Genomic DNA, 107,222 nt, shown 5'->3' on the forward strand with positions numbered 1-107,222 from the left:
GCTGATATGGGCTTTTATCAATTCAGAAGGCAGCTAGAATATAAAACACAACTGTATGGTAGTAAGTTAGTAATTGTGGATAGATATTATCCCAGTAGCAAAACTGAGGGGTTGTGGAGAAAAGAAATCATCACTGTCATTATCTCAAAGAGTGTTTAAATGTGATAACTGTGGCTTTGAGATTGACAGAGATTTAAACGCTGCGATTAATTTAAAACAAGAAGCGGTCAGATTGATCGTGTTAGCCTGTGGACTAGATAGTGCCGACACTGCTAGGGTGAAACAGGAAGAAAAAGCCAACTTTTGTTAGCATTAGTTAGCTTTTTTGTATCGGAAAAATCCCCCAAACGATTTTAAGTTTTAATTTTGGTTTTCAGTCAAAAGTCAAAACTTTGATAATAACTTTCTTTTATAATAAAATTATGGGTTACTACATCTCCCCTCGGTTTCTGGATAAAATTGCTGTTCACATCACCAAAAACTTTTTAAATATTCCCGGTGTGCGAGTTCCCTTAATTTTAGGGATTCATGGAAAAAAAGGTGAAGGTAAATCTTTTCAATGTGAATTAGCATTTGAAAAAATGGGTATAGGTGTCACCCTCATTTCTGGAGGAGAATTAGAAAGTCCAGATGCAGGAGATCCAGCACGGTTAATTCGTTTGCGTTATCGAGAAACCGCAGAATTAGTTAAGGTGCGGGGTAAAATGTGCGTCTTAATGATTAATGATTTAGATGCAGGTGCAGGACGCTTTGACGAAGGTACTCAATACACAGTTAATACTCAGTTGGTAAATGCAACATTAATGAATATTGCAGATAATCCCACTGATGTACAATTACCAGGAAGTTATGATGCTAACCCTATTCGTCGTGTTCCCATTATTGTTACAGGAAATGATTTTTCTACTCTCTATGCACCATTAATTAGAGATGGAAGAATGGAGAAGTTTTACTGGGAACCCAACCGTGATGATAAGGTAGGAGTTGTGGGGGGAATTTTTGCGGAAGATGGACTTTCACAAAGAGAAATTGAACAGTTAGTAGATACTTTCTCTCATCAGTCTATTGACTTTTTTAGTGCTTTGCGTTCTCGCATTTATGATGAACAAATTCGTGATTTTATTCATCAAATAGGTTATGAAAAAATCTCAATGCGAGTGGTTAATAGTGTAGAACCACCACCAGAATTTAAGAAACCTGATTTTAGTTTATCCCATTTAATTGAATCTGGTAATTTAATGGTAGGTGAACAAAAACGGGTGGAAACTTCCCATTTAGTTGATGAATATAATCGTTTAAATCGGGGTAGACTTTATAAATCTCAAGCTGTTATTAAAGAAACACCTGTTAGTCAACCTGTAACTAATGGAAATGGAAATAATAGCATTACAAATAAAAGTCATTTAAGTTTAGAGACACAGGAACAAGTCCGGCAAATTTTATCCCAAGGTTATAAAATTGGTGTAGAACACGTTGATGAAAGACGTTTTCGCGCTGGTTCGTGGCAAAGTTGTGGTACTTTACAGATAGATGGTGAATCTGATGCGATTTCAACTTTAGAATCTTGTTTAGCTGAATATAGTGGTGAATATGTGCGGTTGGTAGGTGTTGATCCGAAAGCAAAACGTCGGGTGATGGAAACTATTATTCAGCGTCCAAGTGGGAAGGGGAGCAATTAGGAAAATATTGGATTTTAGTAGTAATTATTTATCTCTATTAGTGGGGTAAATAATTACATTTTTATATTAATTTTCTTTGGAAAAATTACACAGGTTTTAGAGCTTTTAAATGATGTTTATGAACAATTTGATACGAACAAATCTGGTTCGGATTGGGAATACTTTATAGGGATAAAATCTGATTTTGATAAACCAGATCAAATAGATAAATACATAAAGATGCTTGGTAATCTTACCTTGCTAGAAAAACCTATTAATGCTTCAATACAGGATAAACCTTTTCAAATTAAGAAAAATGCCTATCCAAAATCTAAGTTTTTAATTACTAAATCAATAGGAGAAAAAGTTAATATTGGTTCAAATACATCAATTGATCGTGCAGTCCAAGATTTAGAACCATTTGATAACTGGAACTCTGAGTCAATAGAAATGCGTCAAGATATTCTTGCTCAATTAGCCACAAAAATTTGAGATATTGATATAAATTCGTAGTGTAACAGTAATTTATGTCGTATTAATTGATAGAGCAACCAAATACAAATTTTAACAATCAGGTTTAATAATTTTGTTTTTTAGTTCAAACCAACCTACATAAATTTATGTTAAAATCCAAAAATTACAACTTGATGCCATATCAAATTTATGATCATTGCACAAGAATTAGAAACACAAGAAAACATCTCCCAAGATGTAATTTTTCCCCCTGGTGATTTATATAGTGATGAACCCCCCGTGGAAACAGAACTGCATCTCAGACAAATAATCCTACTTTTCCAATGTCTAGAATGGTTGTGGAAAGATAGAAATGATTTCTATGCTACTGGAAACATGAGCATTTACTATAGTCCTAACCAGAAAAAATCAGAATATTTTCGTGGTCCAGATTTCTTTGTGGTATTGGGAACTGAACGCAAAACCCGTAAAAGTTGGGTAGTGTGGGATGAAGATGGTAAATATCCTAATTTAATTGTCGAAATACTCTCACCCAGTACAGCAAATACAGATCGAGAATTTAAAAAAGAACTTTATCAAAATACATTCCGTACACCAGATTATTTTTGGTTTGATCCTTATACTTTAGAATTTGCAGGTTTTCATTTAGTAGATGGAGAATATCAACCTTTAATAGTAAATGAAAAAGGACATCTTTGGAGTCAACAGTTAGGTTTATATTTGGGTATTCATGATGGTTTATTGCGATATTTCACACCCGCAGGAATTTTAGTTCCTACACCTGAAGAAAGCGCGGAAGCAGAAGCAGAAGCACGAAAATTAGCGGATCAAAAAGCATCCCGTTTAGCTGACAAATTGCGAGAGTTAAATATTGATCCTGAGACTATTTAAGACTATTTAAAGTTTATCAATAATGGACAATTGACAAATTACCTCTCCCTTCAAATCAGAGAATGGAAAAATCAGCATTTTTGGCTTTTTCCCCTTGAAGGGGGAGGTTTTAAACCCTGAATGAAACACTTATCAATTATCAATTGTCAATTGTCAATTGATCACTTAAACACCCCAACCTAATGTTACAGGACGCTTTGCTAAAACTTGTGTATAAAGTTCTGCTAAGGAACTGATATTATCACTCAGGGTATAGCGTTCTAAAACTCGTTTTCTTGCTTTTTGCCCCAACATGGTTGTTAACTCTGGATGATCTTGGAATAGTGGTAAAAGGGTTTTGAGTTGCGATCGCACAGTTTTAGAATTAATTACTACCCCAGCACCTTTTTCCAATACCTCCCCATCTGCACCGACATCAGTCGCTAAACAAGCTAAACCACAGGACATTGCTTCTAACAAAGACAGGGATAAACCCTCTACCAAAGAAGGTAAAATAAATACATCTGCCCCCCGTAAAATTTCTATACGGCGTTCTTCATTAGCGACAAAACCTAACCAGATAATGCCATATTCTGAGCCATAAAATGGTTCTAAAGATGCTCTCAATAGACCATCACCCACTATTAAAAGCTTACTACCAGCAGCCATATCTGACTGTTTCCAAGCTCGTAATAGGGATTCTACATTTTTTTCCGGTGCAATACGGCCTTGGTAAACAAACAAACGTTCAGCATTAAATTCTTGTTTGATATGGGAAACCCCAGGGGAATATTTAACAGTATCAACACCATTAGGAATAACGGCGATTTTTTCTTCCCTAACTCCCATTTTTGCTAATAATTCTCGTTGAATTTGGGAAAATACGATCACCTTATCATAATTATCTAAAAAAGGTGCGTATAGCTGATAAGCTAAAAGTTGCGTACCAGAAATTAATTTTGCTCCTTTACCAGCAAAGGGAGTGTGAAAAGTAGCAATCAGGGGTAAATTTAATTCTTTGCAAATTTCTGGTAAAACAAAGTCCAGAGTGGATAAAGTCAAGGAAGCATGGACTATTTGTGGTTGTATTTCCCGCAATGCGTCTTTTAAAACCTTAGTGGCATTAAAAGCGGGAAGTGTGTAAACTTGGGACTTATAAATAAAAGGTAGGGGAACTTCTTTAAAATTTGGCCAGTTATCTGGTTCAGAGTCGTCTTGAGCAAAGTGAAGAAAACTTACATCATGTCCCCTATCTAATAATCCATTTGTAATTTCCCGACTATAGGTGACATTACCGCAAAAGGGTGATTTTTTTCCAATCCAGGCTATACGCATTCTTTAATTAGCTGTTGATAAAATCGGTTTGAAATGATTGGGGTTTTATACTTAGCTGTTTTTATCCCGTGATACTTGCTACTTTTTGTGCATCAATAAATTAATGCCATATCTTTATTAAATATCCCAGCTATCAGCCAAGTCAAATAGCAAATTTATGGCTTTATTTGTGGTGTTTTTAAGTTGGGAATTAATCAACTTGATCGCCAATCAATTAGGATCAGGTTTCATTAATCCTCAGCAAGTATGTCCTGAATTTTCGCTGGATTAAGTTTAGCACGAAAACCAGTGATTTTATTAACTTTTTGATGATTGACTAACTGATAACTAGGTACGGGAATTATACCAGGTGAAGATACCTCCGAAAAAGACGATCACAGCCAAGGACAAAAAGACTGATTTTAAGCCAATGAAAGTTTCCGCTACACCTGCTAAAGCTAAAGGTAGAGTCAGGGCAATATTAACCACATTATTTTGCAGTCCAAACACTTTACCGCGCATTTCTGGGGGTGTTTCGGTTTGGATAGCGGTTTGCATGGGAATACCAACCAAAGCGCCAAACACACCTAATAAAGTTATAAAAAGCAGCACTAGCGATAGCTGGGTTGTGAAGAGTGAAAGACCAACTAAAGATGCAGCCATACCCAGACAACCCCAGAGGCTAAGTTGTCGATAGGAAAAACGTTGACCAAATTGGCCGAGAATTGTCGCGCCTCCTGCAATACCAACACCACCCGCTGCAAGTAAAAAACCGAATTGGGAAGCTTTTAAATTAGGGATAATTTCTGCCATGCGAACGGCGAGAACGGTTAAAGCTGCAAACACAGAAAATAAGATAATTAATTGTAAAAGAGCATTGCGGACGCGGTGATTTTCTTTGAGGTAACGTAAACCGTCCCGCAGGTCTTCAAAAACGTGAGGAAATTCTGTTTCTGGCGGGTGCGGTTTTTCGTTGGTTTTGAGGAGGAATAAAATCATGCCAGCGATCGCATAACAACCACCAACTAAAATTTCTTTACCTAGTCCCCCACTACCGCCAAATTTTGCCCAAATACTATCAGCTAAAACTAACACTGGTTCGCCCACAGCAAAACCAACAATTACCGATGCCATCATCGTTGTTGTGTACAGGGAATTAGCAGAAAGTAAATGTTTTTCTTCCACCACTAAAGGAATGGCTGCTTGTTCTGCTGGTGCGAAAAACTGTGTTAATGTGGAAACCAAAAAAGTCACCAGTAAGATCATTAAAAAACCCACTGGCAAAACTCCCACAGGCTGCCAATCATGGGTTAACCACAGTAAAAAAGGAATTGCTAAAACGAGGATACCGCGCCAAATATTTGATGCTACCAATACAGCTTTTTTTGACCAGCGATCCACAAACACACCAGCCACTGAACCAAACAAAACTGCGGGAATGGTAAAGATCATCATTAACGCTGACACCCAAGCACTGATACTTTGACCACCTTGTTGAAACTCACTGTTAATCAAAGCAATCATCAATACTAGATATACTTTATCAGCCAGTTGACAAAAAACTTGTCCTCCCCACAGTGCTAGGAAATTTGGGTTTTTTAATACAGGAAAAAATCCCTTTTCTTCCACATCACTTGATGCTGAATTTCTACCTGAACCAGAACCGTTTAATGGTAATGTTTCTGTTTCTAGGGGTGATGTTACTTGTAAACTTTTTTCCGTAGTATTAACCTTAGTATTAACCTTACCATTTTCACCATTACTTGTTCCTGAAATTGGTGAATCTATATCTGATGGTTGAGGTATATTCACATCAAGTTCTGATGTCAAATTTTTCTCATCAGCAACTTCTTTGAGAGACATTTCTGGACTATTAATTTTGCCAGAGTTGAGGGTTGAAACAGAACTTAAATGATTAGGTCTTGAAGATTCTGATACCCTATTCTTGTTGTTAGCTTGGCTAGGTGATAAAGGCTGAATTTTTCGATCCAAATCAGACGATTGCATCATGGTTAGCGGCAAAATAAGAATCTATCAATGTGGCAGAGCGAATAGGGCGACCCAGGTGATACTGGGTGTACTGGCGCAAAATTTGCTCAACAGATAACCAGCCATCATCTGCGGCTGCATCTATTTGCATTATCCCTGGTTGGGACAAATGTTGGAGCATTTCTAATTCTTTTGCACCCAAACGACGGGAAATTTTTGGTAGGTCTTGGTGATGGAAAAGGGTTTGATAACCCGCTTTGGGGGAATTATTGGCCGATGGAGAAATTTCTGCTTCCTGTTTTCTTTCTTCCTGTTTTTGCCGTTCCCTTTGTTTTCTTAACTGTTCCCACGCTTGTAAGCAAACTGTTCCCCCCGCAGCAATGCTAAAACCTGCTTGCCAGTTGGGGTTGGTCAGGTCTGGAGTTAGGGGACGCTGGGTTAAGCAACAAAATTGCACTTGTGGGGTTAATCCTGCTAAAGCTAGGAGGTGAAATACTCCATGCGCTAAATATGCTACTACATCTTGTCCTTGATTTTTTGGTAAAGCTTCTAAACGCTGGAGATGTTCGTTAAGTACCTCATAAAGTTCTTCTTGGGGATGTTCGCTTAAAGCTTGACACAGAACTATTTCCGCTAAATATTGACTAGCAGCTAATTTTCCCAAGTCTTTGGTTAGACCTGGGTAGGTTTTTATAGTTTCGGCTTGAGTAATTCTATTGAGAGTTGATGTAGCTGGTTGTGATAATCGCCCTTGAGAAATGAGCAGTTGATTAACTACAAACATTCCACTTCTCCCACCCAGACTGGAGTTATGTTTCCGTGAACCAGGAGCGATCGCCCGAATCAAACCAAATTCTTTGGTTAAAATTGTCACTATTTTATCTGACTCTCCTAATGCCTGGGTTTTCAGATTAATACCAGTTGCTTGATAAGTTCTACTCATTAGTTATTAGTCATTAGTTATTAGTCATTAGTTATTTTTACCCAGTCACCAGTCACCAGTCCCCAGTCACCAGTCCCCAGTCACCAGTCACCAGTCCCCAGTCCCCAGTCCCTAATCACCAGTCACCTCTTCTTGGCGATCGCGCTGACGCAGTAAGTCTATACCGCGAGATGTTCCTAATCTGGTAGCACCAGCCATAATTAAATCTAAAGCGTCGTTATGGGTGCGAATCCCTCCTGATGCTTTAATTCCCACCCTGTCCCGTGCTATTTCTTTTAATAGGCGTACATCTGCTACAGTTGCTCCTCCATTCCAACCTGTACTGGTTTTTAAGAATGCAGCACCCGCATCCATAGCTAGTTCGGCTGCAAGTTTTTTTTCTGCATCCGTGAGTAAACTGGTTTCTAAAATTACCTTTACAGGTTTTCCAGTTTCTTCACAAATTGTAGCAATTTCCTGGTGTACTTCCTCGCTTTTACCTGCTTTCAACCAACCTAAGTTAATCACCAAATCTAACTCTGTTGCACCATTTTCCACAGCTTCTTGCGCTTCATATAACTTCACGGCTGAAGTCGTCAAACCAGTAGGAAAACCAATCACAGTACAAACTTGGGGGTTTTTGTTGTGCAGCAGTTGGGCAGCTTGTTTGACATAACAGGGATGGATACAAACCGATGCAAAATTAAATCTATATGCTTCTTCACACCATCTTTCAACCTGCTCTGGGGTAGTAGTTGGTAATAGCAGGGAGTGATCGATAAATGGCGCAATATCAATGTTGGGGGAGTCTGCTGCCATTGTTAAGTCTGCCAGTTAGGGATTATTAATCTTTATGAAAATTTAAGATGTTTCTTCTCTATTAAATCATATTTGGAGGAGTCAGGAGTCAGAAAACTTTTTAATATACAAAAAATCAAGTATACTTTGAGCTAATGCTTTCCCTGCTAAGTACGGAACACCATTACCCACGGTTTTAAACATATTCGTAAGTGACATATTTTCTGGAAGTGAAAAATTAGCGGGTAAAGATTGAATAGCTAAAGCTTCAGATACAGAAATACGTCGCACTTTGTAAGGATGTAAATGTACTTCATTATTTCCATAACAAGCTGTAGGAGAATAACGCCATCGGTGCAAACGTTTAAATGATTTTTTAGAATCATCTCCTTCAGCAATAGTTAAAAATTTAGTGATACCTGCTCGTGGGTGAAAATAATGTTTTGAATTAGGATGATTAAGCACATTATTTTTTATAAACCAATATTCAACAGTTAATTCTTGGGGAATATTATCAGGACAATAGGTGATAGAATTTTCTTTAAAAGGTTCGGTTTTATTCCAAGAATATGCAAACACTTGATTTTGAGGATATAAAATATATTCTTCCCAAGGAAAGGTAAAATCATCAATTTCCATACAATTGAGCAGATTATTTTTAAAACCTATTAAAATAATTCTATCTCTATCTTGAGGTACACCATATTCAATAGCATTAATTAAACGTTCTGTTAAAATATAACCAGATTGCTGTAATTTAATTTTCAAAGATTCATAAAATAAACGATGTTTTTTAGTTCTCCATAAACCCTTAACATTTTCAAACAAAAAGAAATCAGGTAAATTTTGACAAATCAACTCAATATAAGATTCCGATAATTTACCATTATCCCCCAAATGTCCTTTGTTTTTACCACCAATAGAAAAATCAGGACAAGGTGGACCACCAATAAAGCCAATTATATTATTTGATTTTCGGGAATCTTTGACTAATTCATTTAATTTTTGTGCCGCATTTCCTTGAGTTAATTTACTGACATCTGCTTCCTCACCCTCATGATATCCATATTCAGGAGATGGGAGTTTAAGAATTTCCCGTGAATAGCGATAAGCAGACATGAAAGGGGGGAATATTTCGTTAATGTATGCGATTTTATAACCTGTATTGTCAAATCCTAAATCGAGGAAACCTGAACCGGAGAAGAAGGAAAATATGGTAGGTTTAATTTTCATAATAAACAAGGATGGAAAATTTTACTAATGTTGTCATATTGAACTACATTGTAAATCAAATTTGATGTATATAATATAATAATCTGCCAAGAAATGAATTAAGAGTCTCATAGCTCAAGTCTACTAAAGTAGACTAAAGATTGATTTTCAGTCCACTTTAGTGGACTTTGGCTATTAGCCTACGATTTCAATTGTAGGCGGGTTAGTTGCAAAATGCAAAATTTAACTCTTTGCGTCTTTGCGCCTTTGCGTGAGATTTTCTTATAAATCAATTAATAACTTAAAAAAGTGTAACCTCCTATAATCAATCATTCAGAAAAATTAGTGAACCCATATTGCAATGCTTCAAAACGTTTCACTATTTTATCAAAATTTTCATCCCATTCTTGAACATCTGGAGTTTTAGGTACACATTCGGAAATATATTTATCTTGAAATTCTAGTATTGTACTAACAATTTCCTTGACTTTATTAAAAGTTTCAATTTTAAATTTACTTTGAATATTTCTACCTATAAAAATAATAGCCGCTTCATCTACTTCAAATCTTCCTTCTATAATTTCATCAATAAATTCATCATAAACTCGCTGTTCATCTTCTTCATTGGGAGACTTTAGCAGGACTGTAATAATATCTTTCAAATCTTTCTTTTCCTTTCTCTCATTCCAAGCAAGTAGTTTCAAAGCGATAAAAGCGTCAATATCAGCTACCCGAATTTCTACGTTGTCAATTACTATAATCTCTGTATTTGCAAAAGCTTCTTCTAAACCTAAAATACTCATTTGATTACCATCAGGCCAGTTAATTTCCTGCTTTGGTTTACTGATATTACCAAAAGGAATAACATCAACTTCTAGTCCAGTTTCAATATGAATAAACTTATGAGTGACGCTGGTTATCTTAAATAGAGGATTATTTCCAGTTGTCATTTTGGTTATTAACAGATTATATTTATCCCAATTATCTAATTTTACTGCCACATCCCAATCTTTAGTTGCACGACCTTGAACTTTATATTGACTATCAAATATTAATATTCTTGCTTGAGCGCCTATCAATAACATAGGAACTTCTAAAGAATCAATGATAGATTTAAAATCAGTGAGGAATTTTTTAGTTTCTGAGTCAATTTGAGTATATAAGTTTTTCATCTTTATACCATTTCTGCAATTTCTTGTCTGACAATAATATATTTTTCATACAAACGTTTAGCTGTTTCTTTGAGTCTTGTATCTGGATTTAAAGACAATTCTGCATGAATAAGTAACGGATCTACTACAGGTTCAGATGAGTTATATTTAGGTTGATTTTTATTACCAAATTGCTTCAAAATGATAATATTCCCCTTGGGATCTGGTTTGAGACGCAACATGGTTGTGATCACACGATAATTGTATTCTTCAGGAATATGAATAGTCATGCTGATAGGTTTTAAATACCCTGTGAGTATTGCAGCACCTAATTCTCCTCCAATTATAATTTTTTCATCTTCTGCTATTGCTAATATTCGTTGTGATATGCTATGAAAATCTACATTTATATTTTCTCTAGGGGTAAATGTTCCTATCAAAAGTTCTGGACGTAAATTTTCTATATACCCCATTTCCCATCTTTCTAATAGCTTTGTGTAATTTTCAATCCGATATGTTCCACTGCGTTGACGCTGTAAATAATTCAGTTGATACAAAGTTTCGAGACTGCGTTTTACTGTTTTAGTATCAACTCCCGCAGCATTCGCTATCAGTTCTAAAAGACTGAGTTTAACAGTCGTAGAATCAACAACTGCAACGTTTACTATTTGTTCTAAATTATGATATTGTAAAATACTTGGATCTTGAAGTAAAGCATAAGCAACTTTTAGGGCGCTGGTAGTAATTTTAGGAGCAGATAGTAATTTTTTGCTCTGTTGTGAACTACTTCTAACTAAAATATATAAGGACGAATTATTAAGGTAAATATTACCTATCGTGTCAATAAATTCTATATTGTTTTCTAGTAATGACTCTACAACAGCATCAGAAAGTGTGTCTGTAATTAGCAATGTTCTCTTATCACTGCTCAGTTTTTGCTTCAGATGATTGATATAATTAATATTTGCATCAACTGTATCTAAAGTGATGGATGCTTTAATTTCAACTAAATATTTAACTTGGTTATGAGGCGTATATATTGTTAACAACCCATCCGCTAGAGTGTTTTCTAAAAAAGGTTCTATAGTTGTTGTTGTCTCTATCTGAGGTAGTTCTTCCAGCTTTTGTATACATTTTTGTAACCAAGGATGTTTAGGCTGCATAGTATGTTACAACTATAGATTAATTAAAATGTTTTATAATCTCAATTATAACAAACAGGTGTAAAAAATGTTTAAACTCCAAAGAATATTCATGACCTTGATATTAATCGCACTACAACTGATATACCCGATCGCTAATTTATTTACCCAGATCAAATATTTTTTCCAAAAACGTGCAGCATTGAAAAAACATCAATAAATTATCACTTGGGTAAAGACTCAAAACCTCCCCTTAGACACCAGCGCAGATTTTAAATTACCTACTCGTTTACTTGGTATTACTCATAATGACTTAGTTCAAGTGCTGCATTCTGCTGATGATAAATACTATGTAGCAATCATAATTAATCATAGCTTAAATATCATAGGTACAACATACACAGCTAGAGGTTTATTTGTTTGTGATTCACCTTTAAACAACAAATACTTAACCAAAATTCCTGGTGTTTGTCACAGGATCAATATTTTAGGAGAATATCAAAAACCTTATCCAATCGCTTGGGCGTTTACTAATCTTGAGGTTGAACACAAATATAATGATTATTTATTTGCCGTTTATCGTCAGCTTTAACTAATTTAAGTAATTTGTGAATTGATAAATCAGGTATTTAGGAGAGTTTAACCAAAAAATATAATTACTTGATAGGTACAAAAAAATCATACCTATTAAGTATTATTTTCAATCATTAATTTGCTTTTTCAGCTAATGCTTCTAAATGAAAAGCAAGGTTATTGAGTGCAAATTGAATTTCCATACTGTAAGCTAAACTTTTCCATCTGGGGGTGGTTGCATGATCTAATGCTGTTGTGTCTAGGTATCTTGCAAAAACAACAAGTTTTTCTGAGTCTGTTTTTGCTGTAGCTAAATTATCCAAAAATTCTTGAGGTGTCATAAATTTACCAATAGTTTCAACATCTGAGAAAATCACAGACATTATCATAAACCCTACCACAAAATAAATCTGTTCAAAATCGCATGAAATTTGAGTGATTAAAAAATATTTTGACTTCTGACTTCTGACTGCTAAATTCTGACAATAAAACCCGCTTTTTATTTGGGAATAACTCCACTGCAAGCGGGTTTGTAATTTCTGTGTACAAAATTATCCCAATACTTCAACTGGTTTTGTTTCTGGTAATAACCGTTTCACACCTTGTTTAACAAATGCTTCCAAAACAGCAATTTTTTGATTTTGCTGGAATACATTTTGCAAAACTTGGCGTAATTTTTCCAGGTTTAAACCAGTTCCTGTTTCTAATGCTATTTCTTGCTGTTCAAAATATTCAACCAAACTTAAACCAGCAACTTTGGTTAAATAAGCAGCACTCACACCTTCAACTACTCCCCCTGCAACGAAGGTGACAGCATTAGTTTTGAGAATACCTGTTACTGCTCTAGTAGATAATTCTACTAATCCTAATTTCAACATTAAGCTTCCCATAGTGACCGCTACTTGTTGCGCCTGTTCTAAGGAAATTTTTTGTTGATAAATATTACCTAAATCCATTACCATTTGTGCATTAATAGCCGCAGTTGCTAATATATCCAAAGCGGGAATTGGGTTGGCAAAAGCAGCAGCAGCAGCTATCCACTGATTTTGTTCTATGATGGGTGTTGAGCGATCGCGTCTGATGCTATTTAAACAATTTTTCGCTTCCGCTTTGAGTAACAGCACTTTCCGCATTGTTGTTGTACAAACTAACTGCTGTTTTTGTTGTGTTAAAACTTCAACTAATTTTTCTGTTAATTCTTGAATGTTTGGTGTTGGTTTTTCCATCCATTCTTGTACAGAACCATCAGCTTCATGTTTTCTCACTTTTACAGGTAAAGGTGAAGCGGAAGTTGCAACTACATTACCAGAAACTCTTTGTTTCAAGGATTGCAAAATTGTAGCGCGTTCATCTACTATATACTGATCTTGTTTATTAAAAACCAGCAATACTGATTGTTTTACAGCTTTTAATTGTTGCCAAACTTGAAATTCTGAATCTGTTAAATCTCCATTGGTAAGAAATAAAACAAAATCAGATTTTTGCAGTTCTGATAATGTAACCGCATCAGAATTTTCATTCATTCCTGTAAATAAAGGTGCTGTTTCTACAAAATGTAGAGAGTTTGTAGATAAAGTTTCTACATTTTTGAGAGTTTGAATAATTGTACTTTTACCTACAGACTTACCACCTGTAACAGCAATTTGAATTTCTCGTCTATCCAACTCTAAAAGTAATTGTTCCAGTTGTTCACGTAAAGTTGTTAAGCTGGCATGGTTGACTGCTTCTTGTGCGAGTTGGTTGATGATAGCTTGGGTTTTATTGACTGCATTTTCTACAGATGACCTATCTATAACCATATTATCTAGCTGTTCACCAATCTGGGGGCGATTTTTCTGCAACAACCACAAACCCCCACCAACGACTAAAGCACTCAACAGACCAAACTCTCCTACCTGTACTATTGAATCATGCCAGGTGTCTAACATCCACAGGGAAACGGACAAACCCAGTCCTCCCACTAATATTGGTTTATGTAACTTCACAATTCTGATTCTCCGCACTTTTGATGGTTGTATCTCCAGAATATATCAAAACCGGCTGATTCAAGTTAGACAAATGAACAAATTTAACTATAAAATACAATTAAGGATTGTCTGAATCAATATTCTCTTACTTATAGTTTGAGGTGAATACAGATGACACAGGAATTAATTGACCTCAGAAATAGCATTTTAGCAGGACGTTACACAGATGCTCTGGCAATTGTTGATGAATTAGAGGGAATGAGTAAAAAGGCTATTTTGCGGCAGATTAAATCCTTTTTAAAGATTCTGCTCATACATTTAATTAAGAATCAAATAGAACAGAAATTAACCAATTCTTGGGCTGCTTCTATTCGTAATGCTATCTTGGAAATTCAAGAGGTGAATTTGAAAGATAATCAAAAATCTCATTATATCAATGAAGATGAATGGCAAACTTATTTAGAAGATGAACTTACACCAGCAATAGCAGATGCTAGTTTAGAGGTTTTGCATGGTACTTTAAAACGAAAACAAATTTCCCAAATGTTAAATAAATCCCAATTAATATTAAATGCAACTGAGTTATTAGGAATGACATATAACTATACAAATAGAGAATTACCTGATGTTATAGATGATTATTTTGCTCAATTACCAGGGGGTGAAGATTGGCTTAATAGCTAGAATTATCCAAAGTAGTAAAATATTATCAATTCAAAACAGGCAAGATGCCTGTTCCACAAAAAAATTAATCTGACTTTTTCCCTAGTTGACGTTGCAATTGTTTGAAAGTTTGATATATCTCTGGAAGACGGCTATAAATAGCAGATACTTTCAGGTATAATTTGTGTGGTACTGCAGGAGTACCAGAGACGATTTCTCCTGGTGCAACATTGTTATGAATACCTGTTTGAGCAGAGGCGATCGCCCCATCTCCAATTGTTACTTGGTTTGCTATTCCGCTTTGTCCTGCTAAAATGACTCTGTTTCCTACTTTTACACCTCCGGCCATCCCCGCTTGTCCAGCAATAGCACAACCTGATCCAATTTGGCAACCGTGAGCAATTTGTACTAAGTTGTCAATTTTAGTATTTTTACCAATGCGGGTTTCACCAACTGCGGGACGATCAACTGCACTGTTACAACCTATTTCTACCCCATCTTCTAAAACTGTATAACCAGATTGTTCCATTTTTAACCAACCTGTGCGAGTGGGAACAAAACCAAAACCTTCTGCACCGATGACAGCACCGCTATGAATTACGCAGTCTGCACCGATTTGGGTACGTTCATGGATGGTACAGTTAGCGTGTAAGGTGGTGCGATCGCCAATTTTTACATCAGGATAAATCACGACGTTGGGGTGAATAATTACACCATTACCAATTTCTGCACCTGGAGAAATGACAACATGAGCGCCAATATAAACATTATTACCGATTTTGGCGGTGGGGTCAATAACGGCACTGGGATGAATTTCTGGGGTAGGTTGATAGGGTTGGTAAAAAAGAGCGATCGCTTGAGCAAATAATAACCGGGGTTCGGGAGTTGCTAACCAAGCAATACCCCTTTCTGTAGCTTGAGTGTGTAATTTTTCATCCAGAGGTAAAATTAAAGCACTGGCAACAGTAGAATTAACTAAAGATGCAAATTTTCCCCCTTCCACATAGGTGATAGTACCGCTTGTAGCTTCATCTATAGCTGCAACTCCGGTAATTTCTGGGTTGAGTTCTGGGTTCAGGGTGAGACTGTGAGCTTGAATATTGTCACTTAATTTACTAACAATTTCGCTGAATAACATGATTTAATTTTGAGCATCTGAGGTTTCTGACAATGATCATGCCTTAATCTGATCTTTTTTGGTGACAGTTAGGAATTACTCGTTTGAGTCATTGACTTTCCAGCTAAATATGCGGTTGTCCAAGCACTTTGGAAGTTAAAACCACCAGTTATACCATCAATATCCAATATTTCCCCAGCAAAGTATAAACCCGGAACTAGCTTACTTTCCATTGTTTTAAAGTTAACCTCCTTGATGTTGACACCCCCACAGGTGACAAATTCTTCTTTGAAAACTCCTTTACCATTAATTAAGTATTCTCCCTGAGATATTTCTTGAACTAACTGATTTAAGGTTTTGTTAGATATTTCTGCCCAACGGTCTTCAGTAGTAATACTTATACGGCTAATTAGATATTGCCACAGTCGATGGGGTAAGTCAACACCACGATGGAGGGCGATCGCTTTTTTGCCCCATTCCTGTTTTACCGCTAAAAGCCTTTGTCTCACTTCCTCTTGTGGCAAGTTGGGCAACCAATTAATGTATAATTTGCATTGATAGCGATTTTCATGCAGTATTCTTGCACCCCAAGCGGAAAGTTTCAGTACTGCAGGTCCACTGATACCCCAATGAGTGATTAACAAAGGTCCTGTTTGTTGTAAAGGTTTTTTATCTGCAATTGATAAACGCAGATTAACAGGATTAACGCTAATTCCTGCCAATGTTCGTAATTTTGGATCAGCAATGTTAAAAGTAAATAAAGAGGGAACAGGGGTTTCGATGTGATGACCTAACTCTCTAGCGATTTTATAACCTATTAAACTGCTACCAGTAGCTAAAATTATGCGATCGCAATATTTCGTTTCTCCCGACTTGAAAATAACTTCAAAACCCTCGTTTTTTCGGTTCACAGAAATTACAGGAGTACCAATACTCAGTTCTAGCCCAGCATTAAAAGCAGCTTTAATCAAACATTCTACAATAGTTTCCGAACGATCTGTAATGGGAAACATCCGCCCATCAGCTTCAGTTTTCAAATTTACACCATGAGCCACAAACCAAGCTACGGTGTCAAGAGGTTGGAAACGAGTAAAAGCACCCCGCAAAGCTTTACCACCTCTGGGGTAATTTTGCACCAACTCTTCAGGAGTAAAACAAGCATGAGTAACGTTACAGCGTCCCCCACCAGAAATGAGAACTTTTGCCAGTGGTTTACGACTGGCTTCAATTAAAGTAACTTGGGCTTGGGGGTTAGCTTCAGCACAGGCGATCGCACCAAAAAAACCCGCCGCCCCACCACCAATAACTACAATTTGCAAGGGTGACAACTTTAAAAATCTTTCAATAATCTTACTTTACTCTTCAAAAAGTGTAAAATCCTCTTTTGCAGCACCGCAAACAGGACAAACCCAGTCTTCTGGGATATCTTCAAAAACTGTTCCTGGTTCTATACCACCATCAGGATCACCTACCTCTGGATCATAGATATAGCCGCAGACCGTACATATATATTTTTTCATGGTTGTGCGCCCTAATAACTAATTATTTCAGCTTTCCACTATTCCATAGTATTCCATATATAGGACTCCTATTTGATTTTTGAACAGAACTCCGTACATACTGCCTTCTTTCCTGTTCCCTGTTTCCTGTTCCCTGTTCCCTGTTCCCCACATCTACGAAAAATTCATGAATCAAATCGGATCACTATATTTATCACTATATTTATATTTTGATAAGCTGTTGTGCATTTAATTTGTATAAGTGGAACAGGCATCTTGCCTGTTAAACAAGAGTTCAGAATATTAGGATTATACAATTTAGCTGTGTAACAGCTTATCAATCTATATTTACTTGCTTATTGCTGAGGACGGATCTTAAAAACGCCATAATCTGCGTTGAAAATAACTGAAAATGCCTAACCCCAACGCCCCAAACAACAATAGCCAAATCACACCACCAGGAATAAAAGTGAGAATACCCAAGCCTCTGAGTATCCATAAGGCTATTCCCATACCAAGAAGGATACCCAAGATTTGAGTTAATTTGCGATTTAATGAAGATTGATTCACTGGATTTTTCTGGCAATTTCAGCAAAAGTTACATTTTCAATTAAAATTATATCACGTTTGCTTGTTGCAGGTTCATATCTCTTTGGGTAGGAAATAGAGAATGGGAAAGAGAGAAAAAATGATACTGTAAGTCATTTCTGCCAAACAGGTAGATTTAAATACAGGGTGCAAGAGTTTGTAGATAGAATCAACTTCCATCAAATTATATCCAGAAAATCAATAAAATGAACTGTAATTAAAAATGAGTAGGTTTAAATCCTGAAATTTCTTGGTTGAAACTTTCAAACTCTGGTTTTTTAGAAGATTTAAATGTTTGATTCAGTTTTTGGTTAATAAATATTGTTTGAGGGGTAGAGAAAAACACTATGTCTGTATCTGATATCTCATCAACTATTCAAGGTTCTAAAGGGTTAGATATGTTGTGGAGTCCAGACAAACAAAAGTCACTGATCCAAGGTGAAATTTTGCTACAAACGCGATCGCATACTCTCTGGGGTGGTGCTGTCACAGCTTGGATGTACTTACCCTTAGTTCGGTCCAACGTTTGGCAGCAGATTACAGATTATCCCCGTTGGGTGCAATATTTCCCTGACATCACCAAAAGCGAGATCATAACCAAGGGTGATGTCAAGCGCCTATATCAAACAGCACAGAAAGCATTTTTATTTTTCACTGCCCAAGTAGAAATTTATCTCAGCGTTGTTGAAGTCTTAGGACAGCAAATACAATTTCGCATGGAAAAAGGGACATTTGAAGATTTCCATGCCAACTTAGAACTTAAAGACATGGGAAATGGAACTTTGTTAGCCTATACAGTGCAAGCAACACCGAATATTCCCATCCCCTCAATTTTTATTCAACAAGCAATGAACTTGGAATTACCAGAAAATATGCGTAAAATGCGACAAGTGCTGATTTTAAGTCAATAACAGTAATGTCTACAGGCAAAAGCTATTTTGGAATTCTGGTTGTTGGGGACTGGTGACTAGGGACTGGGGCAGAAACTGGGGAGCAGAGGAAATTATTTGTATTTTCCCAATCACCAATCACCTATTTACGACTTACTGTTACAGGTTCAGTTGCAAACCAAAAGTCCTGTAATTCTTCTTCGGTAAAAATATAGCCAAAAGTAGCAGCGAAATTAACTATTTTTTTTGTATCCCAGTGAGAATTATCAAAAACTCCGGGTTGACGGCAATTTTTATAATACAGATCATAAACACCGGGATCTGAACTTAACATTTCATAAAAACTTTCAACTTGTTCTAAAGACACAGATCACACTCCTAGTTTATGGTTTATTTTGATGATTTATAACTCAAAACCCCAACTTTTTAAAAAGTCGGGGATATTATTCCTAGCCTTTAAAAGTTTTTAAAAACTAGGTTTTTCAATTTTTCTCCACAGTTAAATTATAGCCGTACACAGAGTAGTTAGGACATCAATTAATCATAAAACTCTGATTAAAAAAGGGTTTTACTCCTGACTTAATTACTAAACACTTCCACTGGTAAACGACTAAAAGCTAGACGTTCATTTTGCACATCAACAAAAATTGTATCACCGTCATTAAATTCACCCCGCAAAATAGCTTTAGCAATTTGGGTTTCTAACTCTCTTTGAATGGCACGTTTTAATGGTCTCGCACCAAATACAGGATCATAACCAACTTCTGCTAAAAAGTCTAGTGCAGATGCAGCAAGTCGCAGGGACATTTTTTTATCAGTTAATCTTTGTCTGAGTCTATCTACTTGTAGTTGCACAATTTCTCGCAGTTCTGATTTTTGTAAACCGTGGAAGATGATAATTTCATCAATGCGGTTCAAGAACTCAGGACGGAAACTATTCCGCATTGTTTCCATCACTCGATGACGCATTTCATCATACCTTGAATCATCCCCAGCAACATCCAGAATATATTGAGAACCGATGTTACTAGTCATGATGATAATGGTATTCTTGAAGTCTACCGTTCTTCCTTGGGAGTCAGTGACACGACCATCATCTAAAATTTGCAGGAAAATGTTAAATACATCCGGGTGCGCTTTTTCAATTTCGTCGAATAAAATTACTGCGTAAGGACGACGACGAATAGCTTCTGTTAATTGTCCACCTTCTTCATAACCAACATAACCTGGAGGCGCACCAATTAACCGAGAAACTGCGTGTTTCTCCATGTATTCTGACATATCAATTCTGACTAAAGCTTCTTCTGTGTCAAACATATAAGCAGCTAAAGCTTTAGCTAATTCTGTTTTACCAACTCCCGTAGGTCCAAGGAAAATAAAACTAGCAATGGGGCGGTTAGGATCAGCAAGTCCAGCGCGAGAACGTTGAATGGCATCAGCTACCGCAGTCACAGCTTCACTTTGTCCCACTACTCGCTGATGTAGTTCATCTTCTAAATGCAGTAATTTTTCTTTTTCTGATTCCACTAATTTACTAATAGGAATGCCTGTCCATTTAGAAATGATTTCAGCAATGTCCGCTTCGGTGACTTCTTCCCGTAATAGAGATTTTCCTGTTCCTTGGGCGTTAGCAAGTTCCCTTTCTACGGTTTCTAATTGTCGATGTAATTCTGTGAGTTTACCATATTTCAACTCAGCAGCGCGGTTAAGATCATAGTTTCTTTCTGCTTGTTGAATTTCTAAGTTAACTCGATCAATTTCTTCTTTGATAGATTGAATTTTGGTGATAATATCTTTTTCAGATTGCCATTGGGCGCTGAGTGCGCGTTGTTCTTCTTTAAAGTCGGCAAGTTCTTTTTCTAGTCTTTCCAAACGTTCGCGGGAAGCTAAATCACTTTCTTTTTGTAAGGACAGTTTCTCCATTTCTAATTGGAGAATTTTCCGATCAATTTCGTCTAGCTCTTCTGGTTTGGATGTAATTTCCATTTTCAGTCTAGCAGCAGCTTCATCTACCAAGTCAATAGCTTTATCTGGCAGGAAGCGATCGCTAATATATCTACTCGATAAAGTCGCAGCAGCAACTAAAGAACTATCGGAAATTTTTACCCCGTGATGCACTTCATACCGTTCCTTTAAACCCCGCAAAATAGAAATCGTATCTTGTACATCTGGTTGGTCTACATAAACTTGTTGGAAACGTCTTTCTAAAGCAGCATCTTTTTCTATATATTTACGATATTCATCTAAAGTTGTCGCCCCAATACAACGCAGTTCACCCCGTGCTAACATGGGTTTTAATAAGTTACCTGCATCCATCGCCCCTTGGGTTGCACCTGCACCGACAACGGTATGAATTTCATCTATAAATAATACAATATTTCCACCAGATTCGGTAACTTCTTTTAATACGGCTTTGAGTCTTTCTTCAAATTCTCCTCTAAATTTTGCACCAGCAATTAACGCTCCCATATCTAAAGCAATTAATTTTCTATCTTTCAAAGATTGGGGAACGTCACCCGCAACTATTCGCTGTGCTAAACCTTCCGCAATGGCGGTTTTTCCAACTCCAGGTTCACCAATTAATACAGGGTTGTTTTTGGTTCTGCGGGACAGAATTTGAATGGTTCTTCTAATTTCATCATCCCGACCAATTACCGGATCTAATTTTCCTTGACGTGCTGCTTCTGTTAAGTCACGTCCGTATTTTTCTAAAGATTGATATTTTCCTTCTGGACTTTGATCTGTCACTTTCTGACTCCCACGAATTTGTTTAATAGTATTCTTTAATTTGCCTTCGTCTAAACCAATTTCTTGCAGTAGACTTTTACCAAATCTGTCATCTTTAGCATATCCTAATAATATATGTTCAACGGAAATATATTCATCTTTAAATTCTTGGCGATATTTTTCAGATCTGTCTAATAATGTATCTAAACTTTTACCCAAATATACAGATGTGCTACTTCCTGATACTTTGGGTTGACGGGAAATAAATTGTTCTGTGTAATCTCTGATTTTTGGGATGTTTGCACCGGCTTTCGTGACAATAGCGTTAGCAAGTCCATCCTGCTCCAGCAGTGCTTTCATTAAATGTTCGCTTTCTAGTTGCTGTTGTTGGTACTGTTTAGCTATTTCGGGAGTTTGCGCGATCGCTTCCCAGGCTTTTTCTGTAAATTGGTTCGGATTAGTCGGTTGCATAGTTTTTTTGATATTTGACTTTCATATCGTCATTGTAAAAATACCCTAGCCTTTTTCTGGATCGGTCTTCCCATCCTCATTATGTAGTATTATCCCAAGTTATCAGTTATTTAGTTTAAGCCGATCATGAGTAATTGATAATTAATTATTTACTGTCACCTGTCAACTGTCACCTCAACAATATATAAGTTTTTTAAATCTCTGATCTAGAAAAAAGTGTGCGATGTGGTTTATTGAGAATTAGCCCCATTTATTCTCAATAATCTTGAGAATCACTATCAATTATCAACGAGTTTCCGTCGTTTCAGGATTGATATTGACACACAAGATTTTTGTGGTATGATATATTTATAATCCAAGGGTAAATTATAAGTATAAGTTAAAAAATAAGTAAAACCTTGGTGAAAGTTTTTCTTTTTTGTCTAATTTTGCTTAATGCTTTTTGTTGCACGCAGAGGCGCAGAGTCGCAGAGAAAAGAGTCTATAAACATGATGTTTGGGTGTTCGAGAAATTATATTAATTTTTACCAATCACCAATCACCAATCACCAATCACCAATCACCAATCACCAATCACCAATCACCAATCACCAATCACCAATCACCAATGCCCAAAAAACAAAAGTTTCCTCATTTACTGGGTTCTAAGTGGACAGCACAGCAAAAAGTTGATGGTTGGCGACATTTTCAAGTTGTTAACCGTAAAAATCAGGGTAAGTGGGTCTATGCGGAAATGGTAGCTGCTTGTGACCCTAATGTGCGTTTTTGGATCAATGCCAAATTATTACAGGATAACTCTCAATGGCACGCCGGCTGGCAATCTTTACAGGAAATTAATGATCTGGAAAAAATTAATAACATTACATGATCATACATAAAATTTAACTATTTCATGATTTGATTAACTTTTCTCAGATATTTGAATATTTAATATTAATTAACAACAATGATCGCAGATACTCAGAGATCAAAGATAGATGCAGATTACTTTTGTGTTCCTCCAGTCCCAAAAACCCTAAATTTATATCCTCTCTCAAATCTCAAGTCTATTCTCCTGGTATGCACTGACGATAGTTATGCTCATCAGCAATAACATCTTATTTGCTGCTTAATAAACTTGGGCAATGATTGAATAATTCTATGGAAACCATTAATAAAATACTATTTTAGCTAATTTGTCTTTTGTAACTATTTTTATATAAAAAATTTAAAAATATCAATAAATAAATTTTTTAAGATTTTTTAGAGATTTTAGAGTTTATTTTAGCCTTAATTATCAAAATATCTTTGTAATAAATCAATTATCTTTGATTTGATGATTTTTAGACCCTTTGCTTTTCTAGGAATTTGCACAATAATGGCACTCACAGACCTCACACATCTCCATAACTGGTTGAGTGCTGGGTAAAGGTACAAGCTAAGAAAAGAAACTATTAGAGGTAAAGAAAAATGAAATTAGCAGTGTATGGAAAAGGCGGTATCGGTAAATCTACAACCAGCTGTAATATATCCGTAGCCCTAGCTAAACGGGGTAAAAAAGTGCTGCAAATTGGTTGTGACCCTAAACACGACAGTACCTTTACCCTGACCGGGTTTTTGATTCCTACTATCATCGACACCCTACAAGAGAAAGACTATCACTACGAAGATGTTTGGCCAGAGGATGTGATCTATAAAGGTTATGGTGGAGTTGATTGTGTCGAAGCTGGAGGACCCCCAGCCGGTGCGGGGTGTGGTGGTTATGTGGTAGGTGAAACAGTCAAACTCTTAAAAGAACTTAACGCTTTTGATGAATATGACGTAATTTTATTTGACGTTCTCGGTGATGTGGTTTGTGGTGGTTTTGCAGCACCTTTGAACTATGCCGACTACTGTATGATCGTTACAGACAACGGTTTTGATGCCTTATTTGCTGCTAACCGCATCGCTGCTTCCGTCCGTGAAAAAGCCAGAACTCACCCCCTGAGACTAGCGGGGTTAATCGGTAATCGTACTGCTAAACGTGACTTAATTGAAAAATACGTAGAAGCCGTACCAATGCCAGTTTTAGAAGTATTGCCTTTAATAGAAGATATCCGTGTTTCCCGCGTTAAAGGAAAAACGCTGTTTGAGATGGCTGAGTCAGATCCTTCCCTGAGATACGTTTGCGACTATTATTTAAGTATAGCTGATCAGATATTAGCGCGTCCTGAAGGTGTCGTTCCGAACGATGCCCCTGATCGTGAACTTTTTTCACTTTTGTCAGATTTTTATTTAAATCCGAGTAAACCACAGGTAACAAATCCGGAAGAGGAATTAGACTTGATGATTGTATAAAACAATTTACCTCTTCAGGATGGGGGAGATTATGGCCTTCTTTGATAGTTTTACGGATTCAATCAAACAAAAGTGGTTACAGTTCTTTCAAGTCAACCGTGACTGGATTACCTTGCAAATGGCAGTGGAATCGGTTTATACCCCCGATGGCGGGAAGCGTCCTTCCTCTTACCTCATTCTGGGAGTAGTAAATGCCCTAGAACCTAAATTAGCCCAGTTGATGTTTCCTTTTGCCAAATTAAATCCTGATGCTGATACTCTAATTGACGTGCTAGGGCTGCATTTTGATGCAGATATTGTCCTTGGTAATCGGTTGAGTCCTACCCAAGAAGCAAAAATGTATTCTCATGCTTCCCAAGAGGTTACAGAAAACATTTCTGAAGATCAACCATCAGCAGTCGATGATTTCAGCGTTGTTGAGGAAAAAAACTCTGTTCAAGAGTTAACAATGGACGTAAGTGAACATCAATGGCAAGAAGAAGATTCACTGGCAAGTAAAGATGCGTTTGATTCAATTTCTTTATCTGAGGAAAACATCACAGATGAGTTTAAATCAGCACCTAATTTAGAAACAGAAAAAGACTTTAGCGGGATGTCTTTTGAGACTGTCAATTTAACAGCAGATAACGAACATCAAGCTATAGATGATTTCAATCTATCCGATGAAAATGGATTGGATGATTTAAATCAACCAGATGAAAGTGAATTTCGTGATGTGATTTCTGATGTTTGGGGAGATGATTCATCTCTTCTGGAAGAGGGTGAAGAAAATAATAACCTTTTAGGTGAAGAATTACCTTCTGAGGTTTTTGATGAGTCAGAAATGGCTCGTCTCTTCCCCAACAATATAAATCAGTGAATAGGGGACTGGGGACTGGGGAAGAAAATTTTAGATTTTAGATTTTAGATTGGAGATAACAAAAACAATCCAAAATCCAAAATCTAAAATAAAAAACTCCTGTCACCTGACTCCTGACTTGTAAGCATTAAAAATTAAGGGGAGAAGATTACAATGACTATCGCTACAGAAAATACCGCTTTAAATTTTGAATGTGAAACTGGTAATTATCATACTTTTTGTCCTATTAGTTGTGTGGCTTGGTTATATCAAAAAATTGAAGATAGTTTCTTTTTAGTTATTGGTACAAAAACCTGCGGTTATTTTCTACAAAATGCGATGGGGGTGATGATTTTTGCTGAACCCCGTTATGCAATGGCTGAGTTAGAAGAAGGTGATATTTCGGCTCAGTTAAATGATTATCAAGAATTGAAAAGATTGTGTGAGCAAATTAAACGCGATCGCAATCCTAGTGTTATCGTTTGGATTGGTACTTGTACCACGGAAATTATTAAAATGGACTTGGAAGGTTTAGCCCCCAAGTTAGAAGCGGAAATTGGTATTCCTATTGTTGTCGCTCGTGCTAATGGTTTAGATTATGCTTTTACTCAGGGAGAAGATACGGTTTTAGCTGCAATGGCTAACCGTTGTCCTGATAAAGCACCAGTTTCAGAAACAGAAAAAAATGAACGAAATGCAATTCAAAAGTTATTACATTTCGGGAAGAAAAAGGAAGATGTTGTACAAGAAGAATCAGAATATGTAGATCATCCACCTTTGGTTTTATTTGGTTCTTTACCTGATCCAGTTGTTACCCAATTAACTTTAGAATTAAAGAAACAAGGTGTTAAAGTTTCTGGTTGGCTACCTGCAAAAAGATTTACAGAATTACCTGTGTTAGAAGAAGGTTATTATGTTGCAGGTGTGAATCCTTTTTTAAGTCGCACTGCTACAACTTTAATGAGACGCAGGAAATGTAAATTAATTGGCGCACCTTTTCCCATTGGTCCAGATGGAACTCGCGCATGGGTAGAAAAAATTTGTTCTGTTTTTGGCATTACACCCAAAGGTTTAGATGAAAGAGAAGCGCAGATTTGGGAAAATTTAGAAGATTACGTGCAATTAATTCGCGGTAAGTCTGTGTTTTTCATGGGTGATAATTTGTTAGAAATTTCTTTAGCTCGGTTTTTGGTGCGTTGTGGAATGACTGTTCCAGAAATCGGTATTCCTTACATGGATAAACGCTATCAAGCTGCGGAGTTAGCTTTGTTAGAAAAGACTTGTCAGGAAATGAATGTTCCTTTACCAAGGATAGTTGAAAAGCCGGATAATTACAATCAGGTACAAAGAATTTATGATTTAAAACCTGATTTGGTAATTACTGGTATGTCTCATGCAAATCCTTTGGAAGCGCGGGGTATTAATACTAAATGGTCTGTGGAGTTTACCTTTGCACAGATTCATGGTTTTGGTAATGCGCGGGATATTTTGGAGTTGGTAACTCGTCCTTTAAGAAGGAATAACAATCTAAAAGATTTGGGTTGGGATAAGTTGGTAAGGGAGGAAGCTAAGGTTTAAAACCTAGATAAGTTTTAAAGTTTGCGTGTTCTTTGGCAATTTTGGGCGGATCTTTTGGGGTTCGTCCTTTTTTTGTTTTCTCACGCAGAGGCGCAGAGGACGCAGTGAGGGATGTTATAATTAGTTTTTATTGATTGTTTTTAGAATAAATATGGATAACTTCGTTATACTTATAATAAGTATTCCAACCAGATACAGGCCAAGGGCAATAATTGCCTATAAGTTCTTGTTTTAAGGAAGTTAATTTTTTTAATTGACAACCTTTATTAAAAACATTTGGAAATAAATCACTCAATAATAGTTGCTCTCTTAATATCCAGCCAGAACTCTCCATTGCCCATTTCATTTTATTGACTAATTTTACTTTTACACTAGGTTCAATAAGGATTAATCTAGCATTATTAGTAGAGGCTTGATATAACTCATTAGCCCATTCTAACCACCAGGAATTTCCTAGATTTTCAAAGGAGTTTTGCAAAATTGAAGACATAAATATCAAATTAAAATAGTTATTATTTAAGTAATTAAACCAATCTCCCAGTCTACCATTAACATTTAAAACTTCTAAATTCGGCAAACTAGGTCTAAACATAGCAAATTGACGCATATAGCTACAAGGTTCAATAGCTGTAATCTGGAAAGACATTTTTTGTCTAAATAAGCCTAGTGCAATGCCGACTGCATCAGTACCACTACCAACATCTAATATTTTTTCAGGAATGGGTACATTTTCTTCTCTAAAATAATGAGATAATACTGCTGTCATTGCTATAATTTTTCTGGGCAAGTATTTAAAAGCATAAGCTATTGGAACACCAGGTAGATCATAATCTGGATCTTGTTTTTTTCTTAATTTGTCTAATTCATCAAAACCTTGTTGTATACATTCTTTCATATTATCAATGTCTACAGATATAGCATCAATGTAGTTATTAATAATATGAAGAGCATATTCGTCAACCGAATCGCACCAATTATTGTAATCTTTATCATCAAATTTTAGTGATCTTTGTCTGATAATTTCTCTTTCTATAAGTTTTTCGTAAAAAGTTAATAATTTTTGATAAATAAAATCATCTTTTTGTCTAACTTGTCCTATAAATTCTATTTTCCCTCTTAATGCTGAAGAAAAGTTAACACGGTTCTTATTTTTTTGGTAACGTATGGCTGAATCGTTAATATAAGCTTGAACATATCCATTTTTGTGCCAATCATGGAGCATGGCTCGAACTTGTCTAATATATTTACGAGAAACATTAGGTTTATTATTAACTGTTAAACCTGTAACTTCTTGCCTCTGATTGTCTCCCTGTATTCTAACTTTATTAAAGTTTATTTGAAATCCATTAGATTTAAATATAGAAATTAAATTATCACTTAAGCTAACATCAGTAATTTTAAGACCTGTGATTTTAGCAATTGATAAAGGAAAGTTCTTTACTATAGTTGAAAATGTGATGTCATCAGCATAACGAGTATAAAAACATTTATTTTGTTTGGCAAGCAGACGTAATTCGCTATCTAACTTAGCACAAACAATATTGGATATAATTGGAGAAGTTGGTGCGCCTTGAGGTAATTTACCCTCGTAGCAGCATATATGTGAAATAGTCGTTGCAATTTGACTAGGTAAATTATAAGGTGGGGACATCATAACCCCTCTGATTCTTTGTTGAGTAATTGTAGGAAAGAAGTCTTTTATATCAAGGTTTAAAACAAATTTTTTGTTACAGTGATTTTTAGCATTAGTTACAATATTCCTGCTGGTAGTAAATCCATGTACAGACTGTTTACGTTCAGGTTCATATACTAATCTCAAAACTTCATTCAGTCTTGCCTGTATTTCACGAATTCCCGAAACTGGTGAATATATTTCCCGTGATTCACCATTTCTCTTGGGAATAGTAAATGAAGTATATTTTTCTTCTAATGGAACTGCAAATAATTCTTGTTTGAACCAAAAATAATCAACTTCTAACAAGTCTGCAAAATCTTGAAAGCTGTTAATTTTCCTAAATGACTCTACTATCTCTGAAGCTTCTCTTAGTAAGTATCGCATAAACAATTTACAATAAATTGATACCAAGTATAATAAATACTCTATTTACTATCTGTAGTATATAAATTTGAATAAAATATTAATAACCTACTAATAGCATTCCAGTATTAACCATTAAACAACACCTTTTTTTGGTGTTTTTGGTGACTTGAATATACTCTGTTGCGGAACAACAACAGAAAATCAATGCTTTAGTAGGTGTATAAACAATAGCAATAAAAGAAACGAGTGTCAATAAGTGTTAAACATTATTTGGCTAATTTTTTTATACGGGCGCATACCCTTCATTACCTTCTAGTAGTGGAAGTTCGTTCCCCAGAATGCTAATCAAAGTGGCTCTCACTTTTTGATACTTAGTCTCAGTCCAATTATCTTCCTTCATTTTCTGGATAGACTCAGGAGAACTACCAGCACTAAAACGAGAGCGGGTAGGTTTGAAAAATTGTGTTACATATTCTGCGGCATTTAACTTTGCTATTCTTTGTCCAAAAATCTCAGGATCTTTGATTGGTAACATGGGACTGATAGAAATCCCAATTGGTACACCCGCTTCTGATACGTGCCGTGCAGCTTTTAATCGTGCTTCTATTGATGGACAATGGGGTTCATATCGTAACCGAATATCTTCTGAGTCGGTTGTAATAGTAAAATTCACCCGAATATGCTGGAATTGTTTTAATAAGTCGATATCTCTGACTACAATAGGGCTACGGGTTTGAATCGTTAAGCGTGGTTGAATTTCAACTAATTCTTCAAGAATACGTCTAGTTAAGCCTACTTTATGTTCAATGGGTTGGTAGGGATCTGTAACACTAGACATATAGATTGTATCCCCTGTTTCTAATCTTCTGTCTTGAGACTTAGCTTTACAGGAACGGTGAAGTAAGTCAATAGCATTTTCCTTAACCTTAACCCAATTTCCCCAATCTTTTTGTTGTTCAATAGTAGGAGCAAAAAAGCGGGCATAGCAGTATTCACAACCAAAACTACATCCACTGTAAGGATTCAGGGTAAATTTATAGGCTCTGATAAATCCACTTGGAGAAGTTAGCAAACTGCTACTATTTATATATTCAATTTTGCTTGACGCTATTTTTGATGGAGTGGTTTGATTGATAAATAATACAGAATTTTTCTTATAATTGACTTCCGAAAATTCTGTTAAAGAAAATAAAGAAAGTTGTTCTCCATCTCCATTTATTTTGTATTTCATACAGGCTGTAAATACGAACATTATAACTAAAAAAATGATTAAAGATAATCCTCTTAAATACTTTCACTACTAACAGCATAATCAGATAAAATAGGCGCGTTTGCACCCACGCACGCTGTCAAATTATCAGCTAATTCATCTAAAGCACTTTCCAATTCTTGATCCCTTAACATCAAACATTCTAAACTTCCTTTATTTTTCCGACTTGCTTCTTGAATAATTAACTGTTGTAAATATTCACTCACTGAATTATAACCACCTTCGGCAATTTGTTGATCAATAAAACTTTTCAGTGATTCAGGTAGAGTAATATTAATATTAGTCATGGTGTTTAATTTAGGTTAAACTAGGTTACTCTTATATTAACATTTTACGGTTATAATAAATTGTCAAAGTTTCACTTTTTCAAAATGTCTGAAATTATCACCCTCCAACTACCAGAAACACTGGCACAAAACGGAATGTGGGTTATATAGCAATATTTACGCACATTTTTATAATCTTGGGATATAAGTTTAATTGTATTTTCAATTTGTGTAAATGCGTGTTCTACATCAGAACCTTTTAACTCTATGTATATTTCCAGATAAGGTTCATTGATAACTAATAACCAATCACATTTAACACCTTGAATATCTAAACAGCCATCTACTTGAATTTTCTCAACTTCTATTAAGTTTTCATTGCTAAAAATTATTTTACTACTTTTCTTTTCTTCTATTAAAATATTTTTATGGGTAATCTTTTCAGAACATTTATCTAAATCCACAAATTTTATTCTCCAAATTCCAGGTCTATTAATTTTTCAAAAACTCTACTAAATTCGTTGGATACATCATCAATAATATTTGTATCAATTAAGTGATTTTCTTCATTAATTAAACTTTCAATCATGCCATTTTTAATAGTGTAAGCAGCAATATCATTAATATCTAACATTTGATTTTCGGGAACTATTTTAAATAATTCTCTGAGTAAATCATTTTGTTCAGGTTTTTCTTTTAATGCTTTAAAGGTATTTCCTGCTTGAATGAGGTTATTAAAAGCTGTTAATATGTAAGGACTGTGAGTAGTAATAATAAATTTATGTTTTCTTTCAGTTGTATTGAAAACTTGACTAATTAAACTAACAATATGTTTTTGTGATGTAGGAAATAAATGTGCTTCAGGTTCTTCAATGATAAAGATGCGATGAGATGAAGTGAAAAAAGGTAAAATTGCTAATATAAGTGCCATAGGTAAAGCCTCTTGTTGTCCAGATGAAGAATGAGACAAGTTTATTTTCCTGTCATCGTCAGTGTATATCCAGTCTTCTCCTTTTTCACGAATATATTTTCCAACAATTATTTTATTTACTAATTCATCAATATCATCTTTATATTCTAATAAATTGATATCTTTTCTGGCTTGATACAAGTTTTTAGCTCTTTCATAGGCTGAACCAAATTCTTTAAGAAAATAGTCAATGGTAATATTTTCTGATAAAAAAGAAAACACATTACTTTGTAAAACGGCAAAAAATGATCTACCTGCGGGAATAAAAGTTAGTAGATCAAGATTGCTGATATTTTTTCCTGATAGAATGTATTTTGAAAATATCTCATCTATAAATTCTCCTATATTTAATTTGCTAATACTGGAGGAATTATTTTGAGTTTTATCTCTATCATCAATAATTGTTTTTGTATATTCAGAAAGTAATTTTCTACGAATATTAATTAGATGTTCTGAATATTCTAAAATTAGAGTATATTTGTTTTTGGTGGATTGCTTGGTATACAAGCGAATATAATAATTTTGAAACTCGTAATTTATGTGATATGTGATATCAAATTGTTGAAAATTCCAAGAATATTCAGGAAATATTTCTTTAAAATTCTTAATAATGCTTTTATCAAATTCACTTTTTTTGTGGTTTTTTAAAATCGAATTTCTATATTCAATTAAGAAGGTTTTAAAAAAATAAACTAATTTGGCAATTACGCTTTTACCACTGGCTTCTTGTCCAATAATAATATTAATCTTGGATAAATTAAATTCAGCTTCATTTATGTTGAGAAAGTTTTTAATTGTTAATTTTTCCATAAGTAAAATTTGAGAATTAATAATATGTTTGTATTTTTTAATATATAAATTCGCAATATATAGCGTTTCCCAATCTGGTGAATTACAAAATCATCTGCGTCTATTTGTATTTAATTATTACTACTTGCACATCACTTGAATCGGAATTTTAATATTATACATAATATTTTGCAAATTTAAAATCCGTAAAAATATCATCATTTAATGTATCATCAAATAGTATAAGCAGGTATCATTCTTAATCATGAAAACCTTTTGTGGTAACTAAGTTGGAGGATGTCGCAGGTTGTTTGAAATATGATGGTGAACCTGCAACCCTGGAAGATATGGAAGATGCGATTCGTCAAGGTGTTGAGGAAATACAGTTTTAACCAGGTAATTCTAAAGGTTGAGAAGGAATAATAAACATTAATTCTGCACCTTCTGGTTTAGTTTCTTTAGATGGTTTTAATTGCAGCCATTCATGAAAACTAATTCCTAGTTTAGATATTGCTTGTATTTCTGTTTGATAAGATTCAAAGCGGTTATTAGTTTCAATCATTGATTCCATGACTGCAAATACTTGGGGAAGTCTTTGAAAAGCTGCGTGTTTTAATTCATCGTGATTTGGACCAAACCATCCACCTTGAACTTCGATACGATCTAAAATTGCTGGTGGTAATGAATCAATCCATTGTGTATGATCTTTGGCAATTTTAAATAGATTGTTACGTTGATTTTCAAATACAGCATTTTCATCTAAATCCGAATTTATCCATTGATAAATTTTTGCTAATCTCTTTAAGTCTATTTGTCCTTGAAATTCTGGATGTAGATATACTGCTGGATTCGATGTCAGTAAAATATTAATATATTTATGAATACGTGATTGAAGAACTTTTTGCCCTTCTTGAAATCTACGAATTGCTGTATCATGTTCTTCTAGTTCTAAATAACATCGTGCTTCGGCTAGGTAAGCTAAAGATAGAGTTAATAAATATTCATCCGCAATTTGGCTTTGTTTTTCGATTTCTGTATCTGTGAAGCTAGTATAAATATGTTCAGCTTCTAAAAAACGATTGATAGCTTGTAATGCGCTATCCCTTCTATTCTCAAACTTAGTCATGGTAAAAGCATTCATAGCTAAATCAAGTGCAGCACGAAAATTTGAGTAGAAACTCAAATCAATTTTACGGTTGACTTTGTTTAATAACTCCTCGGCTTTTTGTAGTCTTTTTTCCAGTTCTTTCAATCGCTGTGCTATGACAGCAAAACCCATCACAGAAACACCAAGATTGAGAATACTAGCAGTAGTAGATACTTGCAAAATACTTTGAGAAAATTGTAAAGTTTTCCCTATTGCATCTATTTGATTTTCAATACCATCTAAACGCTGATTTACATCAGAAAAACCTTTAGCTGAAATTGCCGCATTCGCGCCTGAAGCAATTAAATTAAGTATGCCAGTAACAGGATCAAGTCCTTGTATCACCAGAGGAAGAAAGGTGGGATCTGGAGGAGCAACTGAATTAGTGTCTCGCAACCAAGTTACAATTTTCTTACTTGCTACATCCCGAATTACACCCCCAACCCGTTCAAATGTTCCATCTTGTAAGCCTTTAGCAACCCAACTTGCTAATGCAAAGGTCACTTGAATTGGTATCATAATTTTTTCCTACTTGTAAAAACTTCAGCAGCGTTATGTATAACAATAAAATTGTATATTATTTTATATTGCACAACATAACCATGCTTAGTTAATTATCCTTATAGTGTTGTATTTTGACAATATAGTGAAATGTTTTTTAACGTTTGCGTGGCGTGTGGGATAAATACTGCAAAGGAAATAAAAGTCACTGGAGATAGATATCATGTCATTCCCCGCACCCGACCTAGCAAATAACTGGCAGTTTACAGAAATATGGGTTGATCCCACTTCTGTACCACCTTATATTTTAATGTTGCTTGGTGACGATAAAAATAATTTTTGCATTTTAGATCCCACAGAAAATTACAAGATAGTTTTTGCTTGTTCCAGTTATGAAGAAGCGAAAATTTGGCTGCTTGAGGATGAATATGAGCGTGTGGAAGGTCGAGTTTTAGCGGAACAGGTAGCTTAATTTTTTTCTAACTTTACTTTGATGTTTTTCAGGTTAGCTTAGTTATATGTTATTATATCAACCATTGACTTTTTATAATTTACCAAATCTTCCCATACATGAAACGTCTTTACTACGGTGATAATCTCCAAGTTCTCAGAGAAAATATTCCTGATGAATCTATTGATTTAATTTACCTTGATCCGCCTTTTAATTCTAAAGCTAACTATAATATTATCTTTAAAAATGCTACTGGTGAAAAATCAGATGCACAAATTACCGCTTTTGAAGATACCTGGAGTTGGGGAATAGAATCAGAAAGATTTTTAGATGAAATTCAAGATAAAAAAGGTGAATTATATCAATTTTTATATTTATTAGTAAGAACATTAGGTAAAAATTCATTATCAGCTTATTTGGTAATGATGGCAATTAGATTAATAGAATTACATCGGGTTCTTAAATCTACAGGTAGTTTATATTTACATTGTGATACTACCGCTAGTCATTATTTAAAAATGATTTTAGATTTAATATTTGATGCCAGAAATTATCGGAATCAAATTACTTGGAAACGTACTAGCAGTCATAGTGATGCTAAAAAGTATGCGAGAATTACAGATATTATTTTCTACTATGTCAAATCTAATGAATTTACTTGGAATCCTCAACGGTTGAGTTATTCTGAAGAATATATCAAACAATATTATTGTAATATTGATAGCGACGGGAGAAGATTTCAATTTGATAATTTAACAAAACCAAAAGCAAGCAAAGGTTATTTTTATAAACTGTTAGATTGTGATCCTCCTGAGAATGGTTGGAGAATGCCAGAATCTCGCGCTCAAGAGTGGCTAAGTCAAGGTAAAATTGCCATACCACCAACAGGAAAAACACCACGTTATAAACGTTATTTAGATGAGGTTCAAGGTAAAGTTATCCCTGATATTTGGGATGATATACCACCTATTAATTCTCAAGCTAAGGAAGCTTTAGGATATCCTACCCAAAAACCTTTAACATTATTAGAAAGAATCATTCAAATTAGTAGTAATGAAAATGATATCATTCTTGATCCATTCTGTGGATGTGGTACAGCTATCCATGCAGCAGAAAATTTAGGCAGAAATTGGATCGGTATTGATATTACCCATTTAGCAATTTCTTTAATAGAAAAACGTTTAAAAGATGCTTTTCCGAGTAAATTTGTTGAAGATGAAAATAAAAATCAAAAGTTAGTACCAGGGATAGAATTTGAAGTAGAAGGTACACCACAAGATTTAGCCGCAGCCATAGATTTATTTAACAGAGACGCTTATCAATTTCAATGGTGGGCGTGTTCTTTGGTGAATGCACAACCTTATAAAGATAAAAAGAAAGGTGCAGATGGGGGAATAGATGGTTTAATCTTTTTTGAAGATGTTATAGATATTAAAAAATTAAATAAAACAGCAGTTAAAAAAATCATTGTGAGTGTGAAAGGTGGGAAAAATATTAACGCATCTATGATTAGAGATTTGCGCGGTACTATGGAAACAAATAAAGCAGAAATTGGATTATTTGTTACCCTCACACCTCCCACCCAACCAATGATTAAAGAAGCTGCATCTTCCGGTTTTTATAAAGCTGGAAATGGTAGAAATTACGCTAAAATTCAGATTTTAACGATTGAGGAATTATTAACAGGAGAAAAACGACCGGAATTTTTTGATATGAAGCAGGGAGAATTGACATTTAAAAAAGCACAACGCGAAAATCAAGATATAGGAGAACAGGGGGAATTGTTTTAGATGATTTTTATGGAGATATTAACTAACAACAAAAACTAACAACAAAAACTCAGGACTTACGCAAAAGGGAACGAAAGTAGGGGTAATTCATGAATTACCCCTACGCAAGAATAAGGTTTTCAGTCACATCTTGCGTAAGTCCTAAAACTGTATATCTACGCAGGTATATTTATCTAGATACAGCAGATTTCAGATCAATCAAGATCAATCAGTTATAGAATCTAAATTGAAACCTATACAGAAAGAGAGTTTTACTCCTGACTCCTGACTCCTGTTGTATTTAGATAAAGCACGAGGTACATCTGAGGTACATCTTGAGCTTCCTTGTCAGTGGGAAATTTGATTTTTTCTTCAGGATTAAGTTTATTATGTAATAATACCTGTTGACAAAGTGCTAAACCTTGATTCCAAGCGTGTCTAGCTACTCCTGCGTGTTGCGCCAGTAGTAGTCGTTGTTGCTTGTTAACTTTGAGTTGGGTTTTGAATCATAGTAGCATACAGTGATTTTACTGTAATTCTGTCACAAAGCCAAAAGATAACAGGAAATTTTCAGCAAATGTGAGTATTTGTTATTATTGGTTAAGAAAACAGTAACTAGCTACTAACCCTCTCTACTATCCAGAAACAACTTCTCAACTCGAACCCCAGAAAAAGTTTTAGACTGATAAAGACACAAGCTTTAATGGAAGTGTCAACTGCTCAATTAAGACTCAAGAATCCCGATGTTAACAGGTACAATTTTGCAGAGTGGAAAATATACCATTATCCAAGAAATAGGGAGAGGTGGATTTGGTATTACTTTCAAAGCTACGCATCGTTACTTAGGTCAAGAAGTAGTGATGAAAACTATTAACGAACGGCTCAGGCAACATCCTGATTTTCCTAAATTCGAGCGTCAATTTCAAGATGAAGCTAGAAGATTAGCCACTTGCGTCCATCCTAACATTGTCCGAGTTAGTGACTTTTTTGAGGAAAATGGTTTACCTTACATGGTGATGGAATATATTCCAGGGGAAACTTTAGGACAAGCCTTTGTGTCACCAGGAATACCTTTATCAGAAGCAACCGCAATTCATTATATTCGCCAAATTGGGGCAGCATTGCAGGTGGTACATAATAACAGTTTGCTGCACCGAGATATTAAACCTGATAATATTATTCTCCGCCAAGGCACTCAGGAAGTTATACTGATTGATTTTGGCATAGCTAGAGAATTTAACAGCGGTGTTAAACAAACTCACACTGGTTTAGTGAGTGAAGGCTATGCACCTATTGAACAGTATTTAAGCCAAGCAACACGCACCCCAGCTACCGATGTTTATGGTTTAGCTGCTACTTTGTATGCACTTTTAACCGGACAAGTTCCCATACCGGCATTATTACGAGATAGACAACCAATGCCTTCTCCCCGTGAACTGCAACCCTACCTGAGTGCAGCTATTAATCAAGCAGTTATGCGCGGTATGGCTGTGGAGTCTCGGTTTCGTCCGGCGACGGTAGCAGAATGGTTACAATTATTACCTGGAAGCGGTTTGGAGATGACACCGCAATTACTTACTCAACCCGCACCAACGATTAATGTATCAGCACTAGAAGCAGAAAATCGGCAAAAACAACCAGCACCTATTCCTGCTCCTATATCATCACCAGTAAGTAAAGTTACAGTATTACTAAACAAAATTGTTACATCTAAGGCATTTCTTAGCGTGGGTGTAGCTTTGGTAGCTATGACAGCAGGGTTTACTGTGACAAGAATGTTACCGAAATCTCAATCACAAGCCCCCAAGCCACTTTTTGAACAACCTCTTCCAGAACCTACTACACCACAACCTGTAGTTGAAACTACACCTTCACCGGAAAATCAAGATAATCAAACTCAATCTTCTAGTGAGTCGGCATCATTTTCTACTTCAGAACGACGCAAGCGCAAACGTAATTTTTCCCCAGAACCAACTCCCACTAACGAGAGTGTTTCTCCAGAAACTGCGCCTGAACAAGAAAATTCTTCAGAACTTACACCCCGCAAAAATCAGCAAACTACATCTACACCTGTGGTTAATCCCACACCTTCATTAGTGGAGAAGCTACGGGAAGCTAAATCATCTCCTCAACCTACCCCATCTCCAGAAAAAGAACAAGAAAATATCTCACCTCCTGCTATTGAAAATAAGGACTCTGCTCAACCGGAAAAACCAGAAGCACCTGTAGTTATACCAACAGCACCGCCACAACCGAAAAATTCTGTGGTTGTACCCACAACACCACCTAAGCAATCTGAGAGTAAAGATTCTTCTGCTGTGGTTGTACCAACACAAGAAACAAATTCAAAAGAAAAAAATGCAAATGCACCTGCTAATAATAATTAGGGAATGCTATTGAAAGTCTTCTCGTGGAGGCAGGTAAGAGTTTGGTTTATCTGTTGGTAACAAAATTTTTTCATCTTTCCTAATCTCCTAGCAGATAGAGGAGTATATAAAAAATTATGCTCCATTAGCTAGAAGTTAGAAAATATTCAGGTTTTTATAATTTGAATTCATTAAGTAGTCTGCTTAAAAAACGTCATACACTCATCCTCTGAAATAGGAGAAATAATTATGACAATGACAGGATTAGATACTTTTGATGCTACTGTACAGAAAACAATTCCTTGGATTAATGAGTTAGGAAAAGAGTTAGGTTGGGAAAATAAACACCAAGTCTTTCAAGGTTTGCGAGCTACATTACACGCATTGCGCGATCGCTTGACTGTGGAAGAAGCTGCCCATTTGGGAGCGCAATTACCCATTCTTCTAGGTGGATTTTATTACGAAAATTGGCGACCAGGTGCAAAACAAACTAAAGATAGAACAAAGGAGGAATTTTTACAGCATATTCGGGATTATTTCCGCAATGTTAATGCTGATATTGATCCAGAAACTTTGGTGCGTGCAGTTTTTAAGGTTATGGCTCAAAGAGTTTCCCCAGGAGAAATTGAAGATGTTATTCACATGATGCCCCCAGCTTTGCGAGAACTTTGGCCGGAAACTGTGCGTACTTAATTATTTAATTAAAATGGGGCATTTTCATCTTTGTTGAGTTGCCCCAAAGATCATTTCAATGGTGACAAATAACTAATCCTTTTCCGATCTAGTTGCCAATTTTTTTATGAATTAACCGCAAAGTACGCAAAGTACACAAAGGAAGAGAAGGAAGAGAAGGAAGAGAAGGAAGATAATTAGTAATCTTTTGGGGGAAAGGGAGTAAAATCAATATTTTCAGGGTATTTTGTTATTTACAATTGATTGAGAATTAGTATATAATATTTTCGCACCTTTATCATAAAAACAGATGACACAGGGGAAAATATTACTCGAACCAGGGACTTTATGGAAGAGGGTAAAACAAACTACAGCACACGCTTTAGAATGTGAAGCTTTAAAATATATTCCCACAGAATTTGAATTTGTGGAACAAGATGGGGTTAAATTTTTAGTGAGAATTTTAGCAAATCTCAACCGTAAAAAAGCCGCAAAAGAACAACAAGAAAAACAAACTGCTAAGACAGGTAAAGAATTTAATCCTTTTTTACCTTATGAACAAGATTTATTTGTAACTGACATTTCCGAAACTCATGTTTGTATTTTAAATAAGTTCAATGTTGTTGATTATCACCTATTAATTATTACCCGTGCTTTTGAGGAACAGGAAAGTTTATTAACTCTCGAAGATTTTACGGCAATGTCGGCTTGTTTGGTTGACTTTGATGGGTTAGTATTTTATAATGGTGGTAAAATTGCTGGTGCAAGTCAGCAACATAGACATTTACAAATAGTACCAATTTCGGGAAAAGAAATACCCATTGCAGCATTAATAGAAACAGTTAAATTTACAGAAGGTATCACAACTATACCCGGACTGCCTTTTTTACACGCTTTTACAACTTTTGCACCTAATGAAACAGCAGGGGTGACGTTAGCAAAATATTATGCTTTACTAGAGATGGTAGGCATTCAGGCAGTTGATAATAATCAACAATCGGGAGCATATAATTTTTTAGCAACGCGAGAATGGATGTTAATTATACCACGTTTGCAGGAGGAATTTGAGTCAATTTCTATTAATTCTCTAGGGTTTGCCGGTGCTTTGTTGGTGAGAAATACTGAACAAATGCAGTTAGTTAAAGATATTGGTCCAATGAATATTTTAAGGAAGGTTGCTTTAGATTTTTCCCAGGAATTATAAATTCAGTTTCGCGCAATCTCCGTCAGGAGATCCCGCAGGGTAGACGCTAAGGAGCAAAGACGCAAAGTTTCAGATTTGAAAATAATCTGCTTACCCTTAGGTAAGCAAGCTACATCTGCATTAAAAAATCTGTTTTCTCTCCATAAGGAAATTAATTTATGGAATCTCTAGATATAAAATGGATTAGATCGCAATTTCCCGCATTAAACCAAACCATTAACGGAAAACCAGCGATATTTTTTGATGGACCTGGAGGAACTCAAGTTCCGGGTGCAGTTTTGGATAATATCAATGATTATTTAGTTAGGTCTAATGCTAACGCTCATGGTTACTTTACCACCAGTGCGCGAACAGATGCGGTAATTAATTCTGCCAGAGCAGCGATCGCCGATTTTTTAGGATGCGATCATGATGAAGTTGTATTTGGTGCAAATATGACTTCTCTCGCTTTTAGTGTCAGTCGTGCGATCGCTAGAGAATTACAACCAGGTGATGAAATTATTGTCACAAAATTAGATCACGCTGCTAATATTTCTCCCTGGGTTGCTTTAGAAGAAAAAGGTGTAAATGTTCAATTTGTTGATATCAATATTTCAGATTGTACCCTAGATTTAAATGATTTAGAAACCAAAATTAATGAAAAAACAAAATTAGTTGCCGTCACCTATGCTTCTAATGCTGTGGGAACAATTAATGATATTGCAAAAATAGTCAAATTAGCCCATAGTTTTGGGGCTTTAGTTTTTGTTGATGCTGTGCATTATGCGCCCCATGCACCGATAAACGTCCATCATTTAGATTGTGATTTTCTCGCGTGTTCAGCTTATAAATTCTTTGCGCCCCACCTTGGTATTTTATACGCCAAAAAAGAACATTTAACCCGATTTTCTCCCTATAAAGTTAGACCTGCATCTAATGAAGTTCCATCGAGATGGGAAACAGGAACATTAAATCATGAAGGTTTAGCGGGGTTAGTAGCAACAATTAATTACTTAGCTAAATTAGGTTGTCACGTTTCCCCAACTTTAGATAATGAATTACTGGAATCTTTAATAGCAGCAGATAGAGAAGGTTTAACTACTTTTCATTGTCCTCGGTTTTTAACTTCAGAAACACCAGAAAACCATGAATTAGCATCAGCTTATCATAGTCGTCGTGCAGCTTTGTTAGCAGCAATGACAGCGATTCAACAATATGAAAGAGAATTAAGTAAAAAATTGATTGATGGGTTGTTAGAAATTCCTGGAATTAAGATTTATGGAATTACAGAACCGGAAAAATTTAACTGGAGAACTCCCACAGTTTCCATCACAATTGAAAGTAAAAAATCGGCAGAAATAGCGAAGTTTTTAGGAGAACAGGGAATATTTACTTGGCATGGAAATTTCTATGCTATTGAACTGACAGAAAAGTTAGGTGTAGAAACATCAGGAGGGTTATTAAGAATTGGATTAGCACACTATAATACTGTAGATGAAATTGGGGAACTTTTGCAAGTTTTAAACTGTTAATAACTCAAATATCCCCCTTAATAAGGGGAGCATCCCAATTTTGAAAAAATAAACACAGCCACACTAAAAAATCTCTTAAACTCTCTTACCTTTGTGTCCTTTGCGCCCTTTGCGGTTCAATCATATTAAACCTAGTATAATTTTCTGCCGTTAGATAAAAATAAATTTACACATTTAGGATGATTTTCTTATTTATCCTTCACCATTATTTTGACGGTGGTTTGCAGCTTGCAATAACAAAGATTCAGCAAAAGCGATCGCCTGATTTGCAGATTTTCCACCCGCTAACTGTGCTAATTCATCCCGACGGGTTTTTAAATTATCCAAACTGGTAACTCTCACGACGGTTCTTTGTTCAGTGTTACCATTTTTATTAATTACTTGTTTATCAACTCGAAAATGACGATCTGCCATTGCCGCAACTAAAGGTTGATGAGTCACACATAAAACTTGTTGATTTTGACTTAATTGATGTAATTTTTCCGCAATAGCTTGGGCAACTCTACCAGATACACCCACATCAATTTCATCAAATATCATTGTTTCCGCCCCATCTTGTTGATTAAAACAAGCTTTTAAAGCTAGTAAAAATCGGCTCATTTCCCCACCAGAAGCAATTTCTGTTAACGGTTGAATAGGTTCACCGGGGTTAGGACTAAACATAAAAGTGATTTTATCTGCACCCATAGCAGTGGGAGAAGTCGGTGTAATTTCCACTTGAAATTTGACCTTTTCCATTGCTAAAGGTTTGAGTTCAGCTAATAAATGAGATGCTAAATTAGCCGCAGTTTGCCGACGTAGTTGGGTTAATTGTTGACTGATTTGGTTAAGATATTGTAAACCAACTTGTTCTTGTTGTTCTAAACTTTCTATAGATTGTTCTTGGTTATTAAGTTCAGCTAATTCTATTTGAATGCGTTGATAATATTCAATAGCTTCTGTGAGAGTTGGTCCATATTTTCGACAAATTTGTTTTAATTCTCGGATGCGTTCTTCTACTTCTTCTAATCTTTGCGGATCAGCTTCTAAACTTTCGCCATAAATGCTAATTTGTCTACCCACTTCCATCACTGTAGCGACTGCATCCCGCACTAATTCTAAAATCGGTTGCAGTTGGGAATCAAATTCAACAATATGATTTAATATAGTTTCACTATCACCTAATAAATCAGCAGCAGTGGGAGATTCGGCATCATTTTGATATAAAGATTGATAAATTTTATAACTCATTTGTTGCAAATCAACAACATGATTTAACCTCTCTCTTTCCTGGGTTAATAGTTCCATTTCCTGCGGATCATCAAGATTTGCTGCACTTAATTCCTGAACTTGATAGGTGAGTAAATCGAGTTGTTGTAAGCGTTCTCTTTCCGAAGTGCGGCGTTTTTCTAAAGTTTGGTATGCTTGTTGATAGGCACTATAAGCAACAGAAACCTGTTGACGTTTTTGAATTAAATCATCACCACCATATAAATCTAACCAATCTCGCACTTGTGCAGATTGTCCCACTTGTACAGTTTGACCTTGGGCAGTAATTTCTACTAGGCGATCGCGCAAATTTCCCATCATTTGCCGATTTACCAACACCCCATTTACCCGTGATCGACTGCGGATATTATTGTTATTTGCGGTAATTTCTCGACTAATAATTATTGAATTATCATCAATTAAATCAATTTCTTGTTCACTTAACCAAGCCGATAAAATTGCATTAACACTAAAAGTCCCTTCTACTAAAGCGCGACTTGTTCCAGTGCGAATCACACGACTAGAAATTTTACCACCTAAAATCGCATCAATCGCATCTAAAATGATTGACTTTCCCGCGCCGGTTTCACCGGTTAAAACATTCAAACCAGCACCAAATTCTAATTCTAACTGGTCAATGAGGGCAAAATTTTCAATTCTGAGACACAGCAACATCAGGCCACAATCTCCGTGAAGGTAAATGCCGGATTTTTAGAATACTTCTTAATTTTATCCCTATCCAACCGATAATGTATAGATGGTGATTCTTTAAGTAGCAGGTTAAGTAACTAATGTTACTAAGTTGGGCTGAATAGGATTTACAGGATTAAAGAATCAACCTAAGAATTACTCACAGAATACTCCACTGAACAAGGGTTATCAATACGTTTGGAAGCATCTAATATTTCAATGCCAATAATATTTCCAGATTCGTCATAATCTAAAATAACTCCTGGTTTTTCTTCATCACTTTCTTCAACTTGTACATCACTGAATATAATTCTTAAAACATCAACTTCTGCATTGTATGTGATTTTCATAATTCTCTCCAGTATTTCTCAATTTTGCTAGTGCGATAAACAGTAATTACAACTGTAGGATCAACATCATCTGCCACAATAACACGCAGTAAGAAAAGTTTACCAGTACCAAAATCAATTTTTGATTGATATACTTTGCGTCCTTCTTTTTCAAGAAGAATTTGTTGAGGATTTTCTAAAACCGATTCAACTAAAGAAACAGAAATTTTTCGGCGTTCCATTTCTGTTTGTGCGTGACGAGAAATCTGGTATCTCATTTCATATCTATCTATATTAATGTTATAACCAACTTTTTGCTAATTCAAGAATAAACATAATTGAATATATAGGTTAGATTTTAGCAATGTTCCTAAAATCAATTATAGCCTCAACCTGTTCATCCTTAAATCCCATAAATCTTGACTTTGACAACTACAAACCCAAAGTCCTACCCAGAAAACCCGCAACATCAAAGTAACGAGTATCACCCACAGTCTGGTATTTCAACACCGTTTTTAACCCATTTTCTGCTGGTGCAGATTCCCATACATGAGATTGAAAATTTACCTGATTTACACCACCACGTAAAGCTTCATTTAACACCCTTCCCACCAGTTTACCCTGTGCCGGAACTTGTAAATTTAACACTTTCGCCAAAGTTACAGCCACATCTGCATTACTTACCGGTGCTTCATCTACATACTGCTGTTTAAAATCTGGTCCGATAGCAGTCATGTTATTAAAAGTATCCGCACGGCTAAAACTTCCGTGCATTCCCTGACCTTGTTGTAAAGTAGTATCAGCTACAACCACACCGCAAGCTGTGGGTACACCACAACCCGTATCAAAAGAACGGAAATTAACAACTATTGAAGGTGTAGGAGTGCGTGATTTTCCTTGTAATTTGATTGCACTTAAAGGTAATGTACCGGGGATTTTTCCTAAAGCATCATTGACAAACAAACCACTTACATAATCTTGTTTGAGGAGAGAATTAACAATTTTTTGGACGTAATCTTTTTGATTTTCATTGTTTGGCAAATCAGGTAAATAAATTAAATCAGAACCACCATTACCAGCAATAACTATCTCTGAATTTTGCGAATCTTTGCCTAAAATACTATTAGTAGTATTAGTAGAAAATTGTCCTTGTGTCGGTTCAACTATTGAATTTTCCTGATCTGGGTTAAATAAAGCAAGTTCTAAATCATGTGCTAAATCAATTCCTAAAAAACCAGGAGGTAAAAAACCAGCAGGGACATTTTCATAACTGAGACTTGCTGCATAACTAGTTTTACTTTCTTTACTAATGGTAGAAAAACCATGATCCGCAGTCACAAATATATTTGTGTTTTTTGCCAAATCTAATTTTTTTAAAGTAGCGATAATCTGCGCTAAATTATTATCTACATTGCGTTTTGCAGCTTGAACAGTAGAACCATTGATACCAGGAACAAGTTGATTTAAACTATCACCGTGATTGTGTTGTGTTCCATCTGGATCACGTGACCAATAAACCAAAACAAAAGGTTTTTTTCGTTGTTTAAATAGAGGTAAAATCACCTTAGTTGTCGCATCTACAAAATATTGCTGTTGTTTAATATTGGCAACTTTTGCACCGGGATTTTGACTATCACCAGCTTTACCATTTTCACCCCGTGATGGTGTAATTAAAGGTAGGGAATTTTGGGTTAATAATTTGCTAATTTCCTCACTCAGAGGTATTCCTGTTGATGTACCAGTAGCGTCATCAATAATAATTGTCGGTTTACCCGTTTCTTGAGTGATATCTTGAATTAAAACAGGACCTAATTTACCTACCGCCGCAGTGCTAAAACCTGATTTTTTCGCTATCGCTAAAAGACTAATTTCATTTAAGAAATTATTACCAAATTGTTGGTTAACTTCTCTGAGAACTGCGTCATTTTCTAAAAATGGAACTATGGTATTTTTCGCGCTTTTAACTGGTACATTAACTTTAATATTATTGCTAAAATCTCCTGTATCACCTAAATAATGACCTGTAGCAATCACAGAAGCATTAGCTGTGGTAAAAGTAGGAAATAGAGAATGAGAGTTAACAAAATTTACACCTTGTTCTTTAATTGACTGTAAAGTGGGTGTATCCGTAGCATTTACAGTCATGGGACGTAAACCATCAGTCACAAAAATAACTGCATTGTGTGGTTGAGGTGGTTTAGCAAATACTTGAAAACCAATAAAAACAGCAATTAAACAAACTAATAAAATAACCCAGCGATCACCTTGTGTAAAAATCCTCATTATCTTAGTGATTTTTAGGACATGAAGATTTTACAACCTATAGCATCAAATAATACTTAAATTTCTGTAAAGAATCATAAGATTAAATAATATTAAGATCCCCGACTTCTTTAAGAAGTTGAGGATCTGAGGAATTACGCAAGATTAAAAATTAATAATAAGAAAAAACCGCAAATCACAAGTTTAAAAAATTAACAAACAGTTTGGCGAGTCTTTTCTGTATTGATAGGTTTAACGAGGTAAAGCTTCAACATATACCACACAATATTCATCACCAAAGGAATTTTTTGGAAGAACTTCTCAATTACAGATTTGTTACTGTTTTTGAGATCAATCAATTTCTGATTATTGATCGCACATTGTTCCAAATTCCAGAAGAAATAGGGATGATTTGTATTGAGAATCACAGGAAAAGCCCTAGCTGCGGTTTTGTTGGTTTCTGTGATCACTTGACTATTGTATTTACGGGGATGAATTCCTAAAATTTCATAAAAATTCGCCCGTTCAAAAACTGTCATAGTATGGGTGACAAACACAGTTAATAGGAAAAAACGCACCCATAAACGTGCTTTCCAATTATTCCATAAATGAGGTTGAGAACGTAACAAAGCCTTGAAAAAGTCACCATGTCTATTCTCATCCTGACACCAGCTTTCAAACTTCCTAAATAAAGGATAAAATTGAAATTCTGGATGCTTTTCGATATGGCGATATACCAAAATATAACGCCAATAACCAATTTTCTCCGATAGGTAAACTGTATAAATTACCCATTCTGGAGGGAAGAAAGTATAAGTCCGGTTTTTAGTAAGATAACTCAAGTCAAGGGATAAATTAAAATCCGCCATTGACTTGTTTAAAAAACCCGCATGACGGGCTTCATCCCGTGCTAAATATTCAAATGCTTCAGAGAGTAAAGGATTACTGTCTTTGATACGACGAGATAATTCTTTAAACAATAAAAACCCGGAAAATTCCGAAGTACAAGACCGTTCTAGAAAGTCAATAAAGGCAAGTCTTTTTTCTCCCTGAATGTGATCCCAAGACTGTTTAAATTCATCATCTCTGATAAAATGATGACGGTTATAATCTGCCTTGAGTTCATCAACTACAGACCTGATTTCTTCTTCATAACCGGAAATATCCATTTTCGCCACAGCATCAAAATCTGTGGTATAAAATCGGGGTGTTAATAATGTTTCTTGAACAGGTGCTTTGACACCTGGTTTCAACAACTCAACTGGGGGAGTTTCCAAAGACTTAACCATGATACTCCTTTTGCTATTTTATCCTTGTAGAATTATCTAAACATAAATAGTAATGAGTAGTCATCAGTTAAATTATTGAAAGTAATTTGTACAAAATCATCTGAGATAATTTAGCAATTACAGAAAATTTTTATGTCATTTTTTCTATATTTAATTACTCGTTTTTGCTTTTGCTGCTAGTGATGGATACTTACCAACTTCTATTAAAAACTGTCTTTCTTGAATCCGATCATCATTGTTAAAATCTAAAATACGTGCTGTTACTTCACCAATATCTGTTAATGGTTGAATCACAGCTTCCTCAAGTCGAAAATGATCACCCCAGAAGTCTCGACGGGGATTAAAAAATCTCACCAGTTCACCATTTCGCCAATTAATTGAACCTAAATCTGTACCTTTTTGCAAATTACAAAAAACACACGCATAACAAAGATTATCCTCTGTGCTTGTTCCACCGTGTTTAACACTAATAATATGGTCAACTTGACAAGATAAGGTATCTTCCTCTGAAATTAGACAATATTCACAGATATTTCCAGCACGTTCCACAACTAACCGTCTTGTTTCTAAATTAATGTAAGTACGAGACATTTTATTTACCCTCAGTGTTGATATATTTATGGGCTTTAGCTTTTGCTAATCTAATAACGTGTTCTAAATTCAAAAAAATATCTAACTCCCGTTTTTCTTCTTTGGTGAGTTGATTATTTTTCGCTTTGTCAATTAAATCTTCTAAACGGTTTTGTGCTGTTTCTGAAAGGTGGAAATTAATTAGACTTTCGGGAGTAGTACCAGCAGCGAGAAAATCTATAAATTCGTCGTAGACTGTAATGGTTTTGACAGATGTACTCATAGTTGTATTCTTTTTTATTATTTTAACTGTTATTTACAAGTATATACATAAAATTCAGTAATTATTTTAAATCCCAGTAAATTTATTTGTCAATACAAAAAATAGAGTAATTTTACTCAATAAAATATAAAATATCATCAAATCCTGAATATCGTTATATTTAAAAGTCTAAAGAAATATAAATATCTTTATATTAATAAGAAGATTGATAGTTAAATATTTTGTAAGAGTAAAAATAACCCTGATCTTTAGCAGCAGTGGTATTTGCTGGATAGATTAGTGGATCACCCCATAAACCCAGAATAGTCATTTTTTCCTGTTGACATCGACTGTGAACTGGTAAACGAGTCGATGACTATTGAGCAAATTTGGCGCTTGAAAATGAAGGAAGCAACAATGAGTAATAATTTAGCCATCAAACTGCGTTCTGGTACTCAACAAGCTCATACAGATGCAGAAAATGTCGGTTTTATGAAATGTTTTGTTCAAGGAGTTGTAGACAGAGAATGCTTTAGTAAATTTTTGAGTAATCTGTATTTTGTTTACAGTGAACTAGAATCAGCAATTGAGAAGCATAAACAACATCCTGTAATTAGTGTAATGTATTTTCCCGAACTAAATCGCCAAGCATCTCTAGAACAAGATATGTTATTTTATCATGGTAATCTCTGGCGGAATTTCATTACACCATCAACAGCAACTCAAAAATACCTGGCGCGTATTCACCAACTTTCTACCCATGAACCTGCTTTATTATTAGGTCATGCCTATACTCGTTATATGGGTGATCTTTCCGGTGGACAAATGCTACAAAAAGTGGCTCAGTCAGCTTTGAAATTGTCCGGTTATGAAGGAACTGAGTTTTATAACTTTGCCCAAATTCCCGATAAACAGGCATTCAAAAATAAGTATCGGCAAGCATTGGATAATGTGCCTGTTGATGATGTGATGGCTGATAAAATTGTAGCAGAAGCTAACCATGCTTTCTACTTAAATATGGAGATAATTAAAGAGTTAGAACCAATTTTAATGCAAGCATTAGGTCGAGCTACATATAACGACCTAGTTTGATATTTTCACTCTGTAAATTACCTGTAAACTAACAAAAACCCTCTCCTACTCTTCTTACTTCGCGTACTTTGCGTACTTTGCGGTTTATTTCCAACAATAGTATTCACCACCAAACAAGTTTGTGTAGTCGTGAATTCTATACCCCACAAAAGCAGATAGTATTTTACAGCTATTTTCAGGTAAATAAACCACATTTTGATTTAGGTTTCGCGTCAACAATGTAGGGGCGTTCGCGAAGCGTGCTGGAAGCATCAGCATTCGGATGATAGTCTTAGGTAAAAACCGATAATTAATTGTCCGAATGCTTCGCCCTGACTGTGGTCTAAAGACATGAAAACTGCTGTAAATCAAAACCGGGTTTCTTGCAGTAAGTCCTAGCTATTTAGTTTCACTTTAGTTTCATTATTTGAAGCTAAACATACAAATGTTTTGGCAATTGGTAACAAAAGATAAATATCAACCTATTGCCAATCTACAAATTCCCACCCAACTCAAACCCAATTCAAACTTAGTGCAACTACTAGGCATTCAATTAACAGTAATTCGGAGGTTTTGATGGTCTTTCTATTACCTGGTGTCAAATTCGATTTGGACCTGATCAAAAAGTATGACACCCGCGCACCCAGATACACTAGCTACCCACCCGCTACAGAATTAACTGAAACATTTACCGCCCAAGACTTTGAAAGAGCCATCATTAATTCTAATCAACGTCAAACGCCCCTATCTTTATATTTCCACATTCCTTTTTGCCAGAGTGCTTGTTATTTCTGTGGCTGTAATACGGTGATTTCTGGCAATAAGAATATTGCCAAACCTTATCTACAAAATTTAGCGCAGGAAATCCAAAATACCAGCGAATTAATAGATACCAGCCGCAAAGTTTTGCAAATTCACTGGGGTGGTGGAACACCAAATTATTTGGAAATGCAGCAAGTTGAATTTTTGTGGGATAAGATTAATCGTTATTTCACTATTGATGAAAATGCAGAAGTTTCTATTGAAATTAACCCCCGTTATATCAGTAGAGAATATATTCTATTTCTCAGAAATATTGGCTTTAATCGCATTAGTTTTGGTATCCAAGACTTTAACCCAGAAGTACAAAAAGCCGTTAACCGTATCCAACCAGAAAAAATGTTGTTTGAGGCAATGGATTGGATTAGAGAGGCTAATTTCGCTAGTGTAAATGTAGATTTAATTTATGGTTTACCCTACCAAAATCTACATACTTTTAGAGAAACTGTCACAAAGACAATTGCTCTAGATCCTGATCGAGTTGTGGTGTTTAATTTTGCCTATGTACCTTGGATGAAACCTGTACAAAAAAGAATTGATCCGGCTACATTACCCGGCGCTCAGGAAAAGTTAGATATCCTGAAAATGACCATTGAAGAATTAACAAATAACGAGTATTTGTTTATCGGTATGGATCATTTTGCGAAAACTAATAATGAATTAGCGATCGCTCAACAAAATGGTACTCTCAAACGCAACTTCCAAGGTTATACAACTCACGCAGAAACCGAACTTTTTGGTTTTGGTTCTACATCTATTAGTATGTTAGAAGATGCCTATGCTCAAAACCATAAAGGTTTAAAGGACTATTATCAAGCTGTAACAGCAGGTATTCTTCCCACCAGTAAAGGCATTAAATTAACCCAAGATGATATCATCAGACGGGATGTAATTATGTCTATTATGTCTCACTTCCAGTTACATAAATCAGACATTGAAAAGAAATATCACATCAATTTTGATGGATATTTTGCCCAGGAACTAGAAGAATTAAAACCTCTGGAAGATGATGGACTGGTCAATTTATTAGCCGACGAAATCCAAATTACCGATACTGGTAGATTATTAGTGAGAAATATCGCCGTTAACTTTGATACTCATAGCAGAATTAAAGAAACAAAATTCTCTCGTGCTATTTGAGTATGGTAATTGGTAATTGGTGATTGGTAATTGGTAATTGGTAATTGGTAATTGGTGATTGGTAATTTGTAATTCGTTAAATACCCTAATTATCTAATAATTGGGGTATATTTTTATGTTGATGGCATTAACAGGAATTAACAATTATGATAGCTTGAATCCTTTATCTACAACTTTTGATTTAAATAAATATATCAACAGGTAGAAAAAATTATCTTTCAATACTAATAAATTTGATACAGTATAAACTATAGAGGTAATCGGCAATGATTAATATTATTGCTTGGATAATTTTAGGACTATTAGCTGGTGCGCTTGCCAAAGCTGTTTATCCTGGTCATCAAGGCGGTGGCATTGTCTCAACAATAATTTTAGGTATTGTAGGTGCTTTTATCGGTGGAACTTTATTTACACTCCTCCGCACTGGTACTCTACAATTTGCGTCTGCAACTTTAAGTATTCCCGGTCTTTTGGTGGCAATAATTGGCGCGATACTTGCGATTTATTTATGGACGCTATTCCAAAGAAGTAGCCGAGCCTAAATTCAATTTTAGATTTTGGATTTTAGATTTTAGATTTTAGATTTTGGATTTTGGATTTTGGATTCGGGATTTTGGATTTTGGATTTTAGATTTTGGGTTTTGAAGTTGGAAATTTGAATTAATTGTTTGGAAATTTGAATTAATTGTATTGTATGTTTTTTCACAAAAAAGAACCGATTCATTTTGTCAAAGTTGATGAACCTAACCCCCGCTTTGCTCAATTACTTCTAGAGCAATTTGGCGGTGCAACTGGAGAACTCACAGCCGCTTTGCAATATTGGGTGCAATCTTTTCATGTAGAAAATCCTGGTATTCGGGATATGCTCCAAGATATTGCCATTGAAGAATTTGGTCATTTAGAAATGGTTGGTAAACTCATAGAATCTCATACAAAAAATACCGACCAAACCGAAGTTTACAACAGCACTCTTTTTGCTATTCGCGGAATAGGACCTCATTTTCTTGATAGTCAAGGTCATGCTTGGACTGCAAATTACTTGAATGAAGGTGGTGATGTAGTTCGAGATTTACGGGCGAATATTGCCGCAGAAGCTGGCGCAAGGCAAACTTATGAGGAGTTAATTAAACTGGCAACAGATCAAGGAACTAAAAATACTTTAGTGCATTTGTTAACAAGAGAAATTTCGCATACCCAAATGTTTATGAAAGCTTTGGATTCTTTGGGTAAGTTGACTGATCCTATGTTTGGTAATGTTCAACCAGATGAAACTGTTTCTCTTTATTACAACTTATCTACAAATGGAACTGAGCCAGATCAACGAGGTCCTTGGAACTCTGAACCAACATTTAATTATGTCGCTAATCCTTTAGAACGTCGAGCTTAATAAATAGTCGAGTTTTCGTAGGTTGGGTTAAGCGATAGCGCAACCCAACAAAAGCCTATCAATGTTGGGTTTCCTAACGTCAACCCAACCTACATAATTCTATTTTTTGGGCTTAACCGAAAAGTATTGACTCTGAACCAACATTTAATTATGTGGCTAATCCTTTAGAACGTCGAGCTTAATAAATAGTTGGCAAATTGTAATTTAGAGCAGGAGTCAGGAGTCAGGAGTCGTAGGGGCGAAGCATTCGGGCAACCAATTATCAATTTTATGAAAAGGCTATTTTCCTGTAAGGGCGAAGCATTCGGGCAACCAATTATCAATTTTATGAAAAGGCTATTTTCCTGTAAGGGCGAAGCATTCGGGCAACCAATTATCAATTTTATGAAAAGGCTATTTTCCGAATGCTTCGCCCCTACTTCGCCCGTACAGGAGTCAGGAGTCAGGATCAAGACTTAGTTTTTCTCACCTAGTCACCAGTCACCAGTCACCAGTCACCAGTCCCCAGTCCCCTGTCACCTCTCAACTACTGACTTTGCTATTACCCCTAACTGCAAACCAGGGGGAAAAGTCCCTTCTTCTTTAATCCGCTTTATTTCCCCTTCGCTAATTTGCAAATTTAACTCTTGTGCTAAACACTTGACAGTATCTCCCCTATCAATCACGCCAGCTACTGTACCTGCGGGAGAAAGTACGGTGATTTGGGGTAGCTGCTCGTTTTCTAGTTTGTTGATAACGTCTGCTAAAGAAGTTGATTCGCTGACAGTGGGTATTGTGTTCAGAGGATGAACAATAGTTTGCAAAGTTTCAGTTTCCCACTGACTTCTTTCCGTGATCCGCAAATCATCAATTTTCACTAAACCCCGATAACGTCCATCGGATGCAGCAAAATAAGTATGTGCAATGTGTGATGTATGGGGAAAAGATGTATCTAAAAGATATAAGTCCGCAAACTCCCGTAATGTTTTATTTGCGTCAACTACGCGAAAATCACGAGTCATCGCGTCAACTGCTTGGAGTTTAATCAGAGTTTCTTGCAGGGTGGTAACATTGTCATAGGTATTGGCATTACGAATTGCAAACCAACCTAATAATACAATCCACAAACCTGTTACCAATTCCTGGGTAAAGAAATCTAGAGCAAATCCGCAAGCGATCGCACAATAACCTAAAATTTGTCCAGACTTAGCCGCCCAATGTACTGCTTGAAAGCGATCGCCTGTAACTTTCCACAGTGCTGCTTTTAATACCTGTCCCCCATCCAAAGGTAAACCAGGAATCAAGTTAAATAAAGCCACAACCAAGTTAATTCTTGCTAAATCCCTGACCATAACATTTAATAATGTAGTATCAGGAATCACTTGATAACCTAGAGTTAACAACAAAAACAGGATAATACTTACCGCAGGACCAGCGATCGCCACTTGAAAAGCTTTACCTGGAGTTTTTGACTCTTCCTCTATCGCTGCAATACCACCAAAGAAAAACAGCGTAATCGAATTAACTTTAATTCCTTGGGACTGCGCCACTAAACTATGCCCCAACTCATGCAACAGCACAGAAGTAAATAACAGCAGTGCCATTACCAGTCCTGCACTCCAAGCCGTGACAGTTCCCCATTCTTGGTAAGCAACCCCAAAATTTAAAGTTGCCAACCCAACAATTACAAACCATAGGGAGTCCAAAAACAAAGGAATGCCAAATAAAGATCCAATTTGCCAATTTTTTTGCATTACATCAATTTATTTATATATTTCTTATATTTCTCACCATAGCAGAAGGCAGGGGAAGTAGGGCAGGTAGGGGAGGTAGAAGTTATTAATTATTAATTATCAATTATCAATTATCAATTATCAATTATCAATTATCAATTATCAATTATCAATTATCAATTATCAATTATCAATTATCAATTATCAATTATCAATTTTCCATTGTCTCATAGTCACCAGTCCCCAGTCACCAGTCACCAGTCCCCAGTCACCAGTCCCCAGTCCCCAGACATAAAAAAGCGGTAAGTAAGTTAATGTTTACCTACCGCCGAATTTTTAAGTTACTCTCTAGTAAAAGAGCATTAAATTAAACTTATAAACGACCGATGTTAGTCAGTCCTAAAACAATACCAATACCAATTACATGACCAAAAGCCATTGCACCGATAAAACCTGCTACACTTACGGGAAGTAAAGGCATTTGGGGTCCTACTTTGGGCGCTTTACTTGCCAAACTGAGTAAAAGTACCACCAAACAACTGGCACTGATAATAATACCAACTGTAGGACTCCACTCAGGTGTAGCGGGTACGGATGCTGCTGCTAATAAAATAGATGATAACAAGATGTATTCTCCTATTATGAAAAATGAATCCAAACCTACAAAATTATAGAATTAGCTAGGACAAAGCAAAAGTTTTTCCTTTAAATTAATGTACTTTTGTAATTATTTTTAATTTCCCCCGTCATTTATTAAACTTATCTCACACTTAAATGCGAGTTAAAATTTGCGGAATTACTCAACCACAGCAGTCTTTAGCTATAGCTAACTTAGGTGCAACCGCACTAGGATTTATTTGTGTGCCAACTTCACCACGCTACGTTACCATAGAACAGATACAAGCAGCAGTAGCACCACTACCAGATCATATTGATAAAATTGGCGTTTTTGCCAACAGCAGCATTTTACAAATTAGTGAAACTGTACAAACATCTAAATTAACGGGTGTACAGTTGCACGGAGATGAAACACCAGAATTTTGTGATCAATTACGTCAAATTTTACCAAACATAGAAATTATTAAAGCCTTGCGAGTGAGAAATTTACAACAACTAGAAACCACAGCTAACTATATTGACTATGTAGATACTTTACTATTAGATGCTTACCATCCCCAACAATTAGGAGGAACAGGAAAAACATTAGATTGGGAAATGTTACAAGCTTATAAACCTAGTCGTCCTTGGTTTTTAGCAGGAGGACTAACACCAGATAATATATTAACAGCTTTAAGTCAAATTCATCCCGATGGAATTGATTTATCTAGTGGTGTAGAACGTTCACCAGGAGATAAAGATTTAGATAAAGTAGAGTTATTATTTGCTAGGTTAAAGTCTGTGTGAGTATTCAGCTATCAGTAATCAGTAATCAGTTTACTGAAAGCTGATAAATGAATGATTTTGTCAGCATCAGGACACCCTTCGGGAAATCAAAAGTCAAAAATTAAAAATTAAAAATTAAAAATCCGCGTTCATCTGCGTTCAAATTTTGTCATAATCAGGTGGTTATCGAGTTTCGACTACGCTCAACTACCGCGACTTGTACTGAGCGGTTAGTGAGCGCAGTCGAACTATGTCGAAGTAAGTCGAGATAATATCCAGGATTTAAGGATAGATTACATCAGGTTTTATACTAGTTGTTTTTTGTATTTGATTTGTCGTATATTGAGAATAGGCGATCGCTCAAATCTTGAGGTAGTGATAAAATAGAAAAATCAGGACAAAAATCAGGACAAAAATAAAGACAACCGTGTTTAATTTGGTTCTTCAGTACATAGTATGCCAAACTATTAATTAAACATCAAAAATGTGTTTAAAAATAAAGGCAAAAATGGCAGAAACAAATCACTAAACTTACGCCTGGAAGGGTTGCACAAGCGATGCCTGGGATTTTAGTCAGGGTTTCCACTCCTGCCCAACCGCCAAAACCACGGGGTAAATCTCCCGGCTGGAAGACCGGACAGAACAGACAACGTAGAATTCGCTATCCTATCGTTAAAAAGCGTACTTCACCTTCACGTAAAGCCCAGCCAAAAACTGCTTGATTTCTCATTTTTTGAATTTTTTACTTTGCTTTTTTTCAACTCAGCTTCCCTGAGTCATTTTGTGTTTTTAGTCTAAAGTTCAGTAGTTATACTTAAACGTAGTCTAAAACCTCATAAAACATCAACTACTCATCCCTACACCTAGCGAGAGAGTGTAGAAGAGGCAGGGGAGCAGGGAGCAGAGAACAGGGAAAATTATTTGTATTTTCCCAGTCCCCAGTCACCAATCACCAGTCCCCAGTCACCAATCACCAAAAAATAAGATAATTGTTTTTTTCTAAAGTATTGTTACCAGAGCGTGATATGATTCAACTGACTGAATGTGCAGTCACCCTATTTAGCTGTACTGGTTTCAAGTCCCGTGAGCTTGTCAGAAGAACAAATTGTACCCACTCCGACAACAGAACAAGATACTCAAGCTAGTTCTGAAGAAAAACAGCCAGCAAGCTCCTCCATGCAGGAGTTTTATCAACTCTATCAAGAGTTGTTGGTAATCACGCTTGTGTTAACAGGGGTCATTTTCATCTCTGTTTGGGTTTCCTATTCCCTCAACATTGCTCTAAATTATTTATTAGGGGCGTGTGCAGGTGTGCTTTACTTGAGGATGTTGGCCAAAGATGTAGAGCGATTAGGTACAGAGAAACAAAAGCTGAGTAAAACCAGGTTAGCTTTATTAGTCATCCTGATTTTGTTAGCATCAAAGTTGAAACAACTGGAAATCATGCCCATATTCTTGGGATTTCTCACCTATAAAGCCACACTCATCATCTATGTAGTTAGAGTGGCGTTTATATCTGACTCCACAAAGCTCCGGCAACCTTAAAACGCTCTGTTTCTCCAGTAAGATGAGAGAAGCGATCCAACTAACAAGAAAATGCTGAATTTTCTGAACTTTTACTCCCTTCCATTGGCAGAATTGGAAGTGGGTAAACATCTGTACTGGCAAATAGGCAACTTAAAGCTACATGGACAGGTGTTTCTCACCTCCTGGTTTGTAATTGGCGTATTAACACTGGTTTCCATCTTGGCAAGCAGCAACGTTAAACGCATTCCTAGCGGCATTCAAAACTTGATGGAATTTGCCCTAGAATTTATTCGGGACTTAGCAAAAAACCAGATCGGCGAAAAAGAATATCGCCCCTGGGTGCCATTTATCGGCACATTGTTTTTGTTTATTTTCGTGTCTAACTGGTCAGGGGCATTAGTTCCATTTAAACTAATTCATTTGCCAGAAGGTGAACTGGCCGCTCCCACCAGCGACATTAACACAACAGTTGCCTTAGCACTGTTAACTTCATTAGCTTACTTCTATGCTGGATTCAGCAAGAAAGGCTTAGGGTACTTCGGCAACTATGTGCAACCAGTTTCCTTCATGTTGCCCTTCAAAATTATTGAAGATTTCACCAAGCCTCTTTCCCTAAGCTTCCGTTTATTCGGTAATATCTTAGCTGATGAATTGGTCGTAGGCGTGCTAGTGTTGCTAGTGCCTCTATTTGTACCATTGCCAGTAATGGCCTTGGGATTATTCACAAGTGCTATTCAAGCCCTAATTTTTGCCACCCTCGCCGCCGCCTATATTGGTGAAGCGATGGAAGATCATCATGGCGAAGAGCATGAGGGACATCACTAAACCCCTCAGATGACAAAAGTCAGTCATGAGGTGACAGGTGACAGGTGACAGGTGACAGTTATGAGGTGACAGGTGATGGGTGACAGGTGACAGAAAGTAGTCAACAGTCAACCGAGAGCAGTCAACCAAAAAACAACATCTGATCGCTGAAAGCTGATAACTGATAGCTGACTACTAAACAACTCTACAAGTTCAACAACTAACCACTGTATAAAGTAAGGAAAGAATATCATGGATCCATTAGTTTCTGCTGCTTCCGTATTAGCTGCTGCTCTCGCTGTTGGTTTGGCTGCAATCGGCCCTGGTATTGGTCAAGGTAACGCAGCAGGACAAGCTGTGGAAGGTATTGCTCGTCAGCCTGAAGCAGAAGGTAAAATTCGCGGTACATTGTTGCTCAGTTTGGCGTTCATGGAAGCGTTAACCATCTACGGTCTAGTAGTTGCTCTCGTACTGTTGTTTGCTAACCCCTTCGCATAATTAGTACACAGTCTGAGTACACAGTCTGAGTGCTGAGTGACAAAAATTAGGAGTTAGGAGTTAGGAGTTAGGAGTTGAATTAATGACTCACTAACTCATAACTCATAACATCCACCAATCATAACTCAGGACTACAACCATAGATAGGAACAAGCAACAATGACACACTGGATCACCTTATTGGCAGTAGAAGAAGTTGCCAAAGAAGGGGGCTTGTTTGACTTAGATGCGACTTTGCCCTTGATGGCAATCCAGTTTCTAGTTTTAGCCCTGATATTGAATGCAACTCTCTATAAACCATTGGGTAAAGCCATTGATGGACGTAATGAATATGTCCGTAACAATCAATTGGATGCCCAAGAACGCTTGTCAAAAGCGGAAAAGTTAGCCGAGCAGTATGAACAAGAACTAGCCGGCGCAAGAAGACAAGCACAAGCGATTATTGCCCAAGCTCAAGCAGAAGCGCAAAAAACAGCAGCCCAGAAAATAGCTGCCGCGCAGCAAGAAGCCCAAGCACAAAGAGAAAAAGCAGCTGGTGAAATTGAGCAGCAAAAACAACAAGCTTTAGCTTCCTTAGAAGCTCAGGTAGATGCCCTCAGTCGCCAAATACTAGAGAAGCTGTTAGGTGCTGACTTAATAGGCCAACGCTAACTCGCAGAATTGTCGGGGAAGGGAACAGGGAACACTTCGACAAGCTCAGTGCATCGCAGGGAACAGGGAACAGTGAAGAAAGTAATCACTGAAAACTGACCACTGACCACTGACTACTGACAATAGATTTTGAATTTGGCAGCGCAGTTGTGGATAGAAAATCATGGGGACTTTTGTACTATTGATGGCGGAAGCAGCCGCCGTCGGAGGTGAACTGGCAGAGGGAGCAGAACATAGTGGTTTTGGTCTAAATACTAATATTTTAGAGACCAACCTAATTAACCTTGCCATTATTATTACTGTACTGTTTGTTTTCGGACGTAAGGTTTTGGGTAATACCCTCAAATCTCGTCGAGAAAATATTGAAACAGCAATTAAGAGTGCAGAGCAAAGAGCAGCGTCAGCTGCAAAGCAATTGCAAGAAGCGCAACAAAAGCTAACGCAAGCTCAAGCTGAAGCTACCAGAATTAAAGCTGATGCAGAAGTAAGTGCAAAAACTGCTGGTGAGGCTATTTTGGTTCAAGCTGCTGCTGACATTGAGAAAATGCAAGCTGCTGGTGCGGCTGACTTGAATGCAGAACTAGAGCGCGTAATTTCTCAATTGCGTCAAAAAGTAGTAGCTCAAGCACTGCAAAAGGCGGAAGCTGAACTCAAGACTGGCATTGCTGAGGATGCTCAAAAAACTATTATTGACCGTAGCATCGCTCAATTGGGAGGTTAGAAACCATGAAAAGTAATGCAGCTACAGCAGAAGTAGCCCAGCCTTATGCACAGGCTTTGTTATCCGTTGCTCAAGCAAATAATTTGACAGAAGAGTTTGGTGCAGATGCACGGACTCTAGTTAGTTTGATTTCTGGTTCTGGGGAATTGCAAAACTTTTTGGATAACCCCTTTATTCAACCAGAAAACAAAAAGAATTTCCTCAAACAATTGTTAGGGGAAGGTGTTAACCCCTATCTGAGAAATTTCATTTTGCTGTTGGTTGATAGAAGACGAATTTCTTTTCTAGAGCCAATTTTACAGCAGTATGTAAACCTGTTACGGGAATTGAATCAAACGGTTTTAGCAGAAGTAACTTCTGCTGTTCCTTTGACAGATGCACAACTGCAAACAGTGAAAGAAAAGGTTCTTTCTATTACCAAAGCACGGGAAGTAGAAATTGAAACCAAAATCGACACCGATTTAATTGGTGGTGTGGTGATCAAAGTCGGTTCTCAAGTTATTGATGCCAGCTTACGTGGTCAACTACGTCGCCTTTCTTTGCGCTTAACTAATGGTTAGGTAATGGGTAATGGGTAATGGGTAATGGGTAATGGGTAATGAATCATATTCTTCCCAGTCACCAGTCACCAATCACCAATCACCGTTTACCAAAAACTTCTTTTGTCTTGAAAGAACACTGAACAATAGGCATAATGAGCATTTCAATTAGACCTGACGAAATCAGCAGCATTATCCAACAACAAATCGAGCAATATGACAAGGAAGTCAAAGTTGCTAATGTTGGTACTGTACTGCAAGTTGGTGATGGTATTGCCCGGATCTATGGCTTAGAAAAAGCTATGGCTGGGGAACTCCTAGAATTTGAAGATGGTACTGTTGGTATCGCCCAAAACTTAGAAGAAGATAACGTTGGTGCGGTATTGATGGGTGAAGGCCGCAATATCCAAGAAGGCAGCACCGTTACCGCTACTGGTAGAATTGCTCAAGTAGCTGTAGGTGATGCTTTAATCGGTCGTGTTGTTGACGCTTTGGGTCGCGCTATTGATGGTAAGGGCGAAATCAAAACTGGCGAAAGTCGTTTGATTGAATCCCCAGCCCCCGGTATTATTGCACGTCGTTCTGTACATGAACCCATGCAAACTGGTATTACCGCTATTGACTCGATGATTCCCGTAGGTCGGGGTCAGCGTGAGTTGATTATCGGAGACCGCCAAACCGGTAAAACTGCGATCGCTATTGACACCATCATTAACCAAAAAGGTGAAGATGTAGTTTGTGTATACGTAGCCGTTGGTCAAAAAGCTTCCACCGTTGCTAACGTTGTGCAAACTTTACAAGAAAAAGGCGCGATGGACTACACCGTAGTTGTCGCCGCTAACGCCAGTGACCCTGCAACTTTACAATTCTTAGCTCCCTACACAGGCGCTTCTATTGCTGAATACTTCATGTATAAAGGCAAAGCGACCCTGATTGTTTATGATGATTTGTCTAAGCAAGCTCAGGCTTATCGTCAGATGTCCTTGTTGTTACGTCGTCCACCCGGACGGGAAGCGTACCCTGGAGACGTATTCTACATTCACTCTCGCTTGTTGGAACGTGCTGCTAAACTCAGCGATGAATTAGGTAAAGGTAGTATGACTGCATTACCTATCATTGAAACCCAAGCTGGTGACGTATCCGCTTACATTCCTACCAACGTAATTTCTATTACTGATGGTCAGATTTTCTTATCTTCTGACTTGTTCAACTCTGGTATCCGTCCTGCGGTTAACCCCGGTATCTCCGTATCCCGTGTAGGTTCTGCGGCACAAACCAAGGCGATGAAGAAGGTAGCAGGTAAGATTAAACTGGAATTGGCTCAGTTTGACGACTTACAAGCGTTCGCGCAATTTGCTTCTGACTTAGATAAAGCTACTCAAGATCAGTTAGCTCGTGGTGTACGTTTACGGGAATTGTTGAAACAGCCCCAAAACGATCCTCTATCTGTAGCTGAACAAGTAGCGATTCTCTACGCTGGTATTAACGGTTATTTAGATGACATTGCTGTAAACCAAGTTACCAGCTTTGTTAGAGGTTTCCGTGAATACTTGAAGACTGGTAAGAACTCCTACTACTCAGCAGTACAAGGCAGCAAAGTATTGGGAGATGCTGAAGAAGCAGCCCTCAAAGAAGCTTTAGCTGATTACAAGAAGACCTTTTTAGCTACAGCGTAACAGTTAATGGGTAATGGGTAATGGGTAATAGGTAATAGCAAGAACTTTTACCCAATTACCAATTACCAATTACCAATTACCAATGACCTAAATATTATGCCTAATCTCAAAGCAATACGCGATCGCATTCAGTCGGTCAAAAACACCAAAAAAATTACCGAAGCTATGCGGCTAGTGGCTGCGGCGAGAGTACGTCGCGCTCAAGAGCAGGTAATTGCCACCCGTCCCTTTGCTGACCGTTTGGCACAAGTATTATTTGGTTTACAAACTCGCTTAAAGTTTGAAGATGTAGACCTACCACTACTGAAAAAACGGGAAGTTAAATCTGTTGGTTTGTTGGTAGTTTCAGGTGATAGAGGTCTGTGTGGCGGTTACAATGCTAACGTGATCCGTCGTGCAGAAAACCGCGCTAAGGAACTCAAAGCGGAAGGTTTAGATGTAACTTTTGTGATCGTGGGTCGCAAAGCTACTCAATACTTCCAACGTCGTGGTTACAAAATTGATGCTAACTACACTGGTTTAGAACAAATTCCTACAGCAGCAGAAGCTACTAATATCGCTGATGAGTTGCTTTCTTTGTTCTTGTCAGAAAAGGTAGACAGAATTGAGTTAATTTATACTCGCTTCGTGTCTTTGGTGAGTTCTCGTCCTGTGGTGCAAACTTTGTTACCTTTGGATACTCAAGGTTTGGAAACCGCAGATGATGAAGTTTTCCGCTTAACTACTCGTGGTGGTCAGTTCCAAGTGGAACGGGAAAAGGTAGCTAGTACAGTTCGCGCTTTACCCCGTGACATGATTTTTGAACAAGACCCTGTACAAATTTTAGATTCTTTATTGCCTTTATATCTGAGCAATCAGTTATTAAGAGCTTTACAAGAGTCCGCAGCTAGTGAACTTGCTGCACGGATGACTGCGATGAGTAATGCTAGTGATAATGCTGGTCAACTCATTAGCACTTTGACTCTTTCTTATAATAAGGCGCGTCAAGCTGCTATTACTCAGGAACTTCTGGAAGTTGTGGGTGGTGCGGAAGCACTTAGTTAATTTGGTAGTTGGTGATGGGTGATGGGTAATTGAATTGGTAAGATTATTATTTATCACCTATTGCCGATTACTTGATGAGGTTTAAGAAGGAATGAACCACGAAGATTTATCAGACCCAAAATGCACACTTTTTCAGGTATACCCTTCAAAATCCTGGCATCTTTTTCTTGTTTATTAGCCTCAAACCTTCAATATATCTAGCTTTTGTCTTTATTCAGCAACCGCTAACTACCTTGTCACCCGTTAAGGAATAGCGGGCAGGATGCCACAAGAAATTTTTAGACATTGGGAAATTTTGTATTTTTTATAATCCAAAATCTAAAATCCAAAATCTAAAATCGGATCATCTTCTCAAAACTAACTGAAAGGAATTTAAATATCCGGTAATAGTTTTTTCTAATGTGGAACGCTGTTTTCTAGAAACTATTGCCATGACTTGATATAATCTTCCTTCAGCAACATACATCCTATTTGTAGTTACTTTACCAGCCGAATCTATATACTGAATTTCTTTACCTGGATGACTGTTGGAACTGCGAATATTACGTTCACTAATTAAATTGCTTTGTGTTGCTTTTAAGGTATTTTCTTTGGCTTGATTCAATATTTGTTGTGGGCTAGTCATCTTAGCATAGCTGTAAGGAAATTCATTGTAAGTGACTAAATATGCAACTTCCTGTTCCGGTGGTTGGGCTACAAATATATTTAATTTTATTTCTCCCATGTAGGTTTTTTGAATTTGAGTTTTCGTGTTTGGTCTGACTGGCATTAAAACTTGAAAACTCTTATCTGGGGGAGTAAATATTTTCCATTGTGACTGCACTACTTCGGGAACATTTGGTTTTTTGTGAGTAGCTATAGGTTGGGATTTACTTACCTCGGCAGAAATAAACCCACTATAAACAAAAGTGGCAGTAATGAAAGGTATTAAAAATTCAATATTCAATTTCATATTCATAATTTGTAGCCCTCGCAGATGCGGTTTTTATTGTTGCTGCTATTTATAACCTAAAAGCAGATAAAGCCGCACCTATTAATCCTACTTGTTGGTTAAGGATTATATGCACCGGTATTTCTTCGAGGAGGGAACGCATTCTGCCTTTTTGGGTGAAATTTAACATAAAACTCCCATTTTGCATCAAGGGCAGAATTTTCGGGGCAATGCCTCCAGCAATATATAATCCTCCGTAGGGTAAGAGTTTTAAGGCTAAGTTGCCGGCTTCTGCACCGTAAGCTTCGACGAACATTTGTATGGTTTGTTCTGATAGGCGATCGCGTTTTTCTAAAGCTGCACTACCAATAGCAGCACCAGGATCAACGGTTTTTTCTGCTTTTCCGGCTTCTTGTTCCCAGCTTCTGACTATTTGGGCTATTTCTGGGTTTTCTGTGTCTATTTGTCTATCTCTTAAAAATTGGTAAATGGAAGTGATCCCTAAACCGGAAACTACTCTTTCTACAGATGCACGTTGAATATCATGTTTAGACAATAAATATTTCAACAGTTGAAATTCTAATTCATTGCGGGGGGCAAAATCTGCGTGGCCACCTTCGGAGGGAAAAACTTGATATTGGTTTCCTTGTTTGATTAAAAAACCTTGTCCTAAACCTGTTCCTGCACCAATAACCGCCATCGGTGCATCAGGTTGATATTTACCAACTTGTAAGGTGACTAAATCTTGTGTGGTTAAACCAAAAATACCATAACCGACGGCTGCAAAGTCATTAATTAGGGAAATTGCCGGAATATTTAATTGTTTTGCTAATCTTTCCGTGTCTAAAAACCAAGCTAAATTAGTAAGTTTAGCGGTGTTTTGTACTACGGGTCCGGCGATCGCAAAACAAGCTTTTTCTGGTGTAGATGTATTGCCTGTTGATAGATTCGCTGCGGCTAAAAATTTTTGGACAATTGGCACTAAATCAGGAAAATCTCCACTGCGGTAACTTTCCTCATACAAGGTTTTTAAACCTAATGAGTTTGAAGACTCTACCAGGCGTAAAATTGTTTTCGTGCCACCGATATCTCCCGCTAATAGTAATGTCATAAAATTTATCAGTTAGTTTGTTAGTTTGTTGGTTTGTGTGTGACTTGTACTTTAATTATTTACCTATCAGTAAACAGTATTGATATTTTTCAGGTTTACTTCCAAATAATTGCTCAAAATCAAATATTCTGATTCCTGACTCCGGTTGGTGAGCGAAGCGATGCACTGAGCGCGCTCGAAGTGTCGAACCAGTGACTCCTGACTTATACAAATCTTACTACTTCCTCTACTTTAGTTAAATGGGAAGTATCTCCTTTTAGTTCTAGCAACCATTGTGATTCTTGACGCACCACTTTTACTAAAGAACATAATGTAGCTTTAACTTCTGCTTTAGCTATATCCCCCACAAATCCCATTGCCGCACCTAACACAGAAGCCCCATGTGCTACTAACAGAATATCATCTGGCCAAAATTCTGCTGCTAAACATCTAGCGGTTTGTGCAGAACGATATCTCACTTGTTCATGGGTTTCGGGATATTTTGCTGCTATCTGGGGTGTGTAGCCTGTGTCTATTCTAGGAAATAATGCTTTTAATTCTGGGGTTGAGAGTCTTTCTGGTTCTTCTGTCATCCATGCGGGATTTAACCACTCACTTAAGCCTGTTTCTAGTCTAATCTCTAATTCTAATGCTTCGGCGACTGCGTTGGCGGTTTGCACTGTTCGCAAAAAAGGAGATGCGAAAATATGTTTGATTTTTTCGCCTTTGAGTCTTTTTGCTAGTTGTTGTGCTTGGATCATGCCATCATCTGATAATGGTGGATCATAGCGTTTTTCGGCTGTGAGAAACCAGTCAGGGTTTACAAAATCAAGGCGGTTGGCGTGTCTGGCGATCCAAATAATTTGACTCATGGGGCAAATTTTACAGGTATCAATGCTTGTATTTTGGGTATGTTTTAAATATTAGGGCATAATTGTTATGTTTTGTGATCTTGAAGATGATTTTGTTTTTTTAATGAACCACGTTATGCGAAGCATTTCCCGAAGGGTAGACGCGAAGGACACGAAGAGAAGAGGGAAGTGAAGAAGGAAGTGAAGAAGGAAGTGATTTTTTGTAATATCAACCACTAATTTATCTAATTTATCTCTTCTCATAGTTGGCTTACCTGATAAAATTTGTGGATCTGAATGAATGTATTTTCCCCAGTTCATGATTTAAACCATCCCTGATTTTCGGTAATTTCATTTCTTTAATTTTATCTCACGTTTCTCACTAAAAAATTATCCTGTCCACAACTTTTTTGAGAAATTTTTAAAATCTCTGCACTACAAATTCCGGGTTTACCATCTTTAGAATAACAAAAAAATACTTCTTGTAAAAATCTACCAGAATCAGAACAAACAGGATCTATACTATTAACATTCCATTTTTTTTAGCAGTAATAAAAGTAGACTTTAAATCTTTAATCGTAGTGCGAAAAGGTTTTTCTGGACTTTTATAATCTGAAGGAATAACTAGAGAATATTTTAAATTTCTACTTAATGTCAGATATTCTATAGGTTTTTTACCCGTACAAGTTCCATGTTTTTGCCATTGATGATCAAAAAGTCGATCATTGGGAAATAAACCTCTAAACTTTTGCTTAACTAATGGTGGTAATTTTTCTGTAGAACAGTTAGCAGGATAACCTTGTTGATATTGTGGCCAAAGTCCATGTAAAACAAAACCGTATTTTTTCCCTGTTCCCAACTCATTTCTTTAACTCGTTTGGCCATGGTGTCTGCACCGATATAAGTCCCTAAAGTTTTTGTCCAACTTGTGGCCATGCGCCATCTGACTGTGGGTAAACTACTTTGTGTGGCAGTGGATGTAGTTTTTCTAGCACAGGCTGTTGTCAGTACGGCTGTTGCAGTGGCGATCGCCCCAGTGTTGATAATTAGCGGGCAAGATGCCCGCACCACAAGAAATATTTGTATATTTTTTGTATTTGAAATTCCCTAAGATTTTCACTATTTTCAATTTTCAATCATGGCGAAATTGTGCCATAAAACGCCGATCTATACAGTCTTTCCAGTGCCACAATAAGTGATGAGGTGGTAAGGTGAAATTTCCTCTTGTAGCTAAGGCACGCCCATCACCAGTACCAATTAAACTTAAATACTCTTTTTGTGGTTTGTAGGGTTTTAGCGATTTATTTAAAATCAATCTTCGCAAATTTTCATACAGTGGTTTACCTTGACGCACCGCAAATACACCTGCTTTTGGTAGGTGATAATTAATCATTGTGGCAATATCACCTGCTGCAAAAATCTGTGGATGACTAATAGATTGCAAATTATCATTTACTAAAATAAACCCTTTTTCATTCGTAGCAATTCCTGAATCTTTGACCCAATTTGCTGCTGAGGCTTGTGTTACCCAAAATACTTGATTACATTTTAATTTTAAACCAGATTCCGATGTAATTTCTAATTGATTATCTCTTGTAGGTGCAACTTCACAGACATTTTCACCTAAATGTAATTTTACACCTTTATTAATTACAACATCCCGCATAATTCCCCGTACAGATGGGTGATGATTTGGCATTAATTCCCCAGTACGCTGAAATAAATGTACTGTTAAATTTTCTATTCCTAATTTCTGTAAACCTGCCAACATTGATAACGCTAATTCTACACCTCCAGCACCACCACCAACCACACCAATACTTAACTGTTTTTGAGGATTTTCAGCAACCATATTTTGTAATTTATACCAATGTTCTAAAAATTGTTTAACTGGTTTAGCAGCAATTGTATATTCTGCCGCACCTGATACAGACAATTTAGCGGGAGTGCTGCCAATATCAAGAGATAGAATATCAAAATTTACCACAGTTCCGTTAGCACAAAAAACCTGATTATTTTCTAAATCCAAACCAACTACTTGATCAAGATATAACTGAGCATTAGCAAATTTGCTTAAATTTGGCAAGTCAATATGACAGTGAGAATAATTGTAAAATCCGGCAATATGTCCTGGTAACATCCCAGAGTAGGGTGTATATTGATCTGAAGTAATTAAAGTCAAATTTACTCCAGCCACAGGTTGATTACCAAAAAGTTTCAAAACAATGGCATGACTATGGCCACCACCTATCAAAACTAGGTTTTTTAGGTTTTTTAGGCTTGGTTGAGAATTTTGCTGCATCTGGAAACTGCAATAAACTGCAATAAACTGCAATAAATTTCATCAGGGATTCAATATCAATATAATCATGATTCCCATCGGTTGGTGAGGAATAATCCACTCATAGCCAATTTTTTTAAATATCCCAGTAACTCAAGATTATTTTTATGTATTTTGGTAAGAAAAATCATCCATTGGATGCTGGCAATTCAGAAGGAGGTAAAGAATAATCAAAGCGATAACTCTCATCAAGATTATTTAATGAAACTTCTACAACGACTGGAGAATAATACAATAGAAACCAGTTTATCTGCAATTAATGAATTGGAACGTTTGGCGCAAGATAATCCACAATTTCACTGGATAATTATGGATATGCTGACTAATTTTGTCAGAGAGAAAACAGCTAATCTACCCCCAGAAGAAGTAATTAGCGATTCCTTGGTAGACAAACGGATACTGATTCAATCAGCTATGATTGTAATTGGTAAAAGAGACGTAAAACAAGACCCAGAAAATGAGCAGATTGATTTAAGTTACACAGATTTAAGGGGACTAAACTTACAAGGTATAAACTTAGCACACACTAACCTTTATCAAGTTAATTTATCACAAGCAAATCTGGTTGGTGCTAACCTAGAGGGTGCTATTCTCAGTGCAGCAAATCTAGCTGGTGCAAATCTTACTAATGCTAACTTACATCGAGCTAATTTATATTTAGCGAGTTTAAAAGATGCAATTTTGGATGATGCTATCCTGGAGGGAGCAAATCTACGAGAAGCGAAGTTTACTATTTAATAGACCATATATACGCGAAAACTTCTGTTTTAAGGGGTAAAAAGGAAAGGGTAAGGAAAAAATCTTTACCTTTTTTTGTGTGAAATAAAATTTTACATATCTAAAAATTGCGGCTAAATGCTATACTGTTTTCTTCTATCATCTCCGTAATAACTCATTATTGTGAAGCATCTTTCTAGTATGTCTGCTAAAAAGACAGATGCAACATTGCATTGGTTGATCACTATCATCGTTATTGTGCTTCTGTCATTGATACTGATTGTCTTCGCATCTACTAATATTGACAAGTTATCACTTCAACAGCAAATATCTCAAAAAAATCAAGCATTAACTACTATTGCTATAGTTTTTCTGGGTGTAGCTGTCATAGTTAATGTTTATTATGCAGCCAAAAGAACTCAAGCAATAGAAAAAAATGCAATTACATCTGAGAAAAATCTAGCAATTAGTCTTGAAAATACCAAACTTCTTCAAGAAAGACTGATTGCAGAACGTTTTATTGGCAGTATTTCCCAGTTAGGACATGACAAGGTAGAAACGCGCACAGGAGCTATTTATGCTTTAGAAAGAATTGCCCAAGATTTTCCCCAAGAACATTGGACAATTATGCAAGTTCTCACTGCGTTTGTCCGCGAAAATGCACCCATACAACTAGAGAGGAAAGTACAAAAACCAGAAGATTTCATGACTATTGATTTCGGAAACAATCGTGATCGGATACGCCGACAACAGCAAGCAAATTATTCTCTACCATTAGAATCTTGGAAACTGCGTACTGATATTCAAGCAGCTTTGACTGTGATCGGGAGACGCAATTTTCAACATGATCGAGAAAATCAAAAATTAGATTTACGTAATACCGATATCAGACGAGTTGATTTAGCAGGAGCTAAACTCCAAGGGGTAGACTTACGGGGATCTGATGTGTGTGGTGCAGATTTGCGAAATGCGGATTTAAGTGAGGCGGTTTTGGATGGTGCTAAACTCATCGGTTCTATTCTTTATCAAGCTAACTTATTTAAGGCTAGTTTGCGGGGAGCTAATTTGAGTCGTTCTAATCTCAATCTTGCCAATTTATATGGAGTCAACTTGAGTTCCGCTAATTTGTTTGGTGCAAGTTTGCGTTCAGTTAATTTGCAATCTGCCAACTTGTATAAAGCTAATTTGCAACAAGCTAATCTCAAGGCTGCTAATCTATCAGGTGCTAAGTTATTTTTAGCTAATTTGCAAGGTGCGAAATTAGGGAAAACTAATTTACGTTTAGCAGGGTTAATTGCTGCAAATCTTAATGGTGCAAATCTTAATGGTGCAAATTTACAAGGTGCAAATTTGAATGCTGCAAAATTACAGCAAACAGATATTTATTTTGCTAACCTTAGTGCAGCTAGTTTAACAGAAGCCGATTTAAATCACGCTAATTTGATGGGTGCTAATCTTTCTCAAGCAATACTTGATGAAGCTAATCTTTCTGAAGCTAATCTCATCGGTGCTAATTTATTAGGCGCTCAACTTGATGATGTTAAACTGACTGGGGCGATTTTAAATGGTGCTAAAAACCTGAAATCTGAACAGATCATTAACGCAGTGGGCGATCGCACTACTCGCCTTCCTGATTATATCGAAGCGCCAGCTAATTGGCGAGAATCTGTTTAATTCTCTAATTAATTATCTAAAACTGTCTTTTTTGCTACTTTCGGTGCATTCTACCTGTTGATGATTTTTATATTTATTGTTATTAATTCATCATATTTATCTAGTTTTAAGTTATTAAATTATGACTTATTTTTTGTGAGCAAAGCTTGATTTTAAAACCATGAATTCGTAATCAAATTAGCTTTTTATCTGAGAGGATTCATAGTATTTTTTAACCAAGGGGAATAACTGTAAGTTTTAACGTTGTTTCAAACTTTTATCTGACAAAGTTTGAAAAATAAAGTTGGAAAAATTCAGACTGCGAAAAAAAGATTATTATTTTAAGGATAAAAGTCTGATGACGTTGAATAATACTAACTCTTTTTCCTCCCGTCAGGAAATCAACATTACACCTGTTTACTCAGGTGATGCTTTTGCAACTCCCATTGACAATAGTTTAAGTTGGAGTAATCGTAGTAGCTTACCAAAAGATGCAAATATTCAGTCTCATGTGACTGCAAACAGCTATAACTCTCAAAATGGTTATGGTTTAGTCAATGCAGGAAAAGCAGTGAGTAAAGCAGTTGGTGTAACCCCCTATCCAGATGCTCCAAAATTGGGTGGAAATAATTGGGGTGCAGACATGGTAAATGCTCCCACAGCTTGGCAAAATGGACATACAGGAAAAGGTGTCATTGTTGCGGTTTTAGATACAGGAATTGACTATAATCACGAAGATTTGAAAAACAATATTTGGACAAATACCAAAGAAATTACTGGTAATGGAATAGACGATGATGGTAATGGTTATGTTGATGATGTTTTAGGTTGGAATTTTAATAGTAACAACAATAATGTTTTAGATAATAATGGACACGGAACTCATGTTTCGGGAACTATTGCCGCCGAAAATAACGGTATTGGTGTAACTGGAATTGCCTATAATTCTCAAATTATGGCAGTTAAAGTTTTAGATGAAAATGGCTCAGGTTCTTATGCAAATATCGCTAATGGTATCCGTTACGCTGTAGATAATGGTGCTAATGTTATTAACCTCAGTTTAGGAGGAAATTCTGGTAATAATACTCTCAAATCAGCTATTGAATATGCGAGCAGTAAAGGTGTAATTGTGGTGATGGCCGCAGGTAATAATGGCGATGCTACACCATCTTATCCTGCTCGTTATGCTGATAAGTCAGGTATTGCTGTGGGGGCGGTAGATCAAAATAATCAACTCACTGATTTTTCTAATCGTTCTGGTTCTCAAGAAATTAAATATGTGACTGCTCCAGGTAAGGAGGTTTATTCTACAATTCCTGATAATAAATATGCTAGTTATAGCGGTACTTCTATGGCCGCTCCCCACGTTGCTGGTGTAGTAGCTTTGATGCTGAGTGCTAACCCGAATTTAACAGAAAGTCAAGTGCGGGAAATTATCATCAGTACGGCGGAAAATAGTACAAATCCCCAACAACCACAACCTTCAAATCCTTCGCCTTCTCTACCTTCTTTCTTTCCGCCTTTAGATTCTTTTTTTCCTATTGATATGATTGATATTGGTTCTCAATTTCCTACTGATATTGGCAATATTGGTGGTAGTTTTCCCTTACCTTTTCAATCAGAATCAACTCAATTACCGTCGGTTGTTGTATCTATTAGTAATGAAGATTTAGGGTTACGGTTTGGTGATTATAATGCCAAAACTCCCAATTTAGAAACCCTTAATTACTACAGTGAGAGCAAAGATAGATGGGAATTACGGGACTATGATATGAATCTAGAAAATATGGATATTTGGAGTTTAGACTATATTTAGTTTTACCTATTGTACTTCTCACATTAGTCTAAACCTTAATAGACCTCTCCGAAAAAGATGTAGGGACAATTCATGAATTGTCCCTACGAATGGGTTTCAGGTTACGCATATTTAATTTTCGGAGATGTCTAATAATTACCCCACCCGCGCTATCGCACACCCTCCCCTTGGTAAGGGGAGAAGTGTGTACCTCATGTAACCCAAATCTATGGTTTTTAAAACCATGAATTTAAGTTTATCTATTTATGTCTAAAGTATGATATTGTCGAAGGTTGAGCAATTTTCGCTACTGCCATTTAATTTTTCTGAATTCCATAACACAAGCGACCAACTAACCATTGTGAAGTTTGATTTTTATCGTCAGTATTTTTTGCTCTTTCAGCTTTCATAGTTTCTGTTCTAATTTTCAAAGCCATAAAAAACTCTTCTAAATTATGCGTTTTTGAACCATCTTGTTCATTGCTTCTAGTTTGCCAATCCCATTCTTTCCACCAAGTAGGAATTTGTAGGTTTTCCGTCAAAATATCAAATTGTAGTTTATAAATACCAGGTTCAGGGAATTTATGAGGTTGGATGACAGCAGTAAAATTTAATTTATTTTCTTGAGGAATAATTTGCCAATCTTTAAATTCAATGGGACTATTTACTGCTGAAATAGCATCAACTGCTGTAAAATTTTTAGCGAACTTATCAAACTTTTCGGCTTTAACTTGTGCTTTCAAGGAATTAGGATCAACAAATAAACTATATTCCGACGGTGCTATGTCCACACTATAATTAATTGTTAAACTATCTTGTTGACGAGAATCTATTTGTAATAGTTCATAGTTACCTTGATTAACTTTACTAGCTGCAACTCCATCCTTAACTAAAGATAGAGTTCTTGTTATACCTTTAGGTGTTGTTGGTAGTGTTTCTAATTTAGATACTTGCTCAATGATATGATCAGGATGGAAAATCATTAACTTACTAATATCGCTATTAGCTAATGATTGATTAGAGTTATATTTTTGTAATTCACCAAAATAATATTTCACATCCTGGTAGGGTCCAATGAACAAAACATAAAATGGTCTGAGCTTTTCTGGTTGTTTACCAGAATTATAATCAAAAGTTTGAAGTTGATTATTTTTATCTATATAAACCTTACCATTAAATTCACTTTTAACAGCCCAAATACCGACAGCATAATCTTTTTTATCAGAATTAAAATAAATATCTTGGATTTTTTTATTTAATTTAGTTACATCACCGCTATTTTGTTCTAAATCGGTAATTATTACCGTCATTTTTGGCTGGTTTTTGACTGAGGGAATAATAGCAGCATCTATGGGACTAGAGACTGCTTTAAATTTAGCGTTACTGCCATCATAAAAAACAGAAGTTGCCCCAAAACTATAATATTCACTACTTGTAATCTTCTGCATGGGATTAGCAATACGATAATATTCAACTGGTAATTTCCCTGTTAATTCAAATACTGTTCTGAGAGATTTTAAAGCTTTAGTGTAGTTAGTTTCCCCATCTTTGACATAGCCTAACATCGAACCACTGCCATCTAGATAAATAGCCACATTCAGATTATCTGACTTACTAGCTGTTTGATTATTGACAGAATTAACACTGGGAATATCACATCTTAACTCTTCTTTTTTGTTGCAAGCAACTAAAAAAACTGCAATTAATACTAAAAAAGCCCATTTTATACGCATCATGTCATTTTTCTCCATTATTCAATATCAATATTTTGTTGGTTTGTTGCCAAAAATTAATACTTATTAAGTAATTTTACGGCTTCTTGTGTTGACATTCTCAGAATAATATGATTGTATAACAAATACTACTAATGTTAAATCTAAACAAAAAAACAAACTTCTAGATCAGTAGGAATTATAAGGAGGCCTAATGAATCCGTGGGAGATTATCAGAATCATTATATTTACTGTGATCGGTGCTGTACTGATGTTTTTGGGGCAGCGTCTCATATATGAAAATCAAATTATACCCATTCAAAAAGTCCCCTTGGATACATGGCTTGCTGCTGACTATACCACAGCTGCACTGATTATGTTCGGTGTTTGTCTGTTTTCCACAATTTTTTGGTGTGTGTTGGGAGCAATGAGTAAGTCTGGCGGTAGTAGCCGGGGTAAATGGTTGTTAATTTGGTTTTTGTTAGGACTGCTACCTTTACTCACCATTGCTTTTACAGTCTTTTACATCAATCGCAGCGATGAAGCGCAATTTTCATTAATGTGTTTTTTCTTGTTTGATGCTATCTGGTTGTATTGGTTAAATACCGCTACCAGTTCTCCTGAAACCGTCAAATACATTCCCCCTGGAGCTTTTTTTATCCGTCATAAACTAATGGGAGATTAACAAATGTCAATTTATGTAATTGGAATTGGTGGAACTGGTGCTAAGTGCATTGAAGCAATAATTCAATTAGCATCTATAGGACTTTTTAACGAAGAACCCCTAAATTTATTATTTGTTGATGCTGATGAAAATAACGGTAATTTAGAACGAGCGCGAAAAAGTCTGAAAATTTATCAAGACTGCCATAAATTAACTTTGGCTGATAAATTTCCTTGGATGAAAACGGAAATCAGAGACTTTGGTTTATGGTCGCCTTTTGCAAATACCAGCGTTAATAAAAATCTGAGTTCATTTTTTGAATATAACCTGCTCAAAGATGATGAACCAGCATTAGGAAATTTATTTGATGTTCTCTATACTTCGGAAGAAAAAGAAGCTAATTTAGATGTCGGTTTTCGGGGTCGTCCTGCCATTGGTGCGGCGGTAATGAGTCAAGTCAAACTTGATGCTTTAGATTATGATTCATGGGGTCAACTCCTGAACCAACTGCAAACAGATACAGGGGCGGGAAAACGACCAAAGGTATTTTTATGTGGGTCAATTTTTGGCGGTACTGGTGCTTCAGGCTTGCCGACAATTGGGCGATTAATTCATAATAAGTTAGAAAACCTGAGAATCAGAAGTAAAGTAGATATTGGTTGTTTATTTGTTTTACCTTATTTTGGATTTAATCCGAGTTCGGCAGACAATTCAGAAACAGTTTATGCTCGGTCTGATCAGTTTTTATTAAATACAGAAGCCGCCCTGCGTTATTATGGTGGTCAGGCACAAGAAACTTTTGATACTGTCTATTTATTGGGTAATCAGAACTTATCTCCAGTTAAAGTTTTCAGTGTGGGCAAAAACACCCAACGTAATGATCCGCATTTTCTGGAAATGTATGCAGCATTAGCCGCCAGACAATTTTTATTAAACACAACTCCCCAGCAAAAAAGTGTAGTGTTAATGAACCGGGAGAATTTAAAAAATATCACTTGGCGAGATATTCCTGAACAAAAATTAGTCACTGCTGAATTAGTAAATGCCACTCGGTTTGTCTTTGCGTGGTTAGCTGATATTGCCCCACTGTTAGCAGAATGTAAGAGCATTGGAATTAAACAATTTCAAAAAAGTCCTCAAGGATTTTGGTTTACTAGATTCTTTCCAGATAAAGCTTTTTTTGGCAATAATCAACAAAAATCAGTTGATTTTAATGATCCTGAACAACAAAATGCATTAGAAATAATTAGTATTTGGTGTCAAGATTATTTACGCTGGTTATCACAAATTCATCAATGTGCTGACGAGAATATTCAATTATTCAATGCCAAACATTTCGCTAATAGTCCCATGAAACCTGATTATTTATCAGATTTAATCATTGGGGACAGTCGAGATAAAAACCAAAAATCTAGGGATACAGTACAAGACTTGAAAAGACGATTAAATCCTGAAGCTATAAGCAACTTACCCAAAATAGGAATATTTGGACTGGCTAAGGCTTTATATATTGTCTGTCGTTTGTAGGCAGAAATTTCTGTAGAAAAAACTTTTTGTAGAAATAAATTTGTTGATGAGGAAAATTAGATCATGACTAGTGCATATACTAATAATCAATCTGCTTTGTTGTTGCCAAAACTGAAAAATGATTGTGATGTCACATCGGGTAATCCTGGAATTTGGGATACTCAAGCACCAAAAGCTTTTAATGATGTCGCTTCTAGTTTAGATTACAAAGCACCGGGAGCAGTAACCAGCGTGAGTTCTGTTCCCACAGTTTGGGCGCGAGCTTTATCAATGGAAATGGCATTACATAATGATGCTTACCCAATTCGAGAACAAATGATTACTCAATGGCAAGGAATGTTAGCGGTTTTAGCATTAGCAGAAGTCCGCAATTTTCCCATTAAATCCCAACTTTTAGAACTGGAAACAAAGAAAAGTAATCATGTTTTTGCTCGTTCTTTATATGAGCTTTTACCTGATCCTGTTAATACTCTTTATACATTTAATAATAACAAACATCCTTGGGAAGATTTATATGTTTTTACCTGTAATGATCAACCTGTGGGGATGACTTCACCTAGTACCTTAGTTGTACCTTCAGAACAGGGAAAATGGGATAGTATACCTTGGTGGGATGCAAATACATTACAGTTAAAATCACCTCATAATTATCTTAACCAAACAGAAAAAGAACAGTTAGCGTTTTGGTTAGATAACCTCCGCAAAGAAATCAGAAGATATAATGGTGATAGTAAAGCCATTGATAGAATTTTTGGTTTAGTTAATGGGTTTATTAATAGTTTGGGTGTGACAACTACACCGAACTTTCAATTTAGTAATAACCCCACATATTTTGAAGTTGAAATTAACCGAGGGGCGTTAACCGCGCTGAATTTACCTGTTAAGGTAGAGGTGAAAGAATCTAATGTTAGGGTGATTCCCAGTTTGATGAAACTGAATGTTCCGCAATTGTTAATTATTGATCCTGATATTGCTACTGCTTGGAATGAACCACCGCAAAATATATCTATTCACGAAGGTAAAACCTTAGCTGCTTTTCGTCCTGAAGATATTGGAACATGGAATAAAAGTAGAAAAGTAGTTTGTTTAGAATCGAAAGATTTATTTTTACCAGAGTTAAAATTTATTGATCAAGAGGGAATTTTACCAGGTGCTTTACTACCTGAAGGTACACAATCTTTAGTTTTTAAGAATCGGAATATTACACCTTTAATTCCTGTGAATCCGATTTTATTAAATTATTTCACCCCGGAGGATTTAACTAAGAAAATTAAATTACAATTGATTAATAATGGTGCAGGTGGTTCACAAGTACGGGTAAGTTTAACGTTACCTCTTTCTGGTGTGAAAGGTGGAAAAGTTCAGCAAATTTTTCTTTTAACTAAGGACTATCCTTTGTTAGAGGAGAATATTATTTATGAAGTTCCGGTGTTAGAGGTGTGGCCTGATTTTCGGGCTAAGGGTTGGCAGGAATATTATGGATTTTACTATGATGCTGAGTATGGGGAGGAGACTTTTCAGGTTAGTTTTCCCGGTGCGAAAGAAGTTCATTCTTTCAAAGAACGTAAAGGATCTTATCAAACAGTACAATTAGATGAATTTCCATCCTTTATTGAATGTAAAGACATTTATACCAATACAATTGGTTTAATTCTGTTAGCAAGTCCAGAAGAAGTTCCACTAACTGGTGAATGGGTAGTTGGTGTTGATTTTGGTACTTCCTTTACTAACGTCTATGTTAATAAAAACGATAAAGTAACAGAAAGATTGAACTTAGAAATACTGCATCGTAAAATTACTTATGTGTTAGTAGAAACCAGATTTCCAGTTTTGTTTGAATACTTCATTCCTGAGAGTTTTATTCCTGTAGAGAAACCCTTTCCGATGTCTACAGTCTTAACAACAAAAGGAGAAAGAAACACAAAAACAGACCAATTAAGTCCAATTTTTGATGGTCGTTTATATATTCCCGCACGAAATCGCTTTTCACCCCAAGAAACCTGGATCAAAACTAATCTCAAATGGGAAACTGAGAATTTAGGCAATAACCAACTATTCCTTAAACATTTAGCATTACATATTAGTGCTATAGCCGCTAAAAATGGTGTACAAAAAATTCAATGGTCTTTATCTTTTCCATCAGCTTTTTCACCTAAACAAGAACAGAACTATGCCAAAACCTGGCAGAAAATAACTAAAGAAATAGAAGCCAAAACAGGTATTAAACACAACAGCCCTGGTAAGGATGATGCAACTTATTTCCGTACTGAAAGTTTAGCTGTAGCCCAATATTTTGCTGAGTATGAAGATTGTAATTTAGTTAACTCTACCTGTATTGATATGGGTGGTGGTACATCAGATATTTCTATTTGGCAAGATGATAAGCTAGTTCATCAATGTTCTGTGGAATTAGCAGGACGTGATTTATTTTCTCAGTTCATCGAAATAAATCCTAATTTTCTCAAAAAATTAGATATTAACCCCGATGAATGGACGAGATTGAAAGGAGTTGCTTTCAATGCCAAACTGGATGTTTGGATGCGTCTAGAAGCTGATAACTGGTTAGATAAAAAACGGGATACTTTGGAAGAAAATAAAGAATTTCAAGGTTTATTACGGTTAATGGCAATAGGTATATCTGGCTTGTACTTTTATGTTGGTCAGATTCTATCTGTTTTATATCAAGAGGGTAAATACACTGTTGATGAAATCACTCCAGTCTATATTGGTGGTAATGGTTCACGTTTATTACATTGGTTAGCTGAACGTGGAGAATTTGACAAAAATTCAGAAATAAATGCTTTACTTAGTCGCATGATGAGTGTAGCTTCTGGTTTTACAGATACAGAAGAACCCACACGCCTAAGTCAAAACCCCAAAGATGAAGCTGCTTGTGGTTTAGTGTTAAAAGATAAAAAGCTCAAAGGTTTAAATAAAAAGGAAAAAGATCATGTAATTGCTGGTGAAGGTTGTGAAATAGATAATGAAACCTATAGTTGGCAAGATCGTTTAGAATTTAAGGCTAAAACCATTTCTAAATATCAAATTCCTGAACTAAATCAGTTAAGATTGTTTCTGGATGCTTTTCATGCTAGTCTAGATGATTTAGGAATTGATGGAATTAAACCACTAGAAGGTTATGAATTTGAAAAAGAATATCCAGATGATCCCGATCCGGAATACAATCAAAAGTTGTGGAAAGCTACAGTTAAGGAGTTGAGAAATTCTTTAAATTCCATTAAAGGTGATGTTGAAAGTATAGGTGAAGAACCTCCTTTTATCCTGGGCTTAAAGGCTTTACTGAAAGTTTTAGCTAGGGAATGGTCTGGTAAATAAAGCGGTTTAAATATGGGCGATATTTTCGCCCTGATTGTTTTCTTTCAATTATCAAGTATACAGAGGTGAAAAATGGAAGCTAATTCTAATATATGTCCTGTTTGTAAAACTGAATACGGTGATCATAATAGAGAAGAAGCTATAAGTTATTTCCTTATATTCATAGTTTCTGAATTGAAAAAAGAAAATTTAAATCTGAAAAAAGAGAATCAATCTCTACAAGAAAGATTAGAAAAATATGAAAATACTAATATTTCAGAAAATACATATAATAATCTAGCCGATAATAAAATACAAGAACTACTAAATCATTTTCAACACCCCTTAGTTGTTGAAGCCATTATTAAGATAATTAATGATTATTCTCAGGCACAAAATAATAAATTTCAGATGGAAAATCAAGAGAATTTAATAAATAAAGAAGAGGAATATATTAATCATGACAATGGTGAAAATTTAGATGAAACAAAAACTGATGATGAAGAAACTAAGAGCATCGCAGATAATTATACAGATTATTCTACAATTCTGACATTGCACGAACAGCAATTAGTAAATTCTTATAAGAATCCGGATTTCGATTTCCAGGATTTCCCGGAATGGATAATTAAAGTATCTGAGCCGGAAGAAAGTCAAACTAAGCGTTGGGGAGGCAGTAAAGAAGCAACAATTTTTCAACGTAATCGTCAAGGTAATTATTGGATAATCAATATAGATGATTGTTCATATATAGTTCCTCAAAGAAAATTTAAGATTAATGAATATAGCCAAGAGACATTACTCTCAACTTTTGACTGTCGCGGTTATCAATCAGGTAAATCTGAAAATTTTGTATTGGTAAAACCAGGTAAAGTAACTGTTAAAAATCAATATGAATGGCAATTAATTGACCCAGGTATCTTACAATTTTAATAAACAATATGTGAATATTATGCTAAAAACAAATCATATCAAATATATCTCAGTTTCTTTACTCATCTCTCTGATGGTGGGGTGTCAACGTCCTCCATTAAAATCAGAAAATAATAATGTTAAAGTTCAAGCTAACCCATCTCCTGTAATTTTACAGAACGTGGATGACTTTAATTCGATTTTATCCGCACATACCGAATTAAATAAATCAATAATTCAGTTAAATGCTAATCTCCAGAAAGTTATAGATGGTAACTTAGAAAGAAAAGAATTAGATTTTACCGATTCAAATAAAAAAATAGTTCAATTGAAAAATGCTCTCACAAAAATTAATAATCCAGACAAAATAAAAAACCTCGCAGATATAAACAAGACAATTAGTGATATAGAGAACGCCATCAAACCATTAGAAAAGGGTTTTAGTGATGCTGATGTTACTCAAGTCCAACAAATTATTAAACTCCAAGAAACTCAAAATATTGCACCTAATGGTAATTTTAGGAAAAAAACACAGATACAGTTACAAAATTTTTTGAATAAAAAAAATGAAATATTAAACAAACAATTTGATGTAATTAAACAACTAACAAAAAATCAACAATTATCGGATAATAATGGGATTGTAAGTAACTATCAACAGATAGTGTCAGAAAATCACAATCCTGCTAATCAAGATAAAATTCTGATACCTAAATCTGAACTTGACAGGATTTATAAACTTCTAAATTTGACTGTCAGTGTAAATATTATGAGTTTTATTATCTTTGGGGGATTAATTGCTTGGTTATTTTATAAGTTGAACATATTGGAAACAAAACAAAATCATTCATCAAATAATATAACTCAACCAAAAAGAATTGTAAATTACATTGAAGGAGAATTTACACAGATTAAACGGCATTTTGATAATTTAGATGAAAGGTTAAAAACCATAGAAAGAGGTTATCAAAATCCCCAAAGTCCCAGTTTATCAAATTACACATTTACGAATAATCAACCAATTAATACACCAGTTAATAGAGTAGTACATCCACTTAAACCCCAAACGGAAAATATTTATCAATCTCAGACATCTCTATCTAATCACGAAACCAAAATACTTACAGTATATAATAGTAAACCTCGTTCTTTATCTGCAAATGCAATCACTGTTGCAGAAAGTGATCACACAGTAGAACAGCGTCGTATTGGAAAAAAAGTTGCACCTATTCTAGAAAAAAATCAGTTAGGTAATTACTGGATAGTTCGAGAAGGAAATTATGAATATCTTGTACCCAAAGGCAATATTAAAATTAATGAGTATAATTATGAAACAATATCAAGCTGTTTTGAATGTATAGGATATCATCCCAGTTCTTCCAGTAGCTTTACATTGTTAAAACCAGCAACAGTATCATCTATTGGACAACATTGGCAATTAGTAGAACCTGGAAAATTACAATTTTAATAACTAAAAGAATCAATTAAATTATATGCCAGCTAATAATCTTGAAAAAGTAGATTTTTCAGAACAGGAATGTTTAGAGTGTTGTTTCAAATTAAAGGAAGTAAGGTTACAATTAGGTTTTAATTACTCAAACCTGCTAAAGTGGTAATGATAGGTAATTTACAAACCTGGCAATTGACGGAGAAAGGAATTATTGAATTTGAGTAGATGTAGATGAATATGAATAATAATTTACATGATTTAAAAATGAAAACTGACAGCTTATTAACTAAGCTCAAAGAACTTCAACTGACAACCAAGGATTTATTTTTAAAAAAGCTCGTATTTATCGAACAAGAGAGTATTTTACCAGGTGCTTTACTTCCTCAAGGTACGCAATATTTAGTATTTGCAAATCATCAGATTACTCCTCTTTTACCGCTTAATCCAATTCTACTAGATTATTTTACTCCAGAAGAATTAACTAAACAGCTTAAATTTGAATTGATTGATGAAGATGATTTATCACAGGTAAGACTAATTTTAGATTTACCAAATAGTGAAACTCCTTTGTTTAAAGATTATACAATTCAAGCAGAAAATCTTATTCCTGAAGTTCCAGTTTTAGAAGTATGGCCTAATTTTCAAGCAGAGGGATGGAAAGAATATTACGGTTTTTGTTATGATGCTGAATATGGAGAAGAAACTTTTCAGGTTTGTTTTCCTAATGTAGAGGAAATTAAGCAATTTCAAGAAGGTCGAGGTAGTTATAAAATAGTTAGATGTACTCAATTTCCTAAATTTATTGAATGTAAAAATATTCAAGAACATACAATTGGTATTATTTTACTACCAACACAAAAGAAAATAGAGCTTGCATATTCCTGGAAAATAGGTATAGATTTTAGAAGTGATTATACTAGCGTTTATGTTAATAAAGATGATAAAATTGTTGAATCTTTCAAATCAGATAATCTACATCATAAAGTTACAGATGTTTCTATAGAGACTAGGTTTCCAGTTTTATTTGAATACTTCATTCCTGAAAGTTTTATTCCAGTAGATAAACCATTTCCCATGTCTACCATACTAACTACTAGGGGAAGTGCAGACATAAATCAAGAACGTCCAATTTTTGATGGTAGAGTTTATATTCCTGTTCGGAATAGATATTCACAACAAGAAAGCTGGGTTAAAAAAGATTTACAATGCTCAACTAAAAATCTTAGATATATTCGGTTATTTCTTAAACACCTCATATTACACCTGACTGCAAATGCTGTTAACAACAAAGTTAAAACAATTGAATGGTGTATTTCCTATCCTCCTCAATTTTCCCGTAAAGGTAAATATAAATATGCTCAAATGTGGCAAGATATAACCAATAATTTACAATCTAAAACAGGTGTTAAACATCTTTGCCCCAATATTAATGATAGTCAATATTTTCGATCACAAAGTTTAGCATTTGCTCAATATTTTACTGAATATGAAGATTATGATTTAGTAAATACCACTTGTATTGATATTGGTAATGTAAATTCTAATATATCTATCTGGCAAGATAATCAACTTATTTATCAATGTTCTCTAAATTTTGGTAAAATAGACTTATTCTCTCAGATAATAAAAACTAACCCTCAGATTTTGAAAATATTTGATATTGAACCTGACAACTGGATAAAATTTCCAGAATATGCTTTTTATGACCAGTTAGATATTTGGTTAAGATTAGAGTCTGCAAACTGGTTAGAACGAAAAAGAGAGTTATTTATAAATCATCCTGAATTTCAAAAACTGATAACATTAATGTCTATTGGTTTATCTGGGTTGTATTTTTATATTGGTCAAATTCTTGCTGTTTTACACCACGAGGGTAAATACACTCTTAAAGAAATTACTCCTGTTTATATTGGTGGAATTGGTTCACGTCTTTTAAATTGGTTGTCAGAAGGTGGAGAATTTGATATAAATTCAGAAATTAATTCTTTACTCAGTCGCATGATGAGTATAAGTTCTGGTTTTCCTGACACAGAAGAAATTACACGCATGAGTCAAAACCCTCAAGATGAAGTTGCTTGTGGTTTAGTTTTGCAAGATCAAAAATTACAAGAATTAGATATAAATTTAAACACTATTGATAAATATGAGATTACTAATTTAACTCAGTTACAGCTATTTTTTGATACTTTCCATGATAGTTTAGATGATTTAAGAATTGAAGATATTAAAGCAATAGAAGGTTATAACTTTAATAAACCAGAGTATGAATATAATCAAAAATTATGGAGAGCTACAGAAAGAGAACTAAGAAACCTTTTAAATTCTCAAAAAGGTGATATTGAAAATATCCAACCAGAACCACATTTTATTGTAGAATTAAAAGCATTAGTTAGAGTATTATATAAGGAGATAGATAATCTATGACATCCAATTTTCAAGATGATTTAATTCGTAGAATTAAACAACTAGAGCAAATTATTGAACAAAACCTGACACCGCGAATCACTAATATAGAAAATTACCTATCTACACTTACTGAAAAAGTCCAAACTGGTTCAGTTATCGTCACAGGTGCTTTTACAACGGAAAAAATCACACCCCTAAATATATCTGAATTAGAATTAATAGAAGTTTATAATAACGTTCCCAAAGTTTTATTAAAAAACTCAATTATTGCCGAATTAACAGCTAAAAGTTATCGAGAAGATAACCAAAATCAACCTGTTTTATTAGAAAAAGATGAAAATGGTAAATATTGGATAATAGTATCTAATCAAAATAATATCTTTCTCTTACCTAGCATTAACATTAAATTGCATATTCATAAACTAAAAACTGTAGAAAAATTATTTGATTTTCGTGGTATTACTCCCACAGTAGATACTCATTTTCTATTAATTAAACCTGCTAGAGTATCCAGTTTACCTAGTGGTAAGGAATGGAAGTTATTAGAAAAGGGAATTTTAGAATTTACTAATGATATTTCTGGTGTTTCATTTAGATCATATTTAGATATAGATGAGCAACAAAATCAAGTTAAAAATAATTTAGAAAAAAATAATTTAGAAATTGAAAAAATCAATAATCAATTACATGATGTAAAATTTCATTTAGAAAATTTACAGCAGGAAAACTTAATTTTAAAATCCCAATTACAATTATCAGAAATTAAAGATAACCAAGCAAATACTAATTTAGAAATCCTGAAAATAAATAAACAATTAAATGAGGTAAAATTGGAATTAGAGAAATTTTATCAAGAACAAAAAAATTTAGATTCACAAATCAAAAATATACCAACAGTTAAAGATTCTGCTGATTTGCAAGATATAGATTTACTCAAAAAACAAATAGAATTATGGGTAATAGTAAAAAATTATAATCTCGAATTTGATTTTCCAGATAAGATAGAAGTTTCCGAAACAGCAAGTAGTAAAGAATCGCGTTGGAGTGGTGATATTGAAACACCATCAGTTTTTGAGCGCAAGAAAAAAGGTAGAGGAGAATACTGGATTATTAATAATCAATATTTAGTTCCTAAACCTAAACAAATAATTAATGAACATAGTTATGAAAATATATCAACATTCTTTGAATGTTTCAATTATAGTGATTTCAGATATGATAGGTTTATTCTCATCAACCCTGCTCAAGTAGCAATGATAGATAATTCAGAAAATTGGCAAGTTACAGAAAAAGGAATTATTGAATTTATAGATACTCAGCCAACAGCAACAAATAATAATACAGAAATATCAAAGATTGAGGAACAATTGGATAATTTAAAATCAATGTTAGAAAAAATGCAGGAAGAACGCAACAACTTAGAATCTCAAATAGGCAAAATTTCAGTTCTCAGAGATTATGTTTATCTGCAAATAGATTTAATTAAGGTGCGATTAGAATCTTTGGAAAATAAATCTGAATAGAGAATACCCAGATACCGGACTTCTTAAAGAAGTCCGGTATCTATTAATTAAATATTTAATAATAATTACCTCACAGAAAAAGCCTCACTAAATCTGCGGGTAATTGGCTCAACAATAAAGGTTAAAATCGACTTCTTCCGCGTCACAATCTCCGCATTTGCCACCATCCCCGGCGTAAATTCCACCTCTTTACCCCGCACAGTCACGGAATGCTTACTTAACTTAATTCTCGTCGGAAAAACCAAACCTAATTTTTCATCAACCACCGCATTCGGACTAATTTGTAAAACTTCCCCATCAACTACACCAAATTCTTGAAAGGGAAAAGTGGCTAATTTCACCTTTGCTTTCATTCCCTGACGAATAAAACCAATATCCCGGTTTAAAACTTTTACCTCTAACAGCATTTCTTCCCCTTCGGGTAAAATTGACAGCAATTCTTCCCCAGACTGTACAGGTCCTTTGGTAGCTTTGACTTTATAAATTGTTCCCGCTACTGGTGCTTTAATTGTTTCTCCATCTTTTTCTTGTTTCGCTTGTTCTAATTGTCCTGCAACATTGGCTAATTCTTCTTTACGTCTATTTATTTGCGTTAAAATTTCACTTTTTCTTTCTGATGCTAATCTTAAACCTTGATTTTTGGCTGCTTGATACGCTTGTTCAGCTTGATTAATTTCTTGTTTTTGAGCAGCAACATCTTTTCCTAAAGATGCTACTTTATCCTGTGTTTCTGTAACTCTATTTTTGGCATTAGTTACTTCATTCGTGGCTCTAATAATATCAGTATTTGCTCGATTTAATCTTTCCTGGGCTTCTAAATAATCAACTCTGGGAACAGCACCAGGATTTAATAAGGTTCTCAAATTTTCTTCTCGTTGTTGGGCAATTTTTAAACTTTCTTCTAGTTTAGCACGGATATTTTCTGCATTCACTAAATTAGTTTGAGCATTAATCACACTGGTTTTAGCATTAGCTAAATTTTCTTCTAACCGAGTTAATCTAATTTTCGCTTGTTTGATAATTGAAAGTTGGCGTTCTGCTTCTGCTTCTGCTGCTGCTTGTCTAGCTTTATAATCTAATAACCGGGAATTTAATAACTCATCTTGTAATTTTGTTCCCGCAGTATTTCCTCCGGTTCTTTCAGCTTGTAATCTTTGTAAATCTTCTTCAATTAATTTACTTGATTTCGCTAATCTGTTAACATCGGTTTGTTGTAAATTAGGGTCACGTTCAATTAATATTTGATCTTTAGTTACGCGATCGCCCTCATTAACTTTCACCGCTACAATAGATCCATTACCTAAAGATGTCACCGGTCTCACTTGAGTAGAAGCAATTAATTCTCCCGGTGCTGTCGCTACTTCATCAATTTCTGAAAAATGCGCCCAGGAAATAGTACCAAAGACAATAACACTAATAGTTCCCGCTAATAATCTTGTATAAAGTGGTGGTAATTCCTGTACAGCTTTACCCAATTCATAGGATAATTGTTCCTCTGGTTTAGCAAAATTTTCTTTTGTTTGACGTGCTTGAACAGGATTTGCAGATAGGGAATATTTCATATATTTGGTAATTGGTAATTGGTAATTGGTAATTGGTAATGGTTAATTGGTAATTGGTAATACAATTTTGGATTTTGGATTTTGGATTTTGGATTGTTTTTGTCAATTCCAATCTAAAATCTAAAATCTAAAATTTTCTTCCCCAGTCACCAATCACCAAAATTAAATTGCTAAATAACGCGGCAAAAAGTTTTCTACAGTTTCCAAGTGAAAGTTATAAATTCTTTCTTTCTAAATTGGCAATTTCTTCCGATGTACAGTAAAATTCATTAGCTAATAAAGTGCGAAAAGTTCCTAAACTTGTTTGTGCTGAAGAGTTCAATAAACCTAATGCTCCCCGTAAACCATCCACTGCAAATAAAGGAACATTAATGATGATTGGTTGTTTGTTAAAGATGCGACTAAAAATTTTGGGAATGTCCTCACGCAATAAAATTTTAGGTCCTCCTAATAGTAAAATTTGATTACGAGCCTCAGCAACGGTTAAAGAATCTACGACTATTTTGGCTAAGTCATCGGTACTAATAATAGATGTGCGATTTTTGGGATCACCGATGAGCAAATATAAATCAGTTTCTCTAAACCGTTCCGCCAAAGGTAGCAGGTTTGATGCTAAACCAGATGGGCGTAAAATAGTGTAATTTAAGCCACTACTTTGCAGATATTTTTCTACTGTGCGTTTAGTTTTGAAAATGGGAGCGTCTTCATATCCTCTTTCAGCACCTAAAACGGATATCAAGACAAAATGCTCAACAGTTAGTAATTTTATGGACAAATATCCTCAAGCTACTTTGACCAGTATTACCCGGAATGGGTAGATATATTTCACACCTTGACAGGCTTTTTTGATATCCTGTTCTCTCCGCAAATCACCAATAAATATATCAGAAACCCGGTGTTATAACTCGCTCTAATGAGACGTAAGACAAACAAAAGACCTTACCGACTTCTGTTGTTGACGTAATAACCGCACCATGCGGCGGCCAATATCTCCCGTTGCTCCAGTTACTAGAATCATAACTTTTGGATTTGAGTATGGGGCTTTATGTAGTTAAGTTTAATCACTATTTTCAAATCAGCAAATTCCTAAAATCCGAAATTTTACAATTTTTGTTTAAAATAATAATGTTGGGATTAGTTGGGATTTAGTAAAACTGATGCAAATACCAGAAACAAACCCAAAGCTGAAAATACCTGTATCCAGTCTCTATGTTAGTGACTTTTATGCTTGGACACAGGAACAAGCTGATTTACTCCGCAACCATCAATGGCATAAAATTGATTGGCAAAATTTAATTGAGGAAGTTGAATCCTTGGGGAAACAGCAACGTCAAGAACTGCGAAATCGTTTAAGTATTTTAATAGGACATTTATTAAAATGGCAGTTTCAACCACAACGCCGCAGTCGTAGTTGGTTAGCAACCCTTCGCATTCAACGCTTAGATACTATTGAATTACTTGAGGAAAATCCGAGTTTAAAATCCTATCTTGAGGAGGCACTTGGTAAAGCTTATTTGAAAGGTGTGGAATTAGCTGTTAAAGAAACTGATTTACCTCGTAGCAATTTTTCTGCTACTTGTCCTTATAGTTTGACGGAAATTTTAGATGATGGTTTTTATCCTGGTGAAGCTAGTGAGTTAGTCAATGAGTGAGAATCGTTAAACATTTTTAATAGTCTTATTAGTGATATTTTGTGTAGTCTTCATTTTACGGAAATAAGCCTAACCGAATCCATAATTGCCTTGCTATCACTTGTGATTGACTATTTAGTTCTAAAGTTTTTACAGTTGCTCGTCCGATAGGCGTTATACCTATAATCAAACCAGTTTGAGAATTAACTTGAAAATGATCTTCCCATCTGTCTTCTCTGGGATTAAAAAGACGAACTTCCATATTAGATTCAGGATCTATTTCACTAGTACGTGTTCCTTTACGCAGATTACAAGAACGACAAGCAAGGGCGAGATTAAATTCAACATTAGCACCACCACGAGAAATAGGAACTATATGTTCAACCTCAAAGGGAAAATTAAATACTAATTCGGGTGCATGACAATATTCACAACGATGAATGGCGCGATTTGCCACCAGATTATAAAATGGGTTCATTGACTTGATCGTTGTGCTAAATATGCTGTTCTGGCTGTAGCAGCATTGAGTTCAAGATTAACAAGATTATCTAACTCCATTTGTATTTCTGGGGAAAGTATCTGTCCTTGATCTCTTGCTGTTCTCCACATATTCATTAGCTCTGATAAACGTTGTTGTTGCTCGCTAGTGAAGAATTGGTCAGGATGAAAGTTATCAATAACTAATATGGCACGAAATTCAACTTTACCTAACTGCGTAGTCAAAGCATCTAAAGCTTGACCTGCGGTTTTGCCAACACATTGTTTATCACCAGCGATGGCACGATAACACACTTCACCACTGGCATTTGATATGGGCAAAATAGCAACTGTAGTCATAATGCTGATTTGGGTATCTGTTGTTTATTAATTATAAGCTCTACTGAAAACAGGCGATCGCTTTCTATTTTTTAGCTTGATAAAGTGCGATTGCGCGGAGCGCACTGCCGTAGGCAATCGCTTTACTTGCTATCCTCTAAAATTCCACCACCACCGGCGTATGATCACTAGGTTTTTCTAACTTCCTGGGTGCAATATCAATAATACAACTTTGAGCGCGTTCATAAAGCACAGGTGTTAAATAATGATGGTCTATTCTCCAACCTAAATTTCTTTTAAAAGCCGCCGTCCGATAATCCCACCAACTATAATTTCCCCCCTCTTGATTAAACTTTCTCAAAGCATCCGCAAAACCCAAATCAAGTACATCTTTTAAAGCTTGGCGTTCTGGGATAGATGCCATAATGTGATTTTCTATTTTTACTTTGTCATTAATATCTATATCTTCCAAGGCAATATTAAAATCACCACACATAGAAATAGCCGGATTTGATAATAGTAATTGCTGCAAATATTTCCGTAATACTGTTAACCAACGCAGTTTATATTCATATTTTTCACTTCCCACCGATGAACCATTAGGAACATAAAGATTGACAATTCTCACTCCATCAATTACACCACTAATTACCCGCTTTTGTTCATCCCAAACTGGATCTAAATCTGTTAACACTGAACAGAAACCCATACTCACATCTTCCAAAGGTTGACGGCTAATCAGTGCCACTCCGTTATAAGCTTTCTGTCCGTAAATATAAAGATGATAACCTAAGTTTTCAAAAGAATTTAAGGGAAAATCCTGATCTACAACCTTCGTTTCCTGCAAACACAAAACATCAACAGGATTTTCACTTAACCAGTTGATCACCTGTTCTAAACGAGTCCGAATTGAATTGACATTCCAAGTAGCGATTTTCATGAGTTACTTATCAGTAGGATAGTAAATAAAGAAATATAGAATATGTAAATTTTTTGTAATCATTTTTGATTGTGAATTTTTTTGTTCAACCTCCCATTCACTTAAAAATAAGCTATAAGTAATTGATCCCTGCTGTAAATGCGTATTCGCAAATACAAAATAGGCAAAATTGTAAGTTAGGCTACAGAAAATTATAAATGATTATGATCCCCCAGATAGATGAAAATATAAAGTACTTGCTTGTAAACTAATAAAGACGTTAATTGTTAGCACTTGCTACGACTGTGATATTACATTTGTGAGTGAGTTGATAATACAGTTAACCGAGAATACGCTTTTCTAATAGTCAGTCAGAAAAGTTAACTTAAATGGAAGAAAAGTAAGCATAAATGCTTTTACCTCATAAAATAATTTCAGGATTGGTAGCAGGTGATGTCAAATCAATAAATCAATATAAATCAATATATATGATGTTGACACTCTTTGTAGACCAAACCAAGAATCGCAAGATATAGCATATTAGCTCAATTTTCACCAGAAAATATCCCAAAATATGCAAATTCTGTCACCAAGCGGAGAGGTTGGAACTTTCACAGATACATCCATTTAGGTGTAATCAAATTAGGTGTAATCAAAATTTTTTTGCTCGATTACAACAACAAACTTTTTTAGGAGGACATTGGTATGAGTAATAGAGCCAACACTTGCCCATGCTGCGGTGGATCAATCCTACGTCATGTCCGTCATGGTGAACTATATTGGTTTTGCCTTTCGTGCCGACAAGAAGTACCACTGTTAACTATCAGTCGCTTATCAAATCATTTGGAAACCCGTAACACAGGAGTAGTTACTCCGTCTGCTGTTAACTCAGTAGAGTAATCTAATGCGGCTGGTTCTGAATATCTACAGAGTGGAAATAGACAAGTGAATACCATATTTCTTGAGAGCAAGCGTCAAGCTAGAGATGGCGCTTGCGCTTTGGTTTGACTTTGTTGCCAGAACAGCGGATAACTTCCAGTTAATGTCGATATGATATAAAAGTAGATAAAACTTAAAGAATATTCATCAAATGCTGATTCACTCATCTGACTTGCCCAAAGTCAAAGACTCAGTAGGCAAAAAAATTCTCTTAGGTAATGAACCTAAACCAGAACTAATTGCGATTCTAGCAGTCTACTTTGTTCAAGGCATATTAGGGTTATCGCGTCTAGCCGTTAGCTTTTTCCTCAAAGATGAATTGCAACTGAGTCCAGTTGAGGTATCAGCACTGTTGGGAATAGTTGCTCTACCTTGGATGATTAAGCCATTATTTGGCTTTATTTCCGATGGTTTGCCCATATTTGGCTACCGTCGCCGTCCCTATCTAGTGTTATCTGGGATACTGGGGGCTGGTGCTTGGGTAAGTTTGGGAACAATAGTTAATAGTAGCTGGGCGGCAACAATTGCGATCGCCCTATCTTCCCTTTCCGTTGCCTTCAGTGATGTCATTGTAGACTCCCTAGTTGTCGAACGTGCCAGAGTAGAAACCCAAGCCAAAGCTGGTTCTCTGCAATCTTTGTGCTGGGGTGCTACTGCTCTTGGAGGCTTAATTACTGCTTACTTTAGCGGCTTACTCCTAGAATATTTCAGCACACGCACAGTATTTTTAGTCACGGCATTTTTTCCGCTAATTATTTCCGTGGTAGCTTGGTTAATTGCAGAAACACCAATTAATCAAGACACTACACAACCTCAAGCAAATAATCTTCTCTCCACCTCCAATCAAATTAAACAACTGGGTAAAGTGATTACACAAAAAGCAATTTGGATACCCACAGCATTTATCTTTCTGTGGCAATCTACCCCCAGTGGAGAAGCAGCTTTTTTCTACTTTTTCACCAACGAATTACACTTTCAACCTGAATTTTTAGGCAGAGTCCATTTAGTTACCAGTTTAGCCTCATTAATTGGAATTTGGATTTTCCAACGGTTCTTAAAATCCGTACCATTTCGAGTAATTTGTGGCTGGAGCATCGTCATTTCTGCTGCATTAAGAATGACAATGTTAATATTAGTAACCCACACTAATCGAGCATTAGGAATAGATGATCAATGGTTCAGTTTAGGTGATAGCTTAATACTCGCAGTCATGGGACAAATTGCCTTCATGCCCGTGATGGTATTAGCCGCAAGAATATGTCCCTTGGGAATAGAAGCCACATTATTTGCCCTCTTAATGTCAATCTTCAATTTAGGAGGAGCTATTTCCAGAGAGTTTGGGGCTTTAATCATGCACTGGTTAGGAATTACCGAAAATAACTTTGATACCCTCTGGTTACTAGTAATTATCACCAATGTAATTGCCCTTGTACCATTGCTATTTATCAAATTTTTACCAGGTGAAGAAACAGAAACTATCACATCTACTCAAAATCCAGTAATTCAGTGAATTAATCAAAACCATTTAATTTTCATTTCTGTTTTTTGAAAAGTACATTCATGATGTACTGTTGAAAAAATATCATCTTGTCTTGAAAAAAATAAAAAACACCAAAATATGCAGATTTTAGAACCTCAAAACCAGCAAACGTTAGCAAAATCTTACAATCAAGAAGATTGGCAAAAAGGATATGAATCACTCAAACAAGAATACGATTATTGGATTGATGAAATAGAAGGGGTAATACCCGCAGAACTACAAGGAACACTATTGAGAAATGGACCCGGTTTATTAGATATCAACGGACAAAGATTACATCATCCCTTTGATGGGGATGGAATGATTAGCCGCATTACATTTACTAACGGACGCGCCCATTTTCGTAATAAATTTGTAGAAACAGAAGGTTATTTAGCAGAAAAAAAAGCTGGTAAAATTCTTTATCGTGGCGTATTTGGTACACAAAAACCAGGAGGTTGGTTAGCTAATGCCTTTGATTTCAAAATCAAACATATTGCTAATACTAATGTTATCTATTGGGGTAAAAAACTATTAGCTTTATGGGAAGCAGCAGAACCTTATTTATTGCATCCCCACACCTTAGAAACATTAGGCAACGAATATTTTAATGGTGTTTTATCCCCAGGTGAAGCTTTTAGCGCCCATCCCCGCATAGATCCCAATGGTAAATTAGTTAACTTTGCCATTAAACCAGGACTATCAACCACAATTACAATTTTTGAACTCAACACCAACGGCGAAATTATCAGTAAACAAAATCATAGTGTTCCTGGTTTTTGCTTTATTCATGATTTTGTCATCACCGAAAATTACTGTATCTTCTTCCAAAACCCTGTTAATTTTAATCCCATACCTTTCGCTTTAGGAATGGCCAGTGCTGGACAATGTATTCAAGTCCAAAAAAATCAACCCACAAAAATCATTATTATTCCCCGCAAAGATAGTAAAGCTGAGAAAGAAGAAGTCAGAACTTTAGAAACCCAAGCAGGTTTTATTTTCCATCATGTCAACGCTTTTGAAGTGGAAACTGAAATTATCATTGATTCAATTTGCTATGAATCATTACCAGAAGTAGAACCAAATACTGATTATCTACAAACCAACTTTGACACCAATGCACCAGGACAAATTTGGCGATTTGATATTAATTTGCCGGAGAAAAAAGTACAAAGTCAGTTAATAGATAAACGTGCTTGTGAATTTCCTACTATTCATCCGAATAATGTAGGTAGACCATACCGTTATTTGTACATTGCTGCGGCTCATAACCCCATAGGAAATGCACCCTTACAAGCAATCATGAAAGTAGACTTAGCAACAGAAAAACGAGAAATTTGGAGTGCAGCACCACGGGGTTTTATGGGTGAACCAATTTTTATTCCTCGTTCCAACTCTCAACAAGAAGATGAAGGTTGGGTAATAGCTTTGGTTTATGATGCAGAACATCATCGCTCAGATGTAGTGATTTTAGATGCTCAGGATTTTTCAAAAGGTGTAATTGCTAAATTACACCTTAAACATCATATTCCTTATGGTTTACATGGGAGTTTTACACCAGAAACATTCATTTAATTAATGTAGGTTGGGTTAAGCGTAAACCCAACACAACAAAATCATATTAAATAGAACGGAAAAACACCTTTAAACCATCACTGGGTTGAGACGTGGGTATCATTTTTAAATCTAAATTTTGTCCTGGTACAAGTTCCCATTCATAACCACGCAACAGCAAAGCAGCAAATATTTTCATTTCCAACTTAGCAAATTCTTTACCTAAACATTCTCTCATCCCACCACCAAAGGCAACATAACTAAAAGGTTTAGATTTGTCCTCATTTCTCTCTACACTAAACCTTTCTGGATCGAAAGTTTGAGAATTTTTATAAATAGTTTCATATTGGTGGGTTTTCCCTATTTGATACAGTACACTCCAACTTTGAGGAATACTATATCCATTAAATTCACAAGTTTTAGTTACAGAACGAAAACCACCACCAACAGGGGGAATAACTCGCAAAACTTCCTTGAGTATTTGGTCTAAATAAGTCATTTGTTTTAAATGTTCAGATGTGAGCGCACCTGTAACATTTATTTGTTGTTGTTCTTTTCTTGCTGCTGCTAAAATGTCTGGGTTTTGTGCTAACAACAAACAAAAAGAAGACATTGCCGAAGTTAAGGTTTCATGTCCAGCAAATAATAATGTTAAAATTTGATCTTTGAGTTCATTTACACTCAAACTATTACCATCTTCATCTTTAGCATTTAACAACAAACCCAAAGCATCTTTTTCTGAATTTTCTGAGATTGGCTGCTTTTGACGTTGTAAAATTATATTTTCAATTTTCGCTAATAACAGTTCTCGACTTTTTAGAGCTTTACCAAATTTAGTCCAAGGTAAACGAATGGGAAGAGTAAATAAACCTTGACACCATTCTTCAAATAATTCAGCAAAATGAGGATCATTAGTAGTATCTGTTCCTACTAATAATTTACAAGCCACATCAAAAGTATATTGTCTGATTTCAGGATACCAGGTTAATTGACCTAAATTTAACCATTTTTGTAAATAGCTATTAGTAATTTCCACCATTGTAGGTGTATAACTTGCTAAAGCTCTGGGTAGAAATGCTTGAGCTAATAATTTACGTCGGGTTTGATGAATGCTTCCAGTTTGCGTTGCTAAAGATGCAGGACCAAGCAATTCTGAAACAGTCTTAGGCCATTGAATTATAAAATTCTGATTTTCACCACTAAATACAAAGCGGTTTGCATCTGCTCCTATCATCATAATTGTAGGAGAACCAAAGATATTAGTTTTAAAAATGTTGCCGTATTTCTGTTGTCTTTTTCTGGCAAAATTTTTATCTGTTAAAAAACTAATTGTTTCACCAATGATAGGTAAACCAAAGTTTCCCGGTGGTAAAGGTAATTGATTATCAGTAGAAATATCTTGGTTTTTTGATTTGTTTTCTTGGATTTTCATAATTGTATATAGTTTGATGGGATACTAATGTTATCAGTTGGTATTGGTAATTGCTAATTAATAGTTTTTGAAGTTTATCCTATTAAACGATTTAATCTTTTGTAGACATCATCATCATTACGTTTACCAACTAAAATAACTTCTACTAAATCTTGCTCTTGATAGTATCTATAAATAATGCGATATTCACCACTATCTACTCGATAAAAACCCTGATAACCAGATAGTTGTTTTCAGAACTTGTCAGATATCTGACTTCTAACATTGAATTATGTTTTTTAACATCATCATCAAAGAAGTCGGGGTCTAGTGTCTCAGAAGTTTTCAGATACCCGACTTCTAACGTTCAGTTATGGTGTGTTAATATTCTCAAAAAGAAGTTAGGGATCTAGTTTCTTGAAAAATACTTTTAACCCATCACTCGATTGAGGCATGGGTGTCATTTTTGAATCTGAATTTTGTCCTGGTACAAGTTCCCATTCATAACCACGTAAGAGCAAAGCAGTAAATATTTTCATTTCTAACTTAGCAAATTCTTTACCTAAACATTCTTTAATTCCCCCACCAAAGGGAATGTAACTAAAAGGTTTAGATTTGTCCTCATTTCTCTCTACACTAAACCTATCTGGATCGAAACTCTGAGGATTTTGATAAATATTTTCATCTTCATGGGTTTTGTATATGTCATACACTACCACCCAACCTTCAGGAATAGAATAACCATTAAATTCACAGGTTTTGATTACTGAACGAAAACCACCAAGTATGGGGGGAATAAGTCGTAAAATTTCCTTAAGTATTTGGTCTAGGTAAGTCATTTGTTTAAGATGTTCAGCTGTGAGGTCACCTGTACAATTTATTTGTTGTTGTTCTTGTCTTGCTGCTACTAAAATTTCTGGGTTTTCTGCTAACAGCAAACAGAAAGAAAAGAGTACAGAACTTAAAGCTTCATGTCCAACAAATAATAATCCTAAAATTTGATCTTTGATTTCATCTACACTCAAACTATTGCCATTTTCATCTTTGGCATTTAACAATAAATCCAAAGCATCTTTTTCTGAATTTTCCAAACTTGGTTGTTTTTGACGTTCTACAATAATCTTGTCAATTTTTGCTAATAACAGTTTTCTGCTTTTCACAGCTTTACTAAACATAGTCCAAGGTAAGCGAATGGGAATAGCGTGTAACCCTTGACACCATGCTTCAAATAATTTGTGAAAATCATGGTCATTAGTAATGTCTGTTCCTACTAATAATTTACAAGCTATATCAAAAGCATATTCTCTCAGTTGAGGATACAAAGCTAATTGACCTAAATCTTTCCATTTCTGTAAATAGCTATTAGTAATTTCTACCATTGCAGGTGTATAACTCGCTAAAGCTCGCGTTTGAAATGCTTGGGCTAATAATTTACGTCGGGTTTGATGTATGCTTCCTGTTTGCATTGCTAAAGATACAGGACCCAACAAGTCTGAAGTATTCTTATCCTGTCTAACTGTGAAATTCCGATTTTCACCACTAAATATAAAGCGGTTTGCATCTGCTCCTATCATTACAATTGTAGGAATACCAAACATATTAGTTTTAAAAACGTTACCGTATTTTTCTTGTCGTTTATTAATAAAGTTTTTATCTGTTAAAAAACTAATTGTTTCACCAATGATAGGTAAACCTAAGTTTCCAGGTGGTAAAGGTAATTGATTATCAGTAGAAATATCTGGGTTGTTAGATTTGTTTTCTGGGATTTTCATAAGGATTATCAAGTAAAAGTTTAGGTTTTTCAGTTTTAAGTACCCAAGCAAAATTAATTTACAGCGATTTTTAGGCAAGTGTATAAAATTTAAAAAATTGTAATATATTTGCGTTCTTCAGTAAAATAATTGTTGCTACACATAAATATAACCAAACAAATGTAACAAAAACTACAAAATTCTTATTTTTTCAAAAAAACAGGGTAAGCTAACCATACATATCCGGTTCACCAAAGTACCGTGATGAGGAGTAAATGTTATGGTGACAACCTCGCGCCCATTGTGGGAAAATCATTCTCCAGCCCATATTTGCCCGTTTGACCAAGCTTGTAGTTATTTAGAATGGGCAGGTAAAGAGTTAAAATTAGATCCTGGTTTATTAGAAATACTTAGTCATCCCCGGAAAGTCGTCACCGTTTCCATACCCGTAAAAATGGATAACGGGGAAGTGCGAGTTTTAGCCGGACATCGGGTACAACATTCTGATATTTTAGGACCATATAAAGGTGGTATTCGTTACCATCCGGCAGTGACTTTACGGGAAGTTTCCGCTTTAGCTATGTTAATGACTTGGAAATGTGCATTGTTAGGTATTCCCTATGGTGGTGCTAAAGGTGGTATTCCCATAGATCCGAAACAATACAGTGTATCAGAATTAGAAAGAATAAGTCGCCGTTATATCAGTGAGTTAATTAAAGATATTGGACCATCAGTAGATATACCAGCCCCAGACATGGGTACATCTGCGCGGGAAATGGCCTGGATGATGGATACCTATTCTGTGAATGTTGGTCATGCTGTACCCGGTGTTGTTACTGGTAAACCCCTTTCTGTAGGTGGTTCTCTGGGTCGAGAAATGGCTACGGGGCGCGGTGTAATGATTATTGTCCGGGAAGCCTTGGCAGATCAAGGTAAATCCCTGGCAGATGTAAAAATTGCTATTCAAGGTTTCGGTAATGTGGGGGGTGCTGCGGCTGAATTGTTATACCAAGCAGGGGCAAAAATTATTGCGGTTTCCAGTGGTGCTGGGGGTGTATATGCGGAAACTGGGCTTGATATTCCGGCTTTAAAAGCTTACGCTGCTCAAAATCGTCGCAGTGTGGTGGGTTTTCCCCAAGCTATTCCCATTAGTAATGCAGATTTACTCATTTTACCTTGTGATGTATTAATTCCTGCTGCTTTGGAAAATCAAATTACGGAAGAAAATGTGCATCAGATTCAAGCGCAAATGATTGCTGAAGCAGCTAATGGACCTGTGACTTTGGAAGCTAACCGAGTTTTAGAAGCCAGTGGAGTTACGGTTTTACCTGATATTTTAGCTAATGCTGGGGGGGTAGTAGTTAGTTATTTGGAATGGGTGCAAGGTCTTTCTTATCTGTTCTGGGATGAGGAAAGAGTAAACCGGGAAATGGAACATTTAATGGTAAATGCTTACCGTCACGTAATTCAACAAGCACAGACTCGCAGAGTAAATTTACGGTTAGCCGCTTATACTCTTGGTGTGGGTAGAGTGGCGCAAGCTTTGACTGATAGGGGTTTGTATCCTTAGTTACAGGGCTGTAACTCGTTAACTCGTTCCCAGTCTCTGACTGGGAATGCTATTACAGAGTCTCTGACTCTATCATCATAGAAGCCAGAGTCTTCTGATGTTCATTCCCTCATCAGGTAAAAATAACGGCGAAATTGCGCGAATATTAGATATTAGCTCACATTCCGCATAAGCGGAGAATAAAAAAATAATTATCTCCAAAAACATTGTTTGGTAAGGGTTTTCAGGATTTTAGTTCAAAGGAACTATAAAATGTTTATTAGGAATTTATCTCATTTATTGAGAATATTTTTGGAGTAAAGTTTGTACAACCCTGAATCTTTCGTGATAATTATTCAGAATTGGATTTTATCTGCGGAATGTGGGTATTAGTTTGGATATGGCTCGGTTATGGCGAAACTTGAAATTAGGCGATCGCTCTCAACCGTCAGGTGATATAGTAAATTTTTGCTTGATAATCACGCTTTTACTATTTAAATTGTTTCCAATTTATTTCTTCAACTAATTTAAGTTTAGGAATATATTGTATGGCAAGTTGATAACTATCAGTTTTAGACAATATATCAACTAATGATAACAAATGAATACTTTCTGGTTTTAGGTATGGATGACCAAATAGACGATCTTTAAATGTTTTCTTATATCCTACACCTGATAACATTTTTTTCTCAGATGTTGAATTTTGATCTGATTTTGCATTGACTCATGATAACCATAAGCAAATGCCATATTTAAAATAGTTTTCTCATCTACTTGCAACCGCATTTGTAGATCATCCAGCTGTATTTTACATTTTTTACCAACACGAACTGGAGAAGGTTGCATTTTACCTTGACGCAAAGATTTGAGAGCAGATGTTTTCATTGTCTCTCTTATATAGTCTTCTTGTTGACGTTTCAATTCATCTTTACTACGTGCGATCAAGTTAGGATCTCGATGCTTTTTTGGTGGACGAGTAGAAGATGTATGATTAGCTTCTGCCATTTTTTTACTCCATAACTACTCTTTTGTAGTAATCCCATAGGTGCTCACAATCTGGTTCATTCCATAAATAGTCATAATTAATGACAACTGCATTACCAGCTTTCATAGGCAACCAATCAACAGGATCAAGAATTTCATAATTAGTAAACCGATTATCAATAAACTGCTGAAAATCATATTTTGATACTCCTATTGGTACAATTTTCACCTGGATAGAACCAATAATAGGACGTGCTTGTTCAAGTGCTATTAGCATATCATTTAAACTTACAAATGAACCTATATCATCTTGCTTAACTCCTAGTAATACCAAATCAGGTGTAACCTCAAACAAGAATTTAGAAATAGATGTTAGATCAGGTGAAACATCAATAACAGTATGAGTAAATTTTTTATTTTTTGCTAATTTTCCTAAAGTTTTAGCTAACCGGTCAGGGTTACTCTTATCACTTTCACTGACGACTGTAAGTTTATCTTCTTGGGTTACAAGTGTTTCACCACCTGGTTTTGGTGCTGATCCTTCGCTAAAGAATTTGAAACTGTGAGCTTGAGAGTCACCATCTATTAAGAGTACCTTATTGCCCATATTCAGGAAAACTCCAGTAATATGAATTGCAGTTGTTGTTTTGCCTACTCCACCCTTATGGTGAACACATAGAACTTTCATAATAAGCTATACTCATCTAATATTTTATTAGTTTTTCTAAAATAACATCAAAACGTTCTCACATCGGTTTCTTATGAAAATCCGCTAAGGAGTATATAGCAGTGTAGCCAGATTTAGTAGGCTTAGAAATCAGCAAAGGTGAACTAAAACGCTTAACAGGGTTTGACACAGAGGACGTATTTCGTCCTTCAATTATGGCGGATAAGCAAAAGCGCATTGGCTTTTTTATTAACGAAGCTTTGGTTGCTTTAGCACTGACACCAGTTATTGTTAGTTTTATTTATCAAGAACATAAGTGATATCTGCACTGTAACTGATTCGAGAAGATTTAGTTCGCGCTTTGAAAAGTGAACGGATTTTGCGCCATAATAAAAAACTGCTTACTAATAACCAAGAGTTACTTGCAAATAACTTAGCCAATTTGCAAATCTTAGAAGTTAGTAATCAAGCTGGGGAATATGCACAACTTTTAAATCAATCATTGCAGATTGCTTTAGATGTACAAGCAGAACTGAGAAAATTACAAAAAGTCTAATTAAGTTGTCTACACAAAATCTGATGAATAACCAACCCAAAATTATCGTTTTAGATGATGATCCCACCGGTTCTCAAACTGTTCACAGTTGTTTACTCCTGATGCGTTGGGATGTGGAAACCTTGCGTTTAGGTTTAAAAGATGATGCTCCCATTTTCTTTATCTTAACCAATACGCGATCGCTCACCCCAGAAGATGCAGCAAATGTCACCAAAGAAGTTTGTCATAACCTCAAAATCGCACTAGCAGCAGAAAACATCGAGGATTTTCTCGTAGTTAGTCGTTCTGACTCCACCTTACGCGGTCATTATCCCATAGAAACCGATGTCATTGCCGAAGAACTCGGACCTTTTGACGCTCATTTTCTCGTACCCGCATTTTTTGAAGGTGGGAGAATTACCTGTGACAGCATCCATTATCTCATTATTGATGGTGTACCCACCCCCGTACACGAAACAGAATTTGCTCGTGATTCTGTATTTAGTTACAATTACAGCTACTTACCCAAGTATGTAGAAGAAAAAACCAGAGGACGCATCAAAGAAGATACCGTCACCAGATTTTTACTTGATGATATCCGTAAAGGTAGCTTAGAAAGATTATTACAACTGCATGATAATCAGTGTGGGGTAGTTGATGGGGAAACCCAAGCCGATCTTAACACCTTTGCTGTAGACATATTAACAGCCGCCAGTCAAGGTAAACGCTTTTTATTCCGCTCCGCTGCTAGTATATTAACAGCTTTAGCTGCTTTACCCCCCCAACCCATAGCTGCGGAAAATATGGCAGAATATGTGCGTGGTGGTAAGCCGGGAGCAGTTATTGTTGGTTCTCATGTGAAAAAGACAACTCAACAGTTAGAATCACTGTTAACAGTTGCGGGAACGGTAGGGATAGAAGTTAATGTCGGAAGATTACTTGATGATGGAGTCAATGAATCTGCTAAACTGCTAACCGAGATTCTAGAACAAATCCGGGAAGTACATAACGCTGGAAAAACACCAGTAGTTTATACTAGCCGTCAGGAATTGACTTTTAAAGATGTCAAAACTAGATTAGACTTTGGGGCAAGAGTTTCGGCTTTACTAATGGATATTGTAAAGGGTTTACCAGCTGATATAGGATTTTTAATCAGCAAGGGGGGTATAACTTCTAATGATGTCTTGAGTACAGGTTTAAATTTAACTTCTGCTCGGTTATTAGGTCAAATTTTAGCCGGTTGTTCAATGGTAATTACACCATCTGATCATCCTCAGTTTTCTAATTTACCTGTGGTTTTATTTCCCGGTAATGTCGGTAATGCTGATGCCTTGGCTACAATTTATCAAAGATTGACTAATCAGTAAACATTTATCAGGAGTCAGGAGGCAGGAGTCAGGAGTCAGGAGTCAGGAGTCAGGAGGCAGAAGGCAGGAGGCAGGAGGCAGAAGGCAGAAGGCAGGAGGCAGAAGGTAAATATTTCTCCCCAATCACCAATCACCAATCACCAATCACCAATTACCCATTACCCATTACCCATTACCCATTAAGAATGAATTCTGATTCTAAGAAATCACCAAAAGATTTGAAAATGGAGTCAAATTCTGCACTTAACGATGCAGAATCAATCTCTATTAATGATGATAGAGAGGAAAAAAGTGTCAACCCTGTTCATAAAGAGGGAGATACTAATGTAGATGTTAAAGATAGTGATTCTATCATTCCCAATGGAGAGCTAAATTCTGTTCTTGTCTATTTACAAGCTCATGCAGATAGGAAGATAGATTCTAATTCTGAAGAGAAATCTGAAGAGAAATCTGAAGATAAGAAAACAGAAACAAGCAATTTTGAATTGATTGATCTGAACAGCGATGAGTTAGTGTCAACAGGAAAAAATAACAACAATAATATTCAAGTTCAGTTAAAAACCAAGGAGGGAAGACTATTATTAATTTTGCCAACAGAATCTCAAGTACCTGCTTCTGAGTTCAGTTGCTCCGAGATTTGGCAACAAATGAGACAGAGACTAAATGGTAGCGATCGCCTACGTATACCTAACACTATAGTACATTTGGTAGCGAAAGACCGCTTATTGGACTCAAGACAACTGCAAGAACTGGCACAAACTTTAAATGAACTGCAACTAGAGTTAAAATCAGTCGCCACAAGTCGCAGACAAACCGCGATCGCCGCTTGTACATTAGGTTATTCTGTCGAACAAATCCAACTACAACCATCCTTCACCGCTGACGCTCAACCAGGTCCTAAACCTCTAGCAGATGCGCTCTATCTAGAAATGACAGTAAGATCAGGTGGAGAAATTCGCCATCCTGGCACTGTGATTATTTTGGGAGATATCAACCCTGGTGGTATTGTGGTTGCAGATGGTGATATTCTCATTTGGGGGCGTTTGCGGGGGGTAGCTCATGCCGGCGCTGGGGGAAATCGTGATTGTCTAATTATGGCTTTGCAAATGGAACCAACCCAACTGCGAATCGCCGATGCAGTAGCTAGAGCGCCTGAAAAATCACTAACACATTTTTTCCCAGAAGTGGCACATATCACACCCGAAGGCATCCGTATTGCCAAAGCTACTGATTTTTCTCGCAGTCAGTTAAGCAAAATTAATCAGAGTCTCTATGGCAGGAGTCAGTAGTCGTAGGGGCGAAGCATTCGGAAAACAACCTTGGACAAAAATTGATAATTTATCGCCCGAATGCTGATGCTTCCAGCACGCTTCGCGAACGCCCGTACAGGAGTCAGGAGTAAAACCTGATAATGCTGGAAGTTTCATCATATATTGATGTTATCAGCGCCCCGTCTACTGCTATAACTAGTTCTAAATATTCTCTCAATATTTAGTATTATTTCCACCAACCCTAATCGAGCGCATTGCCGTTATGAGTCGTATTATTGTAATTACCTCCGGTAAAGGAGGAGTGGGTAAAACCACGGTTTCCGCAAATCTGGGTATGGCTTTAGCCAAAATCGGGCGACAAGTGGCCTTAGTTGATGCGGATTTTGGTCTGAGAAATTTAGATTTGTTGCTAGGACTAGAAAACCGCATTGTCTACACAGCGGTAGAAGTGTTAGCTAGAGAGTGTCGTTTAGATCAAGCTTTAGTCAAAGATAAACGACAACCGAATCTGGTACTACTACCAGCAGCCCAAAATCGCACCAAAGACGCGGTAACACCAGACCAAATGAGACTGCTAGTAAATGCACTAGCACAAAAATACCAATATGTAGTCATAGATAGTCCCGCAGGCATTGAAATGGGGTTTAAAAATGCGACCGCCCCAGCTAAAGAAGCCCTCATTGTCACCACCCCGGAAATCTCCGCAGTTCGTGATGCTGACCGGGTAGTAGGATTATTAGAAGCCCAAGGTGTGAAAAAGATTCATTTAATCATCAACCGGATTAGACCTGCAATGGTACGGGCAAATGATATGATGTCTGTACAGGATGTTCAGGAACTCCTCGCCATCCCCTTAATCGGGGTTGTCCCTGATGACGAGCGTGTGATAGTCTCTACTAACCGAGGCGAACCTTTAGTATTATCAGAAGCTCCTTCTTTGGCAGCCTCAGCCTTTGAAAACATTGCTCGTAGATTAGAAGGGGAAACTGTCGAATTTATTGATCTTGACTCCCCCAACGACAACTTATTTTCCCGGTTACGCAAGTTGTTACGGACAAAGATTGTTTAATTTTTTTCAGTTACCGCCTTATAACCTAGCCAGCAATGATTCTTGAACTTTTAGAAAAACTTTTTGTTCGCACACCAAACACCAGTCGCACTGAAGTTAAACGTCGTCTGCAAGTAGTTATAGCCCACGACCGAGCAGACTTAGATGCCCAAACCTTGGAAAAAATGCGTCAGGAAATCCTAGCAATTGTCTGTCGCTATGTAGAAATTGAAACAGATGGTTTGGAGTTTTCTTTAGAAAGCAACCAACGCACAACTGCTTTGATTGCTAATTTACCCATCCGTAGGGTAAAGGAAAGCACTCCTGAAGCAGAAGAAACAGAGACATCTATTGAGGTTTGATCTCAATACTTTTCGGTTAAGCCCAAAACGACGAAATAACGTAGGTTGGGTTGAACGAAGTGAAACCCAACAAACCCTTGTAAATGTTGGGTTTCGTTCCTCAACCCAACCTTGTATCTTAGAGGAGGGTGGGTTAGGAGTGTATTAAATTTGCACTGCAAGCTCTTGTCAGAATCAGGATTTTTCGTTTTTTAGTTTCAAGACTTGACAAGTCGCAAAAATTGTTGTACAGTTATGTTATGAGTAGAAATCTGTGGAGCCAGATATAGTAAACTTTTAAACCCACATTCCGCACCCCCCAGTGTCACAATCGGTAATTTCGGATTTTTGAAGACCTTTGAGGATAATTTTAATACAAAATGGTCTAAAGTTTAGGTAGCGATCGCCAATCTCAAATCCCCAAATGACCATTTTTCGTTGTGTGACAGTTTAGGGTGCGGAAGGTGGGTTGTACAGCTTTTGATTCTGCTTTGGTAATTTTTTGGGTGAGCTTACGCAGGTCTGATTCTCTTCTTTCTTGACTTTGCACTACTAGCCATCTTTGTTCTATTCCTGCATAATTTTCTGTTTTCAATGTTAATTTATATCCTGGTATTGTACTATCAATAAATTCTGATTCTGGGATTGTTGATATTAATGATTTTGCGGCTTTTATGCTTAATGGTACTCTACATAACCAGCGTAATTCTGACATCATTTTTAGGTTTGGTTCTGTATATAAAGCCGAGTCAGCAACGATGAGACTATTAACTTCTAATTGTTTTTGATATTCTACTGCTATTTTACCAAAGCATGATGAGTCAGCTTGATTTCCTGATGCTAGTTTCAAAAATATGGGGATGTCTCCATCTCCTGAACATATCATTTCTATGATAAACTGTTTTAGGTCTGGTCTGTGGTCACGAGAATAACCATAGGTGATGGTGATTTCTTTGGGTGATTTTACTGCTAATTCTTCTAATTCTTGGTTATCTCCTACTTTTTGACTCTCAAATATTACTTCTGGTAAGCTAGTGTTATACAGCCCATGTACGTGCATTGATGATGAGTCTAGATGTGAGGTTGATAGTGATACTCCAAATCTTTGTGCTGCTTTTAAGGCAATGATAAAAAA

General features: G+C 35.9%; 99 protein-coding genes and 5 pseudogenes. 55 read left to right on the forward strand and 49 right to left on the reverse strand.

The features are described 5' to 3' along the window. The first annotated feature begins 6 nt into the window (after nt 1-6). From H6F47_RS28340 to H6F47_RS01820, 5 genes are all read left to right on the forward strand, one after another. On the forward strand, nt 7-159 hold the full coding sequence (locus tag H6F47_RS28340) for a zinc ribbon domain-containing protein (RefSeq protein WP_277877121.1): 153 nt from the start codon (nt 7-9) through the stop codon (nt 157-159). Beyond that, nucleotides 152-310: a zinc ribbon domain-containing protein gene (locus tag H6F47_RS28345; protein ID WP_322743387.1), complete on the forward strand. Its 159-nt coding sequence runs from the start codon at nt 152-154 to the stop codon at nt 308-310. The genes H6F47_RS28340 and H6F47_RS28345 overlap by 8 nt, the downstream gene beginning before the upstream one ends. 112 nt (nt 311-422) lie before the next feature. Then, the gene (locus H6F47_RS01810; protein ID WP_190347138.1) at nt 423-1,679 is read left to right on the forward strand and encodes a ribulose bisphosphate carboxylase small subunit; all 1,257 of its coding nucleotides are present in this window, start codon (nt 423-425) and stop codon (nt 1,677-1,679) included. A gap of 165 nt (nt 1,680-1,844) precedes the next feature. Further along, nucleotides 1,845-2,150: an HNH endonuclease family protein gene (locus tag H6F47_RS01815; protein WP_347237725.1), complete on the forward strand. Its 306-nt coding sequence runs from the start codon at nt 1,845-1,847 to the stop codon at nt 2,148-2,150. Nucleotides 2,151-2,321: 171 nt separating this feature from the next. Further along, nucleotides 2,322-3,023: a Uma2 family endonuclease gene (locus tag H6F47_RS01820; protein ID WP_137668909.1), complete on the forward strand. Its 702-nt coding sequence runs from the start codon at nt 2,322-2,324 to the stop codon at nt 3,021-3,023. 165 nt (nt 3,024-3,188) lie between these two features. Here the strand turns inward: H6F47_RS01820 and H6F47_RS01825 are convergent, their stop codons facing one another. The 7 genes from H6F47_RS01825 to H6F47_RS01855 form a co-directional block, all read right to left on the reverse strand. Further along, nucleotides 3,189-4,337: a glycosyltransferase family 4 protein gene (locus H6F47_RS01825; protein ID WP_190647438.1), complete on the reverse strand. Its 1,149-nt coding sequence runs from the start codon at nt 4,335-4,337 to the stop codon at nt 3,189-3,191. A 327-nt stretch (nt 4,338-4,664) separates the two neighbouring features. Then, nucleotides 4,665-6,326, reverse strand: a complete 1,662-nt coding sequence (locus tag H6F47_RS01830) for an MFS transporter (RefSeq protein WP_190647439.1) — start codon at nt 6,324-6,326, stop codon at nt 4,665-4,667. Continuing rightward, a complete protein-coding gene (recO, locus tag H6F47_RS01835) occupies nt 6,310-7,248 on the reverse strand; it encodes a DNA repair protein RecO (protein WP_137668912.1) in 939 nt (312 codons plus the stop codon). The genes H6F47_RS01830 and recO overlap by 17 nt, the downstream gene beginning before the upstream one ends. 111 nt (nt 7,249-7,359) lie before the next feature. After that, nucleotides 7,360-8,046, reverse strand: a complete 687-nt coding sequence (gene deoC, locus H6F47_RS01840) for a deoxyribose-phosphate aldolase (protein WP_190347141.1) — start codon at nt 8,044-8,046, stop codon at nt 7,360-7,362. A gap of 81 nt (nt 8,047-8,127) precedes the next feature. Beyond that, nucleotides 8,128-9,258 carry a DNA cytosine methyltransferase gene (locus H6F47_RS01845; RefSeq protein WP_190647441.1) on the reverse strand — a complete coding sequence of 377 codons (1,131 nt, stop codon included), beginning with the start codon at nt 9,256-9,258 and terminating at the stop codon, nt 8,128-8,130. Between the two features lie 308 nt (nt 9,259-9,566). Then, on the reverse strand, nt 9,567-10,409 hold the full coding sequence (locus tag H6F47_RS01850; RefSeq protein ID WP_190647443.1) for a hypothetical protein: 843 nt from the start codon (nt 10,407-10,409) through the stop codon (nt 9,567-9,569). A 2-nt stretch (nt 10,410-10,411) separates the two neighbouring features. Beyond that, nucleotides 10,412-11,551 carry a type IV toxin-antitoxin system AbiEi family antitoxin gene (locus H6F47_RS01855; protein WP_137668217.1) on the reverse strand — a complete coding sequence of 380 codons (1,140 nt, stop codon included), beginning with the start codon at nt 11,549-11,551 and terminating at the stop codon, nt 10,412-10,414. A gap of 301 nt (nt 11,552-11,852) precedes the next feature. Here H6F47_RS01855 and H6F47_RS27700 point away from each other — a divergent pair, with 301 nt between their 5' ends. Beyond that, nucleotides 11,853-12,122, forward strand: a complete 270-nt coding sequence (locus tag H6F47_RS27700; protein WP_242027312.1) for a hypothetical protein — start codon at nt 11,853-11,855, stop codon at nt 12,120-12,122. Nucleotides 12,123-12,237: 115 nt separating this feature from the next. On the opposite strand, the gene H6F47_RS01865 is transcribed toward H6F47_RS27700, so the two are convergent. Continuing rightward, the gene (locus H6F47_RS01865) at nt 12,238-12,444 is read right to left on the reverse strand and encodes a hypothetical protein (protein ID WP_096572883.1); all 207 of its coding nucleotides are present in this window, start codon (nt 12,442-12,444) and stop codon (nt 12,238-12,240) included. 210 nt (nt 12,445-12,654) lie between these two features. Beyond that, nucleotides 12,655-14,031 carry a DUF697 domain-containing protein gene (locus H6F47_RS01870; RefSeq protein WP_096572884.1) on the reverse strand — a complete coding sequence of 459 codons (1,377 nt, stop codon included), beginning with the start codon at nt 14,029-14,031 and terminating at the stop codon, nt 12,655-12,657. 210 nt (nt 14,032-14,241) lie between these two features. Here H6F47_RS01870 and H6F47_RS01875 point away from each other — a divergent pair, with 210 nt between their 5' ends. Continuing rightward, nucleotides 14,242-14,754, forward strand: coding sequence for a DUF29 family protein (locus tag H6F47_RS01875; protein ID WP_096572299.1), 513 nt, complete (start codon nt 14,242-14,244; stop codon nt 14,752-14,754). A 64-nt stretch (nt 14,755-14,818) separates the two neighbouring features. On the opposite strand, the gene lpxD is transcribed toward H6F47_RS01875, so the two are convergent. The 4 genes from lpxD to H6F47_RS01895 form a co-directional block, all read right to left on the reverse strand. Then, nucleotides 14,819-15,871: a UDP-3-O-(3-hydroxymyristoyl)glucosamine N-acyltransferase gene (gene lpxD, locus H6F47_RS01880; protein WP_137668218.1), complete on the reverse strand. Its 1,053-nt coding sequence runs from the start codon at nt 15,869-15,871 to the stop codon at nt 14,819-14,821. A gap of 68 nt (nt 15,872-15,939) precedes the next feature. Further along, nucleotides 15,940-17,178 (reverse strand): NAD(P)/FAD-dependent oxidoreductase, encoded by a 1,239-nt coding sequence (locus H6F47_RS01885; RefSeq protein ID WP_190647446.1) that lies wholly within the window; start codon nt 17,176-17,178, stop codon nt 15,940-15,942. A 27-nt stretch (nt 17,179-17,205) separates the two neighbouring features. Next, nucleotides 17,206-17,370, reverse strand: a complete 165-nt coding sequence (rd, locus tag H6F47_RS01890) for a rubredoxin (protein ID WP_096572302.1) — start codon at nt 17,368-17,370, stop codon at nt 17,206-17,208. Nucleotides 17,371-17,724: 354 nt separating this feature from the next. Next, on the reverse strand, nt 17,725-17,919 hold the full coding sequence (locus H6F47_RS01895) for a hypothetical protein (protein WP_096572303.1): 195 nt from the start codon (nt 17,917-17,919) through the stop codon (nt 17,725-17,727). Between the two features lie 365 nt (nt 17,920-18,284). On the opposite strand from H6F47_RS01895, the gene H6F47_RS01900 reads away from it, so the two are divergent. Continuing rightward, the gene (locus tag H6F47_RS01900; RefSeq protein WP_096572304.1) at nt 18,285-18,848 is read left to right on the forward strand and encodes an SRPBCC family protein; all 564 of its coding nucleotides are present in this window, start codon (nt 18,285-18,287) and stop codon (nt 18,846-18,848) included. 121 nt (nt 18,849-18,969) lie between these two features. Here the strand turns inward: H6F47_RS01900 and H6F47_RS01905 are convergent, their stop codons facing one another. Next, nucleotides 18,970-19,194 carry a Nif11-like leader peptide family natural product precursor gene (locus H6F47_RS01905; RefSeq protein WP_137668220.1) on the reverse strand — a complete coding sequence of 75 codons (225 nt, stop codon included), beginning with the start codon at nt 19,192-19,194 and terminating at the stop codon, nt 18,970-18,972. 212 nt (nt 19,195-19,406) lie between these two features. Then, on the reverse strand, nt 19,407-22,025 hold the full coding sequence (gene clpB / locus H6F47_RS01910) for an ATP-dependent chaperone ClpB (RefSeq protein ID WP_190347144.1): 2,619 nt from the start codon (nt 22,023-22,025) through the stop codon (nt 19,407-19,409). 607 nt (nt 22,026-22,632) lie between these two features. Between clpB and H6F47_RS01915 the strand changes: the two genes are divergently transcribed. The 4 genes from H6F47_RS01915 (at nt 22,633) to H6F47_RS01930 (ending at nt 26,757) form a co-directional block, all read left to right on the forward strand. Continuing rightward, the gene (locus H6F47_RS01915; protein WP_137668222.1) at nt 22,633-22,893 is read left to right on the forward strand and encodes a TIGR02450 family Trp-rich protein; all 261 of its coding nucleotides are present in this window, start codon (nt 22,633-22,635) and stop codon (nt 22,891-22,893) included. A 581-nt stretch (nt 22,894-23,474) separates the two neighbouring features. Then, a complete protein-coding gene (gene bchL, locus H6F47_RS01920; protein WP_096572308.1) occupies nt 23,475-24,341 on the forward strand; it encodes a ferredoxin:protochlorophyllide reductase (ATP-dependent) iron-sulfur ATP-binding protein in 867 nt (288 codons plus the stop codon). Between the two features lie 31 nt (nt 24,342-24,372). Then, nucleotides 24,373-25,200 (forward strand): DUF5331 domain-containing protein, encoded by an 828-nt coding sequence (locus tag H6F47_RS01925; protein WP_190647448.1) that lies wholly within the window; start codon nt 24,373-24,375, stop codon nt 25,198-25,200. A 153-nt stretch (nt 25,201-25,353) separates the two neighbouring features. Then, complete coding sequence (locus H6F47_RS01930; RefSeq protein WP_190647450.1) at nt 25,354-26,757, forward strand: ferredoxin:protochlorophyllide reductase (ATP-dependent) subunit N; 1,404 nt, start codon at nt 25,354-25,356, stop codon at nt 26,755-26,757. A gap of 127 nt (nt 26,758-26,884) precedes the next feature. Here the strand turns inward: H6F47_RS01930 and H6F47_RS01935 are convergent, their stop codons facing one another. From H6F47_RS01935 to H6F47_RS01955, 5 genes are all read right to left on the reverse strand, one after another. Beyond that, nucleotides 26,885-28,816, reverse strand: coding sequence for a reverse transcriptase domain-containing protein (locus H6F47_RS01935; protein WP_137668533.1), 1,932 nt, complete (start codon nt 28,814-28,816; stop codon nt 26,885-26,887). 265 nt (nt 28,817-29,081) lie between these two features. Beyond that, nucleotides 29,082-30,029: a radical SAM protein gene (locus H6F47_RS01940; protein WP_137668532.1), complete on the reverse strand. Its 948-nt coding sequence runs from the start codon at nt 30,027-30,029 to the stop codon at nt 29,082-29,084. A gap of 53 nt (nt 30,030-30,082) precedes the next feature. After that, nucleotides 30,083-30,355 carry a ribbon-helix-helix domain-containing protein gene (locus H6F47_RS01945; RefSeq protein WP_137668531.1) on the reverse strand — a complete coding sequence of 91 codons (273 nt, stop codon included), beginning with the start codon at nt 30,353-30,355 and terminating at the stop codon, nt 30,083-30,085. Nucleotides 30,356-30,426: 71 nt separating this feature from the next. After that, nucleotides 30,427-30,798 (reverse strand): hypothetical protein, encoded by a 372-nt coding sequence (locus tag H6F47_RS01950; protein WP_137668530.1) that lies wholly within the window; start codon nt 30,796-30,798, stop codon nt 30,427-30,429. Nucleotides 30,799-30,803: 5 nt separating this feature from the next. Continuing rightward, complete coding sequence (locus H6F47_RS01955) at nt 30,804-32,114, reverse strand: ATP-binding protein (RefSeq protein ID WP_190347147.1); 1,311 nt, start codon at nt 32,112-32,114, stop codon at nt 30,804-30,806. Between the two features lie 248 nt (nt 32,115-32,362). Between H6F47_RS01955 and H6F47_RS01960 the strand changes: the two are divergent. After that, nucleotides 32,363-32,485, forward strand: a pseudogene (locus H6F47_RS01960) (AbrB family transcriptional regulator); the annotation flags it as partial. On the opposite strand, the gene H6F47_RS01965 reads toward H6F47_RS01960, so the two are convergent. After that, a complete protein-coding gene (locus H6F47_RS01965) occupies nt 32,482-33,759 on the reverse strand; it encodes a hypothetical protein (protein ID WP_199291027.1) in 1,278 nt (425 codons plus the stop codon). The pseudogene H6F47_RS01960 and the gene H6F47_RS01965 overlap by 4 nt on opposite strands. 205 nt (nt 33,760-33,964) lie before the next feature. Here H6F47_RS01965 and H6F47_RS01970 point away from each other — a divergent pair, with 205 nt between their 5' ends. Next, nucleotides 33,965-34,213 carry a hypothetical protein gene (locus tag H6F47_RS01970; protein WP_137668527.1) on the forward strand — a complete coding sequence of 83 codons (249 nt, stop codon included), beginning with the start codon at nt 33,965-33,967 and terminating at the stop codon, nt 34,211-34,213. 98 nt (nt 34,214-34,311) lie between these two features. Then, a complete protein-coding gene (locus H6F47_RS01975) occupies nt 34,312-35,982 on the forward strand; it encodes a DNA methyltransferase (protein ID WP_190647452.1) in 1,671 nt (556 codons plus the stop codon). 251 nt (nt 35,983-36,233) lie between these two features. Here the strand turns inward: H6F47_RS01975 and H6F47_RS28350 are convergent. After that, nucleotides 36,234-36,455, reverse strand: a pseudogene (locus H6F47_RS28350) (helix-turn-helix domain-containing protein); the annotation flags it as partial. Nucleotides 36,456-36,704: 249 nt separating this feature from the next. Here H6F47_RS28350 and H6F47_RS01985 point away from each other — a divergent pair. The 4 genes from H6F47_RS01985 to H6F47_RS02000 all read left to right on the forward strand — a co-directional run bounded on the left by H6F47_RS01985 (nt 36,705) and on the right by H6F47_RS02000 (nt 41,714). After that, complete coding sequence (locus H6F47_RS01985) at nt 36,705-38,348, forward strand: serine/threonine-protein kinase (protein ID WP_190647454.1); 1,644 nt, start codon at nt 36,705-36,707, stop codon at nt 38,346-38,348. Between the two features lie 228 nt (nt 38,349-38,576). Next, complete coding sequence (locus tag H6F47_RS01990; protein ID WP_190347150.1) at nt 38,577-39,020, forward strand: DUF2267 domain-containing protein; 444 nt, start codon at nt 38,577-38,579, stop codon at nt 39,018-39,020. 289 nt (nt 39,021-39,309) lie between these two features. Then, nucleotides 39,310-40,203 carry a DUF4922 domain-containing protein gene (locus H6F47_RS01995; RefSeq protein ID WP_190647456.1) on the forward strand — a complete coding sequence of 298 codons (894 nt, stop codon included), beginning with the start codon at nt 39,310-39,312 and terminating at the stop codon, nt 40,201-40,203. Nucleotides 40,204-40,361: 158 nt separating this feature from the next. Continuing rightward, on the forward strand, nt 40,362-41,714 hold the full coding sequence (locus tag H6F47_RS02000) for a cysteine desulfurase-like protein (protein ID WP_190647458.1): 1,353 nt from the start codon (nt 40,362-40,364) through the stop codon (nt 41,712-41,714). A gap of 192 nt (nt 41,715-41,906) precedes the next feature. On the opposite strand, the gene recN is transcribed toward H6F47_RS02000, so the two are convergent. From recN to H6F47_RS02035, 7 genes are all read right to left on the reverse strand, one after another. Next, nucleotides 41,907-43,637 carry a DNA repair protein RecN gene (gene recN, locus H6F47_RS02005; protein ID WP_190647460.1) on the reverse strand — a complete coding sequence of 577 codons (1,731 nt, stop codon included), beginning with the start codon at nt 43,635-43,637 and terminating at the stop codon, nt 41,907-41,909. Nucleotides 43,638-43,801: 164 nt separating this feature from the next. Then, on the reverse strand, nt 43,802-44,002 hold the full coding sequence (locus H6F47_RS02010) for a DUF2283 domain-containing protein (protein WP_190647462.1): 201 nt from the start codon (nt 44,000-44,002) through the stop codon (nt 43,802-43,804). Continuing rightward, the gene (locus H6F47_RS02015) at nt 43,999-44,259 is read right to left on the reverse strand and encodes a DUF4258 domain-containing protein (RefSeq protein ID WP_190647464.1); all 261 of its coding nucleotides are present in this window, start codon (nt 44,257-44,259) and stop codon (nt 43,999-44,001) included. Before H6F47_RS02015 ends, H6F47_RS02010 begins: the two co-directional genes overlap by 4 nt. A gap of 154 nt (nt 44,260-44,413) precedes the next feature. Next, on the reverse strand, nt 44,414-46,264 hold the full coding sequence (locus H6F47_RS02020) for an alkaline phosphatase family protein (protein ID WP_190647465.1): 1,851 nt from the start codon (nt 46,262-46,264) through the stop codon (nt 44,414-44,416). A 191-nt stretch (nt 46,265-46,455) separates the two neighbouring features. Continuing rightward, complete coding sequence (gene acsF / locus H6F47_RS02025; protein WP_137668169.1) at nt 46,456-47,532, reverse strand: magnesium-protoporphyrin IX monomethyl ester (oxidative) cyclase; 1,077 nt, start codon at nt 47,530-47,532, stop codon at nt 46,456-46,458. Between the two features lie 150 nt (nt 47,533-47,682). After that, nucleotides 47,683-48,123, reverse strand: coding sequence for an HNH endonuclease signature motif containing protein (locus H6F47_RS02030; RefSeq protein ID WP_096572342.1), 441 nt, complete (start codon nt 48,121-48,123; stop codon nt 47,683-47,685). A gap of 1 nt (nt 48,124) precedes the next feature. Beyond that, complete coding sequence (locus H6F47_RS02035; protein ID WP_096572343.1) at nt 48,125-48,385, reverse strand: hypothetical protein; 261 nt, start codon at nt 48,383-48,385, stop codon at nt 48,125-48,127. Nucleotides 48,386-48,781: 396 nt separating this feature from the next. Between H6F47_RS02035 and H6F47_RS02040 the strand changes: the two genes are divergently transcribed. From H6F47_RS02040 to H6F47_RS02055, 5 genes are all read left to right on the forward strand, one after another. Beyond that, nucleotides 48,782-49,456 carry a heme oxygenase (biliverdin-producing) gene (locus H6F47_RS02040; RefSeq protein ID WP_096572889.1) on the forward strand — a complete coding sequence of 225 codons (675 nt, stop codon included), beginning with the start codon at nt 48,782-48,784 and terminating at the stop codon, nt 49,454-49,456. Nucleotides 49,457-49,880: 424 nt separating this feature from the next. After that, nucleotides 49,881-50,012: a hypothetical protein gene (locus H6F47_RS28355; protein ID WP_277877120.1), complete on the forward strand. Its 132-nt coding sequence runs from the start codon at nt 49,881-49,883 to the stop codon at nt 50,010-50,012. Then, nucleotides 50,012-51,394, forward strand: a complete 1,383-nt coding sequence (hemN, locus tag H6F47_RS02045) for an oxygen-independent coproporphyrinogen III oxidase (protein WP_096572344.1) — start codon at nt 50,012-50,014, stop codon at nt 51,392-51,394. Before H6F47_RS28355 ends, hemN begins: the two co-directional genes overlap by 1 nt. A gap of 269 nt (nt 51,395-51,663) precedes the next feature. Then, entirely contained in the window at nt 51,664-51,936 is a 273-nt protein-coding gene (locus H6F47_RS02050; RefSeq protein ID WP_096572890.1) for a GlsB/YeaQ/YmgE family stress response membrane protein, read from the forward strand. Between the two features lie 152 nt (nt 51,937-52,088). Further along, the gene (locus H6F47_RS02055; protein WP_137668167.1) at nt 52,089-52,781 is read left to right on the forward strand and encodes a manganese catalase family protein; all 693 of its coding nucleotides are present in this window, start codon (nt 52,089-52,091) and stop codon (nt 52,779-52,781) included. A gap of 515 nt (nt 52,782-53,296) precedes the next feature. Here H6F47_RS02055 and H6F47_RS02060 read toward each other — a convergent pair. After that, nucleotides 53,297-54,514, reverse strand: a complete 1,218-nt coding sequence (locus H6F47_RS02060; RefSeq protein WP_190647467.1) for a site-2 protease family protein — start codon at nt 54,512-54,514, stop codon at nt 53,297-53,299. Nucleotides 54,515-54,866: 352 nt separating this feature from the next. Beyond that, on the reverse strand, nt 54,867-55,118 hold the full coding sequence (psaK, locus tag H6F47_RS02065) for a photosystem I reaction center subunit PsaK (RefSeq protein WP_096572347.1): 252 nt from the start codon (nt 55,116-55,118) through the stop codon (nt 54,867-54,869). A gap of 149 nt (nt 55,119-55,267) precedes the next feature. On the opposite strand from psaK, the gene H6F47_RS02070 reads away from it, so the two are divergent. The 10 genes from H6F47_RS02070 to H6F47_RS02115 all read left to right on the forward strand — a co-directional run bounded on the left by H6F47_RS02070 (nt 55,268) and on the right by H6F47_RS02115 (nt 63,336). Further along, entirely contained in the window at nt 55,268-55,897 is a 630-nt protein-coding gene (locus H6F47_RS02070) for a phosphoribosylanthranilate isomerase (protein ID WP_137666145.1), read from the forward strand. 536 nt (nt 55,898-56,433) lie between these two features. Beyond that, nucleotides 56,434-56,598, forward strand: coding sequence for a hypothetical protein (locus tag H6F47_RS02075; protein ID WP_190347157.1), 165 nt, complete (start codon nt 56,434-56,436; stop codon nt 56,596-56,598). Between the two features lie 361 nt (nt 56,599-56,959). After that, nucleotides 56,960-57,421, forward strand: coding sequence for an ATP synthase subunit I (locus H6F47_RS02080; protein ID WP_096572891.1), 462 nt, complete (start codon nt 56,960-56,962; stop codon nt 57,419-57,421). Between the two features lie 51 nt (nt 57,422-57,472). Next, the gene (atpB, locus tag H6F47_RS02085; protein ID WP_096572349.1) at nt 57,473-58,228 is read left to right on the forward strand and encodes a F0F1 ATP synthase subunit A; all 756 of its coding nucleotides are present in this window, start codon (nt 57,473-57,475) and stop codon (nt 58,226-58,228) included. Nucleotides 58,229-58,459: 231 nt separating this feature from the next. Further along, entirely contained in the window at nt 58,460-58,705 is a 246-nt protein-coding gene (gene atpE, locus H6F47_RS02090; protein WP_010994186.1) for an ATP synthase F0 subunit C, read from the forward strand. A gap of 159 nt (nt 58,706-58,864) precedes the next feature. After that, nucleotides 58,865-59,356: a F0F1 ATP synthase subunit B' gene (locus H6F47_RS02095; RefSeq protein WP_096572350.1), complete on the forward strand. Its 492-nt coding sequence runs from the start codon at nt 58,865-58,867 to the stop codon at nt 59,354-59,356. Between the two features lie 163 nt (nt 59,357-59,519). Then, nucleotides 59,520-60,077 carry a F0F1 ATP synthase subunit B gene (locus H6F47_RS02100; RefSeq protein ID WP_096572351.1) on the forward strand — a complete coding sequence of 186 codons (558 nt, stop codon included), beginning with the start codon at nt 59,520-59,522 and terminating at the stop codon, nt 60,075-60,077. 5 nt (nt 60,078-60,082) lie between these two features. After that, the gene (atpH, locus tag H6F47_RS02105; RefSeq protein ID WP_096572352.1) at nt 60,083-60,637 is read left to right on the forward strand and encodes an ATP synthase F1 subunit delta; all 555 of its coding nucleotides are present in this window, start codon (nt 60,083-60,085) and stop codon (nt 60,635-60,637) included. Between the two features lie 134 nt (nt 60,638-60,771). Next, entirely contained in the window at nt 60,772-62,292 is a 1,521-nt protein-coding gene (atpA, locus tag H6F47_RS02110) for a F0F1 ATP synthase subunit alpha (RefSeq protein WP_096572353.1), read from the forward strand. A 96-nt stretch (nt 62,293-62,388) separates the two neighbouring features. Then, a complete protein-coding gene (locus tag H6F47_RS02115) occupies nt 62,389-63,336 on the forward strand; it encodes a F0F1 ATP synthase subunit gamma (RefSeq protein ID WP_096572354.1) in 948 nt (315 codons plus the stop codon). A 343-nt stretch (nt 63,337-63,679) separates the two neighbouring features. Here the strand turns inward: H6F47_RS02115 and H6F47_RS02120 are convergent, their stop codons facing one another. From H6F47_RS02120 to H6F47_RS02135, 4 genes are all read right to left on the reverse strand, one after another. Beyond that, entirely contained in the window at nt 63,680-64,282 is a 603-nt protein-coding gene (locus H6F47_RS02120) for a hypothetical protein (protein WP_137666147.1), read from the reverse strand. Nucleotides 64,283-64,337: 55 nt separating this feature from the next. Next, entirely contained in the window at nt 64,338-65,378 is a 1,041-nt protein-coding gene (locus H6F47_RS02125; RefSeq protein WP_137666143.1) for a glucokinase, read from the reverse strand. 203 nt (nt 65,379-65,581) lie between these two features. Beyond that, nucleotides 65,582-66,229, reverse strand: a complete 648-nt coding sequence (locus tag H6F47_RS02130; RefSeq protein ID WP_190647468.1) for a histidine phosphatase family protein — start codon at nt 66,227-66,229, stop codon at nt 65,582-65,584. Nucleotides 66,230-66,725: 496 nt separating this feature from the next. After that, nucleotides 66,726-67,067: a hypothetical protein gene (locus tag H6F47_RS02135; protein WP_242027314.1), complete on the reverse strand. Its 342-nt coding sequence runs from the start codon at nt 67,065-67,067 to the stop codon at nt 66,726-66,728. Between the two features lie 69 nt (nt 67,068-67,136). On the opposite strand from H6F47_RS02135, the gene H6F47_RS02140 reads away from it, so the two are divergent. Beyond that, a complete protein-coding gene (locus tag H6F47_RS02140; protein ID WP_206755131.1) occupies nt 67,137-67,319 on the forward strand; it encodes a hypothetical protein in 183 nt (60 codons plus the stop codon). A gap of 21 nt (nt 67,320-67,340) precedes the next feature. Here H6F47_RS02140 and H6F47_RS02145 read toward each other — a convergent pair whose 3' ends face one another. Then, a complete protein-coding gene (locus H6F47_RS02145) occupies nt 67,341-68,510 on the reverse strand; it encodes an FAD-dependent oxidoreductase (RefSeq protein WP_190647472.1) in 1,170 nt (389 codons plus the stop codon). A gap of 153 nt (nt 68,511-68,663) precedes the next feature. On the opposite strand from H6F47_RS02145, the gene H6F47_RS02150 reads away from it, so the two are divergent. The 3 genes from H6F47_RS02150 to H6F47_RS02160 all read left to right on the forward strand — a co-directional run bounded on the left by H6F47_RS02150 (nt 68,664) and on the right by H6F47_RS02160 (nt 72,735). Beyond that, nucleotides 68,664-69,287 (forward strand): pentapeptide repeat-containing protein, encoded by a 624-nt coding sequence (locus tag H6F47_RS02150; RefSeq protein WP_242027315.1) that lies wholly within the window; start codon nt 68,664-68,666, stop codon nt 69,285-69,287. Between the two features lie 180 nt (nt 69,288-69,467). After that, on the forward strand, nt 69,468-70,940 hold the full coding sequence (locus tag H6F47_RS02155) for a pentapeptide repeat-containing protein (RefSeq protein ID WP_190647475.1): 1,473 nt from the start codon (nt 69,468-69,470) through the stop codon (nt 70,938-70,940). 337 nt (nt 70,941-71,277) lie between these two features. Beyond that, entirely contained in the window at nt 71,278-72,735 is a 1,458-nt protein-coding gene (locus tag H6F47_RS02160) for a S8 family peptidase (protein ID WP_190347160.1), read from the forward strand. A gap of 296 nt (nt 72,736-73,031) precedes the next feature. Here the strand turns inward: H6F47_RS02160 and H6F47_RS02165 are convergent, their stop codons facing one another. Then, nucleotides 73,032-74,450, reverse strand: coding sequence for a hypothetical protein (locus H6F47_RS02165; RefSeq protein WP_096572361.1), 1,419 nt, complete (start codon nt 74,448-74,450; stop codon nt 73,032-73,034). A gap of 190 nt (nt 74,451-74,640) precedes the next feature. Here H6F47_RS02165 and H6F47_RS02170 point away from each other — a divergent pair, with 190 nt between their 5' ends. The 7 genes from H6F47_RS02170 to H6F47_RS02200 all read left to right on the forward strand — a co-directional run bounded on the left by H6F47_RS02170 (nt 74,641) and on the right by H6F47_RS02200 (nt 86,223). Next, the gene (locus H6F47_RS02170) at nt 74,641-75,111 is read left to right on the forward strand and encodes a hypothetical protein (RefSeq protein ID WP_096572362.1); all 471 of its coding nucleotides are present in this window, start codon (nt 74,641-74,643) and stop codon (nt 75,109-75,111) included. A gap of 3 nt (nt 75,112-75,114) precedes the next feature. Further along, a complete protein-coding gene (locus H6F47_RS02175; protein WP_190647477.1) occupies nt 75,115-76,617 on the forward strand; it encodes a tubulin-like doman-containing protein in 1,503 nt (500 codons plus the stop codon). A 63-nt stretch (nt 76,618-76,680) separates the two neighbouring features. Continuing rightward, nucleotides 76,681-79,953 (forward strand): hypothetical protein, encoded by a 3,273-nt coding sequence (locus H6F47_RS02180; protein ID WP_190647479.1) that lies wholly within the window; start codon nt 76,681-76,683, stop codon nt 79,951-79,953. A 72-nt stretch (nt 79,954-80,025) separates the two neighbouring features. After that, a complete protein-coding gene (locus H6F47_RS02185; protein WP_096572365.1) occupies nt 80,026-80,865 on the forward strand; it encodes a hypothetical protein in 840 nt (279 codons plus the stop codon). A gap of 19 nt (nt 80,866-80,884) precedes the next feature. Further along, nucleotides 80,885-82,312: a DUF1241 domain-containing protein gene (locus tag H6F47_RS02190; protein WP_096572366.1), complete on the forward strand. Its 1,428-nt coding sequence runs from the start codon at nt 80,885-80,887 to the stop codon at nt 82,310-82,312. 213 nt (nt 82,313-82,525) lie between these two features. Then, a complete protein-coding gene (locus H6F47_RS02195; RefSeq protein ID WP_190647480.1) occupies nt 82,526-84,718 on the forward strand; it encodes a hypothetical protein in 2,193 nt (730 codons plus the stop codon). Further along, entirely contained in the window at nt 84,715-86,223 is a 1,509-nt protein-coding gene (locus H6F47_RS02200; protein ID WP_190647482.1) for a hypothetical protein, read from the forward strand. Before H6F47_RS02195 ends, H6F47_RS02200 begins: the two co-directional genes overlap by 4 nt. Nucleotides 86,224-86,288: 65 nt before the next feature. Here the strand turns inward: H6F47_RS02200 and H6F47_RS02205 are convergent, their stop codons facing one another. Next, nucleotides 86,289-87,785, reverse strand: coding sequence for an HlyD family efflux transporter periplasmic adaptor subunit (locus H6F47_RS02205; RefSeq protein WP_190647484.1), 1,497 nt, complete (start codon nt 87,783-87,785; stop codon nt 86,289-86,291). Between the two features lie 162 nt (nt 87,786-87,947). Next, a pseudogene (locus H6F47_RS02210) lies at nt 87,948-88,803 on the reverse strand (NAD(P)H-binding protein). Nucleotides 88,804-88,942: 139 nt separating this feature from the next. Between H6F47_RS02210 and H6F47_RS02215 the strand changes: the two are divergent. Beyond that, nucleotides 88,943-89,437 (forward strand): DUF29 domain-containing protein, encoded by a 495-nt coding sequence (locus H6F47_RS02215; RefSeq protein WP_137666135.1) that lies wholly within the window; start codon nt 88,943-88,945, stop codon nt 89,435-89,437. A 55-nt stretch (nt 89,438-89,492) separates the two neighbouring features. Here H6F47_RS02215 and H6F47_RS02220 read toward each other — a convergent pair whose 3' ends face one another. The 3 genes from H6F47_RS02220 to xth all read right to left on the reverse strand — a co-directional run bounded on the left by H6F47_RS02220 (nt 89,493) and on the right by xth (nt 91,172). Further along, the gene (locus H6F47_RS02220; RefSeq protein ID WP_137666134.1) at nt 89,493-89,894 is read right to left on the reverse strand and encodes an HNH endonuclease signature motif containing protein; all 402 of its coding nucleotides are present in this window, start codon (nt 89,892-89,894) and stop codon (nt 89,493-89,495) included. Next, the gene (locus H6F47_RS02225) at nt 89,891-90,253 is read right to left on the reverse strand and encodes a hypothetical protein (RefSeq protein ID WP_137666133.1); all 363 of its coding nucleotides are present in this window, start codon (nt 90,251-90,253) and stop codon (nt 89,891-89,893) included. Before H6F47_RS02225 ends, H6F47_RS02220 begins: the two co-directional genes overlap by 4 nt. A 136-nt stretch (nt 90,254-90,389) precedes the next feature. Continuing rightward, entirely contained in the window at nt 90,390-91,172 is a 783-nt protein-coding gene (gene xth / locus H6F47_RS02230; protein ID WP_096572370.1) for an exodeoxyribonuclease III, read from the reverse strand. Nucleotides 91,173-91,856: 684 nt separating this feature from the next. On the opposite strand from xth, the gene H6F47_RS02235 reads away from it, so the two are divergent. From H6F47_RS02235 to H6F47_RS02245, 3 genes are all read left to right on the forward strand, one after another. Further along, a complete protein-coding gene (locus tag H6F47_RS02235) occupies nt 91,857-92,051 on the forward strand; it encodes a hypothetical protein (RefSeq protein ID WP_096572371.1) in 195 nt (64 codons plus the stop codon). Between the two features lie 190 nt (nt 92,052-92,241). Further along, nucleotides 92,242-93,600: a folate/biopterin family MFS transporter gene (locus H6F47_RS02240; RefSeq protein WP_190647486.1), complete on the forward strand. Its 1,359-nt coding sequence runs from the start codon at nt 92,242-92,244 to the stop codon at nt 93,598-93,600. A 108-nt stretch (nt 93,601-93,708) separates the two neighbouring features. Beyond that, nucleotides 93,709-95,184, forward strand: a complete 1,476-nt coding sequence (locus H6F47_RS02245; protein ID WP_137666131.1) for a carotenoid oxygenase family protein — start codon at nt 93,709-93,711, stop codon at nt 95,182-95,184. Nucleotides 95,185-95,230: 46 nt separating this feature from the next. Here the strand turns inward: H6F47_RS02245 and H6F47_RS02250 are convergent, their stop codons facing one another. From H6F47_RS02250 to H6F47_RS02255, 3 genes and pseudogenes are all read right to left on the reverse strand, one after another. Then, nucleotides 95,231-96,595 carry a cytochrome P450 gene (locus H6F47_RS02250; protein ID WP_190647488.1) on the reverse strand — a complete coding sequence of 455 codons (1,365 nt, stop codon included), beginning with the start codon at nt 96,593-96,595 and terminating at the stop codon, nt 95,231-95,233. Nucleotides 96,596-96,669: 74 nt separating this feature from the next. Further along, nucleotides 96,670-96,828 (reverse strand): annotated as a pseudogene (locus H6F47_RS27705) (type II toxin-antitoxin system RelE/ParE family toxin); the annotation flags it as partial. Between the two features lie 147 nt (nt 96,829-96,975). After that, nucleotides 96,976-98,346: a cytochrome P450 gene (locus tag H6F47_RS02255; protein WP_137666129.1), complete on the reverse strand. Its 1,371-nt coding sequence runs from the start codon at nt 98,344-98,346 to the stop codon at nt 96,976-96,978. Nucleotides 98,347-98,605: 259 nt separating this feature from the next. Between H6F47_RS02255 and H6F47_RS02260 the strand changes: the two genes are divergently transcribed. Then, nucleotides 98,606-99,895 (forward strand): Glu/Leu/Phe/Val dehydrogenase, encoded by a 1,290-nt coding sequence (locus tag H6F47_RS02260; protein WP_137666128.1) that lies wholly within the window; start codon nt 98,606-98,608, stop codon nt 99,893-99,895. 469 nt (nt 99,896-100,364) lie between these two features. On the opposite strand, the gene H6F47_RS02265 is transcribed toward H6F47_RS02260, so the two are convergent. Genes H6F47_RS02265 through H6F47_RS02275 form a run of 3 tightly spaced genes read right to left on the reverse strand, consistent with a single transcriptional unit; the run spans nt 100,365 to nt 101,546 of the window. Further along, the gene (locus H6F47_RS02265; RefSeq protein ID WP_190647490.1) at nt 100,365-100,556 is read right to left on the reverse strand and encodes a hypothetical protein; all 192 of its coding nucleotides are present in this window, start codon (nt 100,554-100,556) and stop codon (nt 100,365-100,367) included. Continuing rightward, nucleotides 100,541-100,879: a hypothetical protein gene (locus tag H6F47_RS02270; RefSeq protein WP_190647492.1), complete on the reverse strand. Its 339-nt coding sequence runs from the start codon at nt 100,877-100,879 to the stop codon at nt 100,541-100,543. Before H6F47_RS02270 ends, H6F47_RS02265 begins: the two co-directional genes overlap by 16 nt. Before the next feature lie 4 nt (nt 100,880-100,883). After that, nucleotides 100,884-101,546, reverse strand: coding sequence for an AAA family ATPase (locus H6F47_RS02275; RefSeq protein ID WP_190647494.1), 663 nt, complete (start codon nt 101,544-101,546; stop codon nt 100,884-100,886). Nucleotides 101,547-101,674: 128 nt separating this feature from the next. Between H6F47_RS02275 and H6F47_RS02280 the strand changes: the two are divergent. From H6F47_RS02280 to minE, 5 genes and pseudogenes are all read left to right on the forward strand, one after another. After that, nucleotides 101,675-102,081: pseudogene (locus H6F47_RS02280) on the forward strand (hypothetical protein). Nucleotides 102,082-102,104: 23 nt separating this feature from the next. After that, on the forward strand, nt 102,105-103,427 hold the full coding sequence (locus H6F47_RS02285) for a four-carbon acid sugar kinase family protein (protein WP_137666124.1): 1,323 nt from the start codon (nt 102,105-102,107) through the stop codon (nt 103,425-103,427). 185 nt (nt 103,428-103,612) lie between these two features. Next, entirely contained in the window at nt 103,613-104,716 is a 1,104-nt protein-coding gene (gene minC, locus H6F47_RS02295) for a septum site-determining protein MinC (protein WP_190647502.1), read from the forward strand. Nucleotides 104,717-104,960: 244 nt separating this feature from the next. Then, nucleotides 104,961-105,767, forward strand: a complete 807-nt coding sequence (gene minD, locus H6F47_RS02300) for a septum site-determining protein MinD (protein ID WP_190647496.1) — start codon at nt 104,961-104,963, stop codon at nt 105,765-105,767. Nucleotides 105,768-105,802: 35 nt separating this feature from the next. Beyond that, nucleotides 105,803-106,108, forward strand: a complete 306-nt coding sequence (minE, locus tag H6F47_RS02305; protein ID WP_190647498.1) for a cell division topological specificity factor MinE — start codon at nt 105,803-105,805, stop codon at nt 106,106-106,108. Nucleotides 106,109-106,499: 391 nt separating this feature from the next. Here minE and H6F47_RS02310 read toward each other — a convergent pair. Beyond that, nucleotides 106,500-107,222, reverse strand: a 723-nt coding sequence (locus tag H6F47_RS02310) for an IS1634 family transposase (RefSeq protein WP_242027316.1), incomplete at its 5' end; no start/stop codon positions are given.

This window comes from Sphaerospermopsis sp. FACHB-1094, assembly GCF_014696195.1.
In the GTDB taxonomy this organism is placed as follows: Bacteria; Cyanobacteriota; Cyanobacteriia; order Cyanobacteriales; family Nostocaceae; genus Sphaerospermopsis; species Sphaerospermopsis kisseleviana.

Coding starts and splice junctions, on each gene's coding strand:
- H6F47_RS02130 (WP_190647468.1), bottom strand. CDS start 66,229: ATGAGTCAAATTATTTGGATCGCCAGACACGCCAACCGCCTTGATTTT.
- H6F47_RS02205 (WP_190647484.1), bottom strand. CDS start 87,785: ATGAAATATTCCCTATCTGCAAATCCTGTTCAAGCACGTCAAACAAAA.
- hemN (WP_096572344.1), top strand. CDS start 50,012: ATGGTCTTTCTATTACCTGGTGTCAAATTCGATTTGGACCTGATCAAA.
- recN (WP_190647460.1), bottom strand. CDS start 43,637: ATGTTGCTGTGTCTCAGAATTGAAAATTTTGCCCTCATTGACCAGTTA.
- H6F47_RS02015 (WP_190647464.1), bottom strand. CDS start 44,259: ATGAGATACCAGATTTCTCGTCACGCACAAACAGAAATGGAACGCCGA.
- H6F47_RS28355 (WP_277877120.1), top strand. CDS start 49,881: ATGTTTTGGCAATTGGTAACAAAAGATAAATATCAACCTATTGCCAAT.
- H6F47_RS01855 (WP_137668217.1), bottom strand. CDS start 11,551: ATGCAGCCTAAACATCCTTGGTTACAAAAATGTATACAAAAGCTGGAA.
- H6F47_RS02180 (WP_190647479.1), top strand. CDS start 76,681: ATGACTAGTGCATATACTAATAATCAATCTGCTTTGTTGTTGCCAAAA.
- H6F47_RS02035 (WP_096572343.1), bottom strand. CDS start 48,385: ATGAGTACATCTGTCAAAACCATTACAGTCTACGACGAATTTATAGAT.
- H6F47_RS01820 (WP_137668909.1), top strand. CDS start 2,322: ATGATCATTGCACAAGAATTAGAAACACAAGAAAACATCTCCCAAGAT.
- H6F47_RS01870 (WP_096572884.1), bottom strand. CDS start 14,031: ATGTTAGACACCTGGCATGATTCAATAGTACAGGTAGGAGAGTTTGGT.
- H6F47_RS02245 (WP_137666131.1), top strand. CDS start 93,709: ATGCAGATTTTAGAACCTCAAAACCAGCAAACGTTAGCAAAATCTTAC.
- H6F47_RS02010 (WP_190647462.1), bottom strand. CDS start 44,002: ATGAAAATCACATACAATGCAGAAGTTGATGTTTTAAGAATTATATTC.
- minE (WP_190647498.1), top strand. CDS start 105,803: ATGATTCTTGAACTTTTAGAAAAACTTTTTGTTCGCACACCAAACACC.
- H6F47_RS01865 (WP_096572883.1), bottom strand. CDS start 12,444: ATGACACCTCAAGAATTTTTGGATAATTTAGCTACAGCAAAAACAGAC.
- atpH (WP_096572352.1), top strand. CDS start 60,083: ATGAAAAGTAATGCAGCTACAGCAGAAGTAGCCCAGCCTTATGCACAG.
- H6F47_RS02275 (WP_190647494.1), bottom strand. CDS start 101,546: ATGAAAGTTCTATGTGTTCACCATAAGGGTGGAGTAGGCAAAACAACA.
- H6F47_RS02260 (WP_137666128.1), top strand. CDS start 98,606: ATGGTGACAACCTCGCGCCCATTGTGGGAAAATCATTCTCCAGCCCAT.
- H6F47_RS02060 (WP_190647467.1), bottom strand. CDS start 54,514: ATGCAAAAAAATTGGCAAATTGGATCTTTATTTGGCATTCCTTTGTTT.
- H6F47_RS02195 (WP_190647480.1), top strand. CDS start 82,526: ATGAATATGAATAATAATTTACATGATTTAAAAATGAAAACTGACAGC.
- H6F47_RS02225 (WP_137666133.1), bottom strand. CDS start 90,253: ATGACTACAGTTGCTATTTTGCCCATATCAAATGCCAGTGGTGAAGTG.
- H6F47_RS02200 (WP_190647482.1), top strand. CDS start 84,715: ATGACATCCAATTTTCAAGATGATTTAATTCGTAGAATTAAACAACTA.
- H6F47_RS02250 (WP_190647488.1), bottom strand. CDS start 96,595: ATGAAAATCCAAGAAAACAAATCAAAAAACCAAGATATTTCTACTGAT.
- H6F47_RS01945 (WP_137668531.1), bottom strand. CDS start 30,355: ATGACTAATATTAATATTACTCTACCTGAATCACTGAAAAGTTTTATT.
- H6F47_RS01965 (WP_199291027.1), bottom strand. CDS start 33,759: ATGATACCAATTCAAGTGACCTTTGCATTAGCAAGTTGGGTTGCTAAA.
- atpB (WP_096572349.1), top strand. CDS start 57,473: ATGCTGAATTTTCTGAACTTTTACTCCCTTCCATTGGCAGAATTGGAA.
- H6F47_RS01825 (WP_190647438.1), bottom strand. CDS start 4,337: ATGCGTATAGCCTGGATTGGAAAAAAATCACCCTTTTGCGGTAATGTC.
- H6F47_RS02165 (WP_096572361.1), bottom strand. CDS start 74,450: ATGATGCGTATAAAATGGGCTTTTTTAGTATTAATTGCAGTTTTTTTA.
- H6F47_RS02270 (WP_190647492.1), bottom strand. CDS start 100,879: ATGGCAGAAGCTAATCATACATCTTCTACTCGTCCACCAAAAAAGCAT.
- atpE (WP_010994186.1), top strand. CDS start 58,460: ATGGATCCATTAGTTTCTGCTGCTTCCGTATTAGCTGCTGCTCTCGCT.
- H6F47_RS01845 (WP_190647441.1), bottom strand. CDS start 9,258: ATGAAAATTAAACCTACCATATTTTCCTTCTTCTCCGGTTCAGGTTTC.
- H6F47_RS02125 (WP_137666143.1), bottom strand. CDS start 65,378: ATGACATTACTATTAGCGGGAGATATCGGTGGCACGAAAACAATTTTA.
- minC (WP_190647502.1), top strand. CDS start 103,613: ATGAATTCTGATTCTAAGAAATCACCAAAAGATTTGAAAATGGAGTCA.
- H6F47_RS01900 (WP_096572304.1), top strand. CDS start 18,285: ATGTCTGTATCTGATATCTCATCAACTATTCAAGGTTCTAAAGGGTTA.
- H6F47_RS02145 (WP_190647472.1), bottom strand. CDS start 68,510: ATGCAGCAAAATTCTCAACCAAGCCTAAAAAACCTAAAAAACCTAGTT.
- H6F47_RS02265 (WP_190647490.1), bottom strand. CDS start 100,556: ATGTTATCAGGTGTAGGATATAAGAAAACATTTAAAGATCGTCTATTT.
- H6F47_RS02170 (WP_096572362.1), top strand. CDS start 74,641: ATGAATCCGTGGGAGATTATCAGAATCATTATATTTACTGTGATCGGT.
- H6F47_RS01930 (WP_190647450.1), top strand. CDS start 25,354: ATGACTATCGCTACAGAAAATACCGCTTTAAATTTTGAATGTGAAACT.
- H6F47_RS02235 (WP_096572371.1), top strand. CDS start 91,857: ATGAGTAATAGAGCCAACACTTGCCCATGCTGCGGTGGATCAATCCTA.
- bchL (WP_096572308.1), top strand. CDS start 23,475: ATGAAATTAGCAGTGTATGGAAAAGGCGGTATCGGTAAATCTACAACC.
- H6F47_RS01940 (WP_137668532.1), bottom strand. CDS start 30,029: ATGAAATACAAAATAAATGGAGATGGAGAACAACTTTCTTTATTTTCT.
- H6F47_RS02000 (WP_190647458.1), top strand. CDS start 40,362: ATGGAATCTCTAGATATAAAATGGATTAGATCGCAATTTCCCGCATTA.
- H6F47_RS02040 (WP_096572889.1), top strand. CDS start 48,782: ATGAGTAATAATTTAGCCATCAAACTGCGTTCTGGTACTCAACAAGCT.
- H6F47_RS01915 (WP_137668222.1), top strand. CDS start 22,633: ATGCCCAAAAAACAAAAGTTTCCTCATTTACTGGGTTCTAAGTGGACA.
- acsF (WP_137668169.1), bottom strand. CDS start 47,532: ATGGTTAAGTCTTTGGAAACTCCCCCAGTTGAGTTGTTGAAACCAGGT.
- minD (WP_190647496.1), top strand. CDS start 104,961: ATGAGTCGTATTATTGTAATTACCTCCGGTAAAGGAGGAGTGGGTAAA.
- H6F47_RS01990 (WP_190347150.1), top strand. CDS start 38,577: ATGACAATGACAGGATTAGATACTTTTGATGCTACTGTACAGAAAACA.
- rd (WP_096572302.1), bottom strand. CDS start 17,370: ATGAAAAAATATATATGTACGGTCTGCGGCTATATCTATGATCCAGAG.
- H6F47_RS01970 (WP_137668527.1), top strand. CDS start 33,965: ATGTCATTCCCCGCACCCGACCTAGCAAATAACTGGCAGTTTACAGAA.
- H6F47_RS02185 (WP_096572365.1), top strand. CDS start 80,026: ATGGAAGCTAATTCTAATATATGTCCTGTTTGTAAAACTGAATACGGT.
- H6F47_RS02220 (WP_137666134.1), bottom strand. CDS start 89,894: ATGAACCCATTTTATAATCTGGTGGCAAATCGCGCCATTCATCGTTGT.
- H6F47_RS02255 (WP_137666129.1), bottom strand. CDS start 98,346: ATGAAAATCCCAGAAAACAAATCTAACAACCCAGATATTTCTACTGAT.
- H6F47_RS02115 (WP_096572354.1), top strand. CDS start 62,389: ATGCCTAATCTCAAAGCAATACGCGATCGCATTCAGTCGGTCAAAAAC.
- H6F47_RS02020 (WP_190647465.1), bottom strand. CDS start 46,264: ATGAGGATTTTTACACAAGGTGATCGCTGGGTTATTTTATTAGTTTGT.
- H6F47_RS02055 (WP_137668167.1), top strand. CDS start 52,089: ATGTTTTTTCACAAAAAAGAACCGATTCATTTTGTCAAAGTTGATGAA.
- H6F47_RS01995 (WP_190647456.1), top strand. CDS start 39,310: ATGACACAGGGGAAAATATTACTCGAACCAGGGACTTTATGGAAGAGG.
- H6F47_RS02100 (WP_096572351.1), top strand. CDS start 59,520: ATGGGGACTTTTGTACTATTGATGGCGGAAGCAGCCGCCGTCGGAGGT.
- H6F47_RS02070 (WP_137666145.1), top strand. CDS start 55,268: ATGCGAGTTAAAATTTGCGGAATTACTCAACCACAGCAGTCTTTAGCT.
- H6F47_RS02175 (WP_190647477.1), top strand. CDS start 75,115: ATGTCAATTTATGTAATTGGAATTGGTGGAACTGGTGCTAAGTGCATT.
- H6F47_RS01875 (WP_096572299.1), top strand. CDS start 14,242: ATGACACAGGAATTAATTGACCTCAGAAATAGCATTTTAGCAGGACGT.
- H6F47_RS01850 (WP_190647443.1), bottom strand. CDS start 10,409: ATGAAAAACTTATATACTCAAATTGACTCAGAAACTAAAAAATTCCTC.
- H6F47_RS02095 (WP_096572350.1), top strand. CDS start 58,865: ATGACACACTGGATCACCTTATTGGCAGTAGAAGAAGTTGCCAAAGAA.
- H6F47_RS02155 (WP_190647475.1), top strand. CDS start 69,468: ATGTCTGCTAAAAAGACAGATGCAACATTGCATTGGTTGATCACTATC.
- deoC (WP_190347141.1), bottom strand. CDS start 8,046: ATGGCAGCAGACTCCCCCAACATTGATATTGCGCCATTTATCGATCAC.
- lpxD (WP_137668218.1), bottom strand. CDS start 15,871: ATGTTATTCAGCGAAATTGTTAGTAAATTAAGTGACAATATTCAAGCT.
- H6F47_RS01955 (WP_190347147.1), bottom strand. CDS start 32,114: ATGGAAAAATTAACAATTAAAAACTTTCTCAACATAAATGAAGCTGAA.
- clpB (WP_190347144.1), bottom strand. CDS start 22,025: ATGCAACCGACTAATCCGAACCAATTTACAGAAAAAGCCTGGGAAGCG.
- H6F47_RS01975 (WP_190647452.1), top strand. CDS start 34,312: ATGAAACGTCTTTACTACGGTGATAATCTCCAAGTTCTCAGAGAAAAT.
- H6F47_RS02240 (WP_190647486.1), top strand. CDS start 92,242: ATGCTGATTCACTCATCTGACTTGCCCAAAGTCAAAGACTCAGTAGGC.
- H6F47_RS01830 (WP_190647439.1), bottom strand. CDS start 6,326: ATGATGCAATCGTCTGATTTGGATCGAAAAATTCAGCCTTTATCACCT.
- H6F47_RS02030 (WP_096572342.1), bottom strand. CDS start 48,123: ATGTCTCGTACTTACATTAATTTAGAAACAAGACGGTTAGTTGTGGAA.
- H6F47_RS01935 (WP_137668533.1), bottom strand. CDS start 28,816: ATGCGATACTTACTAAGAGAAGCTTCAGAGATAGTAGAGTCATTTAGG.
- atpA (WP_096572353.1), top strand. CDS start 60,772: ATGAGCATTTCAATTAGACCTGACGAAATCAGCAGCATTATCCAACAA.
- H6F47_RS02285 (WP_137666124.1), top strand. CDS start 102,105: ATGAATAACCAACCCAAAATTATCGTTTTAGATGATGATCCCACCGGT.
- H6F47_RS01925 (WP_190647448.1), top strand. CDS start 24,373: ATGGCCTTCTTTGATAGTTTTACGGATTCAATCAAACAAAAGTGGTTA.
- H6F47_RS02160 (WP_190347160.1), top strand. CDS start 71,278: ATGACGTTGAATAATACTAACTCTTTTTCCTCCCGTCAGGAAATCAAC.
- H6F47_RS02075 (WP_190347157.1), top strand. CDS start 56,434: ATGCCTGGGATTTTAGTCAGGGTTTCCACTCCTGCCCAACCGCCAAAA.
- H6F47_RS02190 (WP_096572366.1), top strand. CDS start 80,885: ATGCTAAAAACAAATCATATCAAATATATCTCAGTTTCTTTACTCATC.
- H6F47_RS28340 (WP_277877121.1), top strand. CDS start 7: ATGGGCTTTTATCAATTCAGAAGGCAGCTAGAATATAAAACACAACTG.
- H6F47_RS01985 (WP_190647454.1), top strand. CDS start 36,705: ATGTTAACAGGTACAATTTTGCAGAGTGGAAAATATACCATTATCCAA.
- recO (WP_137668912.1), bottom strand. CDS start 7,248: ATGAGTAGAACTTATCAAGCAACTGGTATTAATCTGAAAACCCAGGCA.
- H6F47_RS02215 (WP_137666135.1), top strand. CDS start 88,943: ATGCAAATACCAGAAACAAACCCAAAGCTGAAAATACCTGTATCCAGT.
- xth (WP_096572370.1), bottom strand. CDS start 91,172: ATGAAAATCGCTACTTGGAATGTCAATTCAATTCGGACTCGTTTAGAA.
- H6F47_RS01810 (WP_190347138.1), top strand. CDS start 423: ATGGGTTACTACATCTCCCCTCGGTTTCTGGATAAAATTGCTGTTCAC.